The 89,934-nt window shown below is 43.1% G+C and carries 72 protein-coding genes and 5 pseudogenes; 11 read left to right on the top strand and 66 right to left on the bottom strand.

Annotation, left to right across the window (positions count from 1 at the left end):
- The 6 genes from IQP38_RS26680 to IQP38_RS20235 form a co-directional block, all read right to left on the bottom strand.
- Positions 1-550, bottom strand: a 550-nt coding sequence (locus tag IQP38_RS26680; protein WP_228010136.1) for an ABC transporter substrate-binding protein, incomplete at its 3' end; no start/stop codon positions are given.
- 45 nt (positions 551-595) lie between these two features.
- The gene (locus IQP38_RS20255) at positions 596-1,663 is read right to left on the bottom strand and encodes a branched-chain amino acid ABC transporter permease (RefSeq protein WP_005382737.1); all 1,068 of its coding nucleotides are present in this window, start codon (positions 1,661-1,663) and stop codon (positions 596-598) included.
- Between the two features lie 11 nt (positions 1,664-1,674).
- A complete protein-coding gene (locus tag IQP38_RS20250; RefSeq protein WP_005373295.1) occupies positions 1,675-2,568 on the bottom strand; it encodes a branched-chain amino acid ABC transporter permease in 894 nt (297 codons plus the stop codon).
- A complete protein-coding gene (locus IQP38_RS20245; RefSeq protein WP_005373296.1) occupies positions 2,568-4,520 on the bottom strand; it encodes a long-chain fatty acid--CoA ligase in 1,953 nt (650 codons plus the stop codon). The genes IQP38_RS20250 and IQP38_RS20245 overlap by 1 nt, the downstream gene beginning before the upstream one ends.
- Entirely contained in the window at positions 4,520-5,320 is an 801-nt protein-coding gene (locus IQP38_RS20240; protein ID WP_005373297.1) for an ABC transporter ATP-binding protein, read from the bottom strand. Before IQP38_RS20240 ends, IQP38_RS20245 begins: the two co-directional genes overlap by 1 nt.
- Positions 5,321-5,562: 242 nt before the next feature.
- Positions 5,563-7,200, bottom strand: a complete 1,638-nt coding sequence (locus tag IQP38_RS20235) for an electron transfer flavoprotein-ubiquinone oxidoreductase (RefSeq protein ID WP_193837953.1) — start codon at positions 7,198-7,200, stop codon at positions 5,563-5,565.
- Positions 7,201-7,355: 155 nt separating this feature from the next.
- Between IQP38_RS20235 and IQP38_RS20230 the strand changes: the two genes are divergently transcribed.
- The 3 genes from IQP38_RS20230 (at position 7,356) to IQP38_RS20220 (ending at position 11,149) form a co-directional block, all read left to right on the top strand.
- Entirely contained in the window at positions 7,356-8,108 is a 753-nt protein-coding gene (locus IQP38_RS20230; RefSeq protein WP_005386149.1) for an electron transfer flavoprotein subunit beta/FixA family protein, read from the top strand.
- Positions 8,105-9,031: an electron transfer flavoprotein subunit alpha/FixB family protein gene (locus IQP38_RS20225; RefSeq protein WP_017633699.1), complete on the top strand. Its 927-nt coding sequence runs from the start codon at positions 8,105-8,107 to the stop codon at positions 9,029-9,031. Before IQP38_RS20230 ends, IQP38_RS20225 begins: the two co-directional genes overlap by 4 nt.
- A gap of 87 nt (positions 9,032-9,118) precedes the next feature.
- On the top strand, positions 9,119-11,149 hold the full coding sequence (locus IQP38_RS20220; RefSeq protein WP_193837952.1) for an acetoacetate--CoA ligase: 2,031 nt from the start codon (positions 9,119-9,121) through the stop codon (positions 11,147-11,149).
- A gap of 175 nt (positions 11,150-11,324) precedes the next feature.
- Here the strand turns inward: IQP38_RS20220 and IQP38_RS20215 are convergent, their stop codons facing one another.
- Together IQP38_RS20215 and IQP38_RS20210 are read right to left on the bottom strand one after the other, a co-directional pair.
- Positions 11,325-12,875, bottom strand: coding sequence for an alpha-glucoside-specific PTS transporter subunit IIBC (locus IQP38_RS20215; protein WP_047101519.1), 1,551 nt, complete (start codon positions 12,873-12,875; stop codon positions 11,325-11,327).
- Between the two features lie 55 nt (positions 12,876-12,930).
- Positions 12,931-14,259: a 6-phospho-alpha-glucosidase gene (locus tag IQP38_RS20210; RefSeq protein WP_047101299.1), complete on the bottom strand. Its 1,329-nt coding sequence runs from the start codon at positions 14,257-14,259 to the stop codon at positions 12,931-12,933.
- Positions 14,260-14,439: 180 nt separating this feature from the next.
- On the opposite strand from IQP38_RS20210, the gene IQP38_RS20205 reads away from it, so the two are divergent.
- Positions 14,440-15,147 (top strand): GntR family transcriptional regulator, encoded by a 708-nt coding sequence (locus tag IQP38_RS20205; protein WP_054730587.1) that lies wholly within the window; start codon positions 14,440-14,442, stop codon positions 15,145-15,147.
- Between the two features lie 19 nt (positions 15,148-15,166).
- Here IQP38_RS20205 and mnhG read toward each other — a convergent pair whose 3' ends face one another.
- The 9 genes from mnhG to IQP38_RS20160 form a co-directional block, all read right to left on the bottom strand.
- Positions 15,167-15,460 (bottom strand): monovalent cation/H(+) antiporter subunit G, encoded by a 294-nt coding sequence (gene mnhG, locus IQP38_RS20200; RefSeq protein ID WP_005373314.1) that lies wholly within the window; start codon positions 15,458-15,460, stop codon positions 15,167-15,169.
- On the bottom strand, positions 15,460-15,738 hold the full coding sequence (locus IQP38_RS20195; protein WP_005373317.1) for a cation:proton antiporter: 279 nt from the start codon (positions 15,736-15,738) through the stop codon (positions 15,460-15,462). Before IQP38_RS20195 ends, mnhG begins: the two co-directional genes overlap by 1 nt.
- On the bottom strand, positions 15,731-16,207 hold the full coding sequence (locus IQP38_RS20190) for a Na+/H+ antiporter subunit E (RefSeq protein ID WP_005373320.1): 477 nt from the start codon (positions 16,205-16,207) through the stop codon (positions 15,731-15,733). The genes IQP38_RS20195 and IQP38_RS20190 overlap by 8 nt, the downstream gene beginning before the upstream one ends.
- Positions 16,204-17,700, bottom strand: a complete 1,497-nt coding sequence (locus tag IQP38_RS20185; RefSeq protein ID WP_017820359.1) for a Na+/H+ antiporter subunit D — start codon at positions 17,698-17,700, stop codon at positions 16,204-16,206. Before IQP38_RS20185 ends, IQP38_RS20190 begins: the two co-directional genes overlap by 4 nt.
- On the bottom strand, positions 17,697-18,050 hold the full coding sequence (locus IQP38_RS20180; protein ID WP_017633704.1) for a Na+/H+ antiporter subunit C: 354 nt from the start codon (positions 18,048-18,050) through the stop codon (positions 17,697-17,699). The genes IQP38_RS20185 and IQP38_RS20180 overlap by 4 nt, the downstream gene beginning before the upstream one ends.
- Entirely contained in the window at positions 18,050-20,719 is a 2,670-nt protein-coding gene (gene mbhE, locus IQP38_RS20175) for a hydrogen gas-evolving membrane-bound hydrogenase subunit E (RefSeq protein WP_193837951.1), read from the bottom strand. Before mbhE ends, IQP38_RS20180 begins: the two co-directional genes overlap by 1 nt.
- 164 nt (positions 20,720-20,883) lie before the next feature.
- The gene (locus IQP38_RS20170) at positions 20,884-21,075 is read right to left on the bottom strand and encodes a hypothetical protein (protein WP_171345606.1); all 192 of its coding nucleotides are present in this window, start codon (positions 21,073-21,075) and stop codon (positions 20,884-20,886) included.
- A 109-nt stretch (positions 21,076-21,184) separates the two neighbouring features.
- Positions 21,185-22,120 (bottom strand): universal stress protein, encoded by a 936-nt coding sequence (locus tag IQP38_RS20165; protein ID WP_193837950.1) that lies wholly within the window; start codon positions 22,118-22,120, stop codon positions 21,185-21,187.
- A 393-nt stretch (positions 22,121-22,513) separates the two neighbouring features.
- The gene (locus IQP38_RS20160; protein ID WP_053307575.1) at positions 22,514-23,233 is read right to left on the bottom strand and encodes an SDR family oxidoreductase; all 720 of its coding nucleotides are present in this window, start codon (positions 23,231-23,233) and stop codon (positions 22,514-22,516) included.
- Positions 23,234-23,368: 135 nt separating this feature from the next.
- Here IQP38_RS20160 and IQP38_RS20155 point away from each other — a divergent pair, with 135 nt between their 5' ends.
- Positions 23,369-24,277 (top strand): LysR family transcriptional regulator, encoded by a 909-nt coding sequence (locus tag IQP38_RS20155; RefSeq protein WP_193837949.1) that lies wholly within the window; start codon positions 23,369-23,371, stop codon positions 24,275-24,277.
- A 90-nt stretch (positions 24,278-24,367) separates the two neighbouring features.
- Here IQP38_RS20155 and IQP38_RS20150 read toward each other — a convergent pair whose 3' ends face one another.
- A complete protein-coding gene (locus IQP38_RS20150) occupies positions 24,368-25,141 on the bottom strand; it encodes an AraC family transcriptional regulator (RefSeq protein WP_132937156.1) in 774 nt (257 codons plus the stop codon).
- A 99-nt stretch (positions 25,142-25,240) separates the two neighbouring features.
- Here IQP38_RS20150 and IQP38_RS20145 point away from each other — a divergent pair, with 99 nt between their 5' ends.
- Complete coding sequence (locus tag IQP38_RS20145) at positions 25,241-26,377, top strand: multidrug effflux MFS transporter (protein ID WP_193837948.1); 1,137 nt, start codon at positions 25,241-25,243, stop codon at positions 26,375-26,377.
- 114 nt (positions 26,378-26,491) lie between these two features.
- On the opposite strand, the gene IQP38_RS20140 is transcribed toward IQP38_RS20145, so the two are convergent.
- The 22 genes and pseudogenes from IQP38_RS20140 to IQP38_RS20040 form a co-directional block, all read right to left on the bottom strand.
- Positions 26,492-26,902, bottom strand: coding sequence for a hypothetical protein (locus tag IQP38_RS20140; protein WP_104980545.1), 411 nt, complete (start codon positions 26,900-26,902; stop codon positions 26,492-26,494).
- A gap of 251 nt (positions 26,903-27,153) precedes the next feature.
- The gene (locus IQP38_RS20135; protein ID WP_228010135.1) at positions 27,154-27,591 is read right to left on the bottom strand and encodes a hypothetical protein; all 438 of its coding nucleotides are present in this window, start codon (positions 27,589-27,591) and stop codon (positions 27,154-27,156) included.
- Positions 27,572-28,132 (bottom strand): hypothetical protein, encoded by a 561-nt coding sequence (locus IQP38_RS20130; protein WP_158173439.1) that lies wholly within the window; start codon positions 28,130-28,132, stop codon positions 27,572-27,574. Before IQP38_RS20130 ends, IQP38_RS20135 begins: the two co-directional genes overlap by 20 nt.
- Positions 28,133-28,427: 295 nt before the next feature.
- A complete protein-coding gene (locus IQP38_RS20125; RefSeq protein WP_193837947.1) occupies positions 28,428-28,919 on the bottom strand; it encodes a hypothetical protein in 492 nt (163 codons plus the stop codon).
- 9 nt (positions 28,920-28,928) lie between these two features.
- Positions 28,929-29,501: a hypothetical protein gene (locus IQP38_RS20120; RefSeq protein WP_103412072.1), complete on the bottom strand. Its 573-nt coding sequence runs from the start codon at positions 29,499-29,501 to the stop codon at positions 28,929-28,931.
- A gap of 88 nt (positions 29,502-29,589) precedes the next feature.
- Positions 29,590-29,742, bottom strand: coding sequence for a hypothetical protein (locus tag IQP38_RS20115; RefSeq protein WP_157632379.1), 153 nt, complete (start codon positions 29,740-29,742; stop codon positions 29,590-29,592).
- Between the two features lie 116 nt (positions 29,743-29,858).
- On the bottom strand, positions 29,859-30,275 hold the full coding sequence (locus IQP38_RS20110) for a hypothetical protein (protein ID WP_158173438.1): 417 nt from the start codon (positions 30,273-30,275) through the stop codon (positions 29,859-29,861).
- A gap of 50 nt (positions 30,276-30,325) precedes the next feature.
- The gene (locus tag IQP38_RS20105; RefSeq protein WP_053304698.1) at positions 30,326-30,895 is read right to left on the bottom strand and encodes a hypothetical protein; all 570 of its coding nucleotides are present in this window, start codon (positions 30,893-30,895) and stop codon (positions 30,326-30,328) included.
- Positions 30,892-31,698, bottom strand: coding sequence for an AHH domain-containing protein (locus tag IQP38_RS20100; RefSeq protein WP_017633750.1), 807 nt, complete (start codon positions 31,696-31,698; stop codon positions 30,892-30,894). The genes IQP38_RS20105 and IQP38_RS20100 overlap by 4 nt, the downstream gene beginning before the upstream one ends.
- Before the next feature lie 14 nt (positions 31,699-31,712).
- A pseudogene (locus IQP38_RS20095) lies at positions 31,713-33,143 on the bottom strand (PAAR-like domain-containing protein); the annotation flags it as partial.
- A gap of 51 nt (positions 33,144-33,194) precedes the next feature.
- A pseudogene (locus tag IQP38_RS20090) lies at positions 33,195-33,594 on the bottom strand (hypothetical protein).
- 18 nt (positions 33,595-33,612) lie between these two features.
- Entirely contained in the window at positions 33,613-34,179 is a 567-nt protein-coding gene (locus IQP38_RS20085; RefSeq protein WP_158173437.1) for an imm11 family protein, read from the bottom strand.
- 33 nt (positions 34,180-34,212) lie between these two features.
- Positions 34,213-34,392: pseudogene (locus IQP38_RS26985) on the bottom strand (hypothetical protein); the annotation flags it as partial.
- Between the two features lie 36 nt (positions 34,393-34,428).
- On the bottom strand, positions 34,429-34,920 hold the full coding sequence (locus IQP38_RS20080) for a hypothetical protein (protein ID WP_158173436.1): 492 nt from the start codon (positions 34,918-34,920) through the stop codon (positions 34,429-34,431).
- Positions 34,921-34,922: 2 nt separating this feature from the next.
- Positions 34,923-35,528, bottom strand: coding sequence for an imm11 family protein (locus IQP38_RS20075; protein ID WP_029826410.1), 606 nt, complete (start codon positions 35,526-35,528; stop codon positions 34,923-34,925).
- Between the two features lie 4 nt (positions 35,529-35,532).
- Positions 35,533-36,414 carry an AHH domain-containing protein gene (locus IQP38_RS20070; RefSeq protein ID WP_158173435.1) on the bottom strand — a complete coding sequence of 294 codons (882 nt, stop codon included), beginning with the start codon at positions 36,412-36,414 and terminating at the stop codon, positions 35,533-35,535.
- Positions 36,414-37,937: a PAAR-like domain-containing protein gene (locus tag IQP38_RS20065; protein WP_193837946.1), complete on the bottom strand. Its 1,524-nt coding sequence runs from the start codon at positions 37,935-37,937 to the stop codon at positions 36,414-36,416. The genes IQP38_RS20070 and IQP38_RS20065 overlap by 1 nt, the downstream gene beginning before the upstream one ends.
- A 147-nt stretch (positions 37,938-38,084) precedes the next feature.
- Entirely contained in the window at positions 38,085-38,876 is a 792-nt protein-coding gene (gene icmH, locus IQP38_RS20060) for a type IVB secretion system protein IcmH/DotU (protein WP_005373354.1), read from the bottom strand.
- Positions 38,873-40,198 carry a type VI secretion system baseplate subunit TssK gene (tssK, locus tag IQP38_RS20055; RefSeq protein ID WP_193837945.1) on the bottom strand — a complete coding sequence of 442 codons (1,326 nt, stop codon included), beginning with the start codon at positions 40,196-40,198 and terminating at the stop codon, positions 38,873-38,875. Before tssK ends, icmH begins: the two co-directional genes overlap by 4 nt.
- Before the next feature lie 11 nt (positions 40,199-40,209).
- A complete protein-coding gene (gene tssJ, locus IQP38_RS20050; RefSeq protein WP_005386118.1) occupies positions 40,210-40,710 on the bottom strand; it encodes a type VI secretion system lipoprotein TssJ in 501 nt (166 codons plus the stop codon).
- The gene (locus IQP38_RS20045) at positions 40,703-42,196 is read right to left on the bottom strand and encodes a type VI secretion system-associated FHA domain protein (RefSeq protein WP_193837944.1); all 1,494 of its coding nucleotides are present in this window, start codon (positions 42,194-42,196) and stop codon (positions 40,703-40,705) included. The genes tssJ and IQP38_RS20045 overlap by 8 nt, the downstream gene beginning before the upstream one ends.
- A gap of 9 nt (positions 42,197-42,205) precedes the next feature.
- Positions 42,206-42,805 carry a hypothetical protein gene (locus IQP38_RS20040; RefSeq protein ID WP_017633753.1) on the bottom strand — a complete coding sequence of 200 codons (600 nt, stop codon included), beginning with the start codon at positions 42,803-42,805 and terminating at the stop codon, positions 42,206-42,208.
- A 503-nt stretch (positions 42,806-43,308) separates the two neighbouring features.
- On the opposite strand from IQP38_RS20040, the gene IQP38_RS20035 reads away from it, so the two are divergent.
- The 3 genes from IQP38_RS20035 to IQP38_RS20025 are packed head-to-tail and all read left to right on the top strand — an operon-like array spanning position 43,309 to position 48,523.
- Positions 43,309-44,622: a type VI secretion system ImpA family N-terminal domain-containing protein gene (locus tag IQP38_RS20035; protein WP_017633754.1), complete on the top strand. Its 1,314-nt coding sequence runs from the start codon at positions 43,309-43,311 to the stop codon at positions 44,620-44,622.
- 27 nt (positions 44,623-44,649) lie between these two features.
- Positions 44,650-48,039, top strand: a complete 3,390-nt coding sequence (tssM, locus tag IQP38_RS20030) for a type VI secretion system membrane subunit TssM (RefSeq protein ID WP_104976197.1) — start codon at positions 44,650-44,652, stop codon at positions 48,037-48,039.
- A 31-nt stretch (positions 48,040-48,070) separates the two neighbouring features.
- Complete coding sequence (locus IQP38_RS20025; protein WP_005373369.1) at positions 48,071-48,523, top strand: Lrp/AsnC family transcriptional regulator; 453 nt, start codon at positions 48,071-48,073, stop codon at positions 48,521-48,523.
- A gap of 54 nt (positions 48,524-48,577) precedes the next feature.
- On the opposite strand, the gene tssG is transcribed toward IQP38_RS20025, so the two are convergent.
- The 13 genes from tssG to IQP38_RS19960 form a co-directional block, all read right to left on the bottom strand.
- Positions 48,578-49,576, bottom strand: coding sequence for a type VI secretion system baseplate subunit TssG (tssG, locus tag IQP38_RS20020; protein WP_042523537.1), 999 nt, complete (start codon positions 49,574-49,576; stop codon positions 48,578-48,580).
- The gene (gene tssF / locus IQP38_RS20015) at positions 49,573-51,321 is read right to left on the bottom strand and encodes a type VI secretion system baseplate subunit TssF (RefSeq protein WP_064376649.1); all 1,749 of its coding nucleotides are present in this window, start codon (positions 51,319-51,321) and stop codon (positions 49,573-49,575) included. The genes tssG and tssF overlap by 4 nt, the downstream gene beginning before the upstream one ends.
- A gap of 10 nt (positions 51,322-51,331) precedes the next feature.
- A complete protein-coding gene (gene tssE / locus IQP38_RS20010; RefSeq protein ID WP_033906409.1) occupies positions 51,332-51,742 on the bottom strand; it encodes a type VI secretion system baseplate subunit TssE in 411 nt (136 codons plus the stop codon).
- Between the two features lie 61 nt (positions 51,743-51,803).
- Complete coding sequence (gene tssC, locus IQP38_RS20005) at positions 51,804-53,279, bottom strand: type VI secretion system contractile sheath large subunit (protein WP_005373378.1); 1,476 nt, start codon at positions 53,277-53,279, stop codon at positions 51,804-51,806.
- A gap of 8 nt (positions 53,280-53,287) precedes the next feature.
- Positions 53,288-53,794: a type VI secretion system contractile sheath small subunit gene (gene tssB, locus IQP38_RS20000; protein WP_005373381.1), complete on the bottom strand. Its 507-nt coding sequence runs from the start codon at positions 53,792-53,794 to the stop codon at positions 53,288-53,290.
- A 26-nt stretch (positions 53,795-53,820) separates the two neighbouring features.
- Positions 53,821-55,395 (bottom strand): type VI secretion system protein TssA, encoded by a 1,575-nt coding sequence (gene tssA / locus IQP38_RS19995; protein ID WP_017633757.1) that lies wholly within the window; start codon positions 55,393-55,395, stop codon positions 53,821-53,823.
- Positions 55,382-57,382, bottom strand: coding sequence for a serine/threonine protein kinase (locus tag IQP38_RS19990; RefSeq protein WP_193837943.1), 2,001 nt, complete (start codon positions 57,380-57,382; stop codon positions 55,382-55,384). The genes tssA and IQP38_RS19990 overlap by 14 nt, the downstream gene beginning before the upstream one ends.
- Before the next feature lie 237 nt (positions 57,383-57,619).
- On the bottom strand, positions 57,620-58,564 hold the full coding sequence (locus IQP38_RS19985) for a hypothetical protein (RefSeq protein ID WP_193837942.1): 945 nt from the start codon (positions 58,562-58,564) through the stop codon (positions 57,620-57,622).
- A complete protein-coding gene (locus tag IQP38_RS19980) occupies positions 58,557-59,549 on the bottom strand; it encodes a DUF2169 family type VI secretion system accessory protein (protein ID WP_193837941.1) in 993 nt (330 codons plus the stop codon). The genes IQP38_RS19985 and IQP38_RS19980 overlap by 8 nt, the downstream gene beginning before the upstream one ends.
- Positions 59,530-60,849, bottom strand: coding sequence for a hypothetical protein (locus IQP38_RS19975; RefSeq protein WP_193837940.1), 1,320 nt, complete (start codon positions 60,847-60,849; stop codon positions 59,530-59,532). Before IQP38_RS19975 ends, IQP38_RS19980 begins: the two co-directional genes overlap by 20 nt.
- A gap of 94 nt (positions 60,850-60,943) precedes the next feature.
- Positions 60,944-61,426, bottom strand: coding sequence for a hypothetical protein (locus tag IQP38_RS19970; RefSeq protein WP_193837939.1), 483 nt, complete (start codon positions 61,424-61,426; stop codon positions 60,944-60,946).
- 2 nt (positions 61,427-61,428) lie between these two features.
- Positions 61,429-63,507 carry a type VI secretion system tip protein VgrG gene (gene tssI, locus IQP38_RS19965; RefSeq protein ID WP_005373412.1) on the bottom strand — a complete coding sequence of 693 codons (2,079 nt, stop codon included), beginning with the start codon at positions 63,505-63,507 and terminating at the stop codon, positions 61,429-61,431.
- Positions 63,508-63,579: 72 nt separating this feature from the next.
- Positions 63,580-64,098: an Hcp family type VI secretion system effector gene (locus tag IQP38_RS19960; RefSeq protein ID WP_005373415.1), complete on the bottom strand. Its 519-nt coding sequence runs from the start codon at positions 64,096-64,098 to the stop codon at positions 63,580-63,582.
- A 456-nt stretch (positions 64,099-64,554) separates the two neighbouring features.
- Here IQP38_RS19960 and tssH point away from each other — a divergent pair, with 456 nt between their 5' ends.
- Complete coding sequence (gene tssH, locus IQP38_RS19955) at positions 64,555-67,233, top strand: type VI secretion system ATPase TssH (RefSeq protein ID WP_193837994.1); 2,679 nt, start codon at positions 64,555-64,557, stop codon at positions 67,231-67,233.
- Entirely contained in the window at positions 67,220-68,851 is a 1,632-nt protein-coding gene (locus IQP38_RS19950) for a sigma-54-dependent Fis family transcriptional regulator (protein ID WP_054576094.1), read from the top strand. Before tssH ends, IQP38_RS19950 begins: the two co-directional genes overlap by 14 nt.
- Positions 68,852-68,923: 72 nt before the next feature.
- Here IQP38_RS19950 and IQP38_RS26980 read toward each other — a convergent pair whose 3' ends face one another.
- The 13 genes and pseudogenes from IQP38_RS26980 to IQP38_RS26655 all read right to left on the bottom strand — a co-directional run.
- Entirely contained in the window at positions 68,924-73,549 is a 4,626-nt protein-coding gene (locus tag IQP38_RS26980) for an OmpA family protein (protein WP_322621760.1), read from the bottom strand.
- Between the two features lie 12 nt (positions 73,550-73,561).
- On the bottom strand, positions 73,562-75,004 hold the full coding sequence (locus IQP38_RS19940) for a hypothetical protein (RefSeq protein WP_193837938.1): 1,443 nt from the start codon (positions 75,002-75,004) through the stop codon (positions 73,562-73,564).
- Between the two features lie 3 nt (positions 75,005-75,007).
- Entirely contained in the window at positions 75,008-76,675 is a 1,668-nt protein-coding gene (locus IQP38_RS19935; protein ID WP_193837937.1) for a hypothetical protein, read from the bottom strand.
- Between the two features lie 397 nt (positions 76,676-77,072).
- Entirely contained in the window at positions 77,073-78,029 is a 957-nt protein-coding gene (locus IQP38_RS19930) for a hypothetical protein (protein ID WP_228010134.1), read from the bottom strand.
- Entirely contained in the window at positions 77,956-78,513 is a 558-nt protein-coding gene (locus IQP38_RS26665) for a hypothetical protein (protein ID WP_228010133.1), read from the bottom strand. Before IQP38_RS26665 ends, IQP38_RS19930 begins: the two co-directional genes overlap by 74 nt.
- Before the next feature lie 3 nt (positions 78,514-78,516).
- Positions 78,517-79,182 (bottom strand): annotated as a pseudogene (locus IQP38_RS19925) (hypothetical protein); the annotation flags it as partial.
- A 443-nt stretch (positions 79,183-79,625) separates the two neighbouring features.
- Positions 79,626-80,603: a toxin-antitoxin system YwqK family antitoxin gene (locus tag IQP38_RS19920; RefSeq protein WP_228010132.1), complete on the bottom strand. Its 978-nt coding sequence runs from the start codon at positions 80,601-80,603 to the stop codon at positions 79,626-79,628.
- A 56-nt stretch (positions 80,604-80,659) separates the two neighbouring features.
- A complete protein-coding gene (locus IQP38_RS19915) occupies positions 80,660-82,084 on the bottom strand; it encodes a toxin-antitoxin system YwqK family antitoxin (RefSeq protein WP_053304432.1) in 1,425 nt (474 codons plus the stop codon).
- Positions 82,084-83,328, bottom strand: coding sequence for a tetratricopeptide repeat protein (locus tag IQP38_RS19910; RefSeq protein WP_017635775.1), 1,245 nt, complete (start codon positions 83,326-83,328; stop codon positions 82,084-82,086). The genes IQP38_RS19915 and IQP38_RS19910 overlap by 1 nt, the downstream gene beginning before the upstream one ends.
- A 325-nt stretch (positions 83,329-83,653) precedes the next feature.
- Entirely contained in the window at positions 83,654-84,082 is a 429-nt protein-coding gene (locus IQP38_RS19905; protein WP_017635776.1) for a hypothetical protein, read from the bottom strand.
- A 740-nt stretch (positions 84,083-84,822) separates the two neighbouring features.
- Positions 84,823-85,902 (bottom strand): hypothetical protein, encoded by a 1,080-nt coding sequence (locus tag IQP38_RS19900; RefSeq protein WP_193837935.1) that lies wholly within the window; start codon positions 85,900-85,902, stop codon positions 84,823-84,825.
- 3 nt (positions 85,903-85,905) lie between these two features.
- A pseudogene (locus tag IQP38_RS19895) lies at positions 85,906-87,606 on the bottom strand (hypothetical protein).
- A gap of 767 nt (positions 87,607-88,373) precedes the next feature.
- Positions 88,374-89,934: tandem large repeat (locus tag IQP38_RS26655; RefSeq protein ID WP_228010131.1), on the bottom strand; the 1,561-nt coding region annotated here is incomplete at its 5' end.

Raw genomic sequence — 89,934 nt, 5'->3', positions numbered from 1 at the left:
CGCCAATGTGCGTAAATTTCGGCGCACCTTGATTGCCCTTAGATTCCCAATCTTCTTTCGCCCACTTAACTAGCGCACGGCACGCATCTGAGTACGACGCACCATAAAAGAAATTATAAGGCGCTGGTTTCGCGGTTTTTGGGTTTTTGCCAGTTGGGTCAGTTAAGTGACCAGAGTAAGAAGCAGAGAACACCGGCACTTTGTCTTTGGTGACAAACGAAATAAGTGCTTCGGTATCCGCCGTACCCCAACCTTGCAGCGCAACCATGTCTTTACGCGCCACCCAACGTTTATAGTTAGAAATCGCCACTGGTACTTTGTACGCCATGTCTACTGTTTCAAATTCGAGCTCGGTACCGTTAATGCCACCGTTTTGGTTAATCCAACGCAATGCGTCTCGCACGCCAGAACCATAAGGCTTGCTCACATAGGCAGTTGGTCCAGAAAAGTCGACTAATTGCCCGACAAACACAGAATCTTTTGCCCAAGTTGTGGTAGTAAACAGTGCAGATGACAGCACCAACGTTGTCGCTAAATGTCCTTTGTTCATAACTCGTTGTCCTTGTTATTGAGGTATATTCCACTTAATTCCACGTTAATATGAGAACGGATAGTGTTTCCAATATGCTCGAATCTGTTGCCAGCGATGCGATAATCCTTGAGGTTCGAAAATGAGGAACAGCATGATGACTAAACCAATCGCCATTTCTTTGAAGTAAGCCAGACCATCAGTGAAAGCGGTGGTATCACCAAACGCTGAAAGCCCCGTTACGCCAAACTCTAAAACTTCAGGTAGAAGTACGATAAATATCGTACCCATCAGCGTACCTTTGACTGAGCCTAAGCCACCAATGATGATCATGGCCAAGAACTGGATAGACATCATGATGGTGAAGCCTTCTGCTGATACAAACCCTAGATAATGTCCGTAGAGTGCGCCCCCGATGCCAGCATAGAATGCACACACTCCAAATGAGAGCAGACGATACTTAGTTAGGTTGATGCCCATGATCTCTGCTGACAGATAGTGATCTCGTACTGAGACAAACGCGCGACCGTCACGAGAACGGATTAAGTTTGATGCCCACATATACATGAAGATCAGCGCAAACAGAGCGATATAGAAAAAGCTTTCGTCAGTCGTAAACTCAAAGCCAAACAAATTAATTGGGTTCGCGCTAGCACCGTATGAGCCGCCACTGAACCAATCTGCGCGAGCAAAGAAGTCCTCTAGAATAAACTGCGCCGCCAACGTTGCGATAGCTAGGTATAAACCTTTAATTCGAGCCGCTGGCAGACCAAACAGCATCCCCACAATCATGGTTAAGTAACCCGCGAGCGGAATCGCAAACACGACTGGAATGTTAAACTGGTTATTTAACCAAGCCGATGCAAAGGCGCCAAAGCCAAAGAACGCACCGTGACCTAGCGAGATTTGTCCGGTAAAACCAACCAGAATGTTTAAGCCCAATGCCGCGATACCGAGGTATGCAATCTGAATAAACAGGTTTAGGAAGTAAATATCCAAGACCAGCGGTGCTGCCAGCATGGCGATGACACCTGCAATCGCAAGGCTTCTGATGGTTTTGGTTTCAAAAATTGGCGTATCGCTTTTGTATGTGGTTCGAAAATCCCCACATGGGCGCATGCTAAGTTGAGCCATGTTATTTCTCCTTAAATACGCTCAATATCTTTGGTACCAAACAGGCCATATGGCTTGAAGGCAAGAATGATTAACAGCACATAGAATGGTGCGATGTTGTACAGGTTACCCACTTGCAGGTATTGGCTATCAAAAAACTCAGCCAAGTTTTCTAGCACCCCGATGGTGATACCACCGACAATTGCGCCGACTACCGAATCTAAGCCACCTAAAATAACGGCTGGGAAAACTTTGATACCAATAATGGATAGCGCGTCAGATACGCCGTTAACGATACCGATAACAATCCCTGCTGTTGCAGATACCATTGCCGAAATGGCCCAACTGATGGCGAACACTTTCTTGATGGAAATGCCAAGACTCTGGGCTACTTGCTGGTTAAATGCCGTTGCGCGCATTGCCAGACCCATTTTGCTGAATTTGAAGAACCAGTAAAACGCGCCCATGATGAGCATTGAGAAGATCAAACTCAGAATGTAAGCAAACTCAACATTCAAACCTCCGATATTCACCACGTTGGTTTCAAACACTTGCGGGTACGACACAGCAGAGACGCCAAATATCCACTTCATCAGCGCTTGGAAAAACATCGATAGACCGATGGTCACCATGATCACAGAAATAATCGGTTCACCAATCAACGGTCTGAGCACAATGGTTTGCACGGCGATACCAAAAATCATCATGAACGCGAGCGTGAGTAAAAAGCCAATAAAGAACGGTAACTGTAGGTGCACCAATGCCGCCCAACATACCCACGCGCCAATCAACAAGAACTCACCCTGAGCAAAATTGACCACCTGGGTCGATTTGTAAATCAATACAAAGCACATGGCGACAACGCCATACAACATGCCAACGATCACGCCATTAATGACGAGTTGCAGTAATAAATCCGTATTCACTATGCGATCCTCCGTTGTTCGCTATCCACTAGTGTTGGCTCATGCTCAATAAGCGTTTCAATAACTAGCGACGTTTGAATGCGTGTTTTAGTGCCATCTTGATAAGTGATCACTGTATCGACATCGACTTTTGGATCGTCGCTGTAGATGGTTTCGATGATGTCTCCGTATTTCTCTGCAACCACACCACGACGCACTTTACGCGTACGAGTTAACTCGCCATCGTCGGCATCCAGCTCTTTGTAAAGTAGAATGAATTTGCTGATCTTCTGTGCATCCGGTAGGGATTCGTTCACTTTTTGAACTTCTTCACGAATCGCTTGGTACACTTCTGGTTGAGCAGATAAGTTGGTGTAGTTGGTAAATGCCAAGCCGCGTTGCTCTGCCCACTTCGCGACGATCGCATAGCGAATACAGATGATGGCAGACAGCCAAGGTCGACCTTTACCTACCACCACGGCTTCTGCAATAAACGGCGAGAACTTGAGTTTGTTTTCAATGAACTGCGGAGAGTAGCGGTCGCCGTGGCTGGTTTCCGACATATCTTTCAGACGATCAATCACCACCAAGTGACCGGAATCTTTAAAATAGCCCGCATCGCCTGTGTGCATCCAACCATCTTGAACATCTTCATCATATGCTGCTTGGTTGTTTAAGTAGCCAGTAAACATGCCTGTACTTTTCGCGATGATTTCACCAACGCCATTGCTGTCTGGGTTGATGACTTTCACTTCTGCATTATCAAACGCAACGCCAACCGAATCATAGTCCACGTCATCGGCTTGGTGGACGGTGTACGCACCACACATTTCGGTTTGACCGTAAAGCTGCTTGAGTGGTACACCGATCGCTTGCAAGTAACGGAAAGTGTCAGGCCCCATCGCCGCGCCGCCCGTTGCAGCAGATGTTAGGTTCGAAAAGCCTAAACGGTCTCGCAAAGCACGCAAAAGAATCCATTCGGCGAGTTTAGAACGTTTGCCCTGCTCTAACGCTTTGTTGGCTAAGCTCATGCCCAGTTTGTACATCTTTTGCTTAAACGGTGTCGAATCCATCATTCGTGCAGACACGTCTGCCACAATGTTTTCCCACACTCGCGGCGCTAACAGCACAAAGTTTGGACCGATTTCACGCAAGTCGGACATCATGGTTTCTTGTTCTTCCACAAAGTTAACGATTTGACGAGAAATCAACGCCTGACCAACCACGTAAACCTGCTCCATAATCCAAGGCAAAGGCAGAACAGAAACGTAGTTGTCGCCTGGGGAACGAGGGTCTGCACGCAAGTAAGCCGCACAGTGATCCAAGAACGTGCCACTGTGTAGCTGAGCCAATTTTGGTTTAGAAGTCGTACCCGACGTTGTACAAAGAATTGAAAGATCGCTGCCTTTGGTTTCAACAACCATATTGAGATATTTGTCTGGGTCCGCTTTATCAATCAGCTGACCTTTTTTGTAGACCTGTTCAACATCAATCAATCTTGGATCATCGTATTTACGCATTCCACGAGGATCGCAGTAAATAATGTATTCAACGCTAGGAATTTCATCACCAAGCTCAAGCAGCTTGTCGCATTGCTCTTCATCTTCGGCAATCACGACTTTTGCTTTGGCATAGTTGATAAGGTACGCCACCTCTTCGTGCATAGAATCTTGATAGATGCCCAGCGAGAAACCTTTGATCGCATGTGCCGCTAACTCGCCCCATACCCATTCCGGGCGGTTATCACCTAGCAAACCAACGACATCTTGCTCACCAATACCCAAATCTCGTAGTGCCAGTGCCATCCACTTGACGCGGTTTTCATAATCTTTCCAAGTGAACTCTCGCCATATACCAAACTCCTTTTCACGCATTGCGACTTGTTCGGGCCAGTTCTTGGCATTGTGTTGCAACACTTTTGGAAAGGTATCTAAGCGGGTTATATCTGCCCAATCATTATGTTGCTGTGCCATTATGCACTCTCCTCTAATGTCGGTAGCTCTTCGCCTAAGTACGCTTGTTTCACATGTGGGTTGGCCATCACTTCTTCAGGCTCACCCGTAGCAATGTGTTTCCCGAAATCCAAAACCAAAACGCGATTAGAGATGTCCATGACCACGCCCATGTCGTGCTCAATCATGATGATCGTGATATCTAATTCTTCATTCAGATCCATGATGTAACGTGCCATGTCTTCCTTTTCTTCCAAGTTCATACCTGCCATTGGTTCATCAAGCAGCAGTAACTTAGGTTTTAAGGCAATGGCACGAGCAAGCTCTACACGCTTACGTAAGCCGTAAGATAGCGTGCCTGCAGTCGCTTTTCGGATGTGCTGGATTTCTAGAAAATCGATCACGTCTTCCACATATTTGCGGTGCGCCATCTCTTCTTTCTGCGCATTGGAGAACCAATAGAGTGGCCCCGTGACGAAGTTATTTTTCAGTAGGTGGTGTCGGCCAACCATGATGTTGTCCAGTACCGACATATGAGAAAAGAGCGCTAAGTTTTGGAAGGTTCTTCCCAGCCCTAACTCAGCTCGTTGGCTTGGTGTACGTTTAGTTACGTCATCTCCAGCGAAGATTACAGAGCCTTTGTTTGGTGTGTATCGACCAGAGATGCAATTGAGCATTGAGGTTTTACCTGCACCGTTTGGACCAATGATTGAAAAAATTTCCTTTTCATTCACATGGAAGCTCACGTCAGTTAAAGCTTTCACCCCACCAAAAGCCAATGAAATATCGTTTACCTGCAACAGAGGCGATTCCGATACCATAGTTGATCTCCCTTTCGTTATTTTAAGTGCGTTCCATTGAGCACTATTTGATCAAACCTAACTTTGATACTGGTAACCGCTTTTACACCTATGCATCAACTTTGTATTCAGTTTACGTAAACGTCAATTTAAAATCAGAATAGTGCCTGAAAGATTAAGTTGCAATCGAGTTCATCGAGAAAGATTTGAACTAACGCAAACTTTAAGTAAATAAATTGTTAATAAAAATTATTCTCAAACGCTTACATATTTGGATAGTTCGGACCACCACCACCTTCTGGCGGAGTCCAGGTAATATTTTGACTTGGATCTTTGATGTCGCAGGTCTTACAGTGGATACAGTTGGCCGCATTTATTTGCAGCTCTGGCTGCTGCTCCCCCTGTACGATTTCATACACGCCAGCCGGACAATAGCGCTGTGCTGGCTCTGCATATAATTCAAGGTTCTGCTCAATAGGGATCCGCTGGTTCTCCAGTCGTAAGTGGCATGGTTGATCTTCCTCATGGAAGATATTGGATAGATAAACGGAAGAGAGGCGATCGAAACTTAACACGCCATCAGGCTTCGGATAGACAATTTCATTGCTGTTTTCCGCCAATAACAGAGACTGATGATCAGGCTTATCACAGCGGATATGCCACTTAGCTTTACCTTTTAACACGTTATGTTCCAGCAGCGCTAAACCACCGCCCAGCCACGATCCAAAGCGGTGGATTCCACTTGAGAAGTTACGTGCTTGATAAAGCTCTTCATACAGCCAAGACTGTTTGAAATGCTTTTGATAATCAGCAGTAACTGACTGACTCTCAAGGGCTTCACATACTGCTTCAGCGGCAAGCATGCCAGATTTCATTGCGGTGTGTGTGCCTTTGATTTTAGCGCCGTTAAGTGTTCCTGCATCACAGCCAATTAACAAGCCACCAGCAAACTGCTGCGTGGGAAGCGAATGAAAGCCGCCCTTGGTGATCGCTCTCGCGCCATAGCTAATACGCTTCCCATTTTTGAGGTATTGCTCAATCAACGGGTGGTGTTTAAAACGTTGAAACTCATCAAATGGACTCAAGTGCGGATTCTTATAATTCAAGTCAACAATCAACCCGACGGCAACTTGGTTTCCCTCTAAATGGTAGAGATAACTGCCACCTGTAGCTTCATTTGATAACGGCCAACCTAATCCGTGCACTACTAAACCTTGCTGATGCTGCTCTGATGGGATTTCCCACAGCTCTTTAAAACCGATAGCGTAGTGTTGAGGCGTTTTCTCTTCAGCAAGATTAAATCGGTTAATCAACTGCTTACCAATATGCCCCCGTGCGCCTTCAGCAAATAAAGTAAACTTCGCTCGCAGTTCAATACCAGGTTCGAAATTTCCTTTTTGTTCACCATTTTTATCTAATCCCATATCGCCCGTGATCACGCCACAAACACGACTATCTTCATCGATGATCGCTTGACTGGCGGTAAAACCTGGGTAGACCTCCACCCCCAAGTTCTCAGCCTGCAACGCCATCCATCGGCATAGACTGCCCAAACTTATGATGTAATTACCTTTGTTATGTAACGTATTAGGCACCGCCCAAGAAGGCAGTTCATGACCATTGATTTCATTGCCTAGATAGTAGGTTTTATCTTGGTTTACTTTGGTATTGAGCGGAGCGCCTTTCTCTTGCCAGTCGGGAAAAAGCTCATCCAAACTTCGCGTTTCAAACACCGCACCCGATAAAATATGCGCTCCAACTTCAGAACCTTTTTCTACCACGCAAACAGAGAGGTCTTGTTCTTTTTCTACTGCTAATTGTTTGATTCGACATGCCGCAGACAAGCCTGCGGGACCTGCGCCTACAATCAGAACATCAAATTCCATGCAGTCTCTTTCCATGATTGCATTCCTTTTTCTTTGCATGTTGCCAACTTGTTAATCAACAATATATTTAAAGTTGACGCAAACGTAAAGGTAAATTAACATCATTTTAAAGACGTCATCACATCGTCTTCACTGTAAACACATAGTCTTCACTGTAAAAGGAATCTAACGTGAAAATACTAGTGCCAATAAAAAGGGTCATTGATCCCTACGTTAAAGTTCGCGTGAAAGCGGACCATAGCGATGTTGAAACCAATAACGTCAAGATGACGATTAATCCATTTTGCGAAATAGCCGTTGAAGAAGCCGTACGACTAAAGGAGCAAGGTATTGCAGATGAAGTCATCGTTGTCAGTGCCGGCGGTAGCCAGTGTCAGGAGCAACTACGTACCGCGCTTGCATTAGGTGCCGATCGTGCTATTCATGTCGATACTGAAGACAAAATAGAGCCATTAGTTGTCGCTAAGCTGCTCAAAGCTCTGGTTGAGCAAGAACAAGCACAGCTTGTGATTACGGGTAAACAATCCATTGATACGGACAACAACCAAGTGGCTCAGATGCTGGCCGCCCTACTTGACTGGCCTCAAGCAACTTTCGCTTCCGACGTGAAGATAGAAGATCAAAAAGTTCAGGTCGTGAGAGAAGTGGACGGCGGCTTGATGACGGTCGCGATGAACTTACCTGCGGTGATCAGTACTGACTTACGCCTGAATGAACCGCGTTTTGCCTCTTTGCCTAATATCATGAAAGCTAAGCGCAAGCCGTTAGATACAATCACACCTGACAGTCTGGGTGTTGAAGTGGTATTTAGCCAAACCATCCAAGAAGTCACACCGCCAGCGCAAAGAAAAGGTGGCATCAAGGTTGAATCTGTCTCAGAGCTTCTCGATAAGCTGCGTAACGAAGCGAAGGTGATTTCATGAAGAACTTAATCATAGCAGAACATGACAATAACCAATTGCATGCGGACACACTCAAAGTGGTTAATGCAGCAAAACAAGTCAGCCAAGACAATGTTTTGATCGTTGTGGGCCACCAGTGTGAAGAAGTCGCTCAACAAGCTTGTCGCGTTGATGGTATATCAAACGTAATTTGTGTCGATGATGAGCAACTTAAGCATCAATTTGCCGAGAGTATCGCACCTATTGTAGTGAGTGTTGCTGAAGGTTTTGACGCAATCTGGGCTAGCTCATCATCAAAAGGGAAAGATCTTGCACCGCGAGTAGCAGCGAAGTTCGGCGTTGGGCAAATTTCCGATATTGTCCAAGTTATCGATGAAAACACTTTTATCCGCCCTATTTACGCAGGAAACGCATTTGCCAAAGTGACCACCAGCGACAAGGTTCGCGTCATCACCGTGCGCGCGTCTGCGTTTGAGCCGGTTACTTGTCACAACCAAGCTGATATTAAGCATCAGCAGGTCACTATCTCAGCTCCAATGGTTGAATTGGTTTCTGCCGATAAAACCGTGTCAGAGCGCCCTGAATTAAGCGCGGCAGAGGTGGTTGTGTCAGGTGGACGCGGAGTCGGTAGCAAAGAGAACTTCGCGTTGATCGAACAAGTTGCCGATAAACTAGGTGCTGCCATTGGCGCTTCTCGTGCGGCAGTTGATGCCGGGTTTGTTGCCAACGACTTACAAGTGGGTCAAACCGGTAAAATCGTTGCACCTAAGCTTTATATAGCGGTTGGGATTTCCGGTGCCATCCAGCATCTTGCAGGAATGAAGGAATCCAAAGTGATTGTCGCGATCAACAAAGATCCAGAATCTCCTATCTTTGAAGTTGCTGACTATGGATTGGTTGGTGATTTATTTGAGGTACTACCTCAGCTTGCCGAACAACTTTAAACGATCAGATAAGGGGCGAACACTGCTATGTTCGCCCCTTTATTTTGTTTTTGGTCATATTCAAAAGAATTGAAATTAGAGGGACCTATGCCAAATTCTGCACCTATTTGGTCACCATCTGCTGAGCGCGTCAGCAATAGCAACTTATTACGGTTCATTGAAAAGGTTAATAAAGACAAAGCCGAAGGTGCCGTAATCAACAATTACACGTCTCTACACCAGTGGTCCATTGAGCACAATGATGAATTTTGGCGACATACTTGGCAGTTTTGCAACGTAATCGGAGATATGGGTTCACAAATCAAGAGCCTTGGCAGTCCCAAATGGACACTAACAGGTTCTAATCATCATCATGTAAATAGAGACACAGTATGGTTTGCTGACGCCACGCTGAACTACGCAGAGAACCTCCTATCTCAGGCAGAACAATCACCAGAGCGTGAGTTTATTGTTTTTAGCAATGAAAGCGGTGAACACCGACAACTCACCGGTAAACAGTTGCTTGAACAAGTTTCTGCCATTCAACAATGGCTACTCAATTGTGGTGTCGGTAAAGGCGATGTCGTTGCGGGTTATTTGCCCTACCTTCCTGAAACCGTTATTGCCATGCTGGCCACCACCAGTCTTGGTGCCATTTGGACTTCAACCTCTCCTGATTTTGGTATCGATAGCGTCGTAGAGCGTTTTGGTCAGGTCAAACCGAAAGTTCTTTTTTGCTGTGATGGCTACCAGTTCGGAGGCAAAGCTTTCGATATGACGGACAAGAACACCACTCTTAGTAGTAAGTTAAGCAGTGCCTCCGAAGAGACTACTATTAGCGTATGCCAAATCGAATATTTACAAAACGCTGAGAGTGCTAGCACTTCTGAGTTTGTTTCTTGGTCCGATATTACTCACCACTTTTCTCCACAATCAATTCAATATCAACCAACGCTGTTTAATGACCCGTTATTCATTTTGTATTCTTCTGGTACAACAGGTCAACCTAAGTGTATTGTCCATTCCGCAGGCGGTACCTTGCTCAATCACCTCAAAGAACATCAACTGCATTGCGACATCAAATCGCAAGACAAGGTTTTCTACTACACAACATGTGGTTGGATGATGTGGAACTGGCATGTTTCCGCTCTTGCGAGTGGAGCAACCTTAGTGATTTACGACGGTAGTCCGGTTTATCCTGATCACTCCATCTTATGGCGATTAGCAGAAGAACATAACGTGTCGCTGTTTGGTACTTCAGCGAAATACTTAGAGGCACTGGAGCATGCGAACTGCTCTCCAAAACTAGAACATAACTTGAAGTCACTCAAAACTCTGTGCTCAACTGGTTCGGTGCTTTACCCAGAACAATTTAATTATGTCTATCAGCACATCAAGCAGGACTTGCATCTCGCTTCTATTGCTGGCGGCACAGATATTTGCGGATGCTTTGTACTTGGAAACCCAATCTCACCAGTTTACAAAGGTGAATGCCAAGGCGCAGGGCTGGGAATCGACGCACGTGTTCTAGAGGATGATGGACATACTATTACGCAAAAACGTGGCGAACTGACTTGTAATAACTCACTACCTAACTTCCCTATTGGCTTCTGGAACGACAACGGCGAACGTTATCACAACGCTTATTGGAGCAAGTTTACCGATATCTGGCACCATGGCGACGATGTGATGCAAACCGAACATGGCGGCTTTATTTTTTATGGCCGTAGTGACGCAACCTTAAATCCAGGCGGCGTACGAATCGGTACCGCTGAAATCTATCAACAAGTGAACGCGTTACCCGAGGTTGAAGACTCCATCGCTGTCGGCAAGTTAAACCAGCAGTCTGAAGAAATCTGGTTACTAGTAAAACTCGCTCACAACGTCGAGTTAACCCAACAACTCACCGATTCAATTCGCCAAACATTGAAAACAAAATGTTCACCGCGCCATGTCCCACGACAAATTTTTGCTATCAGTGATATTCCTAAAACGCGCTCAGGCAAATTGGTTGAGCTAGCAGTGAAACAATTGGTAAACGGACAAGCTGTAAAAAACATTGGTGCTATTGCTAACCCAGAAGTGCTGGAAGAAATTAAAACGCTGTTCAACATAGAAAGTGGTGCCACTGTCACTTAGAGACTCAACAAGTCTTCCAACAATACAGACGGGTATAACCTAACTATATTTTAGCTCGCTCGATAACTCCTCCCCACTTTCGTGGAAACTGAGCGAAATATGCTTCATGTACACAAAAAAGGTGAGATAATTCTATCTCACCTTTGAGCCATATGAGCGGGAGCATTAGTGGGGGTTAAGCTTTTATCAGTTGGCTCATATCTTCGCGAACTTGTGGCACCGTTAAACCAACGATGATTTGAAGGCTCTCTTGATTTCTAACAATATTCACCGCTCCGTGCTGTGTGAAAAATGCGTTCTCCTTTACAAGAGAGACATCTTTAACTTTAACACGCAAACGCGTCGCGCAATTAGTTAACAATTCAATGTTTTCTTTTCCACCCAGACCTTCAATAAAGGCACTAGCTTGTGACGGACTTGCGCTACTGTTATGGACCGCTTTCGCTTCTTTGTAGTCAGCTTTGGAATACAACTTACTATCTGCACCTTCACGTCCCGGAGTAAGTATGTTGTATTTTAAAATAAGCGCGCGAAACGTAACAAAGTAAACACCAGTAAACATGAGACCAATAATAATCTGAATCACGTATGTTCCTGCATGGTTACCAGCCAAAGGCAACCAGTTTTGGAAAATGAAGTCTATCAAGCCAGTCTGAAAGTTACCGGAAACACCAAACATAAAGGCGATCGTTGCCATTGTCGCAGATAACAACGCATGCAAAGCAAACAGCGCAGGTGCGATAAATAAGAATGTAAACTCTATTGGTTCGGTGATCCCTGTAAGAATTGCTGTGATTGCGGCTCCGAGCACTAACCCCATCACCATCTTTTTATTTTCTTTTTTCGCAACTGAATAGAGTGCTAGTGCGATACCCGTACAACCAAACACTTTACCCATTCCCGTCAACATCAAACCACCCTGAGGAAATTGTGTCGTTAAACTTTCCGAGCTCTGGGCGAATGTCTGTATATTTTGAATCCAATAGGAAACCGTTCCGCCATCGACTGCAACAGGCCCATAAAAAACGGGACCATATACGAAATGATGCAACCCCGTTGGTATCATGATTCGCTCTAAAAACGTAAATAGCCATACCCCTAACGATCCAGCAGAAACCAAAAATGATTGCAGATTGTTAATACCATGCTGAATACTTGGCCAAGTCAAACAAGTTAGAATTGCCATCACGACCATAATTGGGAAGCTAATGATCACAACCAATGGCGTTCCGCCAAATACAGCCGCCCAATCCGGTAGCTTTTTATCAAAGAATCGGTTGTGAACCCAAACAGAGAGACTTGCAATTAAAATCGCACCTAGCAAGTTGGTATCAAGCGTTAGAATGCCACCAACTTCAGTCAAACCTCGCTCACCTTCCGTATAGTTAACGCCCAGTTCTGGCCCCCAAAATTGAAGGATTCCACCAATAACGTAGTTATACGTAATGTAGGAAACAAGTGTTGCAAGTACAGCGCGACCAGATGCTTTTTTAGCTAAAGCGATAGGTAACCCAACGGCAAAAATAAGTGCCATATTTTTAAATACAGCGAGAGATGCCTGTAAAATGATCGTCGAGACTTTAACCCAAGCACTCCCCTCTAGTGCCCAAGGAAACACTTCTTGATTTAACAGCACAACAGAGAAACCCAATAACATGCCCGCTGCTGGAAATAATAGAACGGGTACAAACATCGCGGCCCCGAACCTTTGAATAATGTCTTTCATATAAACCTCTTGTTTCATTCACGGAGCCTACAAGTAGGCCCCGAACGTCCAGTTGTTATTGAAAAAATTGAGGAAGGTAGGCTTTATTTTCTTCTAGTAATTGTTTTGTTATTTCTTTAGCTTTTGGCACATTAACCACGGTACGGTTAAGTGTGAGTGCATTAATCAGCTTTTGCTGACTTCCTTCGTACCAAGCATCCACGACTAATTTCTCGTAACCAAGTTGGCTTTCAATCATGGCTTTTTGGAAGGTTGGGATTTTTCCTACAGTAAAAGCTTTCGGTCCATCACTAGTTAGCGCAGCTGGAACTTCTACCATGGCGTCATTTTGTAAATTTGTAATAGCACCATTATTCGGTACGATGACGAGATACACATCGCTCAAGTTGTAGGCTAGCGAAGCCGCGACTCTCACCATGTATCGACCATGGATATCGGCATGCAGTGTTTCGTGCTTCGTGGTGCCCGCTTCAATTATTCTTGCGTTCAATTCGAACACTCGTTTCTCACGGCCGTTAATTACCTGCCTTGCGCGGGTATTGTTGATATCCTCTTTCGCCACCATTTTTTCAGGGTACAAATAGTACTGAAGATACGTATTCGGCAAAAACTCTGGATTATCAACAAGCATTGTTCTCATGTTTTTGAATGTGGCTTGCCACGATGGGTCATCCGCTATTTCCGCATCAACCGCACTGATCCCTTCTTTTAGGATGATATTTTTAATTTTGTCCGTTAAGTCTTCACCCTGTTTGTTACGAATTTTGGTAAACCAGCCATAGTGATTAAGCCCAAAATATTCAGGAACGAAGTCCCAAATTTCACATCCTAACAATTGCGCATAGCTGACCATAATCGCTGCTGGCATATCACAGATATTTAGAATTCGCTTATCATGCGGAAATTCACGATTTAAAGCTTCAGCGACAATTGCCGCCGGGTTGGTGTAATTAAGAATCCACGCATCTGGACACGTTTGTCGGATCTCGTTCACTAGCTGGATCATGTCGCCGATAGAGCGAAGTCCATATGCCATTCCTCCCGCGCCACATGTCTCTTGCCCAACACAAGAGTTGGATAGCGGGATTTGTTCATCGCGCTCGCGCATGGCCAACCCACCAGTGCGGATCTGGATAAAGAAAAAGTCCGAATCTGAGAATGCGACAGATTTATCCGTTGTATAAACAAACTCTTCAACTTCTGGATAGTGTTCTCGCAATAGAATTTCAGTAGCTAATGCATTCGACTCTTGGCGTTTCTCATCTATGTCGTAAAACACGACTTTTGCGAGTGGAAAGTTATCTTTTTCAGCAATAAGGCTGTTCATCATACCAAGTGTGTATGTACTGCCAGCACCAACAATCGTTAATTTTTGACGTTTCATTCCGCTACCTCAAATGTTTACCCTGCAAATGTATAAAATAAGTATTAATACTTTTATGATACATTTAAAGTGTAAGCACAAAGATACGAGATAAAAATCACACAAAGATCCTAAGGAAAAGTATTAACTACATCTCAGATCACATTCTTGCTATCATGATCCAAGACTTAGCGAGGTATTATGAAACCCAAATACATAGACATTGCGGAACGATTAGAAAAAAAGATCAAAGATGGGGAACTACAACCTAAATCGATGCTTCCAAAAGAGAGTGATTTGCAAGAAGAGTTTTCCGTAAGCCGCGTAACCATCAGAAAAAGCTTACAAATTCTGGTCGACAATAATTTAATTAGTCGGACAAGAGGTAGTGGAACTTATGTAAACGATCTAAAAGCCCAACATGATGCCTTACATTTGCTGGGTTTTATCGAGGAAGTCAGTAAACAGGGGAAAACGCCTAGCTCTCAAGTCATAAAGTTCGAACTTAAAAAGCCGAATGAGCAGGTTGCTAAGCAGTTAAATCTCTCGCCCAATGATGATACATATGAAATACATAGACTCAGATGTATTAATGATGAGCCTGAAATTTACGAAGTCACTCATATGCCAGCAATGTTATTTCCAGACTTGAGCATAGCCATAATGAATGGTTCTAAATATGAGTACATTGAAAATAGCAAAGGATTGAAAATTGCGAAAAGCAGTCAGTCTGTCAAACCGTACTTGTTAGATGCAGAGACGGCCTCATACCTGAATGAATCAGAAGCTTCCCCTATTCTAAAAGTTGAGTCCACTGGTTACCTAGAAGATGGTCGTGCATTTGAATATACCGTCAATTACTTCCGACTTCATCAATACAGCTTCGAGTTTATTTCAACTAGGGCGTAGTACTATTCGACGCTAATGGTTAATCATTACGCCAAATCTTATATCCGACCTCTCGCATTGCTCTGCCGAGCAGGTGGGAGGCGACTGGCGCAGTGAGAACGATAAACAACATCGTACCGATAACCCTAGAGATCACGGTAACTTCAGGGAGTGAGAAAGCGACCGCTAATAACAAGCAGCTCACTCCGACAGTTCCAGCTTTGGTAGCTGCATGCATTCGGGTATACAAATCAGGAAGCCTCAGGACACCTAGACTTGCAACCAAGGTCAACAATGTTCCTAAGCATAAAAATAGTCCAATCAACACGTCCATTATTCTTTCTCCTTTCTTTTAACGATCAAACGTGCAAATGCGATCGTGCCGAGAAATGCAACCAAACCTAATGTAATGGCGATATCTAACAGAGCGTCCTCACCGCTGTCTAAGGTGTAAACCGTAATAAATCCGATAGTGATAAATGAAATCAGATCTAACGCCACCACTCGATCAGCTAGCGTTGGTCCTAGAATTAAACGAGCAAAAGCCATAACAAAGCTGAGTAGTAGCCCAGAATAGGCAAAAGTGACCGTTATTTGCAGCCAACTATCCACGCGTCACCTCCAAAATTCGATGCTCTAACCCATCTTTAATTCCGCGAATAACCTCTTCATGTTCAGGTGCAAACATGGCATGAACGATAAGATACTTTTTATCAGCCGTAACATCCAAACTAAGCGTGCCCGGTGTTAAAGAAACCATGTTCGCCAGTAATGTGATTTCTAGATCAGAATCGACCTCCAGAGGGACATAAACGATATCAGGCTGACTCAAATGAGTAGGTGTCACAACGTCCCACACCACTTTCGCAACCGATATAACCATTTCATAAGCGAAGTACACCAATAACTTCAATGCAGATGCAAAACGTTGAAAATAGCTCGTTTTCAATCCAAATGGTTGACTCAACCTTAAAGCAAAAAAGCCGACCGTAAATCCGACAACAAAATTCAGACTCGAATAGCTGCCATTAAGCATCATCCACGCTAACGCTAAGAAAAAATTGAGGAATAGATAGATCATGCATTTCCTCCTAACACCACTCTGATGTATTCAGTCGGATTTAACAGTTGTTCTGCAGCTTGAACGGAAAATTGATAAAAAGGCTCCGCCACTAAGCCAATGATTAGCGTCAACGTTGTCAATACAATAATTGGAACGCAGTACAACCAATGTACTTTGGCCTGCAGAGTCTGTTCTGGCTTCTCTCTAAATGGCTTTTTCCAAAATGCCTCACTCCAAATTTTCGTCATCGAGTAGACAGTAAGCAACCCCACCAATAACGCGGTACCTGCTAACCAGTAATACTCAGCCTGTATGCTCGACTTGATGACCAATAGCTTTCCCCAGAAACCCGATAGCGGTGGGAAACCGGCCAGAGAAAACGCAGGGACAAGAAACAAGAACGCTAACCAAGGCATAGCTTTGTATACCCCACCCAAATGTTCAAGTTGACTAGAGCCATATTTGCGCTCGATGAATCCACCTATTAAGAACAAATTCGCTTTTACAATGATGTGATGAACAATGTAGAAAATGGCACCGGCTAAAGCTAAGGGAGTGTAAATAGCCAACCCCATGATCATATAGCCTATTTGGCTAATAATATGAAAAGAAAGAATTTTCTTAATGTCGAATTGGCTAGCCGCTCCTAAAACGCCCGTTAACATGGTTAGCCCTGCGACCCAAATTAACGTCGGTTGCCAACCACTCTCGGCGAGCGGAAATACCAAGGTAAAGACTCTTATCAACGCGTATACACCGACTTTAGTAAGCAACGCGGCAAACAGTGCCACCACACCGCTTGGTAACGTGTGATAAGAAGCTGGCAACCAAGCAAATAAAGGAAAGAGTGCCGCTTTAATAGAAAAGGCAAACAAAAATAGCGCGGACAGCATCATGTTGATGCTCAATTCATTTTCCCCTACTTTGGTGTAGAGATCGGCCAGGTTCAAGGTGCCCGTTGCGCCATACAACAAGCCGATAGCAAGCAAAAATACCAGCGTCGAAATCAGGTTCAACATCACGTACTTTACTGCACCATCAACTTGAGTTTTCGTTGCATCTAACACCATTAAACCAAATGATGAAATGAGCATGACCTCAAACCAAACATACAGATTAAAAATATCTCCAGTCAGGAAAGCGCCATAAACGCCAGCAAGCAACATGTGCATTAACGCATGGTAATTGCTATAGGAGGGCTTTCGGTGAAGGTCCGCCATCGCGTAGAAAACACATATCGCACCAATCACCGCCGTGATCATCACCATAGCAACGCTGAGGTAATCTGCGACAAACACGATACCAAATGGCGCACTCCACTGACCAAAAGCAACGGCTTGAATACCATTATTTATGATGTTTTCTGTGAGAAAGCCCGCAACGAAAAGGTTCGAAATCGCACTTACACCGCTCAACCACTCAACACTTTTTGTTGAGCGACGGACGAAGAAGATAATCAACGCCGTACTCAGCGAGAGAACTACCGGTAACGTAAGCAAAATCGAACTCATTGACCCTCCTCAGAACGTTGCATTTCATCGACGTTTGCAGTTCCAGTGTCTTTATAAGCTCGATAGAACAGCATTAAAGCAAAAATAAGTAGTCCAAAACCGATGACTATCGCAGTTAAGATAAGCGCTTGAGGTAAAGGATTTGCCGCGCTATCTGGTGGTAAAAGAGCATTATCGCCAATCAATGGCGGTTCTCCGGGCGTCAGCCTCCCAGCGGTAAAAATAGCAAGGTTAACCGCACTACTGAGTAACATGATGCCGAACAAAAGGCGCAAGATATGCTTTTCAAGCATTAAATAAACACCTGCTGCGACAAATACTCCAACGACAACACTCCAGACTATTTCCATCACTCTAGCTCCTCATTAATACGAAGCAGCATACCCATCACGCCACCTATAACGGCAAGGTAAACACCAACATCAAAAACCAATGGCGTCCCTAGTGGTATCACGTCTTTCCACCACAGTCCGGTCAAAAACGGTTTATCAAACGCAAAGCTCAAAGCACCAGAAACTAAGCTCAATGCGATGCCAGATAACGCAATGAGAAACGGTTTGAAATACAACCTAGAACGAACGTATTTCGGTGATTCCGCGAACATGAGAAGTGATAAACCAATAACGGCAATCAACGCACCAATAAAGCCACCACCCGGTTCATTATGACCACGTAACAACAGATACACTGAAAATACGAGCATGAGTGCCGAAACAATGTGTGCCGTGGTTGCAAAAATTAATGATTGGATACGATTTTGCTTTTTCGCTCTTGTCTTAAGCAAACTCACTGCCGCAATCCCAGCAATAACAACGACGACAACTTCTCCCAATGTATCAAATGCGCGAAAGTCGACCAGAATAACGTTAACAATGTTTCGCCCATGTCCACCCGGGACACTGTTTTCTGCAAAGAAATCTGACACCGAAGAGTCCATCGGCTGAGACGTGATTCCTAACAAAAGTAAAGTAACCGAAACACCTATCACACCTGCTATGCAAATATTCGCTACTTTACGTTTTATTGAATGCTTGGGCACGGTGGCTAGACGCGGCATATGACGCATTAACAATGCAAGAAAGACCACCATTAATGTTTCCACTAACAGTAAAGTCTTCGCAACGTCCGGGGCGCTATAAATCATAAAAACAAGCGTAGTCATGAAGCCAATCATACCAAGCGCAGAAATCGCAAGAAGTCTTGCGTGGGACAACGTACATACGAGCGCAGCACCAATCAACAATAAGGCAATACCAATCTCATAGAAAGTGACACTTGAAAGTTCGCCAACCAAAGGCAGAGGAATAAGCGCTACCTGACTCAGTAACGCAACGGCAAGTACCGTGAAAAATAATAGGACATAGCGACTCAATTTCTTTTGCTGTAACCGCGCCGTTTGCCACTTCGCCACTGTCATCATGCCATCTAATAGTCGTTCAAAAATATTCTCCGCTTTGGGGACGAATAGATGTAGCCGCTGAAAAAATGCAGACACAGTAGGATAAACACGGTACACCACATACCCCAACGCTAGCGTAATAACGCTTAACACTAACGGTACATTCACGCCATGCCATAGTGATGTCTCTTTAAGAGCTGCTGTGGGCAGAATGTCATCAGAGCCCGGAAAAATAATATTGCGATCTAACCAATTTAAACCGAATAACGGGACCAGGAGACTGCCAAGTGCCAAGAGCAAAGGCGAGATCCACATGGCTTTTTTTGTCTCAACTGGCTTAGTTTCAATCGGCACGAGAGCACGGCGAGCAAAGAATGGTCTCGCAATAAGCATAATGGTTAGCGCGACCATCAGTATATTCACGATTAATAGTACAAAGGCGATCCAATTATTGAGCTCTACTGCGGACTTATACATGTATTCTTTGCTCAAAAAACCTAACAACGGCGGGAACCCCGCTTTAGACAATGCAGCCAAACTCCCCGCAACCATGCTGATGACGAGAACTGACTTCAGACCGTACAATTGATCAATATCTCGTGTTCCTGTCGCTTTGTCGATATTACCCACCACCATAAACAGCGCAGCTTTATAGAAAGAGTGAGCGAGAATAAACATCAATACTGCACTAACGGCCAAATCTGTGCCCATACCTAGTAATAATGTTAATTTACCCAAAGCAACATTCGTGCTGTAGGCTAGCATCAGCTTCAAGTCAGTTTGTTTTAATGCGACAAATGTGCACCAAATGGCCGTGATACTCCCAGTGATGACTAAAGCATAAAACCAGATCTCGCTGTGGGCATAAACTGGCGATAAACGTGCTAATAGGTAAATGCCTGCCTTTACCATTGTTGCCGAGTGTAAATACGCACTGACCGGAGTGGGAGCTGCCATCGCGTTAGGTAGCCAAAAATGAAACGGGAATTGCGCAGATTTAGTAAATGCACCGAGTAGTATGAGCACTAGAGATGGGATAAACCATTCATGCTGCGCAATAGTGTCTGCCTGCTCGATAATGGTATTTAGCTCATAACTCCCAGCCATTGCTCCCAGCAAGATAAGACCAGCTAGCAACGCTAGTCCACCAGCACCGGTAACAATCAGCGACTGCAAGGCGTTTTTCCGAGACGTTTTATTTTCGTGATTAAACCCGATCAGTAAGTAAGAAGTGATGGTGGTGAGTTCCCAGAAAACAAATAACAACAGAATGTTATCGCTCATCACAATCCCTAGCATGGCAAGCATGAATAGGGTTAGATACAAATGAAAGGAAAACCGGCTATCACTTTCTCGTAAATAAGCCAAAGCGTAGATTTGAATCAGTGCGCCAATCCCACTGATCAGTCCCGCAAAAAGAAATGAAAGACCATCTAATCTAAAGCTAAGGTTGATATCGAGGCTTGGTATCCATTCCGCATTCCAGCTCACGCCTGCAGGAGTATAGATATAGAAGAGAAAAGAGAAGATTAAAACTGGCAGCGCAGGGAAAATCAGTAAGACCAACTGATTATCTAGGTTTTTCGGTAGGTTTTCTTTACCCGTTATGTTATTCAACATCGCAGCCCATTCGTTATTATAAGAAGATACGCCCTATCCGGCGCAAATGACAAACTCCACTGTATTGTTTTAGCCCAAGCGCTTCAAAAACGATCATGAAACCAAGGGAAAAGTAGCAAACAGTAATCACTGAGTGCTACTTAGAGGAACGCCGATACAAACCGCTATTTGCTGTCTGCTACGGCATAAGAACGTAGGTCACTACTTACGTGTTCTTGGCTGAATGTATATGGATTATCGTCATCAGCTAACTCGAATGCATCGTAGGTGCAGTCACCGATATCATTTCTCGGACAAATATAAACATTCGAACGTTCTATCATTTCTGTGTGGCATTTCGGGCATAGGTTTTTCATGTCACTCTCCTCTGATAACTTATTGATACATTGATAATTCCATGTTCTAGAGATCCATCTCCCTCCTTTACCTAAAACATCACTTAAACCCAACTTTGTTACACCCCAATTACTGAATCGGTGAGACAAAACCATCGGGCTTAAGAGCGACCAAACTACAGTTAATCGATTGCAAAATATTTTCAGCCGTATTACCAATGACATAGCCAGATATACCAGTTCTCGCTAAGGTTCCCATTACCAGCACGTCTACCTCAATACTCTCTACGTAATCTGGAATCTTTTCGTCGGGTTTTCCATGCAGGTGGTGAATCACAATTTCACCTGTAATCCCAGACTCCTCCAACAGCTGTTGCAGAGCTTGTTTATGATCGGCTTTTGCCTTATCGAGTTCATGTTTCAACTCAGCATCATCGACTTGAATCCAAGCGTTACCATTAAGGTAGTTTTCTAAGTAATACTCCCAGCAAGAAATCGCGTGTAAACGACTATCGCAGGTGTCGGCTATCGAACGCGATAATTCGAGTAAACGCACGGCTAATGAGTGCTGTTCATCGCTTGCCGTTAATGGGTCGATAGCCACAGCAACACGGCGTTTATCTCTTGGCTTATCAATTGGTCGGTGCAACCAAAGCGGACAAGGGCATTTTCGTAACAGAGTCATATCAATAGCTTTGAAACCCTCAGCACCTTCACCGAGCGGTTCAGCTTCTTTGATGATGAGATCTTTGTTATCAGCTAATGCTTCTTGAATAATACAGACAGCGGGCTTTTCACTGCTTTTCACAGTAAGAGGAAATGCGAGATCCTCTTCAGAGAGTCCCAGCTTCTGTCTGTATTCGTGAATACTTTGTTTGAGGGAGTCTTGCAGCGATTGCTCATAACTTTGCTGATACTGGATCATGTCTGTTGGGAAATCAGGACACGCTATTAGCCCTGAGACAGGCACTTTGTTGCTAGATGCAATCCTCATCGCTTGTTCGAGGGCGTCACTATGGCCTGGCAATCCTTGTGTTGCAAAAAGTATGTTTGCGAATCGTTTCATACACACCTCCTTGTTTGGTTAAATATTAACCACCCACAAAGTATAATACCTAACGGATAATTGTAACGGCTTGTGACGTTGATGAAATCAATTCTCATTAAGAGACGGATATTGCTTCATTTTGTTTTACGTCACACTCTCCTTTCTTCACAACTATCGCCTTCGACCTAAATAAATTCCGCTACCTAAAGTTGAGACCAAATAAAAACCCAAATTACTCAAAGTTTTTTCTCACCTTGAGTAACTTGGGTATAAGCAATAACACACTTAGTGTCCGGATTTAAATGGATGACCTAAATTTTCACGCAACTTAGTTTAAAGATGCCATCTCAATCACGAATCGATATGCAAAGTTTTACGGCTTTAGTGACCTAAAATCGCCGTAACTCAATGTTAAGGTTGTTGTTTTGTCGGTGCCAAAGCAATTTCACGAACACATACACCTTGCGGTTGCTGATAAGCAAACAGCACTGCGCGTGCGATGTCGTCTGCGGCCAACACACCGCCCATATCCACCTTCCAGGCGTCATAACCATCTTTAATATCTTGAGACGTTGTATGTGAAAGTAATTCCGTTTCCACTGCACCAGGTGCAATCGTGGTAACGCGAACATTTGATGACGCAACTTCTTCACGTACGTTTTCAGAAATAGCATGAACCGCAAATTTGGTACCGCAATAAGCAGCATGATCAGGGAATGTTTTCTTGCCCGCAATAGAGCTGATGTTAATGATCGTACCACTGTTACGTGCTTTCATCGGTGCTAGGACGGACTGCATGCCATTGAGCAAGCCAATTACGTTCACATCAAACATGCGCTTCCACTCCGATGCTTCCTGAGTATCTATCTGACCGAGAAGCATAACGCCTGCGTTATTTACAAGTGCATCTACCGGACCATACAACGCTTCAGCTTTCTCTATTGCAGCCTCGAAAGAAGCTTTGTCGGTCACATCTACCTTTTCACAAAGCGTATTTGGTAAGTTTAATGCTTCCAAACGTTCTACACGTCTTGCTAACAAAAGAAGAGCATGGCCCTGGTCACTGAAGTGACGTGCAATCGCTTCACCAATGCCTGAACTAGCGCCTGTAATAACAATTAACTTTTTCATTTTGAATCCTTAATCGAACGGTTTACATCAGTGGCGGTAAGTTTAAGAAAACTTTGTTTGTTGATATATGCCGCCCTAGTTGAAACACTGTTGTTATACTGCAACAATACTTTTTTGAATTATGAAGAAGTCATCATGCAAACACACATCAACCTTGCGGATATTCGCTCTTTCGTCCTAATCGCTCAACTAGGAAACTTCACGAAAGCAGCAGAGCAACTTGGCGTTTCTCGCTCACACGTTTCACGTCAAATAACAAATCTGGAACAACAGATTGGTGTCACTTTGCTACAAAGGACCACTCGAACACTGAACCTCACCGAAGCAGGCAAGGTTCTGTATAAACAGTGTGAAACTGCCCTTCACAATATTGATCAAGCTGTTATGGCAGTGGTTGATGATGTAGAAGACTTAAGAGGTGACATTCGTATCAACTGTGTGGGGGGCTATTTAGGAGAAGACGTTGTCGCAGATATCGTTGCTCAATTTCTAATCCAACACCCACAAGTGAGCCTTAACTTAGATTTTAGTAGCCATCGTGTCGATTTAATCGCGGATGAATTCGATATCGCTTTTCGAATGGGAAAGTTAGACGACTCCAACTTTATCGCTCGCAAACTGATCGATGTGGAAATGGGGACATACGCAAGCCCAAACTATTTAGAAACATATGGCTATCCTTCGCATCCAAAGGACTTAGAAAAACACGTTTGTTTGACAGGTAGTGTGACACGGTGGGCATTTGAGAACACGAATACAAAGCAGTCAACTGAACACCAGATACGTGGACAGTTACGATGTAAGAGCGGCAGAGTAATGATAAAAGCAGCCTTGGCGGGAAATGGCATCATCCGTGTGCCAACACTTTATTGCCAACAAGAACTCCAGACAGGCAAGCTAAAAGAAGTGTTTACCGACTGGAGCATTCCGAGTGTGGAATTTTCACTCCTTTATCATCACGACCGACATCAACCAAAACGCATCCGAGCCTTTGTTGATTTTACCACGCAATACTTTCGCAAACTGCAGAGTAAAGACAAGTAACCTGCATGTTGGTACCTGTCTATGTATGTTTTATAGGCTGAGCCTGCGAACCTGGGGTTTGTTCTAGAAAGAGTGTGAGCATTTTGACGCTTAAGGCTTGGTTTTCATAAACGTCAGAGGTGTTTGTCCAGTTTGCTTTTTGAAAAATGCAATAAAAGCACTGTCTGACGAAAACTCCAGCCAATCGGCAGCTGCGCTGACTGGCATGCCCGTTGATAACAATTCAACTGCCTTTAAAAGCCTCCACTGTTGCCGCCAATCTTGATAATTCATTCCCGTTTCCGACTTAAATAATCGTGTTACCGTCTTGGTGCTTGCCCCAACTTTGCTTGCAAGAGCAGTAAGCGAAGGAGCTAGAAATGAAGGTTCAACCAACTCTCGACGAAACGTTGTTAAGCGCCGATGCGATGGCAAAGGCAACTGAAACGAATAACGTTTCGCAGCATAAAACTCCTCCCAAAAAAGCGCCGTCGTATTTACCATCTCGCTGCTAGGCTTATCCCACTCCCAAAATGACATTTTATCAATAAGAGCTTGGAGTAAATTATTCACTTCTATCATCGTGATCTTACTCGGACAGGCAAACTCCTCACAATCAAAATACAAAGATCGGTACGCCACCACATTCGTCATTAGTGCGCGATGCGGCGTATTAGGTGGGATCCAAACCGCCTTTGTCGGTGGCAAAATACAAATCGAGTCTTCCAGAGCAAAACTCATACAACCTTGAGGTGCGTACAATAACTGCCCTTTCTTGTGCATATGCATACCTGAGTCGTGCTTGCCAATATCCGCAGCAATTCCCACTACACAAGTAGAAATTTTGTCTGCATCAAATTGTGTTTTTTCGTTAATAAGCGCCATTTTGTCCGAATGTTGATGTATTTGGTTTTTATGTTGTTATTAGATCAATCATAGCCTCATTTATACTGCCCGCCAACTTCATTAACGATGGGGAACAATATGAATACTAAGCCCTCTTTATGGCTCATGCTGGTTATGTTGATGTTTCCGCAAATTGTAGAAACTATTTATAGCCCAGCGCTGAGCTCAATCGCTCTTTCATTTGATGTAAACCACGCACAAGCAGCCCAAACATTGTCGATTTACTTCCTAGCTTTTGCCATTGGCGTTGTAGTTTGGGGAGTTCTCGCAGATAAACTGGGAAGAAGGCCCACCATGCTTATTGGGCTCTTTATCTATGGTTGCGCATCTTTACTCGCAACTCAAACCGAAAGCTTTGCTGTTGTCATGACCGCGCGAGCCCTAAGCGCATTTGGTATCGCGGTAGGATCCGTTGTCACACAGACCATGCTTCGTGACGCGTTTGACGGTCAAGAACTGAGTAAAGTCTTTAGCTTAATGGGGATGGGTATATCAATCAGCCCGGTAGTTGGCATGCTATTAGGCGGGCAGCTTACAGCGCTTGGTGGATACCGTTATGTGTTTTTTGCCTTGTTTTTAATCGCGTTAGTATTGCTCGCTTATAACGTTATTAAGCTTCCTGAAACACAGAAGGAACAGACACCAGTACGGTTGCATCAACTTAGCTGGGAAATGGTAAGAGACGCGCGAATTTGGCGCTCAGGATTATTGGTTGCTTTGTATAACATTGCTCTATTTTCTTATTACCAGCTTGGCGCATTTACTTTCTCAGCACTTGGGTATAACTCCGAACAATTTGGATACAGTGGCATGGTACTGGGGTTAGGCACTCTGCTTGGGAGTTATTTAAACAAATCCCTAGTGTCTAAAAATGTTCGAAAAAGCCAACTACTTTGGCTCTCAGCAGTATTGCTTAGTTTGGGATCAGTCGGTGTGTTGATTCTGAGCCAATCAATCTGGTTTGTTGCTCCAATGGTGTTAGTCGTCATGTCTTATGGGATTGCGATACCCAATATACTCAGTGACGCACTCGTTGATTATAAACAACAGGTAGGTAGCGCAGGCGCTTTATTTGGGCTCATGTACTACATCATGATCGGGACGGGATTAGCGATGGCTGGAACAGCACAAAACTTAGGTGTCGTTCTATTAGCATGTAGCTGTTTAGCGATTTTATTAGCGTTTTCTAAAAGGCAAGTTCATACCAACTTGTGACCAGATACTACGCATTGCTTGCCTAATCTTCCGAAGATTGGTCTACATCTTTTCTAACGGTTAACTAAAACGTAAATAAAAAGCGCCTGTCGGCGCTTTAATTATCCATAGATCTTATTGCCATGTTGGCTCACCGTACTCTTCACAACGTTGCTTGTCGTAATTTTCAATGCGCCCGCGTTTACCTACAAACTGAACCTGAACAACCATTCCAGCTTCAACATATTCACTGAAATAATCGCAAGAAACACGAAAACTAGTATCGCGTATCACAATTGGTACCCATTCATAGCCGCCGCTGCGTGGTAAGTAAGACTTGAAGGTAATGACCCCGTCATCTGAAACGTTGATTTCTTCATCATATTCATTCAACTTATAAAAACGTTGTCCATCAAACTCTGCCTTTGCTTTTTCAATTATTTCCTTCGTTGCTGTCGATTGCATCGGCGTATTTGACACCAGTTGACACCCAACAATAGATGTCAATACGGACAAAGCCAAAGCGAGTTTAGTTATTTTATTCATTTACCTAACCACTGTATAATTATTCAACACTTACCATCTAAAAAAAGGATGAGAATATACTTTATTTTTAAATAATAAAAGCAATAACTTATCTTTGATAAGCGTGTTCACTGCCAACTTTATCGTCAAAAGATTGGAAAAGTTAGTTGTAATTTTTGCGATGGAATCACAGAACATACTCTTAATTCTTTGTTTTACGTTCGTTTTTGGCTCACCTGCATCACTTCTACAGTTAAGGAAAAGCAATTATTCTAATAACGCCCAAACGGAGCTGTTGTATCATACCAAACGTCGACACATCCAGCTGACTTCAAGTCTTTAACGAAATTATCATTAATATATAATTCATTGTTCTCGTTAAAAACAAAAGCATACTTTTCTTCTATGTCTAAATCAGATAGGGTTGGAAATTGTAAAAGTTCAATTGTTTTATAATCATCAAACTGTCTATCATAATCATCAGGATGGCTACCAAAATCGAAATCACTATCCCAAGCATCTTTCCCTTCTAGCCAAAATTGATTCAACTTTTCTAAAATCTCTTCCCAAATTACAAATCGAATATTATTTTCAAAAATAATAAACAAATCAGGGTTAGAAAAAATCATACCTGGTCTTTTTTCAGGTAATAATTTACTAATATTTTCTTTATTAAACTTGATATACATGTCAACCAGCCCACGCTTCATTAAAGTGCTCTATTGGTACAAATTCAACGCCATTTGGAGTTTTTGATTCAATTTCTTTTACTATACTTTTATGAAAGAATGTGTGAAACCCCCAAGCTGAATCTCTAAAAAATAGCCTTTTTTGAAGCGGAATCGGTGAAATTTTCTGAGGATCAATAACGACTTTTTTCATTCCTGATATATTTCCTCGTTTGAACCTTTTAAAGTCACTCTGTTCATGACAGATGACATCTAGTTCATTTGCTAACTGTAACATCATGAAATCATGTTCACCTCTATCAATTAATTTGATATGTATCCAGTTAGAACCATATAACTGTTCAACTTTCAAGCTATTATATATATCCTTAGATATAGCAAATTCAGGCTCTATAATAACATCTGGTATTCTATACTGTTCGTCTGGTTTGTATTTTGCTAAAACAGGTACGGGTTTACATGGAAAGGTAAATCTTGTACTGTATGCTGCTTCTTCATATTCCTCAGGAACTGCATAAATTGGTGTAATTTGATTTTCTTTTACGAAGAAATAATCACTCATGATCCTGCCTAGTTTATTCCGAATAGTGTGCCTAGTTCCAGTAACATTAAGCCTATGAGGACACGCTTCTCTACTTTTTTTGTCGCATTCAACGTTACCACCTCCGCATCCAATTTTTGAGCCGGAGCATAGTCTTTACCAAACCTGGACAGAGTCCAATGAAAGCTGTTTAGTTTATCCACTATATCTTCCGCAGCATCATCTAAGTCCTCAGTAAACTCTTTTTTACAGTAATATTTTTTCTCAACTCTTTTTTTAATCTCGCTGATATGAAAAAAGCGCCTTTCGGCGCTTATTATACATCTCTTATCCAAACGTCTTTGACGTCTTTTTTAAGAAGGTCAATCACACTTTGGTGAATGAAAACTAAACCAAAATCTTCTTCTAGTTTAAATATTAATCGTTCTTCTAAGGGGATATTTTCTAATTTAGAAAAATCAAACTCTGTTGATTCAATGTCTAACCAGTTCAACTTACCGTATTGTTTTTCTTTGTCCGTCAATTTATAAGTTTGATGGATATAAGGCATACGATAATCTTCGTAAACTTTAATTTCATCATCAGCTGGCTGGCTTGGAGAACAATCCACGCGAGCGTCTAACCACTCTACTCCGTGTACGACCAGTTTCTCCACTTTTGACGCAATATCACTGATGATAAATAGCTTTGGAGAAAAGGTCATTTCCAAAAGCAAATCTGGCTCTACTGGCACTATTGGCTTAGGGCTTTGTTGGAATGGGAAGTTAGTTAAGCTTTGCTTTGTTAAAATAATATAGTCTTCTTTCATTATTTTTCCCTAAAACTTAGGTGCACGCGTAGATGTATTCTTCTTCATTTTCCTAACTAGAGAAAACCTTGAATCATTACTAATCAAATCATAGATTTCTGGAGCAAAAAATACTGCAGTATCAGCTCCTTCAGCCCTATACACCACCCGTTTATGGAAAGGGATATTTAATATTTTTTCTGGACTTAGAAACAATCGGTGGACGATTAGGTTCCCACTGTTTGGTGATACTTCTATAACGCTTCGTTCAAAGTCGACAACATCTTGAATGTTGTTTAAAGCTAATATGTATCGCTCAGTGATTTCTCCGTCTTTAGTCAATAAGGATGCCGGATAAAACTCAACGCCATAAGGGTCAAAACTCATTACAAGTTCTGCAAGTTCTTTCGAAACACATATGTCGCCATTATCCGATATCGGGTGGACCATGGAGGAAGTTATGTTTTTGTCCTCCCATCTTATTGGATTCTCCGAGCTCGTTGGGTGAAAATTATTTGTACTATATAGAAACTCTCGGTCATCCACACTTTGGAATGCCGATGAACTTCTCATATAGTCCTCAGAGATTACCGAAAACTCCATCTTATACCTCTTTATTGTTTGGTAATTATCTTGCTTTGCTCTCTTACACTCATAAGGCGATATTACTAGTGAAGGAATTAAAAACACATCAATAATCTTCTGTAGGAGCAAACCTTTTTACAAGCGGAATTGGCTGATTAGGATATGTTAATACGTTGGATGGAACCGAATAAGAAAATTCATCCGGAAAATCATAAAGTGGTGTTTCAACAATTTCTCTAGCAAAGTAATAATCGCTCATTTACAACTTCTGACGTTCTTATTTTATTCTTGTTCTTTAATTCAACAGGCATCAGCGGTGCTTCAATCGTAGTATTAAAGAAAAAGCGCCATGAGACGCTTTTCAATGCTGGCAGTCTAATAACGGCCATATGGAGCTGTGGTATCATACCATACATCGACACATCCAGCTGACTTCAAGTCTTTAACGAAGTTCTCACTAATATATAATTCACTATTCTCGTTAAAAACAAAAGCATATTTTTCTTCTACTTCTAAATCTGTCAGGGTTGGGAATTGTAAAAGTTCAATTGTTTTATAATCATCAAACTGTCTATCATAATCGTCGGGATTACTACCAAAATCAAAATGACTATCCCAAGTATCTTTTCCTTCTAACCAAAATTCATTTAACTTTTCTAAAATTTCTTCCCAAATTACGAATCGGATAGTATTGTCAAAAATAATAAACAAGTCAGGGTTAGAAAAAACCATACCTGGTCTTTTTTCTGGTAGAATATTGCTTAAATTTTCTTTAATAAACTTAATATACATATTACTTTAGGATTGTTATTTACATAAAAGTCATTTAAATTTAATTTCATCTATCTAAAGTCTGAATAGCCGTCTGCCGGTATAAATTCCACACCGACTAGCTTAGAATTTTTTATTTTTTCAACTAAACTTTTATGGAAAAAAACACACTTCAACCAACCAGGATCTATCACTATCTGTCTTCTATCTACTGGTATAGTCTGAATTAGTTTTTCATCTAATATAAGATTAAGAATACCACTAATCATCTCATCACCATTAGAATCCTTTCGGTACCTCTTGATCTTACTTTCAGATCTATCAATCAACTTAATCTCGTTGACAACTTGTAGCATAAGAAAATCATGTTCGCCTTTATCATGAAGTTTAATATCGACCCAATTAACCCCAAAAATGTTATTAAAATCTAATTTCGAAAATTCATTTTTCTTAATCGAGAAATTTGGCATTTCAAGTATATCTGGGATTTCATAATCATCTTGTGGAAGAAATTCGACTATCAAGGGAACAGGTGCTTTAGGGTAAGTAAAACTCGTTAAGGGCACGGAATCGATGTATTCATCTGGAAAACAATAAATTGGGGAATTGACACACTCTCTTGCAAAAAAATATTCACTCATTTTCCAACCTCAAGTTTTCTAGGTTTCATAGTCTTACCTTTTACATTCTTTATATTGTGTTTTTCTTCCGGTAGCTTGGAAGATCTACTTGGGCATGCGCTTCTTGATTTATTCTTGCTTTCTATATTACTCTCGCCTGCACAACCTATGTCACTTGCCGGAGAGTAATCATGACCAAAAGTCGAAATTGTATATAAAAAGCTATCTAAACACACTAAAACGTCTTCAGAGACGTCGTCTAAATCAGACTGAAAGTGCCTTTTATTCCCTGATTTGCAATAATAGCCTCTTCTTGCACTTTCTTTTACACCTTTAATATCTCGATTAACTGACTTTATATACTTTATATCATCCAGCCGCAACTTAGATGCTACGGGGTCAGGAACCTTTGTTACCGGAATTGATGTAAGTTCACCACTTTCAAGATCTGAACTTGTTTCCCAAAACTGTTCTTGCTCGGTCTTGAAGTCCAAACCTCCACCATGGCCAGACTTATGGACGTGTGTATTGACTTGACAAGCGATATCCGTTTTGGAAGGGAACATTACCCCATTTTTCCAGGTGTTTATATCATACTCATATGCTTCTCTGTATTTTTTCCACTCTGGAGTATCTAAGTTTTTAGTTGTTATGATGTGGTGAGCCTGAAGTCCGAACTGTCCGTCATCCCCCTTCAAACGTCCATCCGCCCATAAATGTTCATTGAAGCCCGACTTATAGTGCTTAGATTTAATTGCTTTTGCTAAAGCAGGGCCTGAACCTTTTATAAGACTATGTGTTTTTGCAGTTGAGTTTTTAGCCATGATGGTATTGACCCCTAATAAGCATCACATTTTTCTGGTTTTTTCTTACAAACGGGACAGACAAAGTCTTTTTTATCTTTGTCCTCATTTGCCTTCGCAGAACTCTTTCCTGACTGTGCAGACTCGCCAGTATTATGTTTTACTTTTGCTGGGTAAGTTTTCTCACTCTTACCTAAAATTCGAGCAAAAAGGTCATCAAACTCGCCCATCGCTTCTTTAAGCTTATCCGGTACCATCTTATCGATGATTTTTACCTCATCCGCTAATTTCAAGAAATACGTACCGAGCTCATCTGCACCCATTCTGTTTGCGTATGAAGCCAACTCAGTTGCCACTTCAATGCAAGGTTTTAGAACATCGCTAACAATCTGGCTGGTCTGTTTTGCATAATCCATCCAATCTAACGTGCGTAGGAATTTTTCTGGATCGCCTTTACCCATGCCTCTTAAAACAGCAAGCAAAGTATCTTTTGATGTTCCTTTACCGCCTTTTAACGCAGCTTTACAAGTGCCTTTGACTGCACTACCAAATGTCGGGACACAACCGATAAGCGTTAATGAAAGAGCTAGCCAGTTTTCCGACTTTTCACGTTCTTCCTCATTCAACAACGTCATAATGTTCGCTGATAAATCGCGGACATCTGCTGCTTGATCGACAACAGGGATCATGGTCAGGGCCGTATTGGCAATGATCTGTTCTACGGAGGCATCATCGTTAAAGTCACCAAGAATAACGCCCCAAACCCAGCTTGCAGCACCAGACATTCTCTTCCACGCATTCTCCCAGAAACCGACTTCTCCACGCTTAGCTTCTTCAATAATTAGCTGCGCGTTCGCACTTGGATTAAAGTTTGGATTGGTCTTGGTTGGGACATTTGGCATAAAATCGCGGCTGTCCTCGCCGTACTCTATAGCAAACTCCCCCGGAGCAACGCCACCAACCGATGCTTTACCGTTGTTGTCTAGTGTTCCTTCAAACACCGCGCCAGATTGATCTGTGAGAGTGTATGTTGCGCCTTGAACGGGTTCACCGTCTGAGTAAGAGAGGTACAAATCAACCGTATACGTCCCTTCCTGATCTTCCGTAACAGAAACCGATGGGTTTTGTGCACCGCCCAAGCACATGGTGTTGGCTTTGTTCATAGTCATTTGATCGGACAGACGACATACGCCCTTGCCCTCAAATTTAACCGTTGGTGAAGCTGAAATGAATTTTGCTTCGGCTTCTATCGTGCCTGAGGCAACGCCTTTTCTGTCACCGCCCGCATCGCCGGTACTTTTTGAGAACGTACTGCCCTTGATAGCGACACTGTTACCGCCATCCATAGAGACCGTCGTAGTCCCACCAGCAAGGTCTGCTGATTTAGCATTGTTGCCATAAGGGATAGGAACGACTGGCTTGCCGACCTTCGTTAAACAAACATCTGGGAGCGTTGCATTTACTTGATCTACAGATTAAATCTTGTGTTGAATGAAAAAAGCGCCTTTCGGCGCTTTCTATACATCTCTTATCCAAACGTCTTTGACGTCTTTTTTAAGAAGGTCAATCACACTCTGGTGATTCAATGTCTAGCCAGTTTAACTTGCCGTATTGTTTTTCTTTATCCGTCAATTTATAAGTTTGATGGATGTAAGGCATACGATAATCTTCGTAAACTTTAATTTCATCATCAGATGGCTGACTTGGAGAACAATCCAAGCGAGCGTCTAACCACTCTACTCCGTGTACGACCAGTTTCTCTACTTCTGATGCAATATCACTGATGATAAATAACTTCGGAGAAAAGGTCATTTCCAAAAGCAAATCGAGCTCTACTGGCACAATTGGCTTAGAGCTTTGCTGGAATGGGAAGTCAGTCAAAGATTGTTTAGATAAAACTGCGTAGTTAGTCATTATTATAATTACCTACTTACACTAGACTCGGGGCGTCTCTTCGGATGTATCAAATGAAAAGGCAACGATACTAGTATTTATTTTACCCTCCTCATCTAATCGGACAAGCGCTTCAAACAACTCGATTGAGAAGAACGTTTTTGTCATTCCGACAGGTTTAAAAACGTGCCTCTTGCTATCCGAAAGTTCCTTGATCTTTTCATCAGATAAGTAAAAACGAGTAGTTACGTCAGTTACTTTTATGCTTTTATCATAATCAACAACATCTACTAAGTTTTCTACTGCTATGATGTAGCGCTCAGTTAACACTCCGTCTCCGGAACAGGTTAATTTTGCGGGATAAACTTCAACGCCGTATGGGTCGAAACTCATAATTAGTTCAGCAATAGGCTTAGTGACATTAAAAGCACCACCTCTGATTAAATCTAATGCTTCAATTTCATAGATATCATCATCTTTCCACACAATCTCACTTTTACAAGAAGTGGGAGTGAAATCATTATCATCATAGAAAGATGACCGACTATCAACGGCAGTAAATAATGATTCACCCTCGTTAAAGTCCTCATTTATGTATACTATTTCCATCTCAAACCTATAACTTACACCAGTGCTTTTTTAGAACGAACGGCCTTTAATCGCGACACGGTTACCACCATCCATAGAGATAGTCTTAGTGCCACCAGAAAGGCCTGTTGATTTAACATTGTTACCATAAGGGATAAGAACGTTCGGCTTGCCGACCTTTGTTAAACAAACATCTCGGAGCGTTCCATTCGCTTGAACTACTGATTTAAATATGGTGCCAAATGAAAAAACGCCTTTCGGCGCTTATCATTATACATCCCTTACCCAAACGTCCTTGACGTCTTTTTTAAGAAGGTCAATCACGCTCTGGTGAATGAAAACTAAGCCAAAGTCTTCTTCTAGCTTAAATATTAATCGTTCTTCTAAAGGAATATTTTCTATTTTAGAGAAATCAAACTCCGTTGACTCGATGTCTAACCAGTTCAACTTGCCGTATTGTTTTTCTTTATCCGTCAATTTATAAGTTTGATGGATGTAAGGCATACGATAATCTTCGTAAACTTTAATTTCATCATCAGATGGCTGGCTTGGAGAACAATCCACTCGAGCGTCTAACCACTCTACTCCGTGTACGACCAGTTTCTCCACTTTTGACGCAATATCACTGATGATAAATAGCTTTGGAGAAAAGGTCATTTCCAAAAGTAAATCGGGCTCTACTGGCACTATTGGTTTAGGGCTTTGCTGGAATGGAAAGTTAACTAGGTCTTGTTTAGTTAGTAAATGATATTGTTCTTTCATAATTAAAATACAGGTGCCTCTTCATCAAAATCAAATGGCTCTTGCACGAGACCTACTGCGCCATTTTTCTCTGCGATTTCCCAAACATTATCAACCAATTCAGTAGAAAAGAAAATCGTGTCATCTGAGCCTTGCACTCTAAATATATGCTTCTTATGTGATTCAATAGCATTGTACTTCGACTCAGATATATATAGCTCAGAGACTACTACTTTAGGAGGTAGTCCTATGTGGGATTTATCTTCCATAAACACAAAACTGTCTTCCTCGTTAATAACATCGATAGTATTATTAACCGACATGATAAAAAAGTCCGTTAGTTGCCTACAAGTGGAATGCAGTTCGGCAGGTAGGAATATCACACCATAAGGATCCCACGCCATAATAGCTTCCATTACCAGTCTAGAAACTAATCGATCACCTTTATCGATTATATCAGGGACATCTTCAAGATCATGGTCACCAGCAGTCCAGATTATTGCGTCTAAAGCTGAAACTGGTAAATATTTGTCAATGGAATATAAAAATTCTCTTCCATCAATTGGTTTTGCAAAAATATCATTACCTAATAAGTTTTCACTAAACGTAGCTAGTTTTTCACCACCCATATACTTACAATTCCTTAACGTTCTTTAACCTATTCCGACTTCTATCAAAGATCATATTTTTTACTACTTCTTTTGGTTCAACTTGTTTATAAAAATTTTCATACACCATATTGTGTTTGACTGAAGTACTGTACTCTTTATTATTTTTTTGATACGTGATGTTGGACTTAACCAAGCCTTCGCTTTCTCTTGTATGCGAATCCTTTTCTGCTATGTCCCGCCGTTTATTGAAAAACTTGAAGCCTCCGGGCGTAAAGTGAGCGTCTCTACTACTACATACACCACATCCTATGTTTCCTTTCTTAAACCTAACTCCATCACCTTTTAGCAGCAGTTTAAAGTTCGAAATATAACCAAGTATTTTTTTCGATATGTCATCAATCTCATCGACATAGATTAAGTAATCAGTGTCGCAATTCAATTTGTTCAATGTCAATGCTAACTTTATCGCAACTACTTTATGGTAACCAATTGTAGAATCGATAGACTTTTTAAGCCCTTTGTCTTTTATCTTTGATGACTCTTTAAGCATCTTCGCTTTAGTGCCATAAAAAGAGTTCGAAATGCTTGAATCAGTATGGCCAGAAGAATGTTGAGGAGTCTCGTAATAACAACAAATTTCTTCATCTGATGATAGTAAAACTAGATTGGTTCCATGATTCATCGACCAACCTTTTCGTTGCATTTGTAATGTTCTAAAGGTTGCTAGATTATTAACAACCATATCACTGATTATATGGTGTGCATCGAGAGTGCCTGACTTAAGGTTCAGAGGGTGGGACATTCTAATATCGGCACTGGCTAACTTATAAGAGTCAGTTTGGCGAAATACATCACCTTCAAACTCTTTCACCGTATTGCTAGGGTTCGCTTCTTGTATTTTCACTATTTGTTCTTCCCTTTTGTTCTTAGAGCATCGGCGCACTCTCCCTCTTTTTTGCCAGCAACTCTTTTACAAATCTTACACCTAACAGGCTTTTTATCTTTTTCTTCATTTGCCTTTGCAGAGTTCTTTCCTGACTGAGCAGACTCGCCGGTATTATGTTTTACTTTTGCTGGGTATGTTTTTTCACCCTTACCTAAGATGCGAGCAAAAAGCTTATCAAACTCGCCCATCGCTTCTTTAAGTTTGTCCGGCACCATCTTATCGATGATTTTTACCTCATCCGCTAACTTTAAGAAATACGCACCGAGCTCATCTGCGCCCATTCTGTTTGCGTATGAAGCCAACTCGGTTGCCACTTCAATACAAGGTTTTAGAACATCGGTAACAATCTGGCTGGTTTGTTTCGCGTAATCCACCCAATCTAACGTGCGCAAAAATTTTTCTGGATCGCCTTTACCCATGCCTCTTAAAACGGCCAGCAAAGTATCTTTTGATGTTCCTTTACCGCCTTTTAACGCAACTTTACAAGTGCCTTTGACTGCACTACCAAATGTCGGGACACAACCGATAAGCGTTAATGAAAGAGCTAGCCAGTTTTCCGACTTTTCACGTTCTTCCTCATTCAACAACGTCATAATGTTCGCTGATAAATCGCGGACATCTGCTGCTTGATCGACAACAGGGATCATGGTCAGGGCCGTATTGGCAATAATCTGTTCTACGGAGGCATCATCGTTAAAGTCACCAAGAATGACGCCCCAAACCCAGCTTGCAGCACCAGACATTCTCTTCCACGCATTCTCCCAGAAACCGACTTCTCCACGCTTAGCTTCTTCAATAATTAGCTGCGCGTTTGCACTTGGATCAAAGTTCGGGTTAGTCTTGGTTGGAACATTTGGCATAAAATCGCGACTGTCCTCACCATACTCTATGGCAAACTCACCCGGAGCAACACCACCAACCGATGCTTTACCGTTGTTGTCTAATGTTCCTTCAAATACGGCGCCAGATTGATCTGTGAGAGTGTAAGTTGCGCCTTGAACGGGTTCGCCGTCTGAGTAAGAGAGGTACAAATCAACCGTGTACGTCCCTTCCTGATCTTCCGTAACAGAAACCGATGGGTTTTGTGCGCCACCCAAACACATAGTGTTGGCTTTGTTCATGGTCATTTGATCGGACAGGCGACATACGCCCTTACCTTCAAATTTAACCGTTGGTGAGGCTGAAATGAATTTTGCTTCAGCTTCTATCGTGCCAGAGGAAACGCCTTTTCTGTCACCGCCCGCATCGCCGGTACTTTTTGAGAACGTACTGCCCTTGATAGCGACACTGTTACCGCCATCCATAGAGACTGTCGTAGTCCCACCAGCAAGGTCTGCTGATTTAGCATTGTTGCCATAAGGGATAGGGACGACTGGCTTGCCGACCTTAGTTAAACAAACATCTGGGAGCGTTGCATTCGCTTCACCACCTGAGCCTTTATGAACTATCGAAAGTCCATTCGCACCAACTGTTACGCCCATAACCAATCCATTTGAATTTTATTGATTGAATGATAAAAGAGATCGCAAACTGCAACCTCTCTAAATGACTAGTGAATTTCACTAAAAGACCAGTGATATTCACAATAAGCCCTAAAACTGGCAGAAGATCTCATTTTAGATCTCTGGTTATCTATACATTTCAAGCAGTTGCTGAAATTTTAAGTCTATGACGATGTAGGTTGCCGCATACATAAGCGCAAACGTCATCGCACTAAGACTTAAGATCAGCTTGGGTGAAATTACCCTTTTTAACGGCTTCTTTAGATATTTAGCTTTAAGGTTGATTAAAGAAACTTTTTCTTGTTCTGCTAGGCGGTCATCTCGCACTAATCGATAAATGGTGCTGCCAATTTCCGCTAACTTTTCGTTGCCACGCTCTTCACGGCCGTACTTGCCTTGGAAACCAAGTTGAAGCAATAAATAGAGAAACTCTATAACGTGACGGTATTTGCGAGGGTCGGCTTTTAAGCGGTCGAGAATAACGAAAAACTTGTCACCACCAGATGTTTCGTTGTGGAATTCAGACAGTAAGCTGTTCTGGCTCCAGTGACTATTTGCCCCCCACTCTTGTCGACAAACAGATTCATCAATCGCCGCACACAAGCAGTAACGAATAACAAGAACCGAAGCACGATCGAGCTCCATTTCATTAAGTTTTCGTTCACCTTTTCGAATCTCACGTGCCACTTGTTCACGAAATGGCATCGGGTCATCAAGCCAAGGGATCGAAGACATACAAGACAGACTGGCGATCAACCATGAGAACTGGTCCACTAGCGGGTTAATACCCATGTTGTCGATAGATAGATCTTGTACTGCGATGTTTCTCGACAAGTCAGGCGCTGGCATTACCTCCATTGGTTTGCCAGGCTCTGGTTGGAATAAGACTACGGTGACGTCGGTTTCTGCGTAACTCATAGACGAACGGCCCAAAGTTGCAATGATAAGTTAGCGAAATCGCCCGCAACGTGAATCGCAATCGCAGCAGTGTTCTTCAATGCCATCCACTCTTCGCCCGTTTTATCGAGCTCGAAATAGGTGTAGCCAGCGTGATACGGCAGCGCGCGTGGCACAACTGGCATTGGTTTAATCTCAATCCCAGGCAGTTGAAGGTTAATCAAGTCACGTATGTTATCGATAGAACCGATCTTCGTTTGGCTGACAAACTGGGTATGCAGAACATCCAAGGTCACGTCGGCTTTAACTGCGAGGATAAAGGTTGTCGTATCAATGATCTTATTGTCAGGGATTGCTGCCGTTCTGATGCCATAGTTCTGATCTTTTAAGGTCAGTGGAATTGCTCTTTGCTCAGACATCACGCTCAATGTCATTTTCGCACTGTCTAGGACGCGAGAAAGACAGCTAGTAAGATCACCATGATTGTACTTCGTAAACTCAATAGGTCGGCGTGCCGTTGAGCACAGCGTCGAAAGCTCACCCTCTGCCTGAAGAAGAATTCGATACAAAGACTCAGGATGCACAGCTTCTGTGCTGGCGAAATGCCAAAACAAGGGTTCGTATCGGTTGAGCGCTTGCAATAGCATAAAGTCAGAAACCGATGATACACCTTGTTGATCCACCACCCCTAATCGCTGGACTATCGATTCCGCGCGATGCTTCAACATAGAAGCAAACTCGGTCGCAAATTTACTCAGTACTGTCGACGCATGAATATCGATACAGGTAGGAATGAAACTATCATCTAAGATCACGCTGCCATCAGGCTTCACTTCTGAGATCTTTAAGATCGGAATAGACGTGTAAGCACTCTTATCTTCATGATCGTACATTAAGCAAAAGTTAAGCTTACCGACGACGATATTTGCCATGTCTTCCGAATCATAACAAGCGTCAACCGCTTCTTGAGATTCCATCGTATAGCGCGCACCGTCTTTTTTGGTACCAAACAACTCAGAACGTTCCGATGGTAACGGACAGCACAAATAAACGACTTTATCGGCAATCGAAGGATCTACATCTTTCACTTCAGGCAGCTCAGCAAGCAACGGAAGCTCAAATGGTGTCCGGTCTTGTAAAATACCTTCAGCACGAGTAATACCGATTTTACCCAGTGCTAGTAACTGAGAGTTGATTTCTAAACGTTTAATTCCCCAATGCAAAGGCGATGCATTGGCACTCAGTAGGCTCGATAGTTTACTTTGCGAACGATCGAGTTGTTGAAAATGCTGCGGCTTCATGAACATTCCATCTTGCCAAACAACTGGATTGTATAAAGACATGTTTCTATCCCTTAAAAGTAAACCTGTTCAATGCCGCGAGTGTTATCAGAAATTAACTCACTGCCCTCTAACTTGAGCTTGATGTAGTACTCGCTCTTCTCTTCAATAACTTCCACTTTTCGCCATGACGAACCATCAATATCACGAAAAGCCACTGAAAAACCGACGGCACGAGTGTCAGGGTCTAGCGTTAGCATTTCATGAACTTTTCCACCTGGCTGTATTTGATATTCGTAACGTTTGATGTACTCATCACCCAACGACGCTTTATCGCTCTCAAACAAGGCAAAGAAATCTAAGCTTCGGAACAATACTGGCGAACTTAATTCGTGAAGACGGAGAATAACTGGAGATGACTGGCCCCCATTTCTCACATTGAGTACAGGTGATGCCTCAATAACCAATTCAATCGACGAAGTTTCTGGTGTGATACCAGTGGACTCTTTAAATTGATCCCACATGGAACAACCGGACAACATGGCAAATCCGAGTAATACGGCGATACTACGCATGGTTTCCCTTAATCACTTTGTTATAGTTTTTCTTAATCAGCCCTTTTAAGGATGTTTCATTAAGCAGGCGACGATTATTAGTGTAGAAATCTAGGTATTCGGCCCACAGCTTTGACTTAGTTGAGAACAAAGACTGGCTAGCGACCCTGTTAGCAAATGCTACGGGATCGTTCGTTTCTGACTGTTCTAAAATGAGCTCATTCAGTGCTTTGTTAAACATAACTTGGTGGTCGTTCAGCTCATCGAGCATTTGTTCAACCAGTTCATTTGGAGCCAGTAATTGCTGACTATTCAAAGTAAGCATTAGCTCTGCAATGTTCGAGTTAGCCTCACTCGCACTCTGCTCATCTTTTAACGATTCCACTTCGTGCAACTCTTTCTGTAGGTTATCAATACATAAACGCAAGCAAGTGCCCATTTGCTTGAATAACTGCGCCTCGTTTGTCATCAACTCTGGGCTTCGAATACCCAAACCATCAAAAAACGCTTGCGCTATATCTTGAGAGCAAACGGCCGCATCAGTATCGACTTGTGCTTTCGTCGTACTGTTTATCGCGTGCTCTGCCGTAGGTATTTGAAGTTGCTGATTAGTGTTAGGAGAAGGCGTAAAAGATTGGGTCATCTCTTCCCATTTTGACCCTGTGTTAGCCTGTTCTACGACCATCTCAGTAACATTATGCGTACGATGTTGTCTTTGAATCGTGCTATCTGGGGCTACCGTGCCAGGTTGCATCACCTCAGCTGAGGCAATATCGGCTCTATGTGCCTTACCGCTTTCTGGCGCTAATGCATCATTGACCGATGCGTTACTCTTGGTTTCCGCAGCCATCCAGTCTTCAGGGATTAGGCTTGGCTGATCGAATTCGGAATATATACTGAAACTGTCATCGACCACCTGACGTGTGCTTTCCACGGTTCTAGGTTGTTCAGATTCTGTACGCTCATTATCACGAATTAAATAATCGTCATCTCGCTGCATCGAAAAGTTAAGGTGAGCAACAGGATCATGACAATCAATGTCATCCTGTTTAGTCTCCATAAACAAATCTTCTAAGGCACCGACTTTTTCTTCCTCTTCGACAACCGCATCTCCTAGACTAACCAGAGGATCGCTAGATACTCGCTCAGGAGCAATATCAGCGGCGATGTCTAGTGTTGAGGTAACGTGCTCAAGAGAAACACCAATCTCATATTGCCCTAAAGAAATGATGTCGCCATCAACTATCGCAACGGGTTGATTTTTTAGTATTTTATTCCCATTTACCATTGTGCCGTTAGTTGATACGTCACTTATATAGTAGGTATCTCCATACACGCTGAGCAAACAATGAGTGCCCGATATAAAGCGGTTGTGATCGGCTAAAGACACGCTACAGCTTGGGGAACGACCTATCGAACCACCACTTTCAGGCATTTCAATATGCTTTGCACCGGTGTATTCCTCTGGACACTTTGAGATAAATAAAACTAGCTGATTTGAGTACATTTACGAACCTCAAAAGAGCAAAGAAACTGATAGTTCAAGCCCACCAATTCCATCATTTACAACCGGAAGGATATAAGAGGCCTGCGGGATAATTTGTATATGGGCGTCAGGATTACTGCCTAACTTTATAGCAGTACCAAGGGTCACAACCGCACCTAACTCAAACTGGTCGATGTCTTCAACACTCTCATAACGATAGCCCTCTTGGTCTACTTGCCAGCGATTAGAATATTGCGAGTAACCGACAGACAAGCCCGCACCAACGTATGGCGTGAAAACACTCCAAGAAGTCAACGCATATTGAGGAACAACACGAAGTTCATAGTTCGTCGCTTCTTGATATAAGCCGTTTGCTGGCGCTTCAATATCTTCTGCTAGATAGTTTAGCCCTAACCACCAACGCCAACGGTTATTGTTTTCATCAATAGGACGAGTATGAACCAAGCCGAACCTAAGCGTATCCTGCTCACCACTTTTACCTTCATCGTATTTAATGCTATCGATAGTCAACATACTGGTAGAGAGTCCATATCGCTCCCCTTTTGCCATTGCAACAGAAGAAAATAGACACATGGCTGAAATCAGCCCAATTTGACTTGGTTTTAGCATTTCGTCCCTCTAGGAAAACCGATATTCTACTTAGAGGCGAAAGATATCAATTATATTCTCTTTTTCAATAAGCCTAAAAAAACACCTATAATTTAATACATTTCAACTATCAGGTTGGTTGTTTTACCTACAAACAAAAACTAAAGAACCGACTACAGATTAAGTGACGAGACAGTAAATCTTTCTATTTAAATAGAAGTAACAGAATTTGATTGATAATTGAACAAAACGTAATCTCCGATAACAATTTAGTTACTTTTTAATCAACGTTCTTATCTTCATATATAAGTTTCTTCTTATAAATAGACTTAACTATTGATATTAATATTATGAACAAAGATCACACTAAAAGTAATTTAATTTCTTTTAATGAATTTTTATTATCTAATCCGCTTATTTTGTCTATAGAATTGCGGCAGATGTGCACTGCTTATAATTTAATATAACAGTAGTGAAATCCTATATAACTTAATACTTCTATATGATCAGTTGGAACTTTCCTTATGTTTTTTACCGACTTCGCTCGAAGACCAATCGATGAAAATAACCCAAGCGGCTCTAATCCTAATGGTTCTGAGGATTTTGACGAAATTAAACGTCAAATAAACAACCTGAATAAAGTCACAGGGAGAGTCTCGTGGAAAACGGTTCAAACACTCTCAAAAAAGATCTTGAGTACCCAAGCGAAAGACCTACGTTGTTGCTGTTACTTTACCGTTGCGTCAACCTATAACGACGGCTTAAGAGGCCTTGTTGAAGGGTTAAACTCAATACTTGATGTGTGTGTCGTATATTGGTTCAACGCGTATCCAGAGCATTCAAAGTCAAAGGCACGAATGAGCGCTATTGAATGGATGGTAGAGCATACTGAAAAACGAATTAATAAGCATCGGGCGTTACCAGAAGAGCTTCCATTGATAGAGGCAGCACATCAATTATGCTTGAGGATTGAGGAAGAGCTTCGTCTTCATTACGGTATTGAAGCGCCGTCATTAGGTCGCATTCGCCGTATTTTGAATCAATGGATTGAGCAGATAAAAGAACAACAAATTGCGGCTGAGTTACGCGAGAAAAAACAAGCCAACACTAGCGCTCCTGCAGCAACGCAGAAGGCACCTGAAATTAAAGTGAATGTGTCTCCCTCTCCCTCACCGGTGTCATCACCCAACCTAAATAGCCAAGAGAAAGCATCACCGGCAAAGTCTGGTCGATTTATGATCTACTTCGTTATTGGTTTGATTGTTACTGCGATATGTTCACATTTCATGTACGAGCAACAACGTTATCGAACATTGGAGCAAAAAATTAATCAAGCTTCACTTAATGAACTTGTAAATTTGGTCGCCTCGTTAGATTACGAAAATAAAAAATATGCTCAGTCATTGAAAACGCAGGCCATTAATCGTGTCGATATTATGATGAATAACTGGTTTTTAGACTCGGCAAAAGTAAGTAACGTCAGCGAGCTCGATAGCTTGACCAATGAATTAATCGCAATCTATCCGGATTCGTCTTCTGCACAGCAGCTACGTCAAAACTTTTTGACACAGAGCGCCCATTTAGAAGACCAGTTTATGGATGTTTATAAGCGATTCTCAGACGCAAGAACGGTGTTTGCCAACGTAGCTAGACAGAATGTAGATAAGAACTCTGAAAAGGCGTACGAATACAGTAACTCGTTATTCCCGCTTTTAGGTCGTATTGAATACGCTGAAAAGTATTCACAGCAAAAGGAAATTGACCGCGCAACCCTTTTACTGAACATCTACCTATATAAATTGAGTCAGCTACAAGCTGAAAAAACTGACAATAAATAACAATACAATTAAAGAAGTTTTAGGCTTATGTTCAAACAAAAACTGTTTAGAAATCCAGTGGTGATTTCTACTATATTGATGTTTTTAGTGGTTGCAATTATCACCACTATTTATCTGCTTTTTCTTGACGAAATCGATCAACTTTATCTTTGGCTGACCCTTGGTGCTATCGCCATTGTTTACGTCACTTTTCAATTCACATTATGGTTGAAGAAAAAGAACAACGCTAAAGCTCAACATTTGGAAACCGAGGAAGAAGCACTTTCTATGGTTATCCAGCCTCTTCTTGCTAACTCAGGCAAGAAACCAATTTACCTGATGCTTGGTAATAAAGGGTCAGGGCGACGTCAATTTTTATTTAATTCTAGTGCAATTAAACCGATGGATCGCACTAGAACCGCTAAGAATGACTTTTTTGAATGGTACGAATCTGACAGCGCTGTGTACATCAAACCAGACCAACGCTTAGTGTTCCAGGAAGTATCAAGCAGTGATGCTTCTTTATGGAATACGTTCATTGAAGAAGTTATTCATCATCGACCTCGAAAGCCATTTTCTGGGTGTCTATTCTTCACCGATTTCGAGTTCATGATCGTCTCTGAGCCAGAGCAAAAAGAGTACACCATTTCGTCGTTATTGGCGCGCTTGAGTACCATCAACTCTAAAACGTCTTCAGCATTGCCAATCTATTTGATTATGTCAAAGCTAGACAAGTTAGACGGCTTTAAAGAATACATGCACTTTAGCTCTCTCAAGACACGTGTTGAGTTCCTCTCTATCCCACTAAAAGAAGCCAAAGGTGTATTTGCAGAGTACTACCGCGATAGCTATCGAAATCTAGTGAGAGTGCTTGAAAGTAATGCGCTAGATGCATCCGCTAATTCAACGGACATTGATGAGAAACAAGCAATACTCGCTTTCCCTAAGCAGTTTGAGCTATGTCAGTCTGAAGTCAGCTATGTGCTTGAGCGTCTATGTGATGTTAACAACGGTGTCTATTCACTAGACATCCGTGAGATTTTCTTTAGTTCGAGTCTGCAAGGCGGTCGCAAGTACAATTTACTTGCAAAAAGTTGTAGTAATTACTTCAACTTACCTATTATCGCGTCAGAGCATACTCAGTTAACAGAAACGCCTTATTTCTCTCGCTTTCTGATTGATTCACAAATATTGCCGGAAAGCGACTTTGCGGGCGAAAACAAGACGTATCTTCGTCTAATTCAGAGACAAAGCCGTTTGGCAATACTCGGCTCTATTATCCTGCTTACTGGGGGCAGTTACTTCTTTTTCACGACATTAGACAGTAACTTACATGTGATGAATCAACTCTTGAGTATCGATGACAAATCACAAGTGGAGCAAGATGCAAGATTCGATGAGCTTTTAGCGAAGGCGACGAAAGCAATAGAGCCTTCTTATGGGGCGTGGCTTAAAGGTTCTAAGGCTTTGGATGAAGAGATATTACCACTCAACATTAGCCGTTTGGATCAAAGCACTCGCATCGCTTACGAAGCATTACTTAAGGACGTTGCTCAACAGTTGATACCTCTCATTGAGAAAGGTTACCGTCTACAACTGACACAAAATCAAAACACTTTTACACGCGCTTTACCTCTATTGAAGGGGTATCTAATGCTAAACGATCCAACAAAGCGTGATATCCGTTTTTTGCGTCATCAAACTCTCCAAATGATGAACGACTTGAGCAACCAAAATGACGTCGTCAATCAGGCGATGCGCTATTTGGACGCTTACTTTCGCACACAGTTTGATCCAATTGATATCAATATGGATCTTGTTCGCGCAACACGTCGCTCATTGCTAGCAAATTCGAATGTTGATCTCGTTTATGCAGGCATTTTAAACGAAGCAAATTCGATTGATTTAGGAACCCTAGATCTGCAACGAGCTGTGGGTTTTGAGTTTAGTAATGTGTTCAACACACCAATCGATAGCGAACGCTTGATCGTAGATAAGATCTATACCTCCACTGGTTTTAGCACTTTTTATCGACCACGCGTGGACCTAATGTCACAACAAGTCATCAGTGACAACTGGGTTTTAGGTCTGTCACAACACGTTATTCCTACTAGTGAAGAACAAGAAGCCTTCAAAGAGGAAGTACGTAAAAAATATACTGACGACTACATCAGTAATTGGCGCAATGCGCTGAGTGAACTAAAAGTCCAGAACTATGACAATGTCGGCGATCTAACGAACGCGATAGACTTAATCTCGGGCCCTTCTTCACCAATGACAACCGTACTGAAGCAGGTCTATGCCAACACACAATTTTCACCCGTTGGTGAAAAAAATGCTCTGATTTCAAAGCTAGACCCGAAACTCGTGGCAGCGGCAGACTCCGCATCAGACGCAGTAGAGGAAGTAGTTAAGCCTGATTACTTGTTGATGAAACGTGTTGAACAAGCTTTTCACTTATTAAACCAACTTCAGGTCAGTGAAACACCAAACTCCCCTACTCCTTGGGATGAGACCGTAACAGCGCTAAGCCGTGTTCGCACGTATATGAAAGACATTGCTGATGCACCTGACCCGCAAATGGCGGCGCTAGCGGCAGCTCAGCATCGAATGAACAGCAGTGAAGCTGACCCATTAATAAAACTTAAACAGATTGCCCAAAAATCACCGGAACCCGTTCGTAGCTGGTTGTTAGATGTGGTTCAACAAAGCTGGTCAGTCATGATTAAAGAGTCCGCTAAAGGCATTCAAACCCAATGGTACAGCGAGATTTACACCAAGTTTAAAGAGATAGGGCTAGGACGATACCCATTTGATCTAACAGCGACCGAGGAAATCTCAATTGAAGATTTTGAATTACTGTTTGCTTCAGGTGGCTTGTTAGACACATTTATTCAGAAAAATTTTGCACCGTTCTACGATACCAATTTGTGGACGCCAAAACAGGTGGATGGCGAGACGATGCCAATCTCTCCGGCTCTGTTAGTGCAACTGCGTAACTATAACGTTATTCGAGACACATTAATTAATAAAAGCACTAACCGCGTTCATATTCCGTTTAGTGCAAGAGTACTCGATCTTGATTCTAGTGCGATTAGAGCGAGCTTAAAAATTGCAGATACCAATATAAGTTACTACCACGGTCCAAGCCGCATTCGTGAAATGGCATGGCCACCGCAAAATGGTGACTTCAATATTAGTATCACACTCCAGGATGTAACCGATGAAGGCAGACAGCACGTTTTAAATAAGAGTGGTCAATGGGCGATATACAGATTGCTAGGTGACTCGACCTTGACAAACACTCATAACGGCAGCTTTGTCAGTGACATAAAAGTGTCAGGGAGGGACTTGAGCTTACGCATCACTCCGTTGACACAGAAAAACCCATTCACTCTTGCTGAGCTGTATAACTTTACGCTCCCTGAGTCGATTTAATAACAATATAAAAACAAAATAGGCAGAACACATGATTTCAAACATGACTTTACAAGGTTTAGATAAATTAGATCGAAAAATACTTTCAAGTCTATTGTCGAATGGGCGAGAGTCGATTGCAAATCTATCCCGAAACATTGGTTTGTCTCGAACAGCAGTAGCAGAAAGAATTAATCGTTTAGAAAAGACCGGTATTATCAAAGGCTATACCGCACAGATTCGTGTAGAAAATGAAGGGCGAAAAGCCGCTAGTTATCTACTGATCTCTTGTGAAAAGGGTAAGAAGAATGATGTAACGAATGCACTTAAAGAAATCCCTGAGGTTCGCTTAACGAGCGTTGTTGGTGGCAACTTTGATATTATTGCCCTAATTGAAGCGCCCGACCTGCAGTCTATTCATCATCTTTGTAATGAAATTGAATCATTTAACGGCATTCAAAGGCTTGATACTACCGTTGTACTGCATCAGCCGATCAGTCGTTAAGCTTTTCTGACCTCTTTGAGGAAAACATAAAGGGCCGCTCGTTGAGCGGCTTTCTTATATGCTTCCGATAAGTCGAATTTTGGCGTCTTTATCACCTGGGTTACCAAGCCAGAACGTTTGACCTAGTTGGTTCCCTTCTCCATTACCCAGTTTGTTTTCTGGAATACTGTCGAGGTTAACTGTCAACTTTAGGTCCCACGACATTGGGTCACGCAGAATAAAGCGCATCAAGCCCACCAGCGTCTTATGTAACTCACCATCGTAGGAAAACTGCTTAAACGTTTCAAAATCAATGTTGTCGATACACAAGTTAAACTTGCCGTTCAAATCCGCAATGCTTTGTCCCAAGTGTAAGCTTTGCCCCAATACACAATTGGAACGATTGAGTTTGTTACGCTGGCTTTCAGCGATTTCTACGCGTCTATAAACCCATTCTTCGATTCGCACATTCGGCAGTGAAAAGTAGTGCGAAACAATACCGGAAATAAGCTTAGGTGAACGTGTACGCGTAGATAACTGGTTCACGTAAGACAGAACTTTCGCTCGATCTAACTCCGCGACTTCACAATCTTGCATAACGCTAGAGAGACCAGCCAAATGCAGTATGCGCCCAGAAAACGCATCGCTTGCCCCGCTTTTGTACTGCACGTGATATCGGTATTTCTTCCAAACACGATACAGTAAGCTTGTATAGCGGTTGTGGAAAAAGTCGAAGAAATCCTTCACTGGGTTATCATCGGGATCACGACCGACGAGTTTCTCAGTGTAAGACGCTGGCAGGGGCGAGCTTGAACCATGCAAGCCAAGAAAGTTCGTCTCAATACGTGAATATTGCTTTCCGTTTCTTTCCATATGAGTAATAAAATCCATATCACTCTTTGGAAAGCACAGGTTTGGCGACACGCTGAACTCAATTCGCTCTTGATGGAAGTATTTGTTCTCGCCCACGGCAACAAAATTTGAGTTTGGCTCCAACTGGTAGTGTTTCTCTAACAGCAACACCGCTTGGTAGAAACTAAACTCATTCGACTTATCAGAAAGTGTGTTAATCATAGTATCGTCTGCTGCCCGATTAGGCTTGCCCAGTTGTAAACCTCGCCCGTCGCTTCATCGAACACCTCTAGTTCGGTAAAGGAGTTCACACTCGAATACAAACGGATAAATTCATTCAATACCGTGGCCATAAGGAACATATCGCCTTCATTTACGAAGAACTTAGAGTCCGTCACGAGCTTGAATTGGTTACCACGCACAGATACACCACGAAATACGCGATCGATTGGTTTCATCTCTGAAGAAATAATGCCATCAAGTCGATGAATCGACGCGCGGTGGGCTTGTCTATCGACTCGAGAGTGGAAGTCGTAAGTCGAGAGCAACACTTTCAACACATCGATATTGGCCAAAGACAAGTAGTTGAGCGACATGTTGGCAATCAACTGCCATTGAAGTTCACCATTAACCTGAGGACTTACTGACTGTGTTGGCTTAGTAATGTTTTTAAACGTCGCATACGTTGGCGATTTGTGCGTCGCGTAAGTGATGTCTCCTACTGACAGGCGCTCCGCTAAGTCTGCGTTACTGCATTGCAGTTTCATCAATACTGTTTCAGTCCCTAAATCCGCGATGTCGCCATTGTGAGTATGGAATGAGATATAGCGCTCTAACCCTCTTCCGCTTACTCGCTCGCCCACTTTGGATTTGTAGAATTCTCGCTTATCACGCTGGTTGATTTGGTGCTCAAACGATTCAAATTCAATCAGTGGTTTTCGGCGACGCTCGTCTTTACTCCAGCTCTCCACTTGCTCAATGGAATAAACCTCGTAATGCTCCTGAGTGTTACTTTGTGGACGCACCTTGTACTCGTTTCGTCGATGCTCTAAGCGGATTGGATCGCCGTCTTTTTCAAACAAGTTAACCGCAGGTGTGCAGTGCAACCTTAAGTGTTTATCTTTAAGTACCACTTCTGAAGGCAAAGCACGCTTAAAGTGGAATTTGATTTTGACCGTGCTGCGTTGCGGAATGCCTTTTAGCCACTCTAAGCCCTTGATGTCGAAGAACATGAACTTATCTGGCAAAGAGAAGAATTCTTGCAGCAAACGGTAGCCTGCAAAGGAATTTTTGCTGTAAGGCAACAGCGCCTCGTCCTCTTCATGCCCGGCTGGCTTAACGTATTCTGGCCCTAAACGATGTTTGTAGCCGCCACCAACATCCAGCTCGACGTAATCTAGATAACGGAACATCCATAAGAAGACGGTGCGAGTAATATGAATCTCACCATGCAGATGCAATCGCAGCGTGTCTAAGCCGATCCGAGACAGTTCCAGGCCATGCTCCGTCGATAACGTCACATCAATCATCGAACTGGTGCGGCTGTTAGTTTGTTCAATGTTAGTAATCGTAATTGGGTATAGATTGACGTCATAACAAGTACGGAACAAACACTGCGTGCCTTCTACCTGCTCGCTGGCCATTTCCGCACCACGTTTCACCACGGTTTTCTCAGTAACACTTCCGGTATGCGGTTTTAGTTCGCTAATGCACAAAGACGGGATCGAACGCATGTAATGTGGCCACAGCAAAGTCATCAGAGATTGCGTTAGCTCAGGAAGTTCATCGTCAATCTTTTCGCGGATGCGTCCGGTCAAAAAAGCAAAACCTTCCAGCAGTCGTTCGACATCTGGATCAAAAGTTCCTTCAGAGAGAAAGTGAGTTAACTTCGGATGATATTTGGCAAACTCACTACCCGACTCGCGTAAATACGTGAGTTCATCTTGAAAGTATTTACTGTTACTCAAGTGGCACCTACTAAACGTTAAATTGGCCGTCGGTTCCCATGTAGACATCGATCGACATTGGGACTTTACCGCCGTTATGGGAAACTTCGCCGCGAATACCAAAGCCGAGTTGTAATGGATTATGGTGGTCTTCACGGTAATGAACCTCGACATTAAACAGTCGGGGCTCAAAGCGTTCTATGGTTGACGTGATGTTTTTTTGAATATGGCGAACGAGGTTTGTGTTGTTAGAAAGTACGTCGTTAAAATCTGGCAGACCATACTCATTGTCGATCATTGCGTTGCCGGAGTGCGTATTCAACAAGTCAGCGAGATGCGAGTGAATGGATTCAATCAAATGCTTATGAGACACCACTTTCTCGTAGCAGTTTTTTGGTTCTCCTAGCTCGATCCGCTCTAAAAGACGGTAACCTTTTTCCATATGCGGTCCTACGAAAAAAGCAGCCAGTCTTCACTGGCTGCTTGATGGTTTCAGTAATGGGTTATTGGTCTAGCTTACCAACTAGAGACAAGTCGAAGCTTGCGCCCATGTACTTGAAGTGAGGACGTACAGACATCGATACTTTGTACCAGCCTGGATCGCCTTCTACGTCTGATACTTCAACCTTCGCAGCACGAAGCGGACGGCGACCACGAACTTCCGCTGGCGGGTTCTCTTGGTCAGAAACGTATTGACGAATCCACTTGTTCAGTTCGATTTCTAGGTCAGAACGCTCTTTCCAAGAACCAATTTGCTCACGCTGTAGCACTTTTATGTAGTGCGCTAAACGGTTGATAATGAACATGTAAGGAAGCTGAGTACCTAGCTTGTAGTTCATCTCGGCTTGTTTGCCTTCCGGCGTGTTCGCAAACACTTTTGGTTTTTGAACAGAGTTTGCAGAGAAGAACGCCGCATTGTCAGAACCTTTACGCATGGTTAGCGCAATGAAACCTTCTTCTGCTAGCTCATACTCACGACGGTCAGAAACCAGGATCTCGGTTGGGATCTTAGTCTCGATTTGACCCATAGCTTCAAAGTTGTAAACCGGTAGATCTTGTACAGTACCACCGCTTTGAGGACCAATAATATTCGGACACCAACGGTACTTAGCAAATGATTCACTGATCTTAGACGCCATCGCGTACGCTGAGTTGCCCCATAGGTAGTTATCATGGCTGTCTGTTACTTGCTCATCGTAGTCAAACGCCTTGATTGGGTTATCTTCAACAGAGTAAGGTGTACGTAGCATAAAGCGAGACGTACATAGACCTAGGTAGCGCGCATCTTCGTGCTCACGCAGACCACGCCATTTCGCGTACTGTGGACCTTCGAATACAGACTTCAGATCTTTTAGGTTTGGCAGCTCTTCGTAGCTGTCTAGACCAAAGAATTTAGCCGATGCCGACGTGATGAATGGTGCGTGAGACATTGCACCTACGTTAGCCATGTATTCCATCAATTTGATGTCAGGCGACGAAGCTGACATAGCGTAATCACAAATGACGGCGCCAACAGGTTTACCACCGAACTGGCCGTATTCACGTGTGTAGATTTGCTTGTACAGGCCAGACTTCACCACCTCTGGAGCGTCTTCGAAGTCATCAAGAACTTCGTCTTTCTTCGCAGAGATCAGTTCAATTTGAATGTTCTCGCGGAAGTCAGTGTGATCAACCAGGTACTTAAGGCCACGCCACGTTGATTCAATCGCTTGAACTTCTTCGTTGTGAAGAATTGCATCAACTTGCTTAGACAATTTTTGGTCGATTTCAGAGATCATCAGATCAACCAGAGATTGGTCGACTTTCTCTGTGTTCGAACTGCTTAGTAGCTCACTGATGAATGCTTCTACGCCGCGTTTTGCAACGTCAAAACCTTCATCACTTGGCTTTAAACGTGTTTCGTTAAGAATGCTATCCAGAAGTGAGCCTGATTCAACTAAGGCTGCTTCTTGTTCTGGCGCTTGTGCTTCTGCAGACATGATATCCCTTACTCTTCTTTCGCGTCTTGGTCGTTGCCAATGCTTAGTTCATCCAACAGTTTCTTTCTCGCTTCTTCATCTTGAAGAACCGATGCGATCTTCTTACGGAACGCAGGCACGTTTCCTAGAGGACCTTTAAGTGCAACCAAGGCTTCGCGAAGCTCAAGTAGGCTGTTTAGTTCAGGTACACTTTTCGCGATCGCTTCAGGAGAGAAGTCCTTCATGTTTTGGAAGGTCAGATCAACACCAATCTGGCCGCCTTCTTCATCAGAAAGACGGTTTTCAACGTTGACTTTAACGTTTGGAGACATGCCCTCTAGCACTTCGTTAAAGTTGTCTTTGTCGATGTTAATTGGAGTACGTTCTTCAATTGGTGTCTCATCTGCACGCGCAGTAAAGTCGCCAACTACCATCATGCTTAGCGGCAGCTCTACGTCTTCTTGCGTATCGCCAGTTGCTGGAACATAACGGATATTAATTCGCTCTTTAGGAGCCACCGAGCCGTCACGTGACATAATTCGTTCCTTATCTAACTCTTTAATTAGTCGTAAATTGCTTTCCACTCTTCATACTTCTCAGGTAGAAGATCCTTGCTTCCAAATAACCGATGGAGTGTTTTTCGAATTAGGTCTTCTAACTGTGACGATAAGTGGGGTTCCCAGCTCGCGAGATTAAACGCTTTTTGTACTTCCCACCCCTTCTCAAGATACGGCAAACACAACGGGTATAATCCAACAGACTGGTAAGCTGCTATCAATTGTAAATACAGCATGAACTGCCCACGTCCCGAGCTATCCAGCTCAAGTTTACGGGCAAGCTCTGCGGCACATTCCCCTAGATTTTCTAGAGTGATATCCTCCATTGGCAGCGAGTCTTCCTGCGAAATCACAACCGTTTGAACAACGGGTTGAGAAGTCGAAGAAGTAGTATCTTGAGTCGATAACCAGCTCAAGGTCGCTTCATCTGCAAATGGTATAGAATTCTTAAATGAGAGGTGCTCGATGCCCTCTAGCGATTCAACAAAACGCGTCACTTCTTGTTTCACAGCAAACGCTGCATCATCAAAGCCCAAGTTATTAAGCATCGAATACACGAAGTAATGGCCCGTCAGCCAAAACGGCGCATCCGTTAATGTGCGCTCCAAACGCTTAATGGTGTCGATGTCGCTTTCTTGGTCAGCTTTATCTCGGTATTCCGCTTGTTGATCGGACGACACTGCCAAGCTCAAAGGCGTTTGATTATTTTGGTGGTCGGGTAGACCATCAATGTCATCCCAAGTCAGATGACGATAAATCCGGTAAGCCAGCGGATCACTTGGGTTCGCATGAAGCATGACTTCCGCAACCTTCTTCAAGGTGCGCTTAGAAGCCGTCGGCGAAGAGAAGTCCGTATCGACATCCACTTCTTTTGCCACCGCTTTCTTAACTGGCGCAGGTTTAGGGGCCGGCGGAACCGCCTTCACCGGTGCGGTTTGCACTTCACTCTGCGCTGGCGTTTCTGCGGCAGCAGGCTGCGTAGCTGGTGCAGGCGCCGCTTGTTCGACGTTAACGACTGCTTCATCGCTCTGCTCATCAGCCGCCGCTTGTTGAGATAAAACATTGAGTTGAGTGCGAATCTCAAAGAAATCCGCTTCTGAGTCTTGATAAACCTCGTCGTACTGACGCTGCACTTCTTCAATAGTCGAAATGCAGTTTGATACCAAATCCCATGACTGAGCGCTTTCCGCTAACTTGCTGCTGACCAGTTTAAACTGATGGTTCAACCATTCGACCGCGCCATCTCGACCCCGCTTTCGCGAAGGATACAGTTCAACGCCAAAGCGATTTAACGCCTCACTAAGCAGCTTCAACCCTTGTTCAAAGCCTTGCAGACCAAACTCTTCTGTTAGCGCGCGAACGAGGTAACAAATGGCTTTTAAGTCTTTACTGTGGTGCTCTAGAACTTCAGTCGCGTGCGTTTTTACCACGCTCCAATCTACTGTTTCGCCAAACAAGGAACCGAATTTCTTCACTTCGGACTCCATCATTTCATAGCAAAACTCGTAACGGGCATCGTTTCCCACTGGAGATTCATCAGAAATAGGATTAAGCAGACGATCGATATCAATGTTGGACAAAATTCACGTCTCCTTCAGTCAAGTAATCTCTCAACGCACGCGCTACCGCAATTGCGCCATTTGCTGGCTTAGATAATCGATGGCTCTGCTCAATCGCATCCGACGCCATGCTATCTAGAATTTTCGTGATTTCTGTAAATTTACTTGGTGCATTCCGTTCTAAATCGGCAAGGGATTCATGTAGCTTTTGTTTGTCGTAAACGGATTGCTCCATCACGGTGCTAAACAAAATAAATTCGCTTCTTGCGACGATTAAATCCTTTATTTTTTTGTCTAGTTCTGGCGTATTACCGAAGTAGGCTTTGGCTAATTCGGCTTCTTCAATTGCTTTGGTGTAAAAGTGCGCCTCTGCATGTTTATCGATGGAGTCATTAATATTTTCCATCACAGCCTTTGGTAAGATTTGGTTGTAAAAATAGGCTTGTGACTGGTTTAACAACCATGCCTCTTTCATTTCATTTTCTGCGAGCTTAGCTTCACCATCTAAAATTAAGCGAGCAATCTGCTTATCTCGACTGCCAGCTATGGCAGATACTTTCATGGAATCGATAGACGCGACATTTAACCCAGACATCACTTTAGTCAACGCCTCATCCGCATATGGAAACAGAGCACCGTCACGAACAAGGGTTTCTCGCAAGGTGACAAGCTCCTTACGTAATTCGACTAATGCCATTGGTAAGCCATCCGCTAACGATTGATACGACGTTAACTGAGCCTGTTTTTCTTCATATAAATTCGAGAGGCTTAACTGCTGAGCTTGATATGCTGTTCGATAAGCTTCTGTCATATCAATACTCTGAGTAGCTTGAGACAATTCTTCTTTGATTTTCCATGGAGGCTGAGCCAAAAAAGAAGCCGTTTCAGAGGGCGTAATAACGTGAGTTACAGTAGTGACACCTCGGGAAAAAATGGCATCCAATTGATCTTTATTCTGTTGATACAAATAACTTCCTGCTGTTGCCAGCACACTCAACACTAAGCTCGCCTCTAATATTTTAAAGCGACCATACGCCGTTTTATCATTTGGCTTACAGTGTGTAAGCAGCAAGTCCGCGTTACGCAAGCTACTGAAAATTGGTGCGTTAGAATTTGAGCTAATTGATTGCGTATCGATTCGCGCTAACTGTTGAGCAAAAGAAATAGCGGTATAGCCATGCCCTCTTGGTTTGTTGATGACTTCTTTCAGCAATTTCCAAATATGAGCCGGGATCAAAGCCGGACGCTTTCGGTCTTTTAACTGCTTATTCCAAGCATCACCAAATATTGAGCCTAAAAATAGATGTCCAGCGAGCAAAGCGAGAGAGTAAACATCATCTTGCGGTTCCGCGATGCCAGTTTCTATATAAAGAGGGGAAGCGTAGCTCAAGCTTGCTTCTGCGTAAGGTTCTGTCTCTCCAATGTAACGAGCAGCGCCGAAATCAATGAGCTTAACGTAATCGCCTTCACTCACTAATACGTTAGATGGTTTAATATCAAGATGGCAGATACCTCTTGTATGCATAAACTCTAGAGCGCCAGCGAGTTGATACACCAACCAAGCGATGTGGTCGTGGCGGAAGCCTTTAGAAGAATGACGCTCCATTTTTTCTGCCAGTGATTCACCTTGGATCCACTCGTACATCAAATATGGGCGTTCGAATTCGTTGCCGATTTTTACAAAGTTAGCCACGCTAGGGTGTTGAGAAAGCTCCAGCCTGCTCGCTTCGTTAATCAACATTTTGCTCGCAAATTCTGGCGAGTCATCATTGATAACTTTGCAACAGATTTGCTTCTCTGGCTGCCCTTTTTTTGCAAGATGGTAAACCGTTGTCTTACCATTTCTAGAAGGAAGCTTGTCTAATACATCAAACTGTGAAAAAAGCACGTACTCAAGCTTCGGCTTATTTTTTTCTGCTAGCCTTTGCTCATTCAGTTTCTTTTTCTCAATAGCTTTAACAACCAACTGATCGATATATCCTTTGGCTGTACTCTGATTATTAGACACTTAGTACTCTTTCATAGAATAAATATTATTAGAGTTGAATAATATTTTCTTGAACGTACTTGTATCAAGGTTGGTATTTAAAACAAACAGTAAGCCTATTATTTTAGTTATTATTACTAACTTATTAGACCTTTTTACTTACGCTTTCACTGCATGAGTTATACGCTTTTTCGTGTTACAAACTTCAACCTAATAATATGAGTATATTTTCATTGCCATTTGATCGATGAGTGCCCACTAACATTGCAGTAATTGGAGAACTCCTTTGTCACCATGAAAGTCGAACATTAACAACGTAGTTGGTTGCTTAAAGTGGTGCTCTCTGACCGCAAAGGCAATTAAAGCGAGAGAAGAACAAATGCCCATCGTGCCCCACAACTCATTGATAAGCTGCGGTTGTTCTGGGTTCGTGAATCGTTCTGCTTTCGCCCCCAGAGCAAAACCGTAATCTTCCGAGTGCATACGAAGGTTCGTCATATCGGAATACACTTCACCAAATGAATCGAGCTTTTTACTCGCACGTTGAACAAGTCGAAACATGCCTCTTCGGTCTGAAGTGTTTAATTCCGTATCAATGTAGCCAAGCTGCGCTTGAGGCTTAAGTTTCAATGTTTCTACGGTGTTTTTTCGACAAAGAATTAAACCCGCCCCACCCTCGCTCGGAATAACGCCCCATGGATTATTGGTACTAATTACCATCGCATCGTCGATGAGTGTTTGCATCGAACTCACCAAGGAATCGACACTGATACACATCATAGCATCATATTTATCCAATGATTTCATGGCCTGGAGAACGAAACTAGGCCCACTGGCATGAACAGCATTCACCACAGAGAGAAATTCAGCATAGTTACTTTCACCAAGCCATTCTTGCACCTTTACTAGAGAAACAGACACAGGCACCGCTATAAGCAAAGGTATTGGTCTCAATGAACGTGGTAACTGTGCTAATAATGAATCAAGCAAGTGGGTGATTAACTCACACGTTTTTTCAAACTGCTCACTTTCTTTGGTGTATTCGATTTTGGCGTAAGTAAAACGCTCGATACCATCATCCCCTACACATTGGTCGAATCTTCCTAAATCAGCATACGAAACTGCACTAGCAATATCTAAATTCATACCGGTTGGCGTCATCACTTCCATCCCTAGCACGTAACGGCCTGTTGAATTATGCATGCTCGCTTACCTCTTCCAACTTAGTGATGGATGTCGACACCAACAAATGCTCCTTGCCCTGACAAGGAAACGCAGCGGTGTAACTGATTGATATAGTTTTCTTTTCCGCATCAACGAATAAGGTGTACATCGCCATATCAGCTTGATAACTTTGACCTTTAAACGTCGCGATCGCACGGTATTTTTCTTTAGGAATTCGAAATGAAAGCGTGTCATCATGACAAAAACCACTCATCATCAAACGCTCCCCCCCACGAAGGAAGCCTTTGCACTGTTGATCAATAGGCGCGCTTTGGAAGAACCGCTTATCAAAATCGAGTGGCAACATTGGCTTGCGATTCTCAATCCAATCGTCATCGAACGTGCCGGCCAGCTTCTGGCGCGACTCAAAGAACGGAGGCACAGGCCCGAACCCCGCAACGCGTAGCTTTTTCGCGGCGGCACTCCAGTCCTCTCGGGGATAAAAAATCGAGGGTACTTTCTGTTCAAGCAATTCTTTGTTGGAGTCGGCAACCCCACCACCTATTCGGTTACGTAAATCACCGCCTACCGCGCAAGTGTAATCAATGTCTTTTTCAATAAATGGGACTGGATTGCTCAGCGTGATACTGCCAGCATGCTCAACCCATACGCGTTCCCCGTGAATAGCGAGAATCTTATCGATATGACCATCAATCAACACGCGACACTCTTGGTATGTCACTGGCTTTTTCGCGTAACTGCGCGCTTTGCCGTAAACAAGTACATCTGTGTTGTCTTTGGTATACGCGAACTCGTGGTCAACTTTCATCGCAGAGAAGCCTTCTTCGCCCAAATATTGGGGATCATCGAAGATTTCACTTTCACCTAATTCGTGCCAAACCACACCATCGAATTGCCATGTGCGTTTGGCGACCACAACCCACACTTCATCGCCGTTTTCGTCACGTTGAAAACGACCTTTAAGTGATAGCTCAGGGTGCGCCTCAATATCCCATAACTGCATTGCTATTCCTTAAGTTGAATCGTTCGCTCGCAGAAGGTGCGGCCTTTAAATTGTTAAAGTTCCAGTCTTGTTGATGAATCGGCATTGCCATATCCCAAGGCACGTAGGCTCTGGATTGAATACAGAGTTGACGCCATAGCCAATAGCGGAACAGCACATCAACGTTAGAATCTTGCATCGCAGCTAACGTAGACTCGAAGCTCAATGCGTAACCCAAGCGGCTTGGTAGATTTCGGATATATTTTTCATCTTCCACCCACTCATTGAGCAGATCGACGATCTCTTCCCATTCATACTCGACACCAACATCTTGCGGATTCAGAGGAAGAAGCTTTCCGTAGACGACATACAAGGCTTGAAGCCAAATTTCACCTTCAGCTTCCTCCAGACTTTCCAAGTGCTCGATGATTTGGGGCACCAGTTTCCAATTACCACCCAGCGCAAAATCAACAGGTGCTAATGAAGAAGAGATATCAAACGCCTCAAACTCTTTTAACTCAAGTAACTTGGCATAAGTGAGCACTTGCGCTGATGGTAATCCATTTGGTTCGATGCCAAAGCACTGACGGAACCAAGTGCCTCTGTCACGTTTGGTAATCAAACGTTCAAATAGATATTGTTCGCTGCCTGCATTGTCATTGAGCCAATCAATCCCCTCTTTCACGTCTTGTAAAGCGAGCAGTGGCAAAGCAACATGAGAGCTAATGATGCTGGCTTTGTGCCAGCGCTTGATGAGAGAAACACTTAATGTTTGACGTACACGTAAGCATTCAAAGTAAAACGCACTGGATGTCGCATTGCCCTCAATAAGCTCCGAAAGCGTGCTATCCATAGATTCAACCGGAGATTGTACGGCAATGACCATTGCGGTTTTAGCGTCAATATCTTCGAGTAAACTCAATCCGCACAAAAGGTTATCCAACTCTGAGCCCAACTCGCCCTGTAGCATCAGCCAGCTGTAGATTTCTGGCTCCTGGCCTCTTAACTGATGAATCAACCCCGGTGCTAGCCGATAAAACGACAAGTACACCTGCTTCAGTTCTTCAATTTGGCGTTCGATCAGCTTGAGATACGCCAACTCACGACTTGGATAACCCCTTTTGTGAATTTGAACTCGCTGCCTGATTAAAAACCCGATACTTTCAGAAGCAATGGACAGCTTTTCATTACAGAAATCCAGCCATGTTACCGGCAACTGGGAAAGGTCATTCACAGCGCGATCAGCTTTTGCTAACGCGCCTTCGACTTCTTGATTGGTTATGGGTGCCTTTAGGTGCTCGACACCGATTCTTTGTCGCATCTAGTTATCCGTTATTAGCGTGCCATAACGCGATTGCAATTAGTTAATACAAAGTAATTAGCTAACTCGACGTAAATTAGCTAATGCTAGGTAATTAGTTAATTGCGATCGTTCCGCCTTGAATTTTTTGTGCTTTTTCTGCTTGAGAAGTGACGTACTTCGCTTTAGTGGTAATTCGTCCATCGCGCCCGCTATAGCGAGTTTCTGTCTCACCACTTTTGACTACCAACTCTTGTTCTGTCTCGATAACCATCTTCTTCGCTCGCAATACAAACTCGTCAGAGTCATCCAGAATGGAGAAGAAAATGTCCGTCACAAGAGGCAAGCTTAAGTCGTCGTTCAAAAATTCAACTCGACAACTTAATCGATTATCGATAGCCATTTGCAGCTCAGAACGACGAAAGCCACGTCCTAGTCTCGCAGTGAGTGGCTGCTTAAATGGGTTACCATCAAAATCAACTCGCACACTGCCCGTAGACTCATTGATACCCACTATTCTTCCAAAACGCGAAAAGCAAGCCGTTGATTCGGCTTGCTGCTCTGATATTACTTCTGTTGTAAGAGGTTGTTTTTCCATTGTTAGTTAACCACTACGTTGCCACCTTTCACGACGACTTTGTCACTGCCTTCGATCGTAATAGCCGAGCCTGATAACTTTATTGAACCATCACTATTCATCACTAAAGAGGAACCACCCGTTTTCAATACAATCTTGTCGCCACTGATAATTTGCGTTGCACCATCAGCTTTATAAGCGGTGTTACCTTTCACTGATACCGTTAGGTTGCCACCAACCGTCTGGTTATCATCCGCACCAATATCTGAACTCTTAGACGCACCGATAGTAAGGTTACTGTTTTCGCCAATATCTAAGTCATCATTTTTGCCGATCTTAGTCGTACGGTTATCACCAATTTCTAAGTCAGAATTGTTTTTCACATACTGGGCTTCGTTCGCGTTGTATGTGACGGTAACGTCTTGCTCGACTGTCTCGGTAAACGTACTGTTTACTTGTGTCGTTTTATGCCCATGAATGGTTTCTTTATGGTCACCATGAACTTCATTCGTTTGGTGACGTGCAACCTTCAAGAATTCATCTTGACCGATATCACGGTAACGGTTGTTGAGTACCTTGGTCGACATGTCTTTTTGAGCGTGAATATAGACTTCTTCTTGGTTCGCTTCGTCTTCAAAACTCAACTCGTTGTAACCTGTTCCTTTGTGCGTTTGCGTGCGGAACGTGGTACGAGTTTTGTTTTCTGGCAAAGAGTAAGGTGGGAAATGCAAACCGTTGTAAACTGCGCCCGTAACTAACGGACGATCTGGGTCCCCCTCAAGGAAAGTTACTACGACTTCGTGGCCAATACGCGGCAAATAAACTGCGCCCCATGTTGGCGCAGCCATGGATTGGCTTACACGAATCCAACAGCTTGAATGCTCGTTGTTATCACCGTAGCGATCCCAATGGAACTGTACTTTCACTCGACCAAGCTTGTCGGTGTAAATCTCTTCACCTTCTGGTCCTACAACGACCGCCGTTTGAGGGCCATCCACTACTGGTGCCGCTAGTTTAGGCGCTTTAAACACCACATCACGTGGAATACACGAGAACTGGTTGTAGTAAGTGGTTGGCATACCACTCGCTTCATCTTCATGCACTTGCGGATCTTGACCTGTGTGCATTACAGACAACATGAGGTAATCGCGGTTAATCTCAGAACGCGGGTGGTCACTGACGTTAAAGCTGTAACCAGATGCTAAGCGCATTACGTCACTCGTTGCTTCCACTTGTTGATTATCGACTATGTGTTCCGACATCCACTCCGTGGTTCTCACCTGCCCCATCAGCGGGTCGACGTATCGTCCAGGATAATCAAACTGCTTGAGATCTTGGTCTAGCTCGCCAGCCTGTGTCATCTCTTGTGGAATTTTAGGGTGTTCGTAGTTGTAATCTGTATACGTAACCTGTCCCGTTCTAACGCGGTTAACTAACTCGAGATCAGAGATATGTTCGCGATCGGCAACACCGCCACCATCGGCATGATAAACAATCGGCCCAATGTAAGAAGCATTTAGTGGCGAGCTTATCAAAGGTGCAATCGCGTCATTACTGTCGACAATGACCATCGTATGATTTGAATCGCTATGGTCAAAGTAATACCACATACCGTGTTCAGCCATCATACGCTGCACGAAGTGCAAGTCAGACTCACGGTATTGCAGAACGTATTCTTTTGGAGGATAAGTACCCGACACTTCAAATCGGTAATCGGTGACTGCCCCATCATCGAGTACTTCTGTGATGATGTCTTGCGCTGACTTTTGCTGGAAAATACGACAATCTTGGCGCTGAGATAAGAACCAAGCTTGAGGAACCAAGACTAATTGATAACGAGAAAAACGACGTCCAGTCCCTAAGTAACGAACTTCATTCACCACGCCGTTGAACACGCGCGCAGCCCCAACACCTTGTCCGTAAAGTGTCAACGTTCCTGCTTTACGTATTAACTCATCGAACGAGATATCTGGATCAAGTGAAAGTAATGAGAGATTGATGTGGAAAGGCTTAGATAACTCTTCATGAACATGAAAGCTCTCAACCCGAAATTCATGCCCACATCCAGGCACTTCAAATTTAAATTCTACGTCATTCACCATATCTTTTACCTGATACAAATAATCGAATTAGGGCCAACAATCGTTGGCCCTGAATCTTTACGCGACGAGCAATTAAGCTTCGCGTGGAGCACGCCAGTCGTCGTTACCCGCAGTACCACAGTTTTCGTGAGTTACTTCGATCGCACGGTAAGTGAACTTAAGCACTTCTTCTGTCACGCGGTCAGCTGTTGCTGCGTCTTGACAGTGGTTCATACGAGTTTGGATATCGACAAGTAGCGCATCAATCAATTTGATTGAGTAGTAGTGCTCTTGTTTACCTTGAACTGAAGTACGGTAGAAGCGGATCACACACTCAGGAAGTTTTTCGCCAGATACTAGTGCGTTGAATAGTAGTGGAGATGAGCGATCTTGAACTTTAGTTACAACAAGTGGACGGTGTACACGTTGACCAGTTGGCTGACCACTTTGTGGATCACGTGGAACTGTTAGCACGTGATCAAGTTCTTGTACTAGGAACTCATCAACATGAGCTTCTTGCCATGTGTTACCTACTGAATCTGCAGAGTAAGTATCTTTAGTAATATGGCCTTGAGTCTCACCTTGGATAGACATATATGCTGGAGTTGGCATCGCTATTTCCTTTTCTAAAATCTGTTTTGTTTAAATCACCAAATCGCTTATCACCGCGACTACTTGGTATAATCAAAGTCCGTGCCAACTTTAAAAATGCAATAAAAACAACAATTTAAATAAATTAAGACATTATTCACTAATATCTTGAGTACAATTTATTGGATAAAAAACCAAAAAGTTGGATTAAGATAATAATAAATTGTTCTAACTTTAAAAAGTTAAAATAACCATATAAAACCGTGTAAATAAAGTCATTAAAACTAATAAATCCGACACTTTTACTATCAATTAATTTAGAATAACAACGCCATTAAAATAACCACAAACATTAATGTCACAATAATCATTAAAAATAACCAACAAACGATAGTCAAAATATCTTGATAAAAAAAGAACGCAATCACTTTTAGTATAATAGCTGCTACCTCTTTTCCTCTAAAGAATAAAATGGCTATGATAAATATAAACCTTTCTTCATTAATTCAGCGTCTACACCCGATTGCAAAAGTAGCATTAGAAGACGCCGCTGCACTTGCAGTCTCTGAAAAAGCAAACGAAGTTCAAATTGAGCATTATTTACTGAGTCTATTAGAAAGGCCAAATAGTGATTTTGACGTCTTATTAAGTCATTTTGATTGTTCTGAGAACTTATTAAGACAATCGGTTCGATCCACACTCGACACCAACGCCAAAGGAAATGGCAGCAAACCTGTTTTTTCTGCTTTATTAATCGAATGGTTGCAAGAAAGCTGGCTGGTTTCTTCTTTAGATCTATCCGAAACACAAATCCGCTCTGGTGCCTTACTCCTTACTCTTGTTAGCAACCCACTACGTTACGGCAAACATGGTTACGCCTCTATCCTTGAAGCGGTAAACCCTGACAGCCTTAAGCGTAACTTTGCAGAGCTAACAAGCCACTCTATTGAGGCGCAAGTTGCTACTTCAGAGAAAACACAAGCTCGTGAGGATGGCTCAGCACTGAGCAAGTTCACAACCGACTTCACTGGTAAAGCACGCAAAGGCGAAATCGACCCTGTTTTCTGCCGCGACCAAGAAATCCGCCAAATCGTGGACATTCTTGCTCGTCGCCGTAAAAACAACCCTATTGCTGTTGGTGAACCGGGCGTTGGTAAAACCGCAGTAGTAGAAGGTTTGGCACTTAAGATTGTACAAGGTGACGTACCAGACAACCTCAAAGGTGTTGAGCTTTACGGGCTAGATATGGGTCTTCTGCAAGCTGGTGCAAGCGTAAAAGGTGAATTCGAAAAACGCCTAAACGCGGTATTGGATGAAGTGAAAAACTCGCCAACCCCTATCATTCTTTTCATCGATGAAGCACACACCCTTGTTGGCGGTGGTAACCAAGCGGGCGGCAGCGACGCGGCAAACTTGCTAAAACCAGCCCTAGCGCGTGGTGAAGTGAAAACCATCGCTGCGACAACATGGTCGGAATACAAGAAGTACTTCGAGAAAGATCCTGCTCTTGCGCGTCGTTTCCAATTGGTGAAACTCGACGAACCGTCTCCTGAGCAAGCAGCATTGATCATTCGTGGTCTGCGCCCAGCATACGAGAAGTCACATAACGTTTACGTGCGTGACGATGCTATCACTGCTGCGGCAGCACTTTCTGCTCGTTACATCTCTGGCCGTCAACTGCCAGACAAAGCGATCGATGTACTAGATACGGCGTGTGCACGAGTGAACATCAGCCTTAATGCCATTCCTGCTTCTGTTGAGACTCTGCAGCAAGAACTTGCAGCTCAACAGCGCGAGCTTGAAGCACTTGAGCGTGATGCTCTGCAGCAAACTGGCGACAAGCACAACCTTGCTAACATTCCAGACCTAAAACTGGCAATGGAAACAACGAAAGAAGAGCTAGCAGAACAAGAAGCGCAATGGCACAAAGAAAAAGAGCAGATCCAAGAGATGATTGCTCTACGCTCTCGCTTACATGAACTGGTCTTTGGCGAAACAAACGAAGAAGAGCTTGTTGCAGACGAAGATTCAGAACAAGAGCAAGACGTTTCTCCATATGCAGAAATGGATGAAGAAGCCGTTCGCATTGCAATTTCGGGCTGCCAAGAACAGCTAGATGTAATCCGCAATGGCAACCCACTGGTTCACTTTGAAGTGGGCCCAGATGAAGTCAGCCATGTGATCTCGGACTGGACTGGTATTCCAATGGGTAAGATGCTTCAAGACGAAGCAGAAACCACGCTAAAGCTGAAAGAAAGCCTAACACAAAGCATCAAAGGCCAAGAATACGCTATCGATGCACTGTCTGAAGGCATTCAAACCGCAAAAGCAGGCTTAGGCAACCCAGACGCACCAACAGGCGTATTCCTGCTGGTTGGCCCAAGTGGCGTGGGTAAAACCGAAACTGCTCGTGCAATTGCTGATCAAATGTTTGGTGGTGAGCGCTTTATGACGACCATTAACATGTCTGAGTTCCAAGAGAAGCACACGGTATCTCGCCTAATTGGTTCACCTCCGGGTTACGTAGGTTACGGCGAAGGCGGCATGCTGACAGAAGCGGTTCGTCAACGTCCATATTCTGTTGTTCTTCTTGATGAAGTGGAAAAAGCCGACCCTGAAGTGTTGAACCTGTTCTACCAAGTGTTCGACAAAGGCACGCTGAACGACGGCGAAGGCCGAACCATCGACTTCAAGAACACGCTGATCATCATGACCAGTAACCTTGCAACACACGAGATTGAATCTTTGGTTCATCAATCAAAAGACATCGATGCAAACATCATCGCAGAAGCTATTCGCCCTACATTGAACCAACATTTCAAACCAGCGCTGTTGGCACGTATGTCAGTACTACCATTTGTTCCGCTGTCTGATGAAGCAATGACAGAAATTATTCACCACAAGCTGAACAAAGTTTCTCAGCGTCTACAGAGCCATCACAAGTTGTCGCTAAGCTACGAAGACAGCTTGGTTGAGTTCGTACTAGGTAACTGTCGCCTTGCTGAAACGGGCGCGCGTAACATCGACGCGGTCATCAACCGTCAGTTGCTGCCGCAACTATCGACTCAGCTATTAGTGCATGACAAGGATGATTCACATACGCAAATCGAAGTGTCTGTCGATGAGCAAGGAACACTAACCTATGCGTTCAGCTAACCATAGCGAACTTAGTAACGCCCTACTTGCGATCAGTCAGTCTTTGGCTGATCGCAGCCAGCTTACCCAAACCTTGGATGCTGTGTTGACCGCTGCGAGACAAATGACCCTCGCAAAGCACGGCATCATTTATGTTTTGGACCAGACTGGCCAGGCGTTGATTCCAAGTACCGCTCACCATAACGATAAAACGATTGTTTCCCACCCTTGGGAGGCATTGCAGATTGATTCCGCTAGTGAGAACGATCCATTTAACTTTGCCATTCGTAATGGTGAAGTGGTGTTGATTAACGAGTTGTATAAGTACAACGGCTATGACTGCGAAAGCATCTATCAAACAGAACAGACGCTAGGGCTAAAAAGCGAGAACTTACTGGCTTGGCCTTTGATTGATAGCGAAAGTAAGACCATTGGACTCTTGGTCTTGCTCGATTTAAGTGTTATCGACAATGAAGCTGCATTGACTGAGTTTTGTCGTATGGCCGCGAGTAATATTCGCCAAGCCGTTTGGTTAGAGCAATACGGGCAAGTAATAAAAAATCTCAATGCCGACAATCAAGCCCTAGTGCGCGAGAACACTCAGCTCAAAAAACGTACCCAGAAAGCCTATCAAGGTCCTATTGCAGAGAGCGAAGAAATGCTCAATGTCTTGAATCGTCTTGATAAGGTGCTATCTCTTCCTGTCGACGTTCTGTTGCGTGGTGAAACGGGCGCTGGTAAAGAAGTGATCGCGAAATACATTCACGAAAACTCTAATCGTTCAGAACAACCTTTGATCGTACAGAACTGTGCCGCAATCCCAGAGCAGTTATTAGAGTCAGAACTCTTTGGCCATAAGAAAGGCTCATTCACTGGCGCGGACAAAGACAAAGTCGGTTTGTTTGAAGCAGCCAACGGCGGCACGCTATTCCTGGATGAGATTGGCGATATGCCAATGCTACTACAAGCAAAATTGCTGCGTGTGCTACAGGAACGTAAAGTTCGCCCAATCGGCACTAGCAAAGAGATTGAAGTGGACGTTCGCGTTATCGCCGCAACCCACTGTAATCTTATGCAGCAAATCAAAGATGGCGGATTCCGTGCCGACTTGTTCTATCGCTTAAATGTCTTCCCTATTACATTGCCGCCCCTGAGAGCCCGTAAGTCGGACATTATTCCCCTTGCTGAACATTTCGTGCAACACACAACCAACACGCTAGGTTTGCCGCAAGCGCCAGGGTTAAGTGCCAACGTACGTAAACAGCTCCTTGCCTACCAATACCCAGGGAACGTGCGTGAGCTTAAGAACATCATTGAGCGCTCGGTGCTACTGTCCGATTTTGAAACCATTACTCACATTGAGTTTGGCGAACAAATCCCAGAAGATGTACCAAGCATCGACATGAAAGCAGCTTCACCTACCCCAGAGCAACCTGCTTACGAGCAGCAAGCACAAGTGGATTTAGAAGACGTTTCAAAGAGCCTTAAGGACGTTGTCAGCCAATACGAGCGTACAGTAATCATCGATTGCTTAAATGCCTGCAATTGGCACACCAAGAAGGCCGCTGAGCAATTGGCGCTGCCAATGAGCACACTCAACCACAAGATGAAGAAATACGACATTTCTGCAGCGGGTTGATGGGGCTTAAAAAGAAAATTCTAAATTCAGTATGAAGTCATAAGAAAAGAAAAACCGCCCGAAGGCGGTTTTTTATTTATTTAAAATCCAATCATTTATCAATTCAATTTGGTCATCACTTAACCTATTCGGCCTAGCTTCACCCTTGTCCAGCCATTCTAAAATAGGTCGAAACTCATTGTGCGTTTTTCCTAGACGGCTTACTATTTCTTGTCTCGAAAATAAGTCTGTTTTATCCTCTATTTTCAGAATTTCTTCGGCCCCTTTGATTAGCTCATCCTTACATTTATACCAAGTTACTGGAATGTCCTCACGGTCAACGGCATGTATATTAAGCTTTAATTTTTCTGATTGCGCATGTAAACCTGATCCAATAGGCCCAATAAGTTCAAGTTGAAGGTCAATATATTCGTGAAAATTATCAACTAGCTTCTCAACTCTCTTAAATGGTTTAAGCCCAGCTACTTTTGAACCTAATACATTGACATATTCGGGCTTGAAAATCTGTGCATAGATATCCGTCTTCTGGTGCAATCCAACTAAGTTGGTGATAGCGTGACTTTTAAGTTCATTCGAACTCATTCTTGAATAAGATTGACGTAAGCTCTCTAGCTGAGTGGAGAGCTCAGTTTTTAATGGTGCTCCATGCTTTTGTGAGGTCATTACGTCAAACTGCCATTCATTATCTTTTTCAACAATGGTGCCTATTCGATATAACTCCTCTTTACCCAAAGTGAAGTGAGTTCCACCTGACACACCAGGTAGAAAATCAATATTGTTTGTAAGCTCAACCGCTCGCAATTTGGCCTCAACACCTATCACTTTACCAGGCGCGAATCCTAGGTTACTGAAATGTGTATCAGGACAGTGTTTAGTCTTAACGACCGCTAGGCAATTGACCCACTTACTCCAATCAAAATCCTCAACCTCCTCCTTGTAGTACCGCGCGAAATCAGAGTATTTACCTTCAAGACCTTGCTGCATTATATGGAGTTCAACGGTCGGATCATCAAACACTTTCGGGAAACTACCTTGATCTGCATCTGGTTTAGGCGCTGACAGGAAACTTCCTGAAACTAACAAATGATCAGCATGTTTAATGTCTTTATTTTTACCAAATTGATAAAGCCGAGAGGGGCTTAATGAAAGATCGAATGTAGAAATCCCCCATGTCCCCCAAAAGTCATAATTAATAGGTTCAAATGAATCATTAACCCCTTTGATGCCCGCCAGGTACTCATACTCTAGAGGTAACTCACCGGTGCGTAATTCTCTATTTTCTTCTTCAAACAAGCGGTTCAAATATATGTTTTTCGGCGAATCGGACGGAATCCACGGTCTTGTTCCCTTAATTTTGTTGACTCCAAAAACAAAAGACGGTTCGATAATCACGCCCCAAGTTTCATCATCAGATTTCTGGTTAAACAGCGCTTGTTCTTTAGAAGTCAAATTTAAATTATCAACTATCGGCTTAATATCTCGCAGGTACTCTGAGCTTTTATTGACGATTTTGGACCCTTCCATCACCGCATCTGTCTTAGTTGAGTAATTCGACCAATTCCAGCGAGCTTGAACCTCAATTCCCACTCGATGTAAAAAGCGGCGCTTTTCTGGCTCTAATGACTCGACCGCTTCTTTAGCTAAGACGACGATAATCCTAACCTCATCAAACGGTGACAAAGACCCATATTCTGCTAGGAACTCATCCATTGCTATCCATTTTTTTGGTGCTCCATCACGAGCCGTTTTAACAGATATTGACTGTTTAGCTCCTTTGTACAGCGCTTCCAGATCTTCAGTTTTAAAGGGAACTTCAAACATTTTGACAAGCGCTTGAGTATTAGCGGATGCCATGTAGTGAATTGGGCTGTATTCCATAAATGGTCTTGGGCTTTCACTATCCTCAGCGTCAGAGTACCAATCGCTCAACTGTCTGCCCGCAATACTTGCCCCTAGCTGTGCGTAAGCAGAATAAGTGCTGGCTTTTAGGAGTGATAGCTCTGCTTGTGCATAGTCTGAATCCATAAAGAACTCATCAAGGTGGACCATACCAAAACCATTTTCATTAAGTTGCCACTGATCGTTGAGCAAAAAAAGTTTAATGTAATCATTAATATTTTCTATCGAAACGTTGCTATGGTCGCCTGACATTTCTTGATAGTTTCGTTCAAGCAATAATCGACTCAAGCCATTCAGCGCGTGAGCACGTTTGTAATAACTTGACTTCATCTCGTCAGAGAGACTTTCTGAACCAAATGACAATATTTGTTCTTGAGAGACAATATTTTGGTATTGTATTTTTTCAAGATTATTTCGTAGCTTTAAAGTGTCTGCTTCTTCAGTAATAAAATCATAAAGATTTGAGAACAGCGAAGAACCTGCCTTGCCCACCGTATAAATAAAGTTAGCAGTCGCTCCCAAAGGCGTTACTGAAGCCACATCAAGGGCAGTATCAAGGGCAAGTTCTATTGCATCTAAAGTGGCCGCGTCAAGCTGCATCTCATTAGCAATCATCATTTGACGGGATTTTTCGACGACAGTTAGTCCACCGCGAGAAACTGGGTAATCTAAGATTGCTTCAAAATGAAGCAGTAAGTCGACGCGACGATTGCGTCGGCGTTGATCTTCAGAATCATTGGGGACAAGCGGTTCTCGCTCACCTAGACCAATGGCACGTATGCACGTTTTCCAAACGGCCTGGTTAGACGTAATCCCTTCTAATATACATTCTCGTATATAACTCGCTCGCTCTTCTGATAAAGTCTGGTTGTATTCGATCGACCCACGCGAACAAGTGTGACCTTTTATCGTAATTGGAATCGGGCGATGTATTTGCGATAGTATCCCCCCTAATTCAATTAAGTTGGCTCTAGCTTTAGGGTTATTTGAGTCGCTACGGTCAAAAGCAAACGTCGTGCTTCTTAATTCGAATATGTGTCGCCCTTTTTTAACCTCGGTATTTAATGAAAGCTCATCGTTGTCTCCAAGCTTGGGCAGTAGGTTTTTGAGTTGTTCAAGTGCCTTAGTCTCTGCGTCCAAAAGTGCCTTATCACCAATACTAGCCAAAGATTTCATTCCAGGCTGCTGTACAGTCGCAAGGTACTCAAGCACAACAGAATCAAGCCTTTTGCTCGCCTTATCGTCTTTGTTGTAAGCCTCGACTAAGTTTCCACCTTTAATGATGACATCAGCCAAAGTGAAACCTTTACCGATTTTTTCCGCTATTTGAGTATCTTGTAATAACTGACGCCACTGCGAAGGCACTTCAATCAAATTGATCTTATCTTTCAACTTGTCAAATAAGATATTGCCTTTGTCACCGAACAACTTAATCATATCGATTTGACTCTGGCCAAATGCAGCCGTATTCGCTGAAAGATCATTAGCTTTACTTATAACGGACAAACAAGCCTCTGTCGCACCCGCAATATTTCTCATTTCGCTATCAGCACTGCCACCAACAGAAGCCGCAGCAACCTTGGCAACGGTTTGCCAACTTAACTTGTGTTGCATCGTTTGGGCTGCACTTTCAATGTACGCTTTATTGCTTTGTACACTGTGCCATATCTGAGGAGCAATTGCGTTTTTTGACTCACTGGCGAGTTTTTCAGGCAAATCAGTTGGGCTTTGTTTCAGTTTTTCCAGTAAGTTGGGGTAAAGGTGAGAGGCTTGATTGAACAGTGCTTCCTCTACCGAGATGGGATTACCGTTCACCAAAGCACTGCGCCCAAGCGGGGTTGAGATTGGTAAGTGCAATACTCGTTCGCAAAAACTGTATTTTTTTTGAAAGTCTTTCCTTAACCAATAAGCTGTTGCATTTCTGTCCACAGTAGAGAGATCAATATCAAAACGGCAATGCTGGCTCGCCTCGTCGAGTTTAAATATCGAATCAGAACTTACCCAGAACGTAGCGCTATAAATGTTCTTTTCTTGGCCGTCGATATCTTTGAATTTGACTTCTTTAACAGTGCTCACAGCGGTTAAATTACTGCCACCTGCATCCCCTGTAATTCGCAACTGTGAAGGAAAATTCGACAGCGTAACCGTCGCGCGAACGAAGTTGGCATCAGAGAAGTGGACCACAATCGTATATTTCTGAGGTAATACAATGGCTTTTAGCGTACTCAGCTGCTTTTTCTCTATCGAGTCCTCAAGTTTACCGATAGCAGCAGCATAGTGTTTATCACCGACCTCTTTACTTGGTAATAGTTCAGAGATGGAATAATCACTTTGTTCAGAAACTTGATAATAATTTTCTAAAGGCTTAGTTTCTGCTCCCGAGATAAGCGAATTATACAGATTCGCCAGCCATTTACCGTCTTTGCCCTCTTCACTCATAAGGTGAATTGGCGCTAAATAAGGCGGAAAAAATAGTAAACGAGAGTGGCCAGAGGCAAACGTTGTTGCGGATGCAGGATTACCTTGCAATGGCAAATTTTGCCCCAAATCTAATGATTCAGGCGCGTTAAAATAGGTAATTTTTCCGAGTGCATCACTGTACAGTAGCGCCGCTTTTGGTGGTGTTTGAGTTTGGTGACCTTTGCCATCATAACTGACAGTCCTGCCTTCACTGTCGTCTTTATGCGCGAAGCACACATTGCGTAGGGGAAAATATCGACTATTTGGAACTGGTCCCCTGTCATCAAAAAGTTGCCCTAGGAGATAAACACCACTGACTTTAAGGTTTGATTTCGCCACGTAGTTTACTCCTTATTTGACCTTATTTGAGTCGCAATGTGTTGTCACAAAAACATTGCCTTGTTTTTCAATTTGACATGTACGTTCACATCGAAAGATATCTTCACCAGAAGAATTTTCGTAAGTTACTTTTTTGCACTTTTGTTCCTGAGATGCGAGGTAGCGAGCATAGGCATCTTTAAACTGAGAATGACTTGGCAAGGCTGGGAATTCCTGACGTAAATCATAATCAGAAAAATGAGGCTGCAGACTCGCTGGAACAAAAAGGGAAAAGCCATTAACACTATCGCCTTCCACAGGCGGTTTATACTGGTAAGCGAGTACATCAATCGGCGAGCTCTCATCTGCCTGACGCGCTCTATACAGTCTCGGGGTAGGCGCATCCATGCCACTTAATACGCCGAGTTGCAACGTGTAGCGGCTGTCTTTACTAGCCAAAGGTATGGCTTTGTCGGTTGCTCGAGTATTAAATGAACGATAACCGTCCTTGGTGTTGCAAGTAAACGCACCACCATCCTCCCGCCAATAGATATAATCTGCAACGGCATTGTACTTTCTCCGCTCTTCGAGTAAATAACATTCATTAGGGTAATAGCGCTCCACAGTGTAATGTTGCCACTCGCCAACTTGATAGATGAGATTAGTTTCCTTATCGGCTTTACCTAAAACTTTTTTGCTACGTGAGGTACTTGTCTTAACCAGAAGCTCTTTCCCATCATTTAACAGCCTAACTCTTTTAATTTTGTCATAGGCAAGATCCCCCCAATTACCTTCAAGCCATTTCTTTCTCAGTTCAGGAGAATCTGGGTTAGGTAAAGCCAACGGCAGCTCACTCATAACCATGTTGTTGGTATCAAATTCATACGCCTTACCGAGTTTCGACATATAAGCTTTACTGCTGTCAGGCAGCCAGCCACCAAAGTTACAACCGCCGCCAAAGCGTTCAATTTGGCGGGTTTTAAGGTCTGCAACGACGCAACCTTTTAATGAAGCGAATAAGCCCATATTAAAAAACAAAAAGCGGCCATTTGGTGAGCGCTGTGGGCGCAAGTTTTTGGTAAACCCAACTAGGCTGCCAACCTCTTCTGGGGTCAATAAGGTTTGTAGGTTGCTGCCGTCTAAATTCATGGTGTATAAACCAGCTTGTTTGCGGTTTTCAGAACGATAAATCTGCGTGATTATTTGCGGCTTGTCTCCGGGGTTGTCCCACTGAGCCAACGGCGCGGTGCGTGGGTCTGCAACCTCTAATATCCAATCAGTTTTCTCTGATTTTTCACCAACAGCTAGCCCTAGGTAAGAGACTACCGTGTTTAACGCTTTGTTATATTTTTCTTGCTCCGCCTGTGCAATCGCTCTTTCATCTAACCATTGCTGAACTTGTGGGCTAAAGGCACTGCCTACCCCAACGCCTGCAATAGCTAATGCAGACAAGCCAAATACGACTTTTTTGTTCATAACTTACATTCCTAATTCTTGTTTCCACAGCGACATATATTGGCTGAGATTCTCTTCTGCATTCAGCTCTTGTTCGCTACGCTCTGGCTCTGGCTCTACCCTTTCCGCCATTTGAGTCGGAGTCGACCAATTCTGTATTTGCTCAAGAGTTAAGTATTGAAAAACCAGTTCCGAGTGATGGGTATGACCTGGAGAGGTGATCTGTAAAGTGAATTTTCCTTTTGCGGGAAAACCACCGAGCTGCGCCGTCGCAAAATGTGGGTTTTCTTGGTCATATTGCAGCGCTTCACTCAGTACCCAATCACTTTCACTATCAGATATCACCGCATAATGAATAACAGGAGTATTAAAATCGATCAGCCCGGTTTCAACTGACAATTGAAAACCACTGTTTTTTCCATCCACATAAGCAATGACCGTATTACTCTGGTCATAGCTGCGAACGATGGCTTGTTGGTCACTCAGCCATGGCATGTCGTCTTCAGTCACTTTGTGGATGGCTGCGCTGTCTACATCGGAGGTGAACTCTTGTGCACTGAATGACTGTGCGTCACTGTAACTGCTTAATTCATCTAATGGCGTGCTGGACTTCTCTAGCAAACCAGCATCCGATTCTAATGCTTCAATTTGAGCAAAGCGCTTTTGCTTTGGTGAGAAAATGATCTTGAGTCCATTTTCTCCCTGTTGGACTTCACCCGATATTTTGTAAGGTGCCCAGAAATGCGCCATAGCAAAACCGCTTGCGCTTCTTTGTATTACCTGAGGTGTGTCTTTTTTCTTTTCTTCTTGCTCTAGCGTGCGGTAATACTCGACGTCAACATCTTGGTAGTAACCTTTCTCGTTTATCGCCATCTCTCGCCAAAGCTTTCCTTTCCAAAACACATAAAGGAAACCACCACGCAGGTCAGAAGCTTTTGCTTTGTCGTTGCTACCATCTAAGTAAGCCAAAGGTCTCACCGGCACCAACACGTTGTCCCACTCATCCATCTGAGTTTCTTTATCAACGGGTTGCAGGTCTTCGGCGAGTTTAAGCAAGATTGGCTGAGGCTGGTCAGAACAAGGAATTTTGATATAAAGCGTTTTGCCTTCAGCATCCAGATCTTTAAACGTGGCAAGGCTACGGTGTTTGTTCTCGGTATCAGCCTTGCCTACAGTCACTTTTTCTTTTTGAGCGTCGGTTTTTCCCAACATCAAACATGCCGCATTACTAGACCACTGTCCTGCAAACTCGACAACGATTTTTTGATCTGGGCTTGGCTCAGAAGGTACATGCGTGTAACTGCGAACTAGAGCAACATCGTCAGTAACCTGCTTGTAACCCACTTTAAAAACTTTGCTTTCATTCGAAGCAGATACAGAGTCAACGAGTGTTTTAAGTCTAGGAAAACTTTGCAACTGAGAGTCTGTTAGTGGCGACCTACGAGCAAAGGAAGACAATGAGACCCAACTGCCTTTCCCAAGTTCGGCTCTGATCGCTGCTAGCAATCCGCTGGTCGTTTTTTTAGAAGAAAGTGAAATCTTTTGCGCAAACTCTTTAGGGAGGTTTCTAAGGATGTCATCTGAATTTCGCAAACGCGAAAGCTGCCCTATACACTCGTCTGGTGTAAGAACATAAGATAGCTCGCTGGAGGATAGCTTCGAGCTAGGTATAAATTTGCAAACTAAATGCATTTGAATTCTCCACAACCAACATCGTAAATATGGTTGCGGTGACATTTAAGCTGATAAGGCTTACAAGTACGATTTGGTGCGCTAATGCTACTAATTTAATTTATAACATTCAATCACATAGAAAAATCGACAAATAAGCTGAAAGCCAACCAAAAGACACATTAGCTAGCAAATAAGTCACTTTAACTACAGATAAAGACAAAACAACTAGACATTGAAATCAAAAAGAAGGATTCAAATAAAAGGATTTTTTTTAATTTTGAGCAGAAGTTAACAAATTCATTATTACGCAGGGAAAATATCGACTATTGGGTACTGGTCCCATGTCATCAAAAAGTTGACCTAGGAGGTAAACACCACTGACTTTAAGGTTTAATTTCGCCATGAAGTTTACTCCTTATTTAGCTTTATTTGAGTAACAGTGTGCCGTCACAAAATGATCGCCTTGTCTTTCAATTTGGCATGTGGTTTCACAACGTCCGATTTCAAGTGATGTCCACTTTCCATAATCTATTTCTTTACATTTTTCTTGCTGTGCTTCCTGATAACGGGCGAAAGCTTGTTTGTATTGAGCGTGAGCTGGTAAGGCTGGGAATTCCTGACGTAAATCATAATCAGAGAAGTCAGGCTGCAAACTCGCTGGAACAAAAAGGGAGAAGCCAGTAACACTATCGCCTTCTACAGGCGGTTTATACTGGTAAGAGAGTACATCAATCGGCGAGATCTCATCTGCCTGACGCGCTCTATACAGTCTCGGGGTAGGCGCATCCTTGCCACTTAATACGCCGAGTTGCAACGTGTAGCGGCTGTCTTTACTAGCCAAAGGTAAGGCTTTGTCGGTTGCTCGAGTATTAAATGAACGATAACTATCCTTGGTGTTGCAACTAAACGCACCGCCGTCCTCCCGCCAGTAGATATAATCTGTAACGGCATTGTACTTTCTCCGCTCTTCGGCTAAATAACATTCCTTAGGGTAATAACGCTCCTCCTTGTAATGTTGCCAGTCGCCAACTTGATAGACGAGATTGGTTTCCTCATCGGCCCGACCTAATACAATTTTGTTATGGGAAGTTCTTGCTGTTACTAGTAGCTCTTTTCCTTGATTCAAAAGTTGCACTCTTATAGGTTCATCATAAGCATGCTCGTTACCATCCAGCCATTTCTTTCTCAGTTCAGGAGAATCTGGGTTAGGTAAAGCCAACGGCAGCTCACTCATAACCATGCTTTTTGTATCAAATTCATACGCCTTACCGAGTTTCGACATATAAGCTTTACTGCTGTCAGGCAGCCAGCCAGCCACCAAAGTTACAACCGCCGCCAAAGCGTTCAATTTGGCGGGTTTTAAGATCTGCAACGGCGCAACCTTTTAACGATGCGAATAACCCCATGTTAAAAAATAAGAAGCGGCCATTTGGTGAGCGCTGCGGGCGCAAGTTTTTGGTAAACCCAACTAGGCTGCCAACTTCTTCTGGGGTCAGCAAGGTTTGCAGGTTGCTGCCGTCTAAATTCATGGTGTATAAACCAGCTTGTTTGCGGTTTTCTGCACGATAAATCTGAGTAATGATTTGCGGCTTTTCTCCGGGGTTGTCCCACTGAGCCAACGGCGCGGTGCGTGGATCTGCAACTTCCAATATCCAATCTGTTTTCTCTGATGTCCAACCATCGAAGAGCCCCATATAAGAAACTACTGTATTTAGCGCTTTGTTATATTTTTCTTGCTCCGCTTGTGCAATCGCTCTTTCATCTAACCATTGCCTAACTTGTGGGCTATAAGCACTGCCTATCCCAACGCCAGCTATGGCTAATGCGGTCAAGCCAAATATGACTTTTTTATTCATAACTTACATTCCTAATTCTTGTTTCCACAGCGACATATATTGGCTGAGATTCTCTTCTGCATTCAGCTCTTGTTCGCTACGTTCTGGCTCGGGCTCTACCCTTTCCGCCATTTGAGTCGGAGTCGACCAATTCTGTATTTGCTCAAGAGTTAAGTCTTGAAAAACCAGTTCCGAGTGATGGGTATAACCTGGAGAGGTGATCTGTAAAGTGAATTTTCCTTTTTGGGGAAAACCACCGAGCTGCGCCGACGCAAAATGTGGGTTTTCTTGGTCATATTGAAGCGATTCACTCAGTACCCAATCACTTTCACTATCAGATATCACCGCATAATGAACGACAGGGGTATTAAAATCGATCAGCCCAGTTTCAACTGACAATTGAAAACCACTGTTTTTTCCATCCACATAAGCAATGACCGTATTACTCTGGTCGTAACTGCGTACTATGGCTTGTTGGTCACTCAGCCATGGCATGTCGTCTTCGGTAACTTTGTGGATGGTTGCGCTGTCTATATCGGAAGTATACTCTTTTGCACTGAATGACTGTGCGTCACTGTAACTGCTTAATTCATCTAATGGCGTGCTGGATTTATCTAGCAAAGCAGCATCCGATTCTAATGCTTCAATTTGAGCAAAGCGCTTTTGCTTTGGTGAGAGGATGACCTTGATCGGCTCAGGCTAGTCGTAAATTGAGTTTTTGATGTAATTGAACATTAATACCGTAACAATAGCTAAATCATTGAATCAATTGGGCCTAGAGTACTTTCCTTCTTTGTTTTTCTTCCATTCGACTATGGCTCTCATCAATCCAAAAGATCAGAGAGCAAAGGTTGATTAGGGCTGTATTACACTGGTCCCATATAACTGTTTTGTTTCGAGGTTTAAGCATTAATCTACGACGATCCTTGGAATTCGTTCAGATCGCAGCTTATTGATTTAATTCCATCGATTTAAGCAACAAAACTCCAATAAGCAACCAGTATAGTTGAAAGGGTGTTTATAAATCACACATCCAATCGAAGTAAAAACAGGATGTTTATTTACCCGTCCCTACTACTAAAAAGCGTAAAAACTGAGGAGCCTTCCCATTCAAACTTACAAACTCAAATCGTTTATAGCATTGTAAACTCAGTGACTTCTCCATCTTTGTAGATGAACTGAGTTTTTACACCGTTTTCAGTCCAAAGTAGTTCTTCACCATTAAGCTCACCTTGGGTAAAGTGGCTGGTTGACTGCGGTTTACCATTCTTGTACCAAGTTTGTTGCTTGCCTTGTTTCAAACCAGCTTGATACTCAGCAGTGCGCATTAATTGCCCATTTTTATACCAAATTGACTCTTTGCCCTGCTTAAGACCGTCTTTGTATGTCACGTCACTTTTCAGTTGACCATTCGGATACCAATAACGTTCCCGACCTTCAAGCTTCCCACTAACATATTTGGCTTGGACAGCAATGTTGCCATTTTCAAACCAGTGTTCATGTTTACCGTTATATTCACCGACAGTAAACGTAGTTCGCTGTTTCAGCTTGCCATTGCTGTAATACCAAGTTTGCGTACCTTGCTGTCGGTTATTTACGAACTCACCGCTGAATATCAGCGTACCATTACCGTCCCAACCCTGTGTTAACCCATGACGCTCACCTTGATTCATATTGATGAACCATTGCTTACGGCCATATGTGTCCCAGTATTTGGTTAATCCGTGTTTTTTACCATTGAGATACTGACCTTCCCATGCCATCTGATTAATCAGGTGTGTGTACCAGATAGCAGCGCGCCCATTCAACACACCATGCTCATAAGTATTCAACATTTTAGGGCGACCAGAATAAGTCCAAAACTTCTCTTCACCGTGCTTTTTACCGTCAACATAGGTGATTTCACTAAGCTTATTCAAAGATTGCTCAGGCTCATCTTTATCCATAAAGTACTGTAAGTCAGTGCCCGTGAAAGGTGTTGTATGACCTCGCTCATAAGCAAGCATTTCTTTTTCACCTTTAAATTCAAGAATAGCTGCATTAGCAACCAGCGGAATTAAACACAAGGCCAGCAATCCATGTTTAATAAAATGGCGTGCTTTATCGTACATACTTGTCTCTTCCAACATATAAACGCTTTTAATACTCTGTATTAGATCCATTATGATTACAGACTCCATGATTTTTCTGAATGCAACGTTCCGTCATCCAACCATTTTGTCTGCTTGCCAACGAGCTGACCTTTAACATAGTGAGCTTGCTCTTTCAGTTGACCATTGCTGTACCATTGCTTTGCTTCACCATTCAATACACTCCGATTACCCCACCTATTCTTTTCAATAACGTAACTTAGTTCACTCTTTAGTTGGCCATCCTTGTACCACGCCTTATGTGTACCAATTTCGCCATCACGAACGATAATACCTTGTGTTTTAATCTGCCCGTTACCGTACCAAGATGTTTTTGAATACCTCTCCGGATTCTTAGTCGCTTTTATCTCATGTTTTTGATTACCATTTTTATACCATTCAGCCATACCAATATAAGCTGATTTATAAGGTCCCTTTTTATTTATATCAAGGCGGTCTATCGTTTCAATACTGCCTGAGTCATACCAGGTATATTGCAAATCATCAAAGTGACCACCAAAGGTATACTTCTCACTAGAAAGTAAGTTCGTGTTTCGATGATATCGAAGCCACTTGCCGGTCAGCGTCGGTCTCATACTCAGTAATATACCCTGAGGATTATAACTTTGGATAAAACCATAGTTCTGCCCATCACGGGTACTGTATATCGAACGAATCTTACCTTTGTAATGTTCCCACTTAATCCCTTCGTATTTGCCGTCTTCTCTAAAATAAAAAGACCTCTCATTGTATCGCGCAACACCATCAATCATGTCGATATCATAATCGAGCACCATGCCGTCTTCCCTTCCGCGATTGAAATACTCTTCTCCTTTGAGGCGATGATCAGCAAAGTAGCTGCGACTTAACCCCGCTCTGGTACCGTCAACGTATTGTTCGTCGCTAGAAAGATATCGATTGCCTTGTTTATCAATATCCCATTGCTTTTTATCACCTTGGTATTTGTTATTTACATACTGCACCTCGCGATAAAGACGACCTTCACGCCAAAACTTCTGTTTGCCGTTATAAATACCATACTGATAGGTATTGAGCTCTTCGAGGTAATAGCTTGGCTGGCCTTGGTCATTCTTAACAGAACGATCTATTTTCCACTCTTGTTCAGTACCGTGTTTCTTACCATTAAGCCAATGGCTTTTTGATTCTAAGCGACCATCTTCAAACCAACTAAAGCTTGGTCCATGCTGCTTTCCATTTAAGTAATAAGCCTCAGCACGCTTAGTCCCATTATCATAAAAAGACTCTGCAACCCCGGTATAAGGGCTCTTATCTACCTTTAGTAGCGCCGTCACATCGTTTCGATTACGTATATTACGTTCAAACTCAAGGTCATTGAATGGAGTCGCCGATACCGACAATGAAAACAGTAAGCACTGACTCATTAGTGCTATTGTCATGCTTAATGACAAGGCTTTTTTATAAGGCGAGCCTAATAACAGCATTATCGTTTATCCTCTTCGTTACAAACTTCAGGGCTACGGTTACAGATGATGGGCTTCATATTCATATCAAAATCATATTTTTCGATCATGAGTTTGACCCAAGGATACACTTCCGCATCACGCTCTTTTGGCATGTATTGGTACACTTGAACTAACATGTTCAGCGCTGATGCGGATTCTTTCGCAACAAGTTTAAGATACTCAATCCCTCGCTCCCGATCTTTCTCAACTACCATGCCTTCTAAATACATGTAACCTAAGTTGTAATACGCACAGCTTTCCCCCTTAGCCTCGGCTTGTCGTAACAAAGCTAAGCCTTTCTCACCATTGGCACTGTCCTTGTGTTCAAGGCGAACATAGTCAACGCCCGCTGCGCACATTGCGCCTGGGTCACCTTGTTTTGCGCCCAACCGTCTTGCTTCACGCGCCAATTTCCAGCGCGCATCGCCCTCTTCATAAAGTTGATAGTGATCGCCTAATAGTGCACTTGCTTCACCGTCCCCCATCTCAGATGCCTTAATTAGTAACGCTTTCGCCTCATCGTAATAGCGTGTGTTGGTCAACGCTTTAGCTTTGGCAACCAACTGCTTTGACTTACTCAATGAAGTGATATCTAGTTCAGGCGCAGTTTCAGAGCAATGATTCATTACGCGGGTTAGCATTTCAGCGAGACCACTAACAGGGAAATCATCGTCAAAGTCGTTAGTCATCTGGCTGAGTTGACCTTTAGTATTGATCTCAACATGCACAGCACTGTTGCTTTTGAGTGCATCAATGAACGCCGCTTTAGGTTGAAAAAATTGTCTGTTAGCAGCAATAGTTGGTGCGTACTGGTCTGCATTTTCGCCATGCTCAACACGGTAGTAATGACGAGTTCCATCTCCAAAGGTGAACAAATAATCACTATTTTTAAGGTAGAAATCCATGTATGACTTGTTGATACCAAATTGCACTTTATGGCCATCACAAAAAGCATAGAAACCGTCTGCAACTTCCCAGTCGAATTCCGGGTCTCCGATATAGCTCGCGCCTTGAACTTGCACGTTACCATTATCATCTTCTTCAACCGTAGATGCGTAATAAATGCTCGCATCAGGTGTATAACCATGGGTGACAATGCCTTCAGTGTCACTGGATACACGTTTCTCTTTAATATCGGTATAAACAAACGGCTCATTTTGAGCATAGACATATGAACTTGCTGCAAAAGCAAGGCATGCAAGCTTGATTGATGTATTATTCATTTGAACTCTGTTTTAAAATCTTATTTACTGGAAGTAACTTTTAAGGAATGCTATCGATTCGTTTGTTACAACTAGCTATTATTGCTTCTCCAGTTAGTCCGACAAATTGCTCCATCAAAGTTGGATTTTGTTGCGGTGTAGCCGACAGCGGAGACAACTATAATCGTCAAACCCAAGCTGAGTAATATTTTCTTTTTCATTCTTAATCCATTCTTTAATTGGGTTGCCATGGCAAATACGCCCCCAACAGATTAAAAAATATGAGTATATTTCCCAGCTCTGACTTGTGGGACGCAGACAAAGAATGGTTGACAAAAATTTGAGGTTAATCAGTTAAAAGGACCTTATCATTTTGTCCCTTCAGTATTCTCAGACATCTAGAAATCATATAAATTAGACACATCGCTATAGCAGCCAATAGACTTAATTGGGTGTAAAGTAACACCTCAGTACTGCCCCAAGCCTCTCTTAATTCAGAATAATCACCAACAGCGGCGTTAATAACCACGCCAAGGGCAATAAAGAGGTATAACAACCACAATTGAACTTTATTTCTAGGGAGAGTCTTCCACGGACATCTTTCACTAGACTGAAACACTCTGATAGCCTCACTATCTGTCTTTGCATCAATCATTTCTTCTTCAACGAAAAAGCCTTCCGTTTTTAGCCTATTGATATCAGATGACGATGTTGCACTCATTAGGTCAATCGCCACCGCAATCTTATCCCGATGTAAAATAACGTAACTATTCATTAGTACTCCCATAAAAATGAGACACTTTACGTTATATCAGTTGACGATTCAGCTTTCAGTTTTACTAAAATATTAGCGAATAAGTCGCTTTCCGGACTTCCGTGATCTTGCTCGAATATTCTATATGGAAGACAAACGTCTGTGTCTGAGCCTAGGTAATAAAGCCTCACTGGAGCCAGAAAAGACTGCCTTCAGTAGGTGCTTGCAACACTCTACAGCTAACTACGGAAGCACAATAGTAACTTGAGATACAGATCCTTTGGTGACAAGCTATGTTGCTCCACTAAATCATAAGCCATCATTCGATAGCCCAACATACAAACTTATATTGAAGTCAATGCCTATTTCGCCAGTACGTAGAATATACCATTGCCACCCTATCCGTCTTTCACGCTCGACGACTGTTATACGGGGGCAAACGGTGATATACACTGAATCGATCACTTTTATTTTTGACTTTCATAAAGCTTCGGTAACGTAAAACGGTTTGCAGGGTAAATCCTTTAGAGCTATTGTAATCTAACGTAACGGCTCAGCTATCTATATTGCCATCAATTCGTTTCAGACACTAAAGTACCCAACCTTACCAGAGCTAGCGAAACTGAAGTTTTCGCCTTTAAATCAAAAATTTACGCCAAACCCAGTTTTTGTATGCCAATCAAATATTCGACCTTCATCCGTATTGTAGCTGTAGAATAAAGCGCCAAATAAGTAGATTTCATCATCGTAGGTTCTGGCCATTATTTAGCCTCCTTAAACCAGTTGCCATGATTTGCAGAGAGGTTATACACAATGGCGGGGTCTAACGTGCGGCTGTAACCCAACGGAGACCAACTCCACGCTTGTTTTGTCTGGTTGTTCTGTACTGACATCAGCATCGCGTTATAATTCGTCAAAGAAAAACGTTTATTTAGACCGATGGCATATTGCATTGCCCCATCACGCTCAATCTGTTTACCATTTGCTAAATCAACAATAAACACATTGTGATAGTTGCGATTAGCCGCCCAGACAATGTCCCCTTCTGGACTTATGGCTTTATAATCCGCTTTTGATTTATTCGTCGCTAAGTCCTTATCCCAAAAAACTGCTTTTGCTTTTTGATTTGTATTTGCATCGTAAATAAGCGCAGCAAAATCATTTACCTGATATCTTTTCCCGTCCTTTATGAAGCCAGTATCACTGATGTAAAGATCGGTCTTTTCCGCCTCACCTTTAGCAATATCCCACTTATAAACCACACGACCAACCTTACCAGTGCGGTAATAAACGTAGCTGCTATCTTCCGCCCATAAAAATCCGGAAGGGCCTTCAATATCATGTGGCAGCTTAATCAGCTTCTGGTTTTTGATATCAAAAAGGTAGTTAGTCAAACCAAAACCGACTGCAACGTAACGATTGTTTGGCGAGCGACTGGTTTTATCAACAGTTATGTCACCATCGCCAAGCCATGGCAAATCGGTCACCAAACGTAAATCGGTGCCATCAGTCTTCATACTCCAAATTTTGGTTCGTCCTTCGTATTCATTATACATAGGGTCTGGCTCATAGCCTGAGTCGTTTGATAAGTTGGCCCAAGTAAACTGAACGCGTGGCAAATCGTAAGAGCTCGCGTCATTTAAGTCTTCCCTTGGCCATTCTTTGGCGCGATGGATAAAGTAACGAGGAAAGTCACGTTGTTGGTATGTCGCAGAGTCAGATTTAAAGATCTCACTTGGCTCCATGGTGTAATAGTTGTGTTCACCAATGTAAGTGCGGCCGTCATCTTTACAACCCGCTATCGATAAAGCAGCAAGCAACAGTAATAGTATTTTCTTCATGGTTTAACCTAGCAATTCTGAAATGGGTACATTTTCTTCTACAACGACAAGACGTTGGCTACCGGTGGAGAGGCTCGAATGAACACCTCGAACAATATCGACGCTCTTGACCTCTTCCGGCGGGAATGCGAACCGAAGCGTCATATAACCATCGTCATCTTTCATTGCTGAACGAAAGTACGATTTGTGAATCAAATCCTGTTCTATGTTACGAAGCCCAAAGAAATCGTCCGGCTGATCTGTCAAAGGCTCGTAAAGGTAACGTATAGAAGGCAATGCGCCTCTTGGAGCCAACTTAAGCCCCGCGATATTGCTCTCTTTGTGTTCGTTGATGACTCCACTGCCGATGCCTGTCGATGCGGTACCGGAAACTGGAATAATATTCTCGCCCGCATTATTAAAGCTTTGGGATGAGGAGTATATTTGCAACTCTGAAAGAGACTTAGCAATTGAAGCAGGATCACTCTCTAGCTCAGACAGTTCCGTGTTTGTCAAAGCCAACTCGGAGTAATGGATATAACATTCTTGTGCTTTTCCCGCGACTTTATATGGCACCCAAATATGCGGTAGAGGAACGCCTTGCGCAATACGCAAACCATCTTTGCCAGCTTTATAAGGGCTTAGCACCGTTTTAACAGTGATAGGATCAATATCTAATTCTGGAAAAACAACATCTACTTCCTCATCTACAAAGCGGAATACCCTAGCACCTTGATCAAGGCTTAGATGTCCCGAATACACTTTCTGACCGGATTGATAAATCTCAAATGCTTCTTCGCCAATATAGTAGTCTGGTACAAGGTTGGCCCCATCAATGTTGACATGTCGTGTTTTCATCGAGGATTCAGGATCATTATTTCTGTAGTACTCTAAATCGACATCAGCAAAGTAGCCTTTTGGTGTAACTTCAACCTCTCGCCAAACTTTGTTATTCCAGATTACATAGAAATAACCTTCTGCAACCAACTCATGTCCATTTGGGCCCTCTAGCATAGGTAGTACAGGCACCAACACGTTATCCCACTCATCCATTTGAATTTCTTTATCAACGGGTTGCATATCTTCGGCGAGTTTAAGCAAAATTGGCTGAGGCTGATCAGTGCAAGGGATTTTGATATAGAGCGTTTTGCCCTCAGCTTCGAGATCTTTAAATGTCGCGAGGCTGCGGTGTTTGTTTTCTGTATCAGCCTTGCCTACAGTCACTTTTTCTTTTTGAGCTTCGGTTTTTCCCAACATCAAACATGCCGCGTTGCTAGACCACTGCCCTGCAACCTCGACAACAATTTTTTGGTCTGGGCTTGGCTCAGAAGGTACATGCGTGTAACTGCGAACTAGAGCAACATCGTCAGTAACCCGCTTTAAAAACTTTGCTTTCATTCGAAGCAGATACAGAGTCAACGAGTGATTTAAGTCTAGGGAAGCTTTGCAGCTGAGAGTCCGTCAATGGCGACCGACGAGCAACGGTAGATAATGACACCCAATTGCCTTTTCCCAATTCGATTCTTATAGCTGCTAGCAATGCGCTGGTCGTTTTTTTGGCAGAGATGGAAATCTTTTCGCCAATTCTTTAGGGAGGTTTCTAAGGATGTCATCTGAATTTCGCAAACGCGAAAGCTGTCCTATACACTCGTCCGGTGTAAGAACATAAGATAGCTCGTTGGAGGATAGCTTCGAGCTAGGTATAAATTTGCAAACTAAATGCATTTGAATTCTCCACAACCAACATCGTAAATATGGCTGCGGTGACAATTAAGCTGATAAGGCTTACAAGTACGATTTGGTCTGCGTATCCTACTTACTTAGCCATTTATTTTCAAAGAGATAGAAAAATCGCCCGAAATCAAAAACACCAAAAAAATGGTCATTTTTGCTATCAAAACATGCGATTTGACCACTATAAAAGCCAGTAACATCACCCACTCTGTCAAAATGGTAAAATCTTACTATCTAAAAAAATTTAATTTATGGACTGAAGTTAACAAAAATCGTAGTAACGTGCGCTTCAGGTAAGTACGAGGAAATTCAGAAGTTTATGAGGTGCCCTCCTCAGCAACAAACAACAAATTGACTGTTACTGAGGAAGTTTAAATAAAAAGGTGAGCGCATTACGCACTCACAAAAGTAACTGCTCTGAAGCTTGCTAGGATTAAATTTGCTTCATCGCGAGTTAAAGAGGTGAGGTATTACCCATCGACCTCATGCAGAACACTATACTCAAAGTATAGAAACGATCGTAAATATATAATATTTAAAAAGATTTTCAACACGACACATTCACCACAGCACCTGCCGAGCGACCATCACAATCACGTCATACACACCTAAAAGCAACATTGGCCTAGTTATTATAGTTATTCAGCCTTGTATTAAGACGATTCATTAATTCGAGTAACTTATCAATAAAGGCAATTATTTTGATAAATATCACAAAAAGTCCCAAAGAAATAAAGCGAGCTAAACGCTCGCTTTATTTATGCCGCATTTTTTAAAGTTTTGTTCTCACTAAAATATCGGTTGTAAACAGCACCTAAGGAGGCTGTACTTGCGAAACGATCATAGTTAAATGTTGCTTGAGCCTCTTCAGCAGAGGCGGAAAGCTTGTTGGTACCATTTACATAAATCGTCACTACCCCCTCCTTCAGTCCTGAAAGATCTAAATCAGTTGTCCATGAGTCTGAAAGCACGGTAGCCATGCCTGTGGCTTCTGTACCATCAGCGTCGACTGCTTTAATATCTATGAACTCACCATCTTCAAACCGTTCACTGCTACCACTTACTGTCACGCTTTCCACTCCAGTAACATCGTTGATAACGTCTAGGTGTATTGTCGGTGTAATTGGCATGGAGTAAGCCGTGTTCTGGCCACCGGTATTTCCTGATAAGTCTTGGTAGTCACGAACAAGCAACGCCAATTTGAGATCCGACGTGCTTGGTACCATCACATCACCAGTCCAAACACTTGGGTCCGCGGTTGCCATTAATGAGGTGATCGTCGTGCCACCTAACTCCGCCGCTGCGGATTGCAGCTCTTTATCGAATTCCAGCGTTACCGTCACGCTTTGGCCGATGGCTTGGTGCTCAGGCGTAAACGTCACGTTAGTCAGCGTTGGCAGAGACTGCGCCAGTGTAAAGCTCTGGCTTTCACTCACTTCAATGCCGGCTGAGTTCGTCCCTGTCACAATCACGGTATAAGTGCCGTTGGTTTGGTGACTCATATCAATCGCGTCACTGGTCCAATTGCCACCGGCTTGTACCGTCGCACTGCTGCTTTTCAGTACCGTCGCACTGCCTTGGGCTTTTACTTTAAGACGCAGGGACTGACCGTCAAAACGTGTCGACGTGCCTTCAAATTGTAGCGTGGCGGCATGCGTTTCATCCACATTGCCCACTGGCGTAATAGCTAAGGTCGGCGTGATCGGCATGGAGTAAGCCGTGTTCTGGCTACCGGTATTCCCTGATAAGTCTTGGTAGTCACGAACAAGCAACCCCACATTGAGCTCTGACGTGCTTGGTACCACCACATCACCAGTCCAAACACTTGGGTCCGCGGTTGCCACTAATGAAGTGATCGTTGTACCACCTAACTCCGCTGCGGCGGATTGCAGATCTTTATCGAATTCCAGCGTTACCGTCACGCTTTGGCCGATGGCTTGGTGCTCAGGCGTAAACGTCACGTTAGTCAGCGTTGGCAGAGACTGCGCGAGAGTAAAGCTCTGACTTTCACTTACTTCAATGCCCGCTGAGTTCGTCCCTGTCACCATCACGGTATAAGTGCCGTTGGTTTGGTGACTCATGTCCATTGCGTCACTGGTCCAAGTGCCACCGGCTTGTACCGTTGCGCTGCTGCTTTTCAATACCGTCGCGCCGCCTTGGGCTTTCACTTCAAGACGCAGGGACTGACCATCAAAACGTGTCGACGTACCTTCAAATTGTAGCGTGGCGGCATGCGCTTCATCCACATTACCCACTGGCGTAATAGCTAAGGTTGGTGTGATCGGCATGGAGTAAGCCGTGTTCTGGCTACCGGTGTTT

This window comes from Vibrio sp. OPT41, from assembly GCF_015163595.1.
Taxonomy (GTDB): domain Bacteria; phylum Pseudomonadota; class Gammaproteobacteria; order Enterobacterales; family Vibrionaceae; genus Vibrio; species Vibrio alginolyticus.
The sequence above is the reverse complement of the archived record's forward strand: the minus strand, read 5'-3'. Positions and strand labels throughout refer to the sequence as shown.

What these genes read in the sequence shown, in the direction of transcription:
- IQP38_RS19950 (WP_054576094.1), top strand. Translation starts at nt 67,220, where the DNA reads ATGCGTTCAGCTAACCATAGCGAACTTAGTAACGCCCTACTTGCGATC.
- IQP38_RS20215 (WP_047101519.1), bottom strand. Translation starts at nt 12,875, where the DNA reads ATGAAAGACATTATTCAAAGGTTCGGGGCCGCGATGTTTGTACCCGTT.
- IQP38_RS20190 (WP_005373320.1), bottom strand. Translation starts at nt 16,207, where the DNA reads ATGATCTATCTATTCCTCAATTTTTTCTTAGCGTTAGCGTGGATGATG.
- IQP38_RS19975 (WP_193837940.1), bottom strand. Translation starts at nt 60,849, where the DNA reads ATGCGACAAAGAATCGGTGTCGAGCACCTAAAGGCACCCATAACCAAT.
- IQP38_RS20130 (WP_158173439.1), bottom strand. Translation starts at nt 28,132, where the DNA reads ATGAGTGATTATTTCTTCGTAAAAGAAAATCAAATTACACCAATTTAT.
- IQP38_RS20155 (WP_193837949.1), top strand. Translation starts at nt 23,369, where the DNA reads ATGCAAACACACATCAACCTTGCGGATATTCGCTCTTTCGTCCTAATC.
- IQP38_RS19905 (WP_017635776.1), bottom strand. Translation starts at nt 84,082, where the DNA reads ATGAATAGTTACGTTATTTTACATCGGGATAAGATTGCGGTGGCGATT.
- IQP38_RS20035 (WP_017633754.1), top strand. Translation starts at nt 43,309, where the DNA reads ATGTTTTTTACCGACTTCGCTCGAAGACCAATCGATGAAAATAACCCA.
- mbhE (WP_193837951.1), bottom strand. Translation starts at nt 20,719, where the DNA reads ATGTTGAATAACATAACGGGTAAAGAAAACCTACCGAAAAACCTAGAT.
- IQP38_RS20165 (WP_193837950.1), bottom strand. Translation starts at nt 22,120, where the DNA reads ATGAAACGATTCGCAAACATACTTTTTGCAACACAAGGATTGCCAGGC.
- IQP38_RS20160 (WP_053307575.1), bottom strand. Translation starts at nt 23,233, where the DNA reads ATGAAAAAGTTAATTGTTATTACAGGCGCTAGTTCAGGCATTGGTGAA.
- IQP38_RS20110 (WP_158173438.1), bottom strand. Translation starts at nt 30,275, where the DNA reads ATGTATATTAAGTTTATTAAAGAAAATTTAAGCAATATTCTACCAGAA.
- tssC (WP_005373378.1), bottom strand. Translation starts at nt 53,279, where the DNA reads ATGTCTGCAGAAGCACAAGCGCCAGAACAAGAAGCAGCCTTAGTTGAA.
- mnhG (WP_005373314.1), bottom strand. Translation starts at nt 15,460, where the DNA reads ATGGACGTGTTGATTGGACTATTTTTATGCTTAGGAACATTGTTGACC.
- tssK (WP_193837945.1), bottom strand. Translation starts at nt 40,198, where the DNA reads ATGTCTTTATACAATCCAGTTGTTTGGCAAGATGGAATGTTCATGAAG.
- IQP38_RS20140 (WP_104980545.1), bottom strand. Translation starts at nt 26,902, where the DNA reads ATGAATAAAATAACTAAACTCGCTTTGGCTTTGTCCGTATTGACATCT.
- IQP38_RS26665 (WP_228010133.1), bottom strand. Translation starts at nt 78,513, where the DNA reads ATGAATAAAAAAGTCATATTTGGCTTGACCGCATTAGCCATAGCTGGC.
- tssB (WP_005373381.1), bottom strand. Translation starts at nt 53,794, where the DNA reads ATGTCACGTGACGGCTCGGTGGCTCCTAAAGAGCGAATTAATATCCGT.
- IQP38_RS20135 (WP_228010135.1), bottom strand. Translation starts at nt 27,591, where the DNA reads ATGAAGCGTGGGCTGGTTGACATGTATATCAAGTTTAATAAAGAAAAT.
- IQP38_RS20045 (WP_193837944.1), bottom strand. Translation starts at nt 42,196, where the DNA reads ATGTACTCAAATCAGCTAGTTTTATTTATCTCAAAGTGTCCAGAGGAA.
- IQP38_RS20150 (WP_132937156.1), bottom strand. Translation starts at nt 25,141, where the DNA reads ATGGCGCTTATTAACGAAAAAACACAATTTGATGCAGACAAAATTTCT.
- IQP38_RS20100 (WP_017633750.1), bottom strand. Translation starts at nt 31,698, where the DNA reads ATGGCTAAAAACTCAACTGCAAAAACACATAGTCTTATAAAAGGTTCA.
- IQP38_RS20220 (WP_193837952.1), top strand. Translation starts at nt 9,119, where the DNA reads ATGCCAAATTCTGCACCTATTTGGTCACCATCTGCTGAGCGCGTCAGC.
- IQP38_RS19900 (WP_193837935.1), bottom strand. Translation starts at nt 85,902, where the DNA reads ATGAAGAAAATACTATTACTGTTGCTTGCTGCTTTATCGATAGCGGGT.
- icmH (WP_005373354.1), bottom strand. Translation starts at nt 38,876, where the DNA reads ATGAGTTACGCAGAAACCGACGTCACCGTAGTCTTATTCCAACCAGAG.
- tssM (WP_104976197.1), top strand. Translation starts at nt 44,650, where the DNA reads ATGTTCAAACAAAAACTGTTTAGAAATCCAGTGGTGATTTCTACTATA.
- IQP38_RS20080 (WP_158173436.1), bottom strand. Translation starts at nt 34,920, where the DNA reads ATGAAAGAACAATATCATTTACTAACTAAACAAGACCTAGTTAACTTT.
- IQP38_RS20170 (WP_171345606.1), bottom strand. Translation starts at nt 21,075, where the DNA reads ATGAAAAACCTATGCCCGAAATGCCACACAGAAATGATAGAACGTTCG.
- IQP38_RS20205 (WP_054730587.1), top strand. Translation starts at nt 14,440, where the DNA reads ATGAAACCCAAATACATAGACATTGCGGAACGATTAGAAAAAAAGATC.
- IQP38_RS19970 (WP_193837939.1), bottom strand. Translation starts at nt 61,426, where the DNA reads ATGGAAAAACAACCTCTTACAACAGAAGTAATATCAGAGCAGCAAGCC.
- IQP38_RS20180 (WP_017633704.1), bottom strand. Translation starts at nt 18,050, where the DNA reads ATGGAAATAGTCTGGAGTGTTGTCGTTGGAGTATTTGTCGCAGCAGGT.
- IQP38_RS20145 (WP_193837948.1), top strand. Translation starts at nt 25,241, where the DNA reads ATGAATACTAAGCCCTCTTTATGGCTCATGCTGGTTATGTTGATGTTT.
- IQP38_RS20125 (WP_193837947.1), bottom strand. Translation starts at nt 28,919, where the DNA reads ATGAAAGAAGACTATATTATTTTAACAAAGCAAAGCTTAACTAACTTC.
- IQP38_RS20225 (WP_017633699.1), top strand. Translation starts at nt 8,105, where the DNA reads ATGAAGAACTTAATCATAGCAGAACATGACAATAACCAATTGCATGCG.
- tssG (WP_042523537.1), bottom strand. Translation starts at nt 49,576, where the DNA reads ATGATTAACACACTTTCTGATAAGTCGAATGAGTTTAGTTTCTACCAA.
- IQP38_RS20085 (WP_158173437.1), bottom strand. Translation starts at nt 34,179, where the DNA reads ATGGAAATAGTATACATAAATGAGGACTTTAACGAGGGTGAATCATTA.
- IQP38_RS20105 (WP_053304698.1), bottom strand. Translation starts at nt 30,895, where the DNA reads ATGAGTGAATATTTTTTTGCAAGAGAGTGTGTCAATTCCCCAATTTAT.
- IQP38_RS19985 (WP_193837942.1), bottom strand. Translation starts at nt 58,564, where the DNA reads ATGCATAATTCAACAGGCCGTTACGTGCTAGGGATGGAAGTGATGACG.
- IQP38_RS20240 (WP_005373297.1), bottom strand. Translation starts at nt 5,320, where the DNA reads ATGGTATCGGAATCGCCTCTGTTGCAGGTAAACGATATTTCATTGGCT.
- IQP38_RS20040 (WP_017633753.1), bottom strand. Translation starts at nt 42,805, where the DNA reads ATGCTAAAACCAAGTCAAATTGGGCTGATTTCAGCCATGTGTCTATTT.
- IQP38_RS19980 (WP_193837941.1), bottom strand. Translation starts at nt 59,549, where the DNA reads ATGCAGTTATGGGATATTGAGGCGCACCCTGAGCTATCACTTAAAGGT.
- IQP38_RS20115 (WP_157632379.1), bottom strand. Translation starts at nt 29,742, where the DNA reads ATGAGCGATTATTACTTTGCTAGAGAAATTGTTGAAACACCACTTTAT.
- IQP38_RS20185 (WP_017820359.1), bottom strand. Translation starts at nt 17,700, where the DNA reads ATGAGTTCGATTTTGCTTACGTTACCGGTAGTTCTCTCGCTGAGTACG.
- IQP38_RS20075 (WP_029826410.1), bottom strand. Translation starts at nt 35,528, where the DNA reads ATGGGTGGTGAAAAACTAGCTACGTTTAGTGAAAACTTATTAGGTAAT.
- IQP38_RS19935 (WP_193837937.1), bottom strand. Translation starts at nt 76,675, where the DNA reads ATGCATTTAGTTTGCAAATTTATACCTAGCTCGAAGCTATCCTCCAGC.
- IQP38_RS20025 (WP_005373369.1), top strand. Translation starts at nt 48,071, where the DNA reads ATGATTTCAAACATGACTTTACAAGGTTTAGATAAATTAGATCGAAAA.
- IQP38_RS19960 (WP_005373415.1), bottom strand. Translation starts at nt 64,098, where the DNA reads ATGCCAACTCCAGCATATATGTCTATCCAAGGTGAGACTCAAGGCCAT.
- IQP38_RS19910 (WP_017635775.1), bottom strand. Translation starts at nt 83,328, where the DNA reads ATGAATAATACATCAATCAAGCTTGCATGCCTTGCTTTTGCAGCAAGT.
- IQP38_RS20255 (WP_005382737.1), bottom strand. Translation starts at nt 1,663, where the DNA reads ATGGCTCAACTTAGCATGCGCCCATGTGGGGATTTTCGAACCACATAC.
- IQP38_RS19940 (WP_193837938.1), bottom strand. Translation starts at nt 75,004, where the DNA reads ATGAACAAAAAAGTCGTATTTGGCTTGTCTGCATTAGCTATTGCAGGC.
- tssI (WP_005373412.1), bottom strand. Translation starts at nt 63,507, where the DNA reads ATGGTGAATGACGTAGAATTTAAATTTGAAGTGCCTGGATGTGGGCAT.
- IQP38_RS20245 (WP_005373296.1), bottom strand. Translation starts at nt 4,520, where the DNA reads ATGGCACAGCAACATAATGATTGGGCAGATATAACCCGCTTAGATACC.
- IQP38_RS20210 (WP_047101299.1), bottom strand. Translation starts at nt 14,259, where the DNA reads ATGAAACGTCAAAAATTAACGATTGTTGGTGCTGGCAGTACATACACA.
- IQP38_RS20120 (WP_103412072.1), bottom strand. Translation starts at nt 29,501, where the DNA reads ATGGAGTTTTCGGTAATCTCTGAGGACTATATGAGAAGTTCATCGGCA.
- IQP38_RS19915 (WP_053304432.1), bottom strand. Translation starts at nt 82,084, where the DNA reads ATGCTGTTATTAGGCTCGCCTTATAAAAAAGCCTTGTCATTAAGCATG.
- tssH (WP_193837994.1), top strand. Translation starts at nt 64,555, where the DNA reads ATGATAAATATAAACCTTTCTTCATTAATTCAGCGTCTACACCCGATT.
- IQP38_RS20235 (WP_193837953.1), bottom strand. Translation starts at nt 7,200, where the DNA reads ATGGAAAGAGACTGCATGGAATTTGATGTTCTGATTGTAGGCGCAGGT.
- IQP38_RS19920 (WP_228010132.1), bottom strand. Translation starts at nt 80,603, where the DNA reads ATGTACGATAAAGCACGCCATTTTATTAAACATGGATTGCTGGCCTTG.
- tssE (WP_033906409.1), bottom strand. Translation starts at nt 51,742, where the DNA reads ATGGAAAAAGGTTACCGTCTTTTAGAGCGGATCGAGCTAGGAGAACCA.
- IQP38_RS20065 (WP_193837946.1), bottom strand. Translation starts at nt 37,937, where the DNA reads ATGGGCGTAACAGTTGGTGCGAATGGACTTTCGATAGTTCATAAAGGC.
- tssJ (WP_005386118.1), bottom strand. Translation starts at nt 40,710, where the DNA reads ATGCGTAGTATCGCCGTATTACTCGGATTTGCCATGTTGTCCGGTTGT.